Annotated in this window: 107 protein-coding genes and 4 pseudogenes (2 of these 111 running past the window's edge); 46 read left to right on the top strand and 65 right to left on the bottom strand. The window is 62.6% G+C overall.

From position 1 onward, the window contains the following. Positions 1-2,670, bottom strand: partial view of a bifunctional acetate--CoA ligase family protein/GNAT family N-acetyltransferase gene (locus tag ACNJYD_RS12585; RefSeq protein WP_439366537.1) — the 5' portion only. Its footprint begins 24 nt before the window's first position; the window shows 2,670 of its 2,694 coding nt (coding positions 1-2,670); the start codon lies at positions 2,668-2,670; its stop codon lies beyond the left edge, outside the window. A 63-nt stretch (positions 2,671-2,733) separates the two neighbouring features. After that, on the bottom strand, positions 2,734-3,567 hold the full coding sequence (locus ACNJYD_RS12580; RefSeq protein WP_439366536.1) for a universal stress protein: 834 nt from the start codon (positions 3,565-3,567) through the stop codon (positions 2,734-2,736). 178 nt (positions 3,568-3,745) lie between these two features. On the opposite strand from ACNJYD_RS12580, the gene ACNJYD_RS12575 reads away from it, so the two are divergent. Genes ACNJYD_RS12575 through ACNJYD_RS12565 form a run of 3 tightly spaced genes read left to right on the top strand, consistent with a single transcriptional unit; the run spans position 3,746 to position 7,274 of the window. After that, positions 3,746-4,729 carry a zinc-dependent alcohol dehydrogenase family protein gene (locus ACNJYD_RS12575; RefSeq protein WP_439366535.1) on the top strand — a complete coding sequence of 328 codons (984 nt, stop codon included), beginning with the start codon at positions 3,746-3,748 and terminating at the stop codon, positions 4,727-4,729. Positions 4,730-4,752: 23 nt separating this feature from the next. After that, positions 4,753-6,291, top strand: a complete 1,539-nt coding sequence (locus tag ACNJYD_RS12570; RefSeq protein ID WP_439367474.1) for an AAA family ATPase — start codon at positions 4,753-4,755, stop codon at positions 6,289-6,291. After that, positions 6,291-7,274, top strand: coding sequence for a CHAD domain-containing protein (locus ACNJYD_RS12565; RefSeq protein WP_439366534.1), 984 nt, complete (start codon positions 6,291-6,293; stop codon positions 7,272-7,274). Before ACNJYD_RS12570 ends, ACNJYD_RS12565 begins: the two co-directional genes overlap by 1 nt. Here ACNJYD_RS12565 and ACNJYD_RS12560 read toward each other — a convergent pair. After that, positions 7,271-9,097 (bottom strand): PHA/PHB synthase family protein, encoded by a 1,827-nt coding sequence (locus tag ACNJYD_RS12560; RefSeq protein ID WP_439366533.1) that lies wholly within the window; start codon positions 9,095-9,097, stop codon positions 7,271-7,273. The genes ACNJYD_RS12565 and ACNJYD_RS12560 overlap by 4 nt on opposite strands. A 205-nt stretch (positions 9,098-9,302) precedes the next feature. On the opposite strand from ACNJYD_RS12560, the gene ACNJYD_RS12555 reads away from it, so the two are divergent. Beyond that, positions 9,303-10,031, top strand: a complete 729-nt coding sequence (locus ACNJYD_RS12555; protein WP_439366532.1) for a CBS domain-containing protein — start codon at positions 9,303-9,305, stop codon at positions 10,029-10,031. Positions 10,032-10,057: 26 nt separating this feature from the next. Here ACNJYD_RS12555 and ACNJYD_RS12550 read toward each other — a convergent pair whose 3' ends face one another. From ACNJYD_RS12550 to ACNJYD_RS12540, 3 genes are all read right to left on the bottom strand, one after another. After that, positions 10,058-10,516 carry a RidA family protein gene (locus tag ACNJYD_RS12550; RefSeq protein WP_439367473.1) on the bottom strand — a complete coding sequence of 153 codons (459 nt, stop codon included), beginning with the start codon at positions 10,514-10,516 and terminating at the stop codon, positions 10,058-10,060. Between the two features lie 21 nt (positions 10,517-10,537). Then, complete coding sequence (locus tag ACNJYD_RS12545; protein ID WP_439366531.1) at positions 10,538-12,229, bottom strand: benzoate-CoA ligase family protein; 1,692 nt, start codon at positions 12,227-12,229, stop codon at positions 10,538-10,540. A gap of 147 nt (positions 12,230-12,376) precedes the next feature. Further along, positions 12,377-12,895, bottom strand: a complete 519-nt coding sequence (locus tag ACNJYD_RS12540; RefSeq protein ID WP_172785427.1) for a MarR family winged helix-turn-helix transcriptional regulator — start codon at positions 12,893-12,895, stop codon at positions 12,377-12,379. Between the two features lie 251 nt (positions 12,896-13,146). On the opposite strand from ACNJYD_RS12540, the gene ACNJYD_RS12535 reads away from it, so the two are divergent. Further along, positions 13,147-14,322, top strand: a complete 1,176-nt coding sequence (locus ACNJYD_RS12535) for an ABC transporter substrate-binding protein (RefSeq protein WP_172785428.1) — start codon at positions 13,147-13,149, stop codon at positions 14,320-14,322. 105 nt (positions 14,323-14,427) lie between these two features. Then, complete coding sequence (locus ACNJYD_RS12530; RefSeq protein ID WP_018643141.1) at positions 14,428-14,883, top strand: cupin domain-containing protein; 456 nt, start codon at positions 14,428-14,430, stop codon at positions 14,881-14,883. A 9-nt stretch (positions 14,884-14,892) separates the two neighbouring features. On the opposite strand, the gene ACNJYD_RS12525 is transcribed toward ACNJYD_RS12530, so the two are convergent. The 4 genes and pseudogenes from ACNJYD_RS12525 to ACNJYD_RS12510 form a co-directional block, all read right to left on the bottom strand. Then, positions 14,893-16,143, bottom strand: a complete 1,251-nt coding sequence (locus tag ACNJYD_RS12525; protein ID WP_172785429.1) for a flavin-dependent oxidoreductase — start codon at positions 16,141-16,143, stop codon at positions 14,893-14,895. Between the two features lie 51 nt (positions 16,144-16,194). Further along, positions 16,195-18,545 (bottom strand): annotated as a pseudogene (locus ACNJYD_RS12520) (bifunctional salicylyl-CoA 5-hydroxylase/oxidoreductase). 102 nt (positions 18,546-18,647) lie between these two features. Further along, a complete protein-coding gene (locus ACNJYD_RS12515; protein ID WP_172785431.1) occupies positions 18,648-19,484 on the bottom strand; it encodes an enoyl-CoA hydratase family protein in 837 nt (278 codons plus the stop codon). Continuing rightward, on the bottom strand, positions 19,481-20,287 hold the full coding sequence (locus ACNJYD_RS12510; RefSeq protein WP_439366530.1) for an SDR family NAD(P)-dependent oxidoreductase: 807 nt from the start codon (positions 20,285-20,287) through the stop codon (positions 19,481-19,483). Before ACNJYD_RS12510 ends, ACNJYD_RS12515 begins: the two co-directional genes overlap by 4 nt. 193 nt (positions 20,288-20,480) lie before the next feature. On the opposite strand from ACNJYD_RS12510, the gene ACNJYD_RS12505 reads away from it, so the two are divergent. From ACNJYD_RS12505 to ACNJYD_RS12485, 5 genes are read left to right on the top strand one after another with little or no spacing between them, the layout of a single operon-like run. Continuing rightward, complete coding sequence (locus ACNJYD_RS12505) at positions 20,481-21,296, top strand: alpha/beta fold hydrolase (RefSeq protein WP_439367472.1); 816 nt, start codon at positions 20,481-20,483, stop codon at positions 21,294-21,296. Positions 21,297-21,308: 12 nt separating this feature from the next. Next, entirely contained in the window at positions 21,309-22,598 is a 1,290-nt protein-coding gene (locus ACNJYD_RS12500; protein WP_439366529.1) for an acyl-CoA dehydrogenase family protein, read from the top strand. Between the two features lie 2 nt (positions 22,599-22,600). Next, complete coding sequence (locus ACNJYD_RS12495; protein WP_439366528.1) at positions 22,601-24,136, top strand: class I adenylate-forming enzyme family protein; 1,536 nt, start codon at positions 22,601-22,603, stop codon at positions 24,134-24,136. After that, positions 24,133-25,221: an NAD/NADP octopine/nopaline dehydrogenase family protein gene (locus tag ACNJYD_RS12490; RefSeq protein WP_439366527.1), complete on the top strand. Its 1,089-nt coding sequence runs from the start codon at positions 24,133-24,135 to the stop codon at positions 25,219-25,221. The genes ACNJYD_RS12495 and ACNJYD_RS12490 overlap by 4 nt, the downstream gene beginning before the upstream one ends. Positions 25,222-25,224: 3 nt before the next feature. Further along, entirely contained in the window at positions 25,225-26,217 is a 993-nt protein-coding gene (locus ACNJYD_RS12485) for a 3-hydroxybutyryl-CoA dehydrogenase (protein WP_212255422.1), read from the top strand. Here the strand turns inward: ACNJYD_RS12485 and ACNJYD_RS12480 are convergent. The 6 genes from ACNJYD_RS12480 to ACNJYD_RS12455 form a co-directional block, all read right to left on the bottom strand. Beyond that, positions 26,214-27,260, bottom strand: a complete 1,047-nt coding sequence (locus tag ACNJYD_RS12480) for a peptidase M29 (protein ID WP_212255421.1) — start codon at positions 27,258-27,260, stop codon at positions 26,214-26,216. The two genes, ACNJYD_RS12485 and ACNJYD_RS12480, sit on opposite strands and share 4 nt — an antisense overlap. Positions 27,261-27,292: 32 nt before the next feature. Beyond that, a complete protein-coding gene (locus ACNJYD_RS12475) occupies positions 27,293-28,057 on the bottom strand; it encodes an ABC transporter permease (RefSeq protein ID WP_433996057.1) in 765 nt (254 codons plus the stop codon). Further along, a complete protein-coding gene (locus ACNJYD_RS12470) occupies positions 28,057-28,842 on the bottom strand; it encodes an ABC transporter permease (protein WP_212255419.1) in 786 nt (261 codons plus the stop codon). The genes ACNJYD_RS12475 and ACNJYD_RS12470 overlap by 1 nt, the downstream gene beginning before the upstream one ends. Further along, positions 28,839-29,684 (bottom strand): ABC transporter ATP-binding protein, encoded by an 846-nt coding sequence (locus tag ACNJYD_RS12465; protein ID WP_212255542.1) that lies wholly within the window; start codon positions 29,682-29,684, stop codon positions 28,839-28,841. The genes ACNJYD_RS12470 and ACNJYD_RS12465 overlap by 4 nt, the downstream gene beginning before the upstream one ends. Before the next feature lie 94 nt (positions 29,685-29,778). Next, entirely contained in the window at positions 29,779-31,473 is a 1,695-nt protein-coding gene (ilvD, locus tag ACNJYD_RS12460; RefSeq protein WP_439366526.1) for a dihydroxy-acid dehydratase, read from the bottom strand. Between the two features lie 75 nt (positions 31,474-31,548). After that, on the bottom strand, positions 31,549-32,532 hold the full coding sequence (locus ACNJYD_RS12455) for an ABC transporter substrate-binding protein (RefSeq protein ID WP_271505411.1): 984 nt from the start codon (positions 32,530-32,532) through the stop codon (positions 31,549-31,551). A 160-nt stretch (positions 32,533-32,692) separates the two neighbouring features. Between ACNJYD_RS12455 and ACNJYD_RS12450 the strand changes: the two genes are divergently transcribed. Next, complete coding sequence (locus tag ACNJYD_RS12450) at positions 32,693-33,610, top strand: NAD(P)-dependent oxidoreductase (protein ID WP_212255416.1); 918 nt, start codon at positions 32,693-32,695, stop codon at positions 33,608-33,610. A gap of 6 nt (positions 33,611-33,616) precedes the next feature. Here the strand turns inward: ACNJYD_RS12450 and ACNJYD_RS12445 are convergent, their stop codons facing one another. From ACNJYD_RS12445 to ACNJYD_RS12425, 5 genes and pseudogenes are all read right to left on the bottom strand, one after another. After that, positions 33,617-34,177, bottom strand: a complete 561-nt coding sequence (locus ACNJYD_RS12445) for a flavin reductase family protein (RefSeq protein ID WP_212255415.1) — start codon at positions 34,175-34,177, stop codon at positions 33,617-33,619. 9 nt (positions 34,178-34,186) lie between these two features. Further along, complete coding sequence (locus ACNJYD_RS12440; protein ID WP_439366525.1) at positions 34,187-35,416, bottom strand: acyl-CoA dehydrogenase family protein; 1,230 nt, start codon at positions 35,414-35,416, stop codon at positions 34,187-34,189. Positions 35,417-35,481: 65 nt separating this feature from the next. Further along, positions 35,482-36,750, bottom strand: a complete 1,269-nt coding sequence (locus tag ACNJYD_RS12435; RefSeq protein ID WP_439366524.1) for a CaiB/BaiF CoA transferase family protein — start codon at positions 36,748-36,750, stop codon at positions 35,482-35,484. Between the two features lie 214 nt (positions 36,751-36,964). Further along, on the bottom strand, positions 36,965-37,393 hold the full coding sequence (locus ACNJYD_RS12430) for a GNAT family N-acetyltransferase (protein WP_439366523.1): 429 nt from the start codon (positions 37,391-37,393) through the stop codon (positions 36,965-36,967). A gap of 454 nt (positions 37,394-37,847) precedes the next feature. Further along, a pseudogene (locus tag ACNJYD_RS12425) lies at positions 37,848-38,420 on the bottom strand (PBSX family phage terminase large subunit); the annotation flags it as partial. A gap of 439 nt (positions 38,421-38,859) precedes the next feature. Between ACNJYD_RS12425 and ACNJYD_RS12420 the strand changes: the two are divergent. Then, positions 38,860-39,864 (top strand): hypothetical protein, encoded by a 1,005-nt coding sequence (locus tag ACNJYD_RS12420; protein WP_439366522.1) that lies wholly within the window; start codon positions 38,860-38,862, stop codon positions 39,862-39,864. Between the two features lie 99 nt (positions 39,865-39,963). Here ACNJYD_RS12420 and ACNJYD_RS12415 read toward each other — a convergent pair whose 3' ends face one another. Beyond that, complete coding sequence (locus tag ACNJYD_RS12415) at positions 39,964-40,302, bottom strand: hypothetical protein (RefSeq protein WP_439367471.1); 339 nt, start codon at positions 40,300-40,302, stop codon at positions 39,964-39,966. Between the two features lie 498 nt (positions 40,303-40,800). On the opposite strand from ACNJYD_RS12415, the gene ACNJYD_RS12410 reads away from it, so the two are divergent. Both ACNJYD_RS12410 and ACNJYD_RS12405 read left to right on the top strand, forming a co-directional pair. After that, positions 40,801-41,157, top strand: a complete 357-nt coding sequence (locus ACNJYD_RS12410; RefSeq protein ID WP_439366521.1) for a hypothetical protein — start codon at positions 40,801-40,803, stop codon at positions 41,155-41,157. 191 nt (positions 41,158-41,348) lie between these two features. Next, positions 41,349-42,869 carry an FAD-dependent monooxygenase gene (locus ACNJYD_RS12405; RefSeq protein WP_439366520.1) on the top strand — a complete coding sequence of 507 codons (1,521 nt, stop codon included), beginning with the start codon at positions 41,349-41,351 and terminating at the stop codon, positions 42,867-42,869. A 129-nt stretch (positions 42,870-42,998) separates the two neighbouring features. Here ACNJYD_RS12405 and ACNJYD_RS12400 read toward each other — a convergent pair whose 3' ends face one another. The 4 genes from ACNJYD_RS12400 to ACNJYD_RS12385 all read right to left on the bottom strand — a co-directional run bounded on the left by ACNJYD_RS12400 (position 42,999) and on the right by ACNJYD_RS12385 (position 47,129). Next, positions 42,999-44,597 (bottom strand): AHH domain-containing protein, encoded by a 1,599-nt coding sequence (locus ACNJYD_RS12400; protein ID WP_439366519.1) that lies wholly within the window; start codon positions 44,595-44,597, stop codon positions 42,999-43,001. A gap of 325 nt (positions 44,598-44,922) precedes the next feature. After that, positions 44,923-45,558 carry an imm11 family protein gene (locus ACNJYD_RS12395; RefSeq protein WP_212255405.1) on the bottom strand — a complete coding sequence of 212 codons (636 nt, stop codon included), beginning with the start codon at positions 45,556-45,558 and terminating at the stop codon, positions 44,923-44,925. Positions 45,559-45,780: 222 nt separating this feature from the next. After that, the gene (locus ACNJYD_RS12390; protein ID WP_212255403.1) at positions 45,781-46,566 is read right to left on the bottom strand and encodes a DUF4261 domain-containing protein; all 786 of its coding nucleotides are present in this window, start codon (positions 46,564-46,566) and stop codon (positions 45,781-45,783) included. An 83-nt stretch (positions 46,567-46,649) separates the two neighbouring features. Next, entirely contained in the window at positions 46,650-47,129 is a 480-nt protein-coding gene (locus ACNJYD_RS12385) for a hypothetical protein (RefSeq protein WP_439366518.1), read from the bottom strand. 362 nt (positions 47,130-47,491) lie between these two features. Here ACNJYD_RS12385 and ACNJYD_RS12380 point away from each other — a divergent pair, with 362 nt between their 5' ends. Continuing rightward, the gene (locus tag ACNJYD_RS12380; RefSeq protein ID WP_439366517.1) at positions 47,492-47,668 is read left to right on the top strand and encodes a hypothetical protein; all 177 of its coding nucleotides are present in this window, start codon (positions 47,492-47,494) and stop codon (positions 47,666-47,668) included. Here ACNJYD_RS12380 and ACNJYD_RS12375 read toward each other — a convergent pair. Then, complete coding sequence (locus tag ACNJYD_RS12375) at positions 47,646-47,819, bottom strand: hypothetical protein (RefSeq protein WP_439366516.1); 174 nt, start codon at positions 47,817-47,819, stop codon at positions 47,646-47,648. The two genes, ACNJYD_RS12380 and ACNJYD_RS12375, sit on opposite strands and share 23 nt — an antisense overlap. A gap of 329 nt (positions 47,820-48,148) precedes the next feature. On the opposite strand from ACNJYD_RS12375, the gene ACNJYD_RS12370 reads away from it, so the two are divergent. Both ACNJYD_RS12370 and ACNJYD_RS12365 read left to right on the top strand, forming a co-directional pair. Continuing rightward, positions 48,149-48,349 (top strand): hypothetical protein, encoded by a 201-nt coding sequence (locus tag ACNJYD_RS12370; protein ID WP_212255394.1) that lies wholly within the window; start codon positions 48,149-48,151, stop codon positions 48,347-48,349. Beyond that, positions 48,346-48,570 carry a hypothetical protein gene (locus ACNJYD_RS12365; protein ID WP_172785458.1) on the top strand — a complete coding sequence of 75 codons (225 nt, stop codon included), beginning with the start codon at positions 48,346-48,348 and terminating at the stop codon, positions 48,568-48,570. The genes ACNJYD_RS12370 and ACNJYD_RS12365 overlap by 4 nt, the downstream gene beginning before the upstream one ends. Here ACNJYD_RS12365 and ACNJYD_RS12360 read toward each other — a convergent pair. From ACNJYD_RS12360 to ACNJYD_RS12340, 5 genes are all read right to left on the bottom strand, one after another. Continuing rightward, positions 48,564-48,833, bottom strand: a complete 270-nt coding sequence (locus tag ACNJYD_RS12360; protein WP_260380096.1) for a DUF6894 family protein — start codon at positions 48,831-48,833, stop codon at positions 48,564-48,566. The two genes, ACNJYD_RS12365 and ACNJYD_RS12360, sit on opposite strands and share 7 nt — an antisense overlap. 129 nt (positions 48,834-48,962) lie before the next feature. Further along, positions 48,963-49,211 carry a hypothetical protein gene (locus ACNJYD_RS12355; RefSeq protein WP_172785459.1) on the bottom strand — a complete coding sequence of 83 codons (249 nt, stop codon included), beginning with the start codon at positions 49,209-49,211 and terminating at the stop codon, positions 48,963-48,965. A gap of 332 nt (positions 49,212-49,543) precedes the next feature. Then, positions 49,544-49,819, bottom strand: coding sequence for a hypothetical protein (locus ACNJYD_RS12350; protein WP_172785460.1), 276 nt, complete (start codon positions 49,817-49,819; stop codon positions 49,544-49,546). Between the two features lie 132 nt (positions 49,820-49,951). Next, on the bottom strand, positions 49,952-50,143 hold the full coding sequence (locus tag ACNJYD_RS12345) for a CsbD family protein (RefSeq protein WP_172785461.1): 192 nt from the start codon (positions 50,141-50,143) through the stop codon (positions 49,952-49,954). A 187-nt stretch (positions 50,144-50,330) separates the two neighbouring features. Next, on the bottom strand, positions 50,331-50,687 hold the full coding sequence (locus ACNJYD_RS12340; RefSeq protein WP_439366515.1) for a hypothetical protein: 357 nt from the start codon (positions 50,685-50,687) through the stop codon (positions 50,331-50,333). A gap of 211 nt (positions 50,688-50,898) precedes the next feature. Between ACNJYD_RS12340 and ACNJYD_RS12335 the strand changes: the two genes are divergently transcribed. Further along, positions 50,899-51,177 carry a DUF3551 domain-containing protein gene (locus ACNJYD_RS12335; RefSeq protein WP_172785462.1) on the top strand — a complete coding sequence of 93 codons (279 nt, stop codon included), beginning with the start codon at positions 50,899-50,901 and terminating at the stop codon, positions 51,175-51,177. Between the two features lie 85 nt (positions 51,178-51,262). Here the strand turns inward: ACNJYD_RS12335 and ACNJYD_RS12330 are convergent, their stop codons facing one another. Together ACNJYD_RS12330 and ACNJYD_RS12325 are read right to left on the bottom strand one after the other, a co-directional pair. Beyond that, a complete protein-coding gene (locus ACNJYD_RS12330; RefSeq protein ID WP_172785463.1) occupies positions 51,263-51,454 on the bottom strand; it encodes a Myb-like DNA-binding domain-containing protein in 192 nt (63 codons plus the stop codon). Between the two features lie 277 nt (positions 51,455-51,731). After that, positions 51,732-51,959, bottom strand: a complete 228-nt coding sequence (locus tag ACNJYD_RS12325) for a hypothetical protein (protein ID WP_172785464.1) — start codon at positions 51,957-51,959, stop codon at positions 51,732-51,734. 129 nt (positions 51,960-52,088) lie between these two features. Between ACNJYD_RS12325 and ACNJYD_RS12320 the strand changes: the two genes are divergently transcribed. The 6 genes from ACNJYD_RS12320 (at position 52,089) to ACNJYD_RS12295 (ending at position 56,522) form a co-directional block, all read left to right on the top strand. Next, positions 52,089-52,286: a hypothetical protein gene (locus tag ACNJYD_RS12320; RefSeq protein WP_172785465.1), complete on the top strand. Its 198-nt coding sequence runs from the start codon at positions 52,089-52,091 to the stop codon at positions 52,284-52,286. 140 nt (positions 52,287-52,426) lie between these two features. Further along, a complete protein-coding gene (locus ACNJYD_RS12315; protein ID WP_172785466.1) occupies positions 52,427-52,747 on the top strand; it encodes a hypothetical protein in 321 nt (106 codons plus the stop codon). Between the two features lie 25 nt (positions 52,748-52,772). Then, the gene (locus tag ACNJYD_RS12310; protein WP_212255388.1) at positions 52,773-53,399 is read left to right on the top strand and encodes a hypothetical protein; all 627 of its coding nucleotides are present in this window, start codon (positions 52,773-52,775) and stop codon (positions 53,397-53,399) included. A 147-nt stretch (positions 53,400-53,546) separates the two neighbouring features. Then, complete coding sequence (locus tag ACNJYD_RS12305; RefSeq protein ID WP_025037635.1) at positions 53,547-53,732, top strand: hypothetical protein; 186 nt, start codon at positions 53,547-53,549, stop codon at positions 53,730-53,732. A gap of 146 nt (positions 53,733-53,878) precedes the next feature. After that, positions 53,879-55,165 (top strand): NRAMP family divalent metal transporter, encoded by a 1,287-nt coding sequence (locus tag ACNJYD_RS12300; protein ID WP_439366514.1) that lies wholly within the window; start codon positions 53,879-53,881, stop codon positions 55,163-55,165. A gap of 142 nt (positions 55,166-55,307) precedes the next feature. Further along, positions 55,308-56,522 carry a mandelate racemase/muconate lactonizing enzyme family protein gene (locus tag ACNJYD_RS12295; protein WP_439366513.1) on the top strand — a complete coding sequence of 405 codons (1,215 nt, stop codon included), beginning with the start codon at positions 55,308-55,310 and terminating at the stop codon, positions 56,520-56,522. Positions 56,523-56,637: 115 nt separating this feature from the next. Here ACNJYD_RS12295 and ACNJYD_RS12290 read toward each other — a convergent pair whose 3' ends face one another. From ACNJYD_RS12290 to rocF, 5 genes are all read right to left on the bottom strand, one after another. Continuing rightward, a complete protein-coding gene (locus ACNJYD_RS12290) occupies positions 56,638-56,916 on the bottom strand; it encodes a hypothetical protein (protein ID WP_172785470.1) in 279 nt (92 codons plus the stop codon). A gap of 163 nt (positions 56,917-57,079) precedes the next feature. Next, positions 57,080-57,589, bottom strand: coding sequence for a PRC-barrel domain-containing protein (locus ACNJYD_RS12285; protein ID WP_172785471.1), 510 nt, complete (start codon positions 57,587-57,589; stop codon positions 57,080-57,082). Positions 57,590-57,814: 225 nt separating this feature from the next. Then, positions 57,815-58,024, bottom strand: a complete 210-nt coding sequence (locus ACNJYD_RS12280; protein ID WP_439366512.1) for a hypothetical protein — start codon at positions 58,022-58,024, stop codon at positions 57,815-57,817. 201 nt (positions 58,025-58,225) lie between these two features. After that, positions 58,226-58,645, bottom strand: a complete 420-nt coding sequence (locus tag ACNJYD_RS12275) for a hypothetical protein (RefSeq protein WP_439366511.1) — start codon at positions 58,643-58,645, stop codon at positions 58,226-58,228. Positions 58,646-58,768: 123 nt separating this feature from the next. Beyond that, positions 58,769-59,746 (bottom strand): arginase, encoded by a 978-nt coding sequence (gene rocF, locus ACNJYD_RS12270; RefSeq protein ID WP_212255381.1) that lies wholly within the window; start codon positions 59,744-59,746, stop codon positions 58,769-58,771. Between the two features lie 261 nt (positions 59,747-60,007). Here rocF and ACNJYD_RS12265 point away from each other — a divergent pair, with 261 nt between their 5' ends. After that, positions 60,008-60,268, top strand: coding sequence for a hypothetical protein (locus ACNJYD_RS12265; protein ID WP_172785475.1), 261 nt, complete (start codon positions 60,008-60,010; stop codon positions 60,266-60,268). Between the two features lie 576 nt (positions 60,269-60,844). On the opposite strand, the gene ACNJYD_RS12260 is transcribed toward ACNJYD_RS12265, so the two are convergent. The 3 genes from ACNJYD_RS12260 to ACNJYD_RS12250 all read right to left on the bottom strand — a co-directional run bounded on the left by ACNJYD_RS12260 (position 60,845) and on the right by ACNJYD_RS12250 (position 62,850). Further along, positions 60,845-61,150 carry a DUF1330 domain-containing protein gene (locus tag ACNJYD_RS12260; RefSeq protein WP_212255379.1) on the bottom strand — a complete coding sequence of 102 codons (306 nt, stop codon included), beginning with the start codon at positions 61,148-61,150 and terminating at the stop codon, positions 60,845-60,847. 320 nt (positions 61,151-61,470) lie between these two features. Next, positions 61,471-62,133 carry a phytochelatin synthase family protein gene (locus tag ACNJYD_RS12255; protein WP_172785477.1) on the bottom strand — a complete coding sequence of 221 codons (663 nt, stop codon included), beginning with the start codon at positions 62,131-62,133 and terminating at the stop codon, positions 61,471-61,473. 213 nt (positions 62,134-62,346) lie between these two features. After that, positions 62,347-62,850 carry a methyltransferase family protein gene (locus ACNJYD_RS12250; RefSeq protein ID WP_212255377.1) on the bottom strand — a complete coding sequence of 168 codons (504 nt, stop codon included), beginning with the start codon at positions 62,848-62,850 and terminating at the stop codon, positions 62,347-62,349. Positions 62,851-63,230: 380 nt separating this feature from the next. On the opposite strand from ACNJYD_RS12250, the gene ACNJYD_RS12245 reads away from it, so the two are divergent. Then, positions 63,231-64,235 (top strand): hypothetical protein, encoded by a 1,005-nt coding sequence (locus ACNJYD_RS12245; RefSeq protein ID WP_349628390.1) that lies wholly within the window; start codon positions 63,231-63,233, stop codon positions 64,233-64,235. 190 nt (positions 64,236-64,425) lie between these two features. On the opposite strand, the gene ACNJYD_RS12240 is transcribed toward ACNJYD_RS12245, so the two are convergent. Both ACNJYD_RS12240 and ACNJYD_RS12235 read right to left on the bottom strand, forming a co-directional pair. Then, the gene (locus ACNJYD_RS12240; RefSeq protein WP_212255373.1) at positions 64,426-65,619 is read right to left on the bottom strand and encodes a serine hydrolase domain-containing protein; all 1,194 of its coding nucleotides are present in this window, start codon (positions 65,617-65,619) and stop codon (positions 64,426-64,428) included. An 18-nt stretch (positions 65,620-65,637) separates the two neighbouring features. After that, positions 65,638-67,311 carry a flavin-containing monooxygenase gene (locus tag ACNJYD_RS12235; protein WP_212255371.1) on the bottom strand — a complete coding sequence of 558 codons (1,674 nt, stop codon included), beginning with the start codon at positions 67,309-67,311 and terminating at the stop codon, positions 65,638-65,640. 363 nt (positions 67,312-67,674) lie between these two features. On the opposite strand from ACNJYD_RS12235, the gene ACNJYD_RS12230 reads away from it, so the two are divergent. Next, complete coding sequence (locus ACNJYD_RS12230; RefSeq protein ID WP_212255369.1) at positions 67,675-68,562, top strand: helix-turn-helix domain-containing protein; 888 nt, start codon at positions 67,675-67,677, stop codon at positions 68,560-68,562. A gap of 673 nt (positions 68,563-69,235) precedes the next feature. Here ACNJYD_RS12230 and ACNJYD_RS12225 read toward each other — a convergent pair. Further along, complete coding sequence (locus tag ACNJYD_RS12225; protein WP_439366510.1) at positions 69,236-70,333, bottom strand: alpha/beta fold hydrolase; 1,098 nt, start codon at positions 70,331-70,333, stop codon at positions 69,236-69,238. 76 nt (positions 70,334-70,409) lie between these two features. On the opposite strand from ACNJYD_RS12225, the gene ACNJYD_RS12220 reads away from it, so the two are divergent. After that, entirely contained in the window at positions 70,410-71,006 is a 597-nt protein-coding gene (locus ACNJYD_RS12220) for a phasin family protein (protein ID WP_439366509.1), read from the top strand. Positions 71,007-73,061: 2,055 nt separating this feature from the next. Here ACNJYD_RS12220 and ACNJYD_RS12215 read toward each other — a convergent pair. After that, on the bottom strand, positions 73,062-73,241 hold the full coding sequence (locus ACNJYD_RS12215) for a hypothetical protein (RefSeq protein WP_172785485.1): 180 nt from the start codon (positions 73,239-73,241) through the stop codon (positions 73,062-73,064). A gap of 1,519 nt (positions 73,242-74,760) precedes the next feature. Then, positions 74,761-76,326, bottom strand: coding sequence for a winged helix-turn-helix domain-containing tetratricopeptide repeat protein (locus ACNJYD_RS12210; protein ID WP_439366508.1), 1,566 nt, complete (start codon positions 76,324-76,326; stop codon positions 74,761-74,763). Between the two features lie 145 nt (positions 76,327-76,471). Between ACNJYD_RS12210 and ACNJYD_RS12205 the strand changes: the two genes are divergently transcribed. Then, positions 76,472-76,711, top strand: coding sequence for a DUF1127 domain-containing protein (locus ACNJYD_RS12205; RefSeq protein WP_439366507.1), 240 nt, complete (start codon positions 76,472-76,474; stop codon positions 76,709-76,711). A gap of 616 nt (positions 76,712-77,327) precedes the next feature. Here ACNJYD_RS12205 and ACNJYD_RS12200 read toward each other — a convergent pair. The 3 genes from ACNJYD_RS12200 to ACNJYD_RS12190 form a co-directional block, all read right to left on the bottom strand. Then, positions 77,328-77,585, bottom strand: a complete 258-nt coding sequence (locus ACNJYD_RS12200) for a hypothetical protein (RefSeq protein WP_439366506.1) — start codon at positions 77,583-77,585, stop codon at positions 77,328-77,330. Beyond that, positions 77,585-78,001: a hypothetical protein gene (locus tag ACNJYD_RS12195; RefSeq protein WP_439366505.1), complete on the bottom strand. Its 417-nt coding sequence runs from the start codon at positions 77,999-78,001 to the stop codon at positions 77,585-77,587. The genes ACNJYD_RS12200 and ACNJYD_RS12195 overlap by 1 nt, the downstream gene beginning before the upstream one ends. Before the next feature lie 76 nt (positions 78,002-78,077). Beyond that, complete coding sequence (locus ACNJYD_RS12190; protein WP_439366504.1) at positions 78,078-78,269, bottom strand: hypothetical protein; 192 nt, start codon at positions 78,267-78,269, stop codon at positions 78,078-78,080. A gap of 321 nt (positions 78,270-78,590) precedes the next feature. On the opposite strand from ACNJYD_RS12190, the gene ACNJYD_RS12185 reads away from it, so the two are divergent. After that, entirely contained in the window at positions 78,591-78,935 is a 345-nt protein-coding gene (locus ACNJYD_RS12185) for a response regulator (protein ID WP_439366503.1), read from the top strand. Between the two features lie 168 nt (positions 78,936-79,103). Next, positions 79,104-79,897 (top strand): annotated as a pseudogene (locus tag ACNJYD_RS12180) (ATP-dependent DNA ligase); the annotation flags it as partial. A 170-nt stretch (positions 79,898-80,067) separates the two neighbouring features. On the opposite strand, the gene ACNJYD_RS12175 reads toward ACNJYD_RS12180, so the two are convergent. The 5 genes and pseudogenes from ACNJYD_RS12175 to ACNJYD_RS12155 form a co-directional block, all read right to left on the bottom strand. Then, positions 80,068-80,283 (bottom strand): DUF2721 domain-containing protein, encoded by a 216-nt coding sequence (locus ACNJYD_RS12175; RefSeq protein ID WP_439366502.1) that lies wholly within the window; start codon positions 80,281-80,283, stop codon positions 80,068-80,070. A gap of 148 nt (positions 80,284-80,431) precedes the next feature. Next, positions 80,432-80,788: a hypothetical protein gene (locus ACNJYD_RS12170; protein WP_439366501.1), complete on the bottom strand. Its 357-nt coding sequence runs from the start codon at positions 80,786-80,788 to the stop codon at positions 80,432-80,434. Between the two features lie 86 nt (positions 80,789-80,874). After that, a complete protein-coding gene (locus ACNJYD_RS12165; RefSeq protein ID WP_439367470.1) occupies positions 80,875-82,296 on the bottom strand; it encodes a DUF1254 domain-containing protein in 1,422 nt (473 codons plus the stop codon). Between the two features lie 218 nt (positions 82,297-82,514). Beyond that, positions 82,515-83,195 (bottom strand): hypothetical protein, encoded by a 681-nt coding sequence (locus tag ACNJYD_RS12160; protein WP_439366500.1) that lies wholly within the window; start codon positions 83,193-83,195, stop codon positions 82,515-82,517. A 968-nt stretch (positions 83,196-84,163) separates the two neighbouring features. Then, a pseudogene (locus ACNJYD_RS12155) lies at positions 84,164-84,928 on the bottom strand (putative bifunctional diguanylate cyclase/phosphodiesterase); the annotation flags it as partial. A 925-nt stretch (positions 84,929-85,853) separates the two neighbouring features. Here ACNJYD_RS12155 and ACNJYD_RS12150 point away from each other — a divergent pair. The 3 genes from ACNJYD_RS12150 to ACNJYD_RS12140 all read left to right on the top strand — a co-directional run bounded on the left by ACNJYD_RS12150 (position 85,854) and on the right by ACNJYD_RS12140 (position 92,688). Further along, positions 85,854-89,387, top strand: a complete 3,534-nt coding sequence (locus ACNJYD_RS12150) for a DUF5801 repeats-in-toxin domain-containing protein (protein WP_439366499.1) — start codon at positions 85,854-85,856, stop codon at positions 89,385-89,387. Positions 89,388-89,566: 179 nt separating this feature from the next. Continuing rightward, positions 89,567-91,381 carry a type I secretion system permease/ATPase gene (locus ACNJYD_RS12145; protein ID WP_172785673.1) on the top strand — a complete coding sequence of 605 codons (1,815 nt, stop codon included), beginning with the start codon at positions 89,567-89,569 and terminating at the stop codon, positions 91,379-91,381. Further along, positions 91,378-92,688: an HlyD family type I secretion periplasmic adaptor subunit gene (locus tag ACNJYD_RS12140; RefSeq protein ID WP_172785491.1), complete on the top strand. Its 1,311-nt coding sequence runs from the start codon at positions 91,378-91,380 to the stop codon at positions 92,686-92,688. Before ACNJYD_RS12145 ends, ACNJYD_RS12140 begins: the two co-directional genes overlap by 4 nt. A gap of 117 nt (positions 92,689-92,805) precedes the next feature. Here the strand turns inward: ACNJYD_RS12140 and ACNJYD_RS12135 are convergent, their stop codons facing one another. Both ACNJYD_RS12135 and ACNJYD_RS12130 read right to left on the bottom strand, forming a co-directional pair. Then, positions 92,806-95,547, bottom strand: a complete 2,742-nt coding sequence (locus ACNJYD_RS12135; protein ID WP_439366498.1) for an EAL domain-containing protein — start codon at positions 95,545-95,547, stop codon at positions 92,806-92,808. Positions 95,548-95,607: 60 nt separating this feature from the next. Next, the gene (locus ACNJYD_RS12130) at positions 95,608-96,819 is read right to left on the bottom strand and encodes a FecR family protein (protein ID WP_439366497.1); all 1,212 of its coding nucleotides are present in this window, start codon (positions 96,817-96,819) and stop codon (positions 95,608-95,610) included. Between the two features lie 132 nt (positions 96,820-96,951). On the opposite strand from ACNJYD_RS12130, the gene ACNJYD_RS12125 reads away from it, so the two are divergent. The 4 genes from ACNJYD_RS12125 to ACNJYD_RS12110 all read left to right on the top strand — a co-directional run bounded on the left by ACNJYD_RS12125 (position 96,952) and on the right by ACNJYD_RS12110 (position 100,368). Continuing rightward, positions 96,952-98,748, top strand: coding sequence for a ShlB/FhaC/HecB family hemolysin secretion/activation protein (locus tag ACNJYD_RS12125; protein WP_439366496.1), 1,797 nt, complete (start codon positions 96,952-96,954; stop codon positions 98,746-98,748). 153 nt (positions 98,749-98,901) lie between these two features. Beyond that, entirely contained in the window at positions 98,902-99,732 is an 831-nt protein-coding gene (locus ACNJYD_RS12120) for an alpha/beta fold hydrolase (RefSeq protein ID WP_439366495.1), read from the top strand. 74 nt (positions 99,733-99,806) lie between these two features. After that, a complete protein-coding gene (locus ACNJYD_RS12115; protein WP_172785496.1) occupies positions 99,807-100,013 on the top strand; it encodes a hypothetical protein in 207 nt (68 codons plus the stop codon). A 37-nt stretch (positions 100,014-100,050) separates the two neighbouring features. After that, a complete protein-coding gene (locus ACNJYD_RS12110) occupies positions 100,051-100,368 on the top strand; it encodes a c-type cytochrome (RefSeq protein WP_260380118.1) in 318 nt (105 codons plus the stop codon). 258 nt (positions 100,369-100,626) lie between these two features. Here ACNJYD_RS12110 and ACNJYD_RS12105 read toward each other — a convergent pair whose 3' ends face one another. Beyond that, the gene (locus ACNJYD_RS12105) at positions 100,627-100,968 is read right to left on the bottom strand and encodes a phasin (protein WP_036007681.1); all 342 of its coding nucleotides are present in this window, start codon (positions 100,966-100,968) and stop codon (positions 100,627-100,629) included. A 145-nt stretch (positions 100,969-101,113) separates the two neighbouring features. Continuing rightward, the gene (locus ACNJYD_RS12100; protein WP_025037658.1) at positions 101,114-101,299 is read right to left on the bottom strand and encodes a hypothetical protein; all 186 of its coding nucleotides are present in this window, start codon (positions 101,297-101,299) and stop codon (positions 101,114-101,116) included. Between the two features lie 576 nt (positions 101,300-101,875). On the opposite strand from ACNJYD_RS12100, the gene ACNJYD_RS12095 reads away from it, so the two are divergent. Further along, complete coding sequence (locus tag ACNJYD_RS12095) at positions 101,876-102,232, top strand: hypothetical protein (RefSeq protein WP_172785498.1); 357 nt, start codon at positions 101,876-101,878, stop codon at positions 102,230-102,232. Between the two features lie 44 nt (positions 102,233-102,276). On the opposite strand, the gene ACNJYD_RS12090 is transcribed toward ACNJYD_RS12095, so the two are convergent. Together ACNJYD_RS12090 and ACNJYD_RS12085 are read right to left on the bottom strand one after the other, a co-directional pair. Further along, complete coding sequence (locus ACNJYD_RS12090) at positions 102,277-102,852, bottom strand: hypothetical protein (protein ID WP_036007689.1); 576 nt, start codon at positions 102,850-102,852, stop codon at positions 102,277-102,279. Positions 102,853-102,899: 47 nt separating this feature from the next. Continuing rightward, positions 102,900-103,436, bottom strand: a complete 537-nt coding sequence (locus tag ACNJYD_RS12085) for a GcrA family cell cycle regulator (RefSeq protein ID WP_439366494.1) — start codon at positions 103,434-103,436, stop codon at positions 102,900-102,902. A gap of 153 nt (positions 103,437-103,589) precedes the next feature. Between ACNJYD_RS12085 and ACNJYD_RS12080 the strand changes: the two genes are divergently transcribed. Together ACNJYD_RS12080 and ACNJYD_RS12075 are read left to right on the top strand one after the other, a co-directional pair. After that, entirely contained in the window at positions 103,590-104,198 is a 609-nt protein-coding gene (locus ACNJYD_RS12080; RefSeq protein ID WP_036045323.1) for a S24 family peptidase, read from the top strand. 105 nt (positions 104,199-104,303) lie between these two features. Further along, on the top strand, positions 104,304-104,579 hold the full coding sequence (locus tag ACNJYD_RS12075; RefSeq protein WP_212255341.1) for a hypothetical protein: 276 nt from the start codon (positions 104,304-104,306) through the stop codon (positions 104,577-104,579). 37 nt (positions 104,580-104,616) lie between these two features. Here the strand turns inward: ACNJYD_RS12075 and ACNJYD_RS12070 are convergent, their stop codons facing one another. Beyond that, a complete protein-coding gene (locus ACNJYD_RS12070) occupies positions 104,617-105,591 on the bottom strand; it encodes a quinone oxidoreductase family protein (protein WP_212255339.1) in 975 nt (324 codons plus the stop codon). A gap of 224 nt (positions 105,592-105,815) precedes the next feature. Between ACNJYD_RS12070 and ACNJYD_RS12065 the strand changes: the two genes are divergently transcribed. The 3 genes from ACNJYD_RS12065 (at position 105,816) to ACNJYD_RS12055 (ending at position 108,494) form a co-directional block, all read left to right on the top strand. Beyond that, positions 105,816-106,016 carry a hypothetical protein gene (locus ACNJYD_RS12065; protein ID WP_027545881.1) on the top strand — a complete coding sequence of 67 codons (201 nt, stop codon included), beginning with the start codon at positions 105,816-105,818 and terminating at the stop codon, positions 106,014-106,016. 148 nt (positions 106,017-106,164) lie between these two features. Continuing rightward, positions 106,165-107,112 (top strand): AAA family ATPase, encoded by a 948-nt coding sequence (locus ACNJYD_RS12060; RefSeq protein ID WP_036007771.1) that lies wholly within the window; start codon positions 106,165-106,167, stop codon positions 107,110-107,112. Positions 107,113-107,117: 5 nt separating this feature from the next. Continuing rightward, positions 107,118-108,494, top strand: a complete 1,377-nt coding sequence (locus ACNJYD_RS12055) for a vWA domain-containing protein (protein ID WP_439366493.1) — start codon at positions 107,118-107,120, stop codon at positions 108,492-108,494. A gap of 19 nt (positions 108,495-108,513) precedes the next feature. On the opposite strand, the gene ACNJYD_RS12050 is transcribed toward ACNJYD_RS12055, so the two are convergent. Then, positions 108,514-108,690: a hypothetical protein gene (locus tag ACNJYD_RS12050; protein WP_172785505.1), complete on the bottom strand. Its 177-nt coding sequence runs from the start codon at positions 108,688-108,690 to the stop codon at positions 108,514-108,516. Between the two features lie 350 nt (positions 108,691-109,040). On the opposite strand from ACNJYD_RS12050, the gene ACNJYD_RS12045 reads away from it, so the two are divergent. Beyond that, a complete protein-coding gene (locus tag ACNJYD_RS12045; RefSeq protein WP_172785506.1) occupies positions 109,041-109,262 on the top strand; it encodes a hypothetical protein in 222 nt (73 codons plus the stop codon). 8 nt (positions 109,263-109,270) lie between these two features. Here ACNJYD_RS12045 and ACNJYD_RS12040 read toward each other — a convergent pair whose 3' ends face one another. Together ACNJYD_RS12040 and ACNJYD_RS12035 are read right to left on the bottom strand one after the other, a co-directional pair. Continuing rightward, complete coding sequence (locus ACNJYD_RS12040) at positions 109,271-110,653, bottom strand: NCS2 family permease (protein ID WP_172785507.1); 1,383 nt, start codon at positions 110,651-110,653, stop codon at positions 109,271-109,273. Between the two features lie 13 nt (positions 110,654-110,666). Beyond that, positions 110,667-111,901 carry the 3' portion of an adenine deaminase gene (locus ACNJYD_RS12035; protein ID WP_439366492.1) on the bottom strand. It continues 631 nt past the right edge of the window, so only the last 1,235 of its 1,866 coding nucleotides appear in the window; its start codon lies beyond the right edge, outside the window; its stop codon occupies positions 110,667-110,669.

Genomic DNA, 111,901 nt, shown 5'->3' with positions numbered 1-111,901 from the left:
GATTTCAGGCTCGGCCGGGTCCGGCTTGACCTCGAAGCCGAGCTGCCGGCACATGTCGAGCATCACGGTGTTCTCCTGCAGCACGTCGCCCGATATGGTCTTCAAGCCCTCCGACCGCGCGTAGTCGATGATCAGCTGCATCAGGGCCCAGCCGAGCCCCCTGCCCTTGAGGTCGGATCGCAGCAGGATCGCGTATTCGCCGGTCTCGTAGATCGAGTCGGAATGGAGCCGGACCACGCCGACCATTTTGCCGGTGGCCTCGTCGAACGCGATGAAGGCCATCGCACGCGCATAGTCAAGCTGGGTCAGGCGTGCGATGAATTCGTGGGTGAACTCCTTCATCGGGGCGAAGAAGCGCAGGCGAAGATCGTGTGCCGTGACGTGACGCAGGAATTCGTGAATGGTCGGCTCGTCCTCGGGGCGCATCGGCCGCACGAAGATGCGCCAGTCGTCCTTGAGCTTGAGGCGCCGCTCCCATTGCGACGGATAGGCGCGAACGGCGAAATTGGCAGGGCCAGAGCCGGCGAACTTCCGCTGCGGCGGCCCAACCGCGACGCGCGCATCTACCGCGGTCACGCCGGTTTCGTCCGCGAGCAACGGATTGATGTCGAATTCGCGGATCTCGGGAATGTCGGCGGCCATCTGCGCCAGCTTGACCAGCACCATGGCGACGGCATCCTGCTTGACCGCCGGCACGTCGCGATAGGCCTTTAGCAGCCGCGATACACGCGTGCGGTCGATCAGATCGCGAGCCAGTTGCAGGTCGAGCGGCGGAAGCGCCAGCGCCTTGTCATTGATGATCTCCACCGCCGTGCCGCCGCGGCCGAAAACGACCACCGTGCCGAAGGTCGGATCGTCGGCGAGACCAAGGATCAGCTCACGCGCCTTTGCCTTGACGACCATCGCCTGGACGATGACGCCGCCGATGCGGGCCTCGGGCCGCAGCTTTCTGGCTCGCGCAAGAATGTCCGTGGCCGCCGCACGCACGGCCTCCGGGGTCGTCAGATTGAGCACGACGCCGCCGACGTCGGATTTGTGGGTGATGTCCCGCGACAGGATCTTCAGGACGACGGTGCCGCCTTGCGCGAAGATGTCCTTTGCATAGGTCACCGCCCGCTCGACATCGGCTGCCGCATAGGTCGGCACCATCGCGATGTCGTAGGCTTCGAGCAGGTGCTTGATCTCGACAGGCTCGAGCCACTGGCGGCCGTCCGCGATCGCGTCCGTGACGATCTCTCTTGCCCCCCTGGCATCCGGAACGAACGTATCGGGCATCGCGGGAGGGACCTGGCTCAGCTCCTCCACCACTTCGCGGTGCCGGACCAGATGCATGAAGCCGCGCACGGCATCGTCCTCGGTCGGATAGTTCGGCACGCCGGCGCTCGAGAGTGCCTGGACGATGTGCTGATCGGCGCCGACCCAGGCAGCCAGCACGGGCTTTGCCCATCGGCGGTGCTGCTCGCGATACTTAGCCACGAGCTCCGTCACGGTCTTGGCGATCTCGGCGGCCGATGCGATTGCCGTCTGCACGTTGAGGACGAGAACTGCGTCGTTGTCGCGGTCGGCCAGCAGTTCCTCCAGCGCCGCCGCGTAGCGCGAGGCGTCGGCGTCGCCCACGATGTCGACGGGGTTTGCACCCGACCAGGTCGGCGGCAGCGCCGCATCGAGCTTCTTGCGCGCATCAGTCGAGATGGTTGCCGGAATACCTCCGAGCTCGACCAATCGATCGACCGCAAGGACCCCGATGCCGCCACCATTGGTCAGGATGGCGAGACGCTTTCCGGTCGGCGATTCGACGCGGCCGAGTGTCTCGGCACAATCGAACAGCTCGCGCAGATCGGACACCCGTAACACGCCCGCGCGGCGGAACGCCGCATCATAGACGGCGTCGGCACCGGCGAGCGCCCCGGTATGTGTGGCGGCGGCCTTCGCACCCTGCGCCATCCGGCCGGACTTCACCACGACGACCGGCTTCACGCGTGCGGCCGCGCGCGCCGCCGACATGAACTTGCGCGCGTCCTTGATCGCCTCGATGTAGAGCAGGATCGCGCGGGTCTTGTGATCCATCGCGAAATGATCGAGCAGATCGGCAATGTCGACGTCGATCTGATCGCCGATCGAGACGATGCCGGAGAAGCCGACGCCGCGCTGCGCGGCCCAATCCACCATGCCGGCGGCAATGGCGCCCGATTGCGAGATCAGCGCGAGGTTGCCGGCCCGCGGCATGTGCGCGGCGAAACTGGCATTCAGGCTGACGCCCGGCATCATGATGCCGAGGCAGTTCGGTCCGATCAGCCGCATTCCGTGTTTGCGCGCGGCAGCGCTGGTCGCCTCGTGCAGCGATCCCGGTCCCTGGCCGAGACCCGCCGAGACGATCAGCGCCCCCGCAGACCCGCGGCGCCCGGCCTGGTCGACGATGCCTGGAATCTCGCCCGCGGGCGCGGTGACGACGACGAGCTCGGGCACGAAGTCCAGCCTGTCCAGGCTCTTCACCGCCGCGATGCCGCCGATCTCGGCATGACGTGGATTGACGAGGCCAAACCGCCCCTTGAATCCGGCCTTGCCAATGTTCTCCAGGACCGCACGTCCCACGGACGCTGGACGCGCGCTCGCGCCGACGAGCGCGACCGAGCGCGGCGACAGCAGGTTGTTCAGACGATAAGTCGACATGAAAACAAATACACCGCCTCGGCGGCGGTTCCGATGATTGACGATCCGGCTGGAAGAAGAGGCCTAGTGCGAGATCATAACCCAGCACGGTGGCTGGCCAATGACGGTCTTTGTCACACCTCCCCACACGGTCTCGTTCAGGCGCGAATGATGATAGGCGCCCATCACGATGGCATCGATACCATGGGAATTCGCCCAGCTTCCCAGTACTTTGCCGGTGGAGCTGCCACCCCCCTTCGTGGTTTCGAACGAGGCAAAGACGCCGTGTTCCCGCAAATGGTCGACGAGCGCCGCTCCGGATTGCAGGACCGCGTCAGTCTTGTCCTCCGCCACGGTCAGCACACGAACCGAGGTGGCAGCCTGAAGAATGGGCAACGCATCTCCCGCCGCACGCGCGGCCCGTGCGGAATGATCCCAGGCAATCACGACGTTCTCGAATTCGGGCCGGAGCTCGTCGGCGCGATGTTCGGGACAGAGCAGAAGCGGCCGTCCGGATTCGAACAACAACGCTTCGATGATGGCCTCCGTTCGACTGTCGTGCGGCTTCACGGGAACCAGCGTGAGGTCGCTGAAGCGAGCGTGCTCGGCCAGGATCGCTCCGATCTGATCCGCGGGCACCTTGCCCGACCGGCTCTGGGCGCGGATGTTGGCGCGGGAAGCCGCATTGGTGAAGGCGTTCAGCAGCTGTTGCATGTCGCTGGCCTCGAGGCTGGCCTGCGCGGAAGCGCGATCGTCAAGCAACATCACCTTCGGCCGCTCGAAAACATCTTCCTCGAGCGCGAGCGCGGTGATCCTGGCGCCGAGATCGGCAGCCACAGCAACGCATTTCTCGATCGCAACCAGGGCTGGCCCGCGCGGCTGGCCGACAAGGGGCAGAAACACATCCTTGATGGGCATCGGAATTCTCCTGAGCCACGATCATAGGCCGGCTGCCGTCGAGACCCTTGATCCGCGTCAAGACCGGGGGAAACTCCGTCCGATCAACCGGGCGAACCGGCGTTGACCGACGTCAAGGACTGGCCACTCGGTCGTTCTATGGATAGTTCAATCGGAGCGGTTCGCCCCGGAGACAGACATGCGTGCGATGGTGTTGCCGGCCCCACGAGTGCGGCTCCGGATGGAGGAGCGGGCTGACCCGTTGCCGGGCGAGGGTCAGATCCGGGTGAAGATCAGCGCCTGCGGTGTATGCCGGACCGATCTTCATCTCGTCGACGCCGAGCTGCCCGGCATCCGCTATCCGATCGTGCCTGGCCACGAGATCGTCGGCCGGGTCGACCTCATCGGTGCGAATGTGACGACACATGCGCCTGGTGAGCGGGTCGGCATTCCCTGGCTCGGCTTCACCTGCGGAACATGCCGCTTCTGCCGGGAGGGCATGGAAAACCTCTGTGACGCGCCGCTGTTCACCGGCTACACACGCGACGGCGGCTACGCGACCCACACCATCGCCGACGCACGTTACTCTTTTCCGCTCGGCGAGGCCGGCAGCGACGTCGAGATTGCGCCTCTGCTGTGCGCGGGGCTGATCGGCTGGCGCTCGCTGGTCCTGGCCGGCCCCGCCGAGAGACTCGGCCTCTATGGCTTCGGCGCCGCCGGCCACATCATTGCGCAAGTCGCTGTTTGGCAAGGACGCTCCGTCCATGCATTCACGCGGGCAGGCGATGCCGCTGCACAAGGTCTTGCACGCCGTCTCGGCGCTGTCTGGGCGGGGTCATCTGACCAAGTGCCCGACGAGCCGCTCGACGCCGCGATCATTTATGCCCCAGCCGGCGAGCTGGTCCCGGCGGCGTTGCGTGCCGTGCGCAAAGGCGGTCGCGTCGTCTGCGCCGGCATCCACATGAGCGACATTCCGAGCTTTCCGTATGATTTGCTGTGGCAGGAGCGGCAGCTGGTCTCGGTCGCCAATTTGACCCGGCAGGATGGCCTCGATTTTCTCAAGGTCGCGCCGCAAGCCGGCGTGCGCACCGAGACGACGGCGTTTCCGCTCGATCAGGCCAACGAGGTCCTGGCCATGCTGCGGAATGGCCAGATCCTCGGCGCGGCCGTGCTGACGCCCTGATGGTGCTTCCCATGTCCGCTTCGATGAAGGATGACAGGGCGGCTCAGGAGCGCATCTTTCGGATGCTGACCGATCATCCCGGCGTGAGGCGCATCGACACGCATGCCGCCTCGGTGTTCCTGGACGCAAAACGCGCACTGAAGATCAAGCGCGCCGTCCAATTTCCCTTCCTCGACTATTCGACGCTCGAAAAGCGCAAGGCGGCCTGCGAGGAGGAGATCCGGATCAATCGGCCCCTGGCGCCGCAGATCTATCATGGCGTCGTGGCGATCACGGAAGAGCCGGATGGATCGGTGAAGGTCGACGGCGTCGGACGGCCGATCGAGTATGCTGTCGACATGTCGCGCTTCGACGAAAGCAGGACGCTGGATCATCTGGCCAAGGCCGGCCCGCTGGACGCGAAGCTTGCCTCGGCCGCGGCTGACGCAATCGCGGCGTCGCACGTGGCGGCGACACGCGCGGACGGAAAAGCGTGGGTCTCCTCCATCCCGGCCCTGATCGACGGCAACACGAATGGTCTGCGGGCCGGCGGACATTTCGGCGCAGAGGAGATCGAGCAACTCGGCAAGGCCTCGCACACAGCCTATCTGCGTATTCGCGCCCTGCTCGCAGAGCGCGGTCGCCGGGGCTTCGTGCGCCGCTGCCATGGCGATCTGCATCTGGCAAACATCGTCATGATCGATGATCGGCCCGTGCTGTTCGATGCGATCGAGTTCGATGCGCAGATGGCGACGGTCGACGTGCTCTACGATCTCGCATTCACGCTGATGGACCTGTTGCATTACCATCAGCCGGGCGCGGCAAACATGGTGCTGAACCGCTATCTCGCCGTGACGCCGGCCGACAATCTCGACGCGCTCTCGACCCTGCCGCTGTTCATGTCCGTCCGGGCGGCGATCCGCGCCCAGGTGACCTTGGTGCGGCTCAAGTGGCCGCATTCCGACGGTCCCGGCATTCTCGACCAGGCACGACGCTATTTCGAGCTCGCAGGGACGCTGATCCGTCCTCCTGCTCCGCGCCTGATTGCGGTGGGCGGACTGTCCGGCACCGGAAAGTCCGCCTTGGCGCACTTACTCGCGCCGCTCGTCGCACCGGAGCCGGGCGCCGTCGTGCTGCGTAGTGATCTCGTCCGCAAGCAGATGTTCGGGGTCGAGGACACCCACCGCCTGCCGCCTTCGGCCTATACGCCGGAGGTCACGGCCCGCGTCTACGACACGCTGGTCGAACATGCCCGGCGCGTGCTGGCGCAACGCCATTCGGCGATCATCGACGGCGTATTCGCTCGCGAGGACGAACGCGACGCGATCGCGGCTCTCGCGCGTGAGCGCAACGTGGCGTTGAACGGGCTGTTCCTGGTCGCGGACCTTGCGACCCGGCAGGCGCGCATCGGCAACCGCCGGGAAGACGCATCGGATGCCACGCCGGAGGTTGCCGCGCTGCAAGAGCACTATAATATCGGCCATGTCGGCTGGGCGATCATCGATGCATCCGGGACACAAGAGCAGACGCTTCAGAACTGCCGGAACGTCATCGCTGAGGGGCAAACAAGGCAATCAAACTGATGCGGGCAAGTAAGTCGCGACCGACCACGCGCTCGACGGCAAACGCGCATGCCAAGCCGGCCACGCGGCGCAACGCGCTGCCGGCCCGACTCAGCCCCGGCATGGCCTGCGACACGGCTTTCCGGATCATCGCCCGCCGTCACCTCGACGCGGTAATGGCTCAGCACGACGGCACCTGCCGCGGCGATCCCGATGCGCTGCACCAGATCCGGATCGCACTGACGCATCTGCGGACTGCCATACGCTTCTTCTCGCCGATGGTCGACGATGCGCTGCGGCCGGATGTCTGGGCCGAACTGAAATGGCTGAACGGTCAGCTCGGCATGGTGCGGGACCTCGACGTGGCCATCGAGCGGATCGTCGCGGAGAGTGGCATCGAGCTCGCCGTGGTCGCCGAGCTTCAGCGCTGGGACGAGAAGCGCGCGGAGAGTCACCGGCTGCTGGCGCGCGCGCTGCAATCGGCGCGGTATCGCCGCCTGGTCGAGCAAACCTCAACTTGGATCGAAACCGGCCCCTGGTCGACCCGCCGCAGCAAGGACGCCATCCGGCTGCGCCGCCGCACCCTCGCCGACCACGCGACGGAGCGGCTGACCGAGTGGGAGACGACGCTGCTCAAGAAGGCCCGGAAGCTGAAAAAGCTCGATGTCGAGAAACGTCACAAGCTGCGCCTCCTCAACAAGCGGATGACCTATTCGGTCGAGTCGCTTGCAGATCTGTTCGCCGATGGCGCGGCGAAACAGAAGTCCATCCTCAAGCAATTGCGCAAGGCACAACGGTCGCTCGGACAATTGAACGACGATGCACGCGGGCAAGCGTTGGCGGCGTCATTGAATGGCGCCGGCCTCGAAGCCAGTAATCGATTCCTCGATCGCAAGCGGGAAAAGAAGCTGTTGCGGAAGGCCTCGGAGGCCTACCGCAAACTGGACAAGACCAAACCGTTCCGCTCCCCGGATCTCGCGCCGAGTTCGGAGCCGGAAGCTTAGGTGTGGACGTAGTCCCCCGGCGCATCGGGCAGGCCAAGGGCGCCGCCAAGTCCGATCTGCGGGGGATCGCAGGGCGCACCGGAGCGCGCTGACAGCCAAGTGGTCCATTCCGGCCACCACGAGCCTTCGACGCGCGGGGCGAGCTTCAGCCATTCGTCCGCACCGACATAGGGCGCGTCAGCAGCCTTGGTCAGCACCTGATAGAAGTGGCCCTCCTCCTGCGGCGGCGCGACGACGCCGGCATTGTGGCCGCCGTTGGTCAACAGGAACGTCACGTCGGCATCGACCTGATAGTGGATCTTGTAGACGGATCGCCATGGCGCCACGTGATCGGCGAGCGTGCCGACCACGAACATCGGGGTGTGAATGTCGGACAGCGAGACGCTCCTGCATTCGACCCGATAGCGACCTTCCGCCAGATCGTCGTTCAGGAACAGCTGGCGCAGATACTCCGAGTGCATGCGATAGGGCAGCCGCGTGGCGTCGGCATTCCAGGCCATCAGGTCGCTCGGTGGCGAACCGTCGCCCATCAGATAGTCACGCGAGAGCCGCGACCAGATCAGCTCGTTGGAGCGCAGCAGCTGGAACGCGCCCGCCATCTGTGTCGTGTCGAGATAGCCGCGCTGCCACATCATGTCTTCAAGGAAGGCGACCTGGCTCTCGTTGATGAACAGCGTCAATTCGCCGGCTTCGGTGAAATCGGTTTGCGCGGCGAGAAGCGTGACGGTGCCGAGACGGCTGTCGCCGTCGCGGCCCATGGCCGCCGCGGCGATCGACAGCAACGTGCCGCCAAGACAATAGCCGAGTGCATGGATCTTCCGGCCCGGCACGATCTGGCCGATCATGTCCAGTGCGGCCATCACGCCCAGCTTGCGGTAGTCGTCGAAGGCAACATCCCGATCGTTCGCGTCCGGATTGCGCCAGGAGATTACGAAGACGGTGAAGCCCTGAGCGGTCAGGTATTTGACCAGGGAATTCTGCGGCGACAGGTCGAGGATGTAGTACTTCATGATCCAGGCCGGCACGATCAGAATCGGCTCCGGCCGCACCTGCGCAGTCGTCGGATGATACTGGATCAGCTCGATCAGGCTGTTGCGGTAGACGACCTTGCCGGGCGAAGCCGCCACCGTCTTGCCGACGACGAACTGATCCTCGTCGGCCAGCTTCGAGCCTGAGAGCAGGCGCATCAGGTCGCTGCACCAGTTTTGCCAGCCGAACACGAAATTCTCGCCGCCGCTCTGGAACGCTTTTTCCAGAACCTGCGGATTGGTGGCCGCGAAGTTCGAGGGTGCCAGCATGTCGAGCATCTGGCGCATCGAGAACTCGACGATGGCTTCGTTTGCGTGGGACACGCCGCGTATGCCGGTCGTGGCATCGTGCCACCAACGTTCGGTGAGCAGAAACGCCTGCGCAAGCAGATTGAACGGCGCGGCTTCCCATTGCCGGTCCTTAAAGCGGCGATCCCGCCCCTGCGGCCGAATGACGGACCACGGCTCCTGCGATGTCGCGCGCGCGGCGGCCTCCAGGAGGCGGCCGGAATCGCGGAAGATGTTGCGGGAGAGCTCCATCTGATGCTGAGGCGCCGCCGCAAGATGCGCGCCCCAATCGAGCCAGGCGAGCGACAAGGCCACGGGCGAGATCCCGCCCGTGAACCGCGCCAGCATGGCATGGAACGCGCGATCAAGCGGATAGGTATCCGTTGCTTGCGGGCAAGTGCAGTCAGCCGGCGTCCCTGCGACCCCCTCGGGAATCTCGGCAGCCGGCTTGGCCGCGGGAGCTTGCAGCGGCGCTTCGGCCCGTGGAAATATCTTCACGACGCTCATGGCTGATTGTTCCTGCGGGCTTCCGTTCTAGGCCTGCGGCAGGATATGGCGACGCTGCCGCCGCGCGTTGAGCTGCATCAAATCGCTGCGCGGATCACAATCGGTCAGTCAGGGCAAGCTTCGTCCGCTTGACCTGGGTCAAACCACACCCCGACGGATTCACTAGGCTTTGCGCATTGAAGTTGACATGCCAGCGGAGTTGTCCATGCGCGCCCACCAGATCATGACCCGATCGGTCATCTCGGTCACCCCCGACACCAGCATCGTCGAAGCGGCCAACATCATGCTGAAGCGACATGTCAGCGGCCTCACCGTAGTCGACGATACCGGCAAGCTGATCGGCGTGGTGTCGGAGGGAGATTTCATCCGCCGCAGCGAAATCGGCACCGGGCGCAAGCGCGGGCGGTGGCTGCGGTTCATCCTGGGTCCGGGCAAATCCGCCAGCGACTTCGTCCACGAGCACGGCCGCAAGGTCTCGGAAGTGATGACCGACTCGCCCGTGACCATCACGGAGGACACCGCGCTCGCGGAGATCGTCGATCTCATGGAGCGGAACAACGTCAAGCGGCTGCCGGTCGTGCGCGGCGACAAGGTCGTCGGGATCGTGTCCCGCGCCAATCTGTTGCAGGCGGTGGCGGGGCTGGCCCGCGACGTGCCGGATCCGACCGCCGATGACGATCACATTCGCAGCCGCATCATCGAGACCATGGAGAGGAACGATTGGTGCCCGTTCGGGCTGAACGTCATCGTGCGTGACGGGATCGTTCATCTCAGCGGCGTCATCACCGAAGAGCGCACACGTCAGGCCGCGGTCGTCGCCGCGGAGAACGTCGAGGGCGTGAAGAAGGTGCGCGACCATCTGTGCTGGGTCGACACCCTGTCCGGCATCTATCTCAACTCGCCCGAAGACGACGAACTCGCCAAAGCGAGCTGATCAAGGCAAGCTGATCGCGGCAGAATTCAGCTCGGAATGACGGCGGTGGCTTCGATCTCGACGCGCGCCGCCTTCTCGACGAGGCGGACGACCTGAACCAGGGCCATCGCCGGATAGTGCGCTCCGAAGACGTCGCGGTAGACCTTGCCGAGCTCCTTCAGATTGGCCAGGTACTCGTCCATGTCGACGACGTACCAGGTCAGCCGCACGAGGTGCTCGGGCCGGGCACCGGCCTCGGCCAGGATCGCGGCGATGTTGTCGAGGGTCTGGCGCACCTGCGCGACGAAGCCGTCCGCAAGACGCTCCTCAGCGTCCCAGCCGATCACCCCGCCGGTGACGACGATGCGTCCCTCGGCAGCGATGCCGTTGGCATAGCCCTTCGGCAGCGGCCAGCCTGACGGCTGCAGCATCTGCGCCTTGATGCGCGTTCCATCCTCGGCTGCGGTTGGCAGCACCGCGAGTTGCGGGCTTTTCGGGGTGGTCACTGACAATTCTCTATCCTTCTCTCATTCCGCGGCGACGCCCGAGGACGTCACTGCGGCCTGCGCCAGCTGCCGCAGGGCAAAGCGCTTCAGCTTGCCGGTCTCGGTCTTCGGCAATTGCGCCACGAACTCGATGGCGCGTGGATATTTGTACGGCGCGATCTCGCGTTTGACATGCTCCTGCAACTCGGCCACCAGCTGAGCGTCAGGCGTCACGCCGGGCGCGGCAATGACATAGGCCTTCACGATCATGCCGCGGGCCTCGTCGGGCGCACCGACCACACCGCATTCGGCGACCGCCGGATGCGTGAGCAGCGCCGCTTCGACGTCAGTCCCCGCGATGTTGTAGCCGGCCGACACGATCATGTCGTCGGAGCGCGACTGGTACCAGAAATAGCCGTCGCTATCCATCAAATAGGTGTCGCCGGTGATGTTCCAGCCGTTCTGGACGTATTTCCGCTGCCGCTCGTCGGCCAGATAGCGGCAGCCGGTCGGCCCGCGCACGGCGAGACGGCCCATCGTTCCCGGCGGCACATCGCGGCCCTCATCATCGACGATCTTGGCTTCATAGCCCGGCACGGGCTTGCCGGTGGCGCCGGGGCGGATCTCGTCCTCGGTCGCGCTGATGAAGATGTGCAGCATCTCGGTCGAACCGATGCCGTCCATCAGCTTGATCCCGGTCGCCTTGAGCCAGGCATCGAATGTCGGCTTGGGAAGGGTCTCGCCCGCGGAGACGCATTTGCGGAGCGAAGAAATGTCGCGGCCCGCGAGCTTGCCGAGCATGGCGCGGTATGCGGTCGGCGCCGTGAAGCAGACCGTGGTCTTGTACTGCTCGATCGCATTCAGAATGTCGTCCGGCGTCGTCTTCTCCAGCACGACAAAGGAGGCGCCGATATGCATCGGAAACAGCACGCCGCCGAAGCCGAAGGTGAAGGCGAGCGGGGCCGAGCCGACGAAGCGATCCTTTTGCTCGGCGCGCAGGATGTTGCGTGCGTAACCGTCACAGACCGCGAGCATGTCGCGGTGGAAATGCATGGTGCCCTTGGGATCGCCGGTCGTGCCCGAGGTGAAGGCGATCAGACAGATATCGTCGGCGGCGGTATCGACGGCCTTGAAGTCAGGGCTGGCATCGGCGATCAGTGCTTCGAGCGAATCCGCCGCGCCATTGCCCCAATAGACCACGTGTTTGAGGCCGGGCGCTGCGGCTTTCGCCTTCTCCATCTCGTCGGCGAGCTTTCCGTCGCACAGCGCCAGCGTGATCTCCGCCTTCTGGATCGGATAGGACAGCTCCTTGGCGCGCAACAGCGGCATCGTCGCGACGCAAATACCGCCGGCCTTGATCACCGCGAGATAAGTCGCAACCATCATCGGGTTGTTGGTCGAACGCAGCAGCACGCGCCCGCCGGTGACGAGACCGAGCTTGCCAACCAGCACATTGGCGATGCGGTTCACCAGCGCCTGCAGCTCGCGATAGGTGTAGCTGACGGCTGGGCTGATGACGCAAGGGGCATCGCCCTGGCCCTGCTCGACCCAGCGATCGAGGAAATAGCTGACGCAGTTCAGTCGCGGTGGATAGTGCAGCTCCGGCCGCGTGAAGATGAATTCGGGCCAGAGCTCGCGCGGCGGCAGGTGTTGCCGCGCGAACGTATCGACATGGGCCGTCGCGGCGCTGCCGTCAGACGAGCCCGTTACTTGAATCTTGGCGGCGTTGGCCATCGCACGCTCCTTTCAGCATGGATTGCACCCGGCAGCACGATCTAGAAAACATTTTAGGCTTAAAACAATTTCGCGCAATAGGGGATTTTGGGCATCCCGTGCTTTTTCATGCGGCAAAGGGGTGGGCGGCCTGTCGCGCCCGCACGGTCAGGGCCGGCGGCGGGCGGCCGATTTCTGCGCGGACGCCTTGGTCTTGGCGAGGAGGCGCATCAGTTCGCGCACGTCCTTCGGCGAGAGGTCGGCGAACAGATCGGCGATCCAGGCCTCGTGCTCGGCGGCCATCCTGCGGAACTCGGCACGCCCGAGCTTGGTCAGCCGGATCACCTGGACGCGGCGGTCGGTCTCCGAGGTCCGCCGGTCGAGATGGCCTGATTCCACCAGACGCTCCACGAGCCCGGTCACATTGCCGTTCGACACCATCATGCGCTTGGAGACATCGGAGAGCGTCATGCCGTCAGGCGCCTTGTCGAGCTGCGCCATCAGGTCGAAGCGCGGCAGCGTGACGTCGAACCGCTGCCGCAGCCGGCCGCGCACCTCGCCCTCGATCAGCGTCGTGCAGGTCAAGAGCCGCAGCCACAGCCGGAGCTCTTCGGCATGGTCCTCCGGTGTTTCGACGGCCTTGGTCTCGGAATCGAGCATGTCGATGCAGCCACTCACGGCCGGCATTGGCGCCGGCACGGATTCCCCAACATTTTGAGCTTCAAATAAATCCGGGCCGGCTGCAAGTCCAAAGCTGCAACAATCGACCGCACGCCTATTTCTTTAGGCTTCAAATATTTGGCGCGCCGCTTGCATGCGACCCTGCCCGCAGGATGCGACGCCTCGCGCTCGGCTTGCCGCGGCGGCCGTCATCGGCATAAGCTTTGGATTGGAGTACGTGGCTTGCAGCGCAAGCCAGTCGTCACGAGGGACAGATCATGAAGACGCAAATGACCTTGGCCGCAGCCGCGATGCTGCTCGGCACCGTGGCCACCCCTGCCCTCGCCCAGGAAAAAATCAAGCTCGGTGTGATCGTGACCCTGTCGGGACCAGCCGCAGCGCTGGGCCAGCAGGTTCGCGACGGCTTCGCGCTCGCCGTGAAGGATCTCGGCAGCAAGATGGGCGGCCGCGACGTCGAGCTCGTCGTCGTCGACGACGAGCTGAAGCCGGATGCAGCGGTGACCAAGGTGAAGGGCCTTCTGGAGCGCGAGAAGGTCGACTTCGTGGTCGGGCCGATCTTCTCCAACATCCTCCAGGCCATCCACCGGCCCATCACGGAATCGAAGACGTTCCTGATCAGCCCCAATGCCGGCCCGTCGACATTCGCCGGCAAGGACTGCAACCCGTTCTTCTATGTGACGTCCTATCAGAACGATCAGGTGCACGAGATCCTCGGCAAGGTCGCGCAGGATCGCGGCTACAAGCGCATGTACCTGATGGTGCCGAACTATCAGGCCGGCAAGGATTCGGTGGCGGGCTTCAAGCTCGACTACAAGGGCGAGATCGTCGAGGAATCCTACATGCCGCTGAACACGCTGGATTTCCAGCCGGAGCTCTCCAAGATCTCCTCACAGAAGCCCGATGCACTGTTCACGTTCATGCCGGGCGGCCTCGGCGTCAATCTCGTCAAGCAGTACCGGCAGGCCGGGCTCGCCGACACCATTCCAGTGCTGTCGGCCTTCACGGTCGATGAATCGACCCTGCCGGCGCAGCAGGATGCGGCGGTCGGCATGTTCGGCGGCGCGAACTGGGCACCCAACCTCGACAATCCCCAGAACAAGAAGTTCGTTGCCGCCTACGAGGCCGCCTACAATAGCGTTCCCGGCACTTACGCCTCCCAGGCCTACGACACCGCGATGCTGATCGACAGCGCCGTCAAGGCCGTGAAGGGCGACCTTTCCAACAAGGACGCCGTTGGCGCCGCGTTGAAGAAGGCCGACTTCACCTCGCTGCGCGGGGCCTTCAAGTTCAACCACAACAATTATCCGATCCAGGATTTCTACCTGACCAAGGTCGCCAAGCGTCCGGACGGCAAGTTCCAGACCGAGATCGTGCAGAAGGTGTTCGAGAATTACGGCGACCGCTATGCCAAGGACTGCAAGGCGACGAACTGAGCATGATCGGACCCGAAGGGCCGCGGTAGCGCAAAATGCGCAGCGGTTTTCCGAACATGATCATGCTCTAACAAGAACCGCGCAGCGCGTTACGGGAGGACTGCAATGAAGAGCGAAATCACCGGCATCACGCGGGCCAATGAGGGAATCCAGGGCATTTCCTGGAACATCCTCGGCCAGACCTACGTGCCGAAGAGCTACGCCGAGAACAGCTTCTCCTGGCACGCGACGCTGCCGCCGGGCACCTTCGTGCCGCCGCACATTCATCCCGACCAGGATGAATATCTCTACATGCTGGAGGGAAAGCTGGATTTCGTGCTGGGCAATTCAGAGGCGCAGGCAACCGCGGGCGACCTGATCCGCCTCGGCATGGGCGTGCCGCACGGCATCTTCAACAAGTCGGAGCAGACCGCCAAGGTGCTGTTCTGGGTCTCGCCGAGCCGCAAGCTGTTCGACCTGTTCTGGGGTCTTCACAACATGAAGGAGCAGAAGCCGGAGGACGTCGTGGCGATGGCCGCCGAGTTCAACATCCACTTCCTTCCGCCGCCGCCCGGCGGCTAGCGGCGCGCGTCAGGCGCGCACCGCCGCAAGACCCGGCACCGCGGCGAAGCCTGCCTTGGTGGCATAGCCGCGCACGATGGCCTCGCGCTGGGAATAGCTCAGGACGTTGTCGACATTGTCGAAACCGTCGGGCGCGAGCTGCTCGACGGCGTCGATGACGCCCTCGGGGCCCCCGCGCCGGTTGGAGCGGACGATCTCGGCCGTCATCGGCAGGCGCTTCTTCTCGTACTCGAGCAAGGCCTGACGCGGGTGTTCGGCGCGCACCAGCGCATCCGCAAGGCAGCGCGCGTCGAGAATGGCCTGCGAGGCGCCGTTCGACCCCACCGGATACATCGGATGCGCGGCGTCGCCGAGCAGCGTGACCCTGCCCGATGACCAATATGGCAAGGGATCGCGATCGCAGGTCGGATATTCGTAGAATTCGGGCGTTGCCGAGATCAGGCTCTTCACGTCGATATAGGGCACCGAGAAGCGCGCCACATGCGGCATCAGCTCTTCGCGGCGGCCCGGCCGCGACCAGTCTTCCTTCCGCGGCGGCGGCGCGTTGCCCTCGCCCACTTTCACCAGCACCGCCCAATTGGTCAGGCGGCTCGCCGGGCTCGATCCTTCCGCGATCGGATAGATCACCACCTTGGCGTTGAGACCGCCGGCCACGATCATCGATTTGCCGGTCAGGAACAGCGGCCAGTCACGCGCACCGCGCCACAGCATGAGGCCATTCCAGCACGGCGGCCCTTCGTTCGGAAACAGCGTCTCGCGGACGCGCGAGTGAATGCCGTCGGCACCGATCAGGATATCGCCTCGCGCGGTGTGGACATGGGCGCCGGAGCGATCGAAGAAGTAAGCGGTGACGCCGCCCTCGTCCTGCGTGAAGGCGCCGAGCCGGCAGCCGGTGTGGATCGCCTCGCGGCCCAACCGCTCCTCGACGGCGCGATGGATGACGGCCTGAAGGCGGCCGCGATGGATCGAGAATTGCGGCACGTCGTGGCCGGCGTCGATGCCGCGGGCTTCGCGCCAGACCTCCTGGCCGTGGCGATTGAGATAGTAGAGCTGGTCGGTGCGAACAGCGACGTCGTCGAGCTTCTGCAACAGGCCGAGGCCGGCCAACTCCCGCATGGCATGCGGCAGCGTGTTGATGCCGACGCCGAGCTCGCGAATGGTGTCGGCCTGCTCGAAGATCTCGCAATCCAGGCCGCGCGAGCGGAACATCAATGCCGTGGTGAGACCACCGATACCGCCACCGACGATAATCGCCTTCATCGCCCTAACTCCACTCGAAACACAGGCAATGAGTTAACGTCGCACGGGCAGTCACTCCGCCGCAAGCGGCTTTGTCGCCTCCGCCTTGAGCTCGGCCCGGGTCTTAGGCTTAGCCTTAATTCTCAGCTCCTCGAGATCCTGCCGGTCGCGCACGCTGTTGCGGAAAATCTGATCTTTTCCGGGCAGATATTGCGGGGGACAGAAGGCGTCGTTTGCCCCGTACCAGGCCGCCGCCTTCATGGTGAAGAAGGGGTCGACGAGATGGGGACGGCCGAGGGCAACGAGATCGGCCCGGCCGGCGGCCAGAATGGTGTTGGCCTGGTCCGCCGTGGTGATGTTGCCGACGCACATCGTGGCGACCCGCGCCTCGTTGCGGACCTGGTCGGAGAAGGGCGTTTGGAACATGCGTCCGTAGACCGGCTGCGAATGGCGCACGGTCTGGCCGGTCGAGACGTCGACGAGATCGACGCCGGCCTCGGCAAAAGCGCGTGCGATGGCGACCGCATCATCGCCGGTGATGCCGCCGTCCGCCCAATCGGTCGCCGAGATGCGCACCGACATCGGCTTGTGCGACGGCCAGACCGCGCGTAAAGCCTCGAAGATCTCGAGCGGGAACCGCAGACGGTTGGCGAGCGAGCCGCCATATTCGTCCGTCCGGGTGTTGGTCAGAGGGGAGATGAAGCTCGCGAGCAGATAGCCGTGGGCGCTGTGCAATTCGAGCATGTCGAAGCCGCAGCGCTCGCCGCGCTCGGCCGCCGCGACGAAAGCGTCCCTCACCGCATTCATGCCGGCGCGGTCGAGCTCGCGCGGCACCTGGCTGTCGGGGAAATAGGGCAGCGGCGATGCCGAAATGATCTCCCAGCCGCCCTCCTCCAAAGGACGGTCATGCCGTCCCACATCAATTTGGTCGCGCCCTTGCGGCCGGCGTGGCCCAGTTGCAGGCAGATCTTTGCGGCCGAGTTGCCGTGGACGAAATCCACGATGCGACGCCAGGCGGCCTCCTGCTCGTCGTTCCACAGACCAGTGCAGCCGGGCGTGATCCGGGCCTCACGGCTAACGCAGGTCATCTCGGTGAAGATGAGGCCGGCGCCGCCGATCGCGCGCGAGCCGTAATGCACCAGGTGGAAATCAGTCGGCACACCTTCCTTCGCCGAGTACATGCACATCGGCGACATCACGGCGCGGTTGGCGAGCTTCATCTCACGCAGGCGGAACGGCTGAAACAGCGGCACCATCGGCCGGTTGGTGTCGACATCGAAGCCGCTGCTGCGCACCTGCCTCGCAAACGACTTGTCGACCTCCGCCACGAAATCCGGCGCGCGGAGCTTGAGATTGTCATAGGTGATCGCCTTCGAGCGCGTCATCACGCCGAAGGCGAACTGAACCGGATCGAAATCCCAGAAGCGGTCGACATGCTCGAACCAGACCAGCGAAACGTCGGCGGCATGCTGCGTCTTCTCGACCTCCTCGCGGCGGCCGTTCTCATAGATCTCCAGGGCAGCCTTGATGCTAGGCGCCTTCTCCATGGCTTCGGCCAGCGCGATGGCGTCTTCCATTGCGAGCTTGGTGCCTGAGCCAATGGAGAAATGTGCGCTCGCCTTGGCGTCGCCGAGCAGCACCATGTTGTCCTTGACCCAGCGCTTGCTGCGGATCATCGGGAAGTTGCGCCACATCGAGCGGTTCGTCAGCAGCTTGTGCCCATTGAGGAACCAGCCGAAGATGTCGGCCATCCGCGCGGCGGACTGAGCCTCGTCGAGACCCGTCAGCCCCGCGCGTTCGAACGTTTCAGGGTCGGTCTCGAAAATCCAGGTCGAGTGCCCGGCCTCGTACTGATAGGCATGGGCGATGAACGGCCCCCACTCCGTCTCCTGGAAGATGAAGGTGAAGGCATCAAGCGGCCTGGTCGAACCCATCCAGGCGAACTTGTTGGCGCGCAGGTCGACCTCCGGCTGGAAATGCTCGACGTATTTCTCGCGGAAACGGCTGTTGATGCCGTCGGCGAGCAGGATGAGATCGGCATCGGCGAAGCGCGTTTCGTTGTCGATATCGACCTCGAAGTGCAAGGTGACACCCAGCTCGCGTGCACGTTCCTGGAGGATCAGAAGCAGCTTCTGCCGCGAGCAGCCGCAGAAGCCGTTGCCGCCGACGCGGTGCACGGTGCCGCGGAAGTGCACGGCGATGTCATCCCAGTAAGCGAACTCCTGAGTGATGCGGCGATAACTCGGCAGATCGTGCTTCTCGAAATTGTCGAGCGTCGCATCCGAGAACACCACGCCGAAGCCGAAGGTGTCATCGGCCCGATTGCGCTCATAGACCGCAATGTCCGCGCCGGGACGCTGCTTCTTGAGCAGGATCGCAGCATAGAGACCCGCAGGTCCGCCACCGATGATCGCGACTTTCATGGGAGCCTCGCCACTTCACCCGGCCATGAAAACTATTTTAAGCCTAAAATAATTTCCCGCAAGTCCCCCTCGCTGGATTTGCTGCAGATAATTGCGACCGGCTCAGTCGCCCCTGAATACCGGCTTGACCTTGTTGGCGAAAGCCTCGAAGGCACGCTCGAAATCCGCGGTGGTCATGCACAGCGCTTGGGCGATGGCCTCCGCCTCGATCGCCTCCTCCACCGACATCGCCCATTCCATCGCCAGCATCCGCTTGGTCATGGTGTTGGCGAAGGTCGGGCCTTCCGCGACCTGCCTGGCCAGAACCTGCGCCTGGGGCAGCACCTGCTCCGCGGTGACGATGCGGCTGAAGAAGCCCCAGCGCTCGCCCTCTTCCGCCGTCATGAACCGGCCGGTGTAGAGCAGCTCGGAGGCGCGGGACTGCCCGATGATCCGCGGCAGGATGGCGCAAGCGCCCATGTCGCAACCGGCCAGCCCCACCTTGTTGAACAGGAACGCCACCTTCGCCCCGCTCGCCGCAAGGCGCATGTCCGACGCCATGGCGATGATCGCCCCGGCGCCGGCGCAGATGCCCTCGACCGCCGCCACGATCGGCTGCGGACACGCCCGCATCGCCTTGACGAGATCGCCGGTCATACGCGTGAAGGCGGTCAGCCCCTTGGTGTCCATCTTCACCAGCGGGCCGATGATCTCGAACACGTCGCCGCCGGACGAGAAATTGCCGCCGGCACCCGTGACGACGATGGACTTGACCGCGTCGTCGAAGGCGCAGGCGCGGAAGAAATCGGTCAGTTCCCGATAGCTCTCGAACGTCAGCGGATTCTTTCGTTCGGGGCGATTGAGCGTGACCGTCGCAACGCCGTCAACCACGGCGAGCAGGAAGTGCTGCGGCGAGTAATCCGCAAGCGGCACGGTGACGGGATTGGCTGGTCTGCTCATGGGATCTCCTTGGCTTTTATGTTCCGGCCCTGCTTCGCCACGCTAGATTTCCCGCCGGCAACGGCGATCGCCTGCCCGGTGATCGCACCGGCGCCCTCGCCGCAGAGCCAGAGCACCGCGTCAGCCACCTCCTGCGGTGTGATGAGTCTTCCTTGCGGATTGTGTTTCGAGAGCTCGGCGATCGCCTGCTCGCGGGTTCGGCCGGTCTTCTTCATGATATTGTCGATACTGCCGGCGACCAGATCGGTGTCCGTAAAGCCGGGACACACCGCATTCACGGTGACGCTGCTACCAGCCATCTCGAGGGCGAGCGAACGCACCAGGCCGACAACCGCGTGCTTGGCCGCCGCATACGCGCTGACATAGGCGTAGCCCTTGAGGCCGGCCGTGGACGCCACCGCGACGATGCGACCGTAGGGACGATCCTTCATGCCCGGCAGCACGGCCTGGATGGCATGTACGACGCCCATGAAATTGACATCCATCATCCGGCTGAAGAGCGCGCCGTCCGATTTCGCGAACGGCGCCGATTCAGCGCTGCCCGCATTGGCAACCAGGATGTCGATCGGCTTGCGCGCACTTGCCCCGGCGATCGCGGCTTTCAGTGATGCTTCGTTCGCGACATCAGCGACAGCCGCAAAGTGCGCGGCACCTGCATTGACCGCCTCGTCGAGAACCGCCGCGTTCCGGCCAAGCACCGTTACGGTCGCACCAGCGCCGACGAGAGAGGAAGCGATCGCTCGGCCGATGCCGCGCCCGCCACCGGTGACCAGCGCGTGCGGCGAATGCGGCAATCCGGACATGCGCTGGCTCCCTCAGATCTCGTGATCGTGCTTCCGATATATTTTAACCTTCAAGTTTTTGCAACGAAAGCGGCGCGTGGCCGGCGAATGCCGCCGCATGAGAGACGGCCCGAAAATTGCTTTAAGTATAAAATTATCGCTTCCCATCCCTGAAAGGCCTGTTAGCATCGAAGTGCCAGCAGAAGGATGTCGCGTGTCACAGCCTGTGCCAATGATAACAAAGGATGGACGCTTCGCCTACGAAGCCGCGGGCGATCCTGGCGCGATACCGCTGATCTTCCTGCACGGCATCGGCGGCGCGGCGCGAGCCTGGCGGCGGCAGCTTGCCACATTCGGCGGCCGCTTCCGCGCGAGCGCATGGGACATGCCCGGTTATGGCGGATCGACGCCGCTTGCGAGCGTCAGTATCGCTGCCCTGGCGGAGGCGCTGCAGCAATTCATCGAGCAACTCGGCGTCAGCAGGCCTGTTCTGGTCGGCCATTCCATCGGCGGCATGATCGTTCAGAAGTGGCTGGTTCAGTCCCCCAAACTGGCACGCGCGGTCGTGCTGGCGCAGACCAGCCCTGCGTTCGGCAAGGCGGACGGCGACTGGCAGAAATCGTTTATCGCAGCGCGGCTGGGACCGCTCGATCGCGGAGAGACGATGAAGTCGCTGGCGCCTTCGCTGGTGAGGGAGCTTGTCGGCGACGATCCCGATCCGAACGGGATGGAGGTTGCCCGCGAATGCATGGGGAGCGTGCCCGAAGCGAGCTATCGCGCCATGATGCTGGCCCTGATCGGCTTCGATCAGCGCAGCACGCTCGGAAATATCTCCGTTCCCACACTGCTGCTGTCAGGCTCAAAGGACAACAACGCGCCGGCGCCGATGATGGCAAAGACGGCGACCTTTATTCCAGGGGCGGAATATGTCGCGCTCGCCGGCGTGGGCCATCTCGCCAATCTCGAACGCCCCGACGCCTTCGACGAAGCTCTCGGCCGGTTCCTGAACTCTCTCGCGACCAAAGCGTAAGGTGACCGCGCGATGACCATGCAAGTCAGCAAGACGATCGGGACGACCAACAAGGTCGCGCTGGATGCGCCGATCTTCGATCCTACTGCATTCCGCTTGAACGACGAGCAGGCCGGCATCATCACCCGCGCGAGAGAGATCGGCCAGACCGTGTTTGCCGGTCGCGCCGCCACTTACGATCGCGAGGCGACCTTCCCGACGGAAAATTACCGCGATTTGCATCGCGTCGGCCTGCTCGGCATCGCGGTACCCAAGAAGCACGGCGGCCTCGGCGCCAATTACCAGACCTATGCCCTGGCGGCAGCCGAGATCGGCCGCTATTGCGGCGCCACCGCGCTGACCTGGAACATGCATGTCTGCTCGACCCTGTGGTCGGGTCCCCTCGCCGACGATCTCGACATGGATGCGGAGACCCGTGCCGAGCATGAGCGGCGGCGCGCGGTCCACTACAGGCGCATCGTCGAGGATGGTGCGATCTATTCGCAGCCCTTCTCCGAAGGTGGAGCTGCCGCAGCGGGCGGCGTTGCTTTTGGCACTGAAGCGAGGCCGGTCGCAGGCGGTTGGATCGTCAACGGAAAGAAGATCTTTGCCTCGCTCTCGGGCCACGCCGATTATTACGGCGTGCTTTGCACCGAGATCGAGGAAGGTGAGAAGGCCTCGCGCCGCAACACGCTCTACCTCGCGATATCAGCCAAATCAGAAGGCGTCTCCGTCGTCGGCGACTGGGATCCGCTCGGCATGCGCGGAACGGTTTCGCGGACCCTGCTGTTCAAGGACGTGTTCGTGCCGGAAGATTCAGCGCTGATGCCGCGCGGCGTCTATTTCCAGGCGGCGATGCGCTGGCCGCACATGTTCCTGACGCTGTCGCCGACCTATATGGGCCTGGCCCAAGCCGCCTACGACTTCACCGTGCGTTACTTGCGCGGCGAAGTCCCGGGCATGCCGCCGGTCAAGCGGCGGATGTACCCGACCAAGCAGATCGCGGTGGCGCAGATGCAGATCAAGCTGGAGCAGATCAAGGCAATCTGGTTCCAGGCCGTGACCGAGGCGCGCGCCAATCCGACCAAGGAGCAGGTGCTGCGCGCCTATGCCGCGCAATATTCGGTAATGGAGGGCGCCAATGAGCTCGCCGCGCTCGCGATCCGCACCTGCGGCGGTCAGGCCATGCTTCGCTCGCTGCCGCTGGAGCGGATCTATCGGGACAGCCGCTGCGGCTCGTTGATGCTGCCCTGGACCGCCGAGCTCTGCCTCGACCGGATCGGGCGCGAAGCGCTGTACGAGGCCGGTGAAACGGACGACTGACCGTGGACCTCTGTAGCCTGATCGACCGCAACGCGGCGTTCGCGCCAGACAAGACGGCCATCGCCTTCGAAGGCAAGCGGCTGAGTTACGCGGCATTCGCCGCACGGATCGAACGGACCGCGACGGCCTTGAAGCGGGAGCTCGGCATCGGCCGGGGCGATCGCGTCGCGATTCTAAGTCTGAACCGGCCGGAATATCTGGTTCTGCTCTACGCCTGTGCGCGGCTCGGCGCGATCCTGGTGCCGCTGAACTGGCGGCTGGCCGTCGCCGAGCAGCTGTTCATTCTCGGAGATGCCGGCGCCAAGGTCCTGGTGCTCGAGCAGGCGTTTTCCGGAGTGCTTGCCGAGCTGGGGCAGACCGCGGTGGGCACATCCGTCGTCGGCCTCGATTTCACGCCGCCCCGCGGCACGACCTTCGAAGATTTGCTGGCCCGCGGTGACGGCACGAGCCGAAATCCGCACACCGACCTCTCCTGCCCGCTGCTCATCGTCTACACGTCAGGCACGACGGGACGGCCAAAGGGCGCGGTGCTGCGTCAGGGGGCGCTGTTCTGGAACGGCGTCATGAGCCAGCACATGCACAACATGACATCCGACGATCACGTGCTGACCGTGCTGCCGTTCTTCCACGTCGGAGGCCTCAACATCCAGACCACGCCCGCGCTCCAATTGGGCGCGACGGTCACGGTCCATGCGCGCTTCACGCCGGACGCCGCACTCGCGGCCATCGCAGGGGAACGGCCGACACTCACGGTGATGGTGCCTGCGATCCTCCAGGCGGTGAGCGAGCATCCCGCCTGGGCGACCGCTGATCTTTCCTCACTCAGGGCCGTTGCCACCGGCTCGACCATCGTGCCGCCGCACCTGATCGAGCGCTTCGTCGCGCGCGATGTCCCGGTGCTTCAGGTCTATGGCTCGACCGAAACCTGCCCGATCGCCGTCTACACGCGGCTTGGCGGCGATCTCTCGCGCCCGGGATCGACCGGCCTTGCCGGCCTGTGCTGCGAGGCAAAGGTGATCGATCAGACCGGCAACGAACTGCCCGCGGGCACGCCGGGCGAGATCGCGGTGCGTGGTCCCAACGTATTCTTCGAATATTGGGGCAACGAGGCCGCGACGCGCGAGGCGCTGCACGACGGCTGGTATCGCACCGGCGATATCGGCCTATGCGACGCCGACGGCTACTTCTGGGTCCGCGACCGGAAGAAGAACATGATCATTTCGGGCGGAGAAAACATCTACCCGGCCGAGATCGAGCGCGTCCTGCTCGAACACCCCGATGTCAGCGAATGCGCCGTGATCGGCCGGCCGGACCCGCGCTGGGACGAGGTGCCGATCGCCTATGTCATTGCGCGACCCGGCTGCCGGCTCGAAGCGGACGAATTGAAGACACATCTTCAGGCGCAGCTCGCACGCTACAAGGTTCCGCGCGAGATCGTCTTCGTCACCGACCTGCCGCGCACGGCGCTGGGCAAGGTCCAGCATTTCCTTCTGAAGCAGCTTGATACGCAATCGCGCGCCCAAGGAGAAACGTCTTGAAGATCGCGGTTCTGGGTGGTGGAAACGGCTCTTTCGCGGCCGCGGGCGATTTTGCGCTGTCGGGCCATGAGGTGCGGCTCTGGCGCCGCGATGCCGATCAGGTCGCGGCGCATCGCGCCGCCGGCTCGCGTGTCCTGGTCAAGGATCACAACGGCCGACACGAGGTGAAACTCGCGCTGGTCACGACCGACATGGCGGCCGCCGTCGCCGGCACGGAGTTGATCCTGTGCCCGGCTCCTGCCTTCGCGCAAGCAGATATCGCTCGCCGGCTCGCGCCGCATCTGCGCGACGGCCAGGTCATCTTTCTGCCACCGGCGACATTCGGCTCGATGATCTTCGCCCAGGCCGCGCGAGATGCCGGCAACCACGCCAAGGCCAGCTTTGCCGAAACGGGCACGCTTCCGTGGCTGACCCGCAAGCACGGACCGTTCGAGGTCGCAATCACCATCCGCGCCAAGCGGCTCCCGGTCGGCGTGTTCCCGTTTGACCGGGCGCCCCACGCGCTCGAAGTGATCGGACGCGCTTTCCCAGACGCGATCGAGGCGTGCGGAGACGCGCTATCGGGCGCACTGATGAACGCAGGCCCGATTATTCATCCGCCATTGATCGTAATGAACGCAGGGCCGATCGAACATTTCGAGCGCTGGGACATTCACAAGGAAGGCACGCAAGCCGCGATCCGCCGGGTTACCGACGCGCTCGACGCCGAACGCATCGCAGTGCGCGAGGCACTCGGCTACGGCGCGCCACATTTTCCGCTCGCTCATCATTACGCGAAGGAAGGCGAGATCTGGATGTATGGCCGCGGCTCGCACGACCGACTGACCGATTCCGGTGATTGGCGCGAGCGGATCGTGCTGACCGAGCACCGCTACATGCGGGAGGATCTGCGGCTCGGGCTGTCTTTGCTGGTGTCTGTCGCCGGCCTCGCCGGCGTGGATACGCCGCTAGCCAAAGCATTTCTCTCGATCGGCGGAGCGCTCTGCGGCGAAGATTTTGCGCGCGGTGGCCGAACGCTCCAGACGCTCGGGCTCGGCGATCTCAGCAAGACTGAATTGCAGACCCTACTCCGCAATGGATTCTGATCGATGACGAATCGCGCCAATATCGCCTGTCTCGGCGCTGGCCGCATGGGCCGCGGCATCGCCGTTGCCTTCGCTTATGCAGGGCATAGCGTCACGATGATCGACATCAAGGCTCGGTCCACGGAGGACTTTGCTAAGCTCGAGGCGGACGCACTCGACGAAGTCACGAAGATCTTCGCCAGCCTGTCAAAGCTGGGGCTGCTGACCGAGGCAGACGTTGATCCGCTGATCGCGCGGGTCTCGGTGGTGCAGGCGAGCGAGAGTGGCGTAGTGTTGGCCGAAGCCGGCATGGTCTTCGAAGGCGTTCCTGAAGTCGTCGAGCTCAAGCGCGAAGTGCTGGCGGCCGCCTCGAGGCAGGTCGGTCCGGATACGATCATCGCGTCGACCACCTCGACCATCCTCGTCGATGATCTCTCCGGCGCGATCGTGAACCCGCGCCGGTTTCTCAATGTGCATTGGCTCAACCCGGCCTATCTGATCCCGCTGGTCGAGGTTTCGCCCGGCAAGGCGACCGACCCGACCGTCATCGACGAGGTCAAGACGCTGCTCGAAGGCATCGGGAAGGTGCCGGTGGTCTGTGCCGCCACACCGGGCTTCATCGTCCCCCGCATCCAGGCGCTGGCGATGAACGAAGCTGCGCGCATGGTCGAAGAGGGCGTTGCCAGCGCCGAAGAGATCGACAAGGCGATCCGCTACGGCTTCGGCTTCCGCTACGCCGTGCTCGGCCTGCTCGAATTCATCGACTGGGGCGGCGGCGACATTCTCTACTACGCGAGCAGGTATCTGGAAGGCGCGCTCGGCAGCGAGCGCTACCGGGCGCCGGACGTCATTTCCCGCAACATGCACGAAGGCCGCATCGGCCTGCGCACGGGCGCAGGCTTTCTCGATTATTCCGGGCTCGACGTCGACGCCTATCGCGCGAAACGGCTCCAGGCGATGGTCGACCTGCTCCGGCACTTCGGCCTGGCGCGCCCCCCGGTGCTTGACCGCAACTAACCAAACACGTCCTGGAGCACGCCTTCGCGGACGACCGCAATGCCGTCAAGCTCGATGGTCGTTCTCATCATCGGCAGGTCGAAATGCCCTGCTGTATAGCGCCCCGCGAATTCATTCGCGCCGGTCGAGAACAGGAAGTTGCCGGACACGGCCCGAATTTCGGTGCCGTTGGTGTCGCGCTGGTCGTACATGGATAGCGCCTCATAGCACGCACCGGGATTCATGCCGAAGCCGACATGCGAGACGGCATAGGCCTCGCGATCGCCCCAGGCGGCGAGATAAGCACGCATCATCGCGGCATCCGTGCCTTCGCCCTCCAGCTCGACGACATAATCGTCCTTTAGAGTCATCTTCACCGGAGACGTCAGGTATCGCTTGAAGGTCAGGTTGATGTCGCCCGGCGCCATCACCAGCGTGCCGTTGATGGTCCCGCTCTTGGGAAAGCTGACGACGATGCCACCCGGCCAATGCGCCAGCGTGCCGGGCTTGTCGGTCCAGCCCCACACACCGACCGTGGAAGCGCCGACCATGTCGACGTCGAGAGCGGTGCCTGCCTTCGAGGTGACGCGCATGCGCTTGGTTCCGCGCAGCATCTTGGCCGCGGCACGAACACGCTTTTCGAGCTCGGAATCCGGCACCATGCGCTCCAGCGCTTCGGGATGCTCGTTGGAAATCACCAGGATCCGCGCGCCGGCTTTGAGGATCTCCGGCGTCTCGACCGCGTGCATCAAGCCTTCGATCGTGCAATCCACTACGAAGCCGGCCTGCTGAAGCGCGGTGATGACCGGGCCAAGCCGCTGGATCGCCTCACTCGCCCCGGTCGAGCGTACCGGGACGATATTCCGGTTACGCGGAGTTGGCATCACCACATGAAACGGACGCGCCCCCATGCGCAGCAGGGCCAGTTCCGCAAGATGCACGTTCAACGCACGCGACTGGGTTTCCGAGAGGATCGCGGCGGTATCGCCGGCTTTCACGGCGCAACGCTCGAAGATCTCGCAAAACGCGTCGATCCATTTTGCTTCGATGCGGTCAGCCAGCATGGTCCACTCCCGGTCTTCTGGATTCTTGTTTGTTACGCTTCGGGGAAGCCCCGGAGCAAGTACGAGCGCACGACCCCCAGCAGCCCGTTCAGGATCAAGCCCAGCAGCGAGATCGTGATCAGCGGCACGAACATGTCGACCGCCTGGAAGGTGCGGGCCGCAGTCACCAGCGCGTGCCCCAATCCGTCCGTCGACGTGATCATCTCGGCCAGAAACACCACGATGCAGGAAATGACAAGGCCGATCCGGCACCCGGTCAGGATGGACGGCATCGCCGCCGGCAGCACCACCTTGAAGAGAATTTCAAGGCGCGGCGTTCCCGCCGCCATGGCCGACCAGATCAGCTTCTGCTCGACGGTCGATGCACCGTAATAGGTCGAGAGCAGGATCGGGAAAAGAGCATCGGCAGCCACCAACGTAATCTTCGATCCGTGGCCAAATCCGAGCAGCAGCAGCAGTGCCGGATAGAGCGCGACCTTGGGCAAAGGCGCCAGAACGCGCACGATCGGCCGAATCACGGCGTTGATCGCCGGATTGGCGGCGGCGGCAATGCCGATGGTGACACCGAGCACGACAGCAATCGCGAAGCCGGCAAACAGCCTGATCAGAGTCGCCGCGATCTCGTGCTGGAACGTCGAAGTTACGAGTTGCTGGAGCAGCCGGCCGAAGACGAAGCCTGGCGGCGGCAGCAGAACTGCCGGCGCGAAGCCGAAGGACACCAAGCCTTGCCACAGCGCGATCACTAGTACGATCGGGGCGATCCCAAGAGCCACATTTGGGGAGAGAAACCGGGTCATCATGAGAAACTCAGCGGCATGTCGAACTGCGGCTCGGACCAGCGCACGAGCCTGGCGCGAACCCTTTCGAAAATCGCGTCGAGGCAGATTCCCATCGCCCCCACGATGATGATCATCGCAAAGACGGTGTCGTATTGGCCCATGTCGAGCGCGTTGAACAGGATGTTCCCGGCACCGGACTGACGGGCAATCATCTCGCTGGTGATCATCGTGATCAGCGCCAGCACCAATCCCGTACGACACCCCGTCAGGATTTCCGGCAGCGCCGCCGGCAGCACGATACGCACCAGGCGTTGCACCGGCGAGAGCCCCATCGCTGCGCCCGACCACATCATCTTCTCCTCGACGGCCTTGGCGCCTTCGAAACTGTGATAGATGACGGGCAGGCTGACGCCGAGGAAGATCACCAGCGTCTTCGTGATGTCGCCAACGCCCAGCCACAGCATGATGATCGGCATCAAGGCCGCCTTGGGCACCGGATAAATCACCATCAGCAGCGGATTGAAGAAGGCCGCGACCGCAGCGCTGCGTCCCATCAAGAGGCCAAGCGGAATCGAGACAAGCACGGCCAAGCCGAACCCGATCGCCATGCGGCGCAGCGAGGCAAGGATGTTGATCAGGGATTCCTTATCGCCAAGGATGCTCGGGATCGCCCGCATCGCCTCGATCGCCGTGGGAAAGCTGTCATTCTTGAGCGCGAGAGACGCGACCTGCCACACCACCAGCAATCCGATGCAGGCGAGCACCGGAGCAGCGCGCTTGACCATGGCAGCCGGCGACATCATGCGGGCGCGCCAGCATCGTCGCTCTCATCGAACATGCGCTCGATGTCGACGACGTATTTTTGGTAGCGCGGATCAAGCAACAGCTCGTTACGGCGGCGCGGCCGCGGCAGATCGATGTCGATGACCTGCCGGATTCGCCCGGGCGATTTCGACATCATGACGACCTTGTCCGAGAGGAAGACGGCTTCGTCGACCGAATGGGTGACGAACAGCACCGTCTTGCGGTCACGCTCCCAGATGTTCAGAAGATCGTTCTGCAGGCGCGTCCTGGTGTGAGCGTCGAGTGCCCCGAACGGCTCGTCCATCAGCAGCACTTCGGGATGGTAGGCAAGCGTCCGCGCCAGCGCCACGCGCTGTTTCATGCCGCCCGACAACTCCTTCGGATAGAAGTTCTCGTAGCCCTTGAGGCCGACCATCTCGATCAGGGCGCGGCTCTGCGCTTCAGCTTCGGTGGCGCGAATCCCTTGCTGACGCGGCCCATACATCACGTTGCCGAGCACGGTCTTCCAGGGAAACAGCGCAAACTCCTGGAATACCGGTCCGCGATCCGGACCGGGCCCCGTGATCGCCTGCCCCTTCATCTTCGCCGCGCCGCTGGTCGGACTGACGAAGCCGCCGACGATGTAGAGCAGTGTCGACTTGCCGCAACCGGACGGGCCAAGGATGGAGACGAAAGCTCCCTCCTCGATCGTCAGCGAGATCTCCGAAAGCGCAACATGATCCTTGCGCGCGGAGGTCTGAAAGACCTGCGAGACGCGGTCGATCTCGATGATTGCGGAAGCCGGGTCTTGTTGCGTCACCGGTCTCACCCATTCGCTCGATCTCGCAGATACTACCGTCATCCCGCCTTCCGTCCCACTTGCACGAGGATTCAGCGGCACGAGCTTAGCAAGAAGCCTGCCAGACAGGCTGTCATTTTCACACCCGTGCGGTGCGTCATTCGAACCACGGCCATTCTGCCGGGCCTTCATGCGTCACGGCTCCGCCCGGCGCCTGCCCGACCAGCCGCGCATATTTTGCCAGCGCACCTGCACGGTGCCGTGGCGGGCGCGGCTTCCAATCGCGTCGCCGCGCGGCGAGCTCCTGTTCCTCGAGCAGGACATCCATCCGCCGATTTGCAGCATCAATCCGGATCCGGTCACCATTCCGGACGAGCGCCAGCGGACCGCCAACAAATGCCTCGGGGGACACGTAGCCGATGCACATCCCGCGGGTCGCACCGGAGAACCGGCCATCGGTGATCAGCGCCACTTTTTCACCCATGCCTTGCCCATAGATCAGTGCGGTGACGCCGAGCATCTCACGCATGCCGGGGCCGCCGACCGGCCCCTCATTGCGGATCACGAGAACCTCGCCCGCCTTGTAGCTGCGGTCACGAACAGCTGCGACGCAGGCTTCTTCATCCTCGAACACACGCGCCACGCCTTCGAAGAACTGGCTCTTCAAGCCCGCGACCTTGATCACCGCCCCATCGGGACAGAGGTTACCCTTCAGCACCGCGACGCCGCCGTCAGGCATGATCGGTGCGCGAGATGCGTACACCACCTCTCCGTCGGGCGCGTTGGCCGCACCGTACTCTTCGGCAAGTGTGCGGCCGGTGATGGACAAGCAGCCGCCATCGATATGACCGCTCTGGATCAGCTCGCGAATGATGACCGCAGCGCCGCCAATATCGTAGACATCCTTCGCGGTATACTTGCCTCCTGGGCGCAGATTGCCGATCAACGGCGTCCTGGCAAAGACCTCACCCACATCATCGATGCCAAATGCAATCCCGGCCTCATTCGCGATCGCCGGCAGATGCAGCGCGGCGTTGGTAGAGCCGCCCGTCGCCGCCACGATCGCCGCTCCGTTCTCCAGGGATTTCCGCGTCACGATGTCGCGCGGCAGCGGCCCGCCACGGTCCAGCATCTCCATGATCAGTCGGCCGGCGCGTCGCGAAATCTGCGCTCGCTCGGCATAGACGCCGGGCACCATGGAGACGTTGGGAATGGTCAGCCCCATCGCCTCCGATACCATGCCCATGGTGTTCGCGGTGAATTGGCCGGCGCACGCACCGATCGTGGGCAGACACGCGCGCTCGATCCGCTCGAGGGTGGCGCCGTCGATTTCGCCGGTCATGAAGCTGCCGACCGCCTCATAGGAATCGAGCACCGTCAGCGTACGTCCACCTACGCGGCCCGGCAGCGAGCTGCCGCCATAGATGAAAATTGAGGGCACGTTGCAGCGGACCATGCCCATCATCACGCCAGGAAGCGTCTTGTCGCATCCGCCGTATCCGATCAGCGCATCGTAGGCCAGCCCATGGACCACGGCTTCGATCGAATCGGCGATCAGCTCCCGCGAGAACAGGGAGAACTTCATCCCCTCATGATTCATGCTGATGCCGTCGGACACCGAAACGGTCGAGAACTCACGCGGTGTACCGCCGGCCTCCTCGATTCCAGTCTTGGCTGCAGCTACCTGGAAGTCATGGGTCATGTTGCAGGGCGTCTGCTCACCCTTCATGCTGACGATGCCCACCATCGGCTTCGCAATCGCGGCGTCGTCGAGCCCCATGGCGCGCATGAATGCACGATGCGGCGCGCGGTCGAGCCCATCCGTGGTGACCCGTGATCGCAACTTCTTCATATGTGCATCTTCTTCATGCAACGTCCCGGATGATCCGGAACGCCACGATGTTACGTTCAGTAGTTCGCCCCGCTTCTATTGCAGCGGCGCGACGATCGACGGATGCTTGAACTGTGCAACATCCAGCTTCGGCAGCATTCCGGTCTCTGCATAGATATCCAGCATCTTCTGGATCGCCGGGAAGTTCGGCGCCGCGCCCGGATCACGGCCGAAATCATTGTCCTTGAGCAGGTAGGTCTCAAGCACCGGGATGGGGGCTTTCAGCACTTCATTGACGACCTTGAGAGTCTCCTCGCGGTTCGCCAGTGCCTTCTTCATGCCCGAGGTAATATCGCGAACATAGGCCTTGACCAGCTCGGGGTTCTTGTCGACGAAATCGGCACGGCAGGCTTCCAGGATGTGCACGATGTTCGGCATGGCCTGGGAGAGCGAAAACAGCTTCCTTGTGCCGCCCTTTGCCTCCGCGCGCGCAGCAAACGGCTGGTTCATGTTGACCGCGTCGACGCGGCCTTGGCGCAGCGCGTCCTCGGAGACGGCAAAGCCGACCTCGACCAGCTTGATGTCCTTGGCCGGATCGACGCCATTCTGCTTCAAGAGCAGGTTGAACGGTCCTTGCGTGCCGCCACCGATCACGGAAATGCCGACCGTCTTGCCCTTGAGATCCGCGATCGTCTTGATGGGCGAGTCATCCATGACGGCCCAATAGACCGAAAAACCGCCGGGCATTTCGAAAACGTGTTGCGCCACGATGTAGGCTTTGAGATTGCCGCCGACGACACCGTTGGAGAGCGAGAGCGGCGCCTGGGTCGCGCAGTCCAGTGCACCGGCTGCCAAAGCCTGCGTCATCGGCGCGGTGCCCTGGAATTGGGTCCATTCGATGTTGTAGGTCTTGCCGAGATTGGGAAATTCGGCCGGCCTGCGCATCATCCAGTACTTGGACTCCTCCGCAGGGATGGTCCAGCCGACGCGGATCGTCTGCTGCCCCCATGATGGGCTTGCGCCCACGCTCACGGCTGCTGCCGCCCCCAAAGCCAGGATCCACTTCGAAACGGTTCGCATCGTGCCACTCCGCTGCTCCGGCGCCCGCTGGCGCCCCCAACCCGACCGCCTCAAATGTTTCATGGTTCAAACAATCAGGCAAGCCATGCGAGCTGGGCGGTTTTGCCGGCCGATGCGCGATGTATGGTAAAGCGGCGTCTGGGACAGAAGGAGGCAACCTATGGCTGATGAGAGCAAGGCAAACCCGCAAGGCACCGAGAAGCTCGGCTATCTCGGCCTGGGACTCATGGGAACGCCCATGACCCGACGCCTGCTCAAGGCCGGCTATCCAGTCGCTGTCTGGAACCGCTCGGAGGGCAAGGTGGCGCCGCTCGTCGAGTCCGGCGCCAAGCGTATGGTCACGCCCCGAGATCTCCTGGCGAGCTCGGATATCGTTTTCATGTGCGTGACGGATGCGGCGGCGGTCGAGGAGGTGATCTTCGGGCCCGAAGGTCTGGCAGCAGCCCCTGGCGCGGGCAAGCTTGTGGTCGACTTCTCGTCAATCCATCCGGACGCGGCGCGCGGCCTCGCAACGCGATTGAAGGACGCGAACGGTGCGGGCTGGATCGATGCGCCGGTGTCCGGGGGCACGAAGGGCGCCGAGGAAGGCACGCTCGCCATCATGGCGGGCGGAGAAGCGGGCGACATCGAGAGGGTGCGCCCCTATATGATGGCCATGGCGCGCAGGTTCACGCACATGGGCCCGCTCGGCGCCGGCCAGACCACAAAGCTGTGCAACCAGGTGATCGTCGGATGCGCAATGGCCGTGCTCGCGGAAGCAACACGCCTTGCCGTGAACGCCGGAATTGACGCCAACCGATTGCCCGAGGCGCTCGCCGGCGGCTTTGCGGATTCCATCCCGCTCCAGCTGTTCGTGCCGCGGATGGTCAGGGGCATTCACACCCCGCCGCTCGGCCACATCGCCACGATGCTCAAGGACCTTGATACGGTGGCCGATGTTGCACAGGCGACATCGACGCCGGTACCGATGGCCGCGCTTGCCGGACAGCTTTTCAGGCTGGCGAAGGCCGCGCGAGGTGCCGACGCGGACGCGCTGGAGATCTACAAGCTTTCGGCGGCAGAGCGCAAAGCTGTCTAGGGGGCGTTACGGCACGTTCTTCTTATCGTCGGCCATGAAGCGGCCGAATGCCCCTCGCGCAAAGAGCAGCGGCTCCTTCGCATTGTAGGTGTATGCCTCGACCGCGCCGAGAAAGATCACGTGGTCACCGCCATAATAGCGATTCACGGAGCGGCATTGAAAGTTGGCGACGCTCTCGGCGAGCACTGGCGCGTTGCCGAGGCCGGGGGTCCAGTCGACGCCGGTGAACTTGTCGTCCGACGATTTTGCGAATTTGTTCGCAAGCGCCTGTTGCGAAGCGCCGAGAACGTTGACGCTGAAATGGCTGGCGTTCTGGAAGATGGTCAGGCTGGAGGAATAGACGACGAGGCTCCACAGAACCAGCGGCGGATTCAGCGAGACCGAGGCGAACGAATTGCAGGTCAACCCGTACGGCTTGCCGTCAGGCGCCGCCGCCGTGATGATCGTCACGCCTGTTGCGTAGGTTCCGAGCGCGTTGCGAAAGTCGCGAGGATCGATCTGCGAGCTGTCGCTCGCGAACTCGTTGGCGGGATCTGGAGCGCGGGGATGCTTCGGCAGATCATTCATCGGCCGGCCTCACAGCGTGAGATTCTCGGAGGGCAGGCCGAGCGCCACCCGTCCGTAGTTGGTTCCGGCCGCATCGAAGTTGAATGCGAGATGTGAGTTGATCGCGTGAGCATCGCGGAACTGCCGCTGTAACACGCCGCTCGTGAACAGACCACGCGCGCCGCTGGCGGCAAACAGCATCGAGACCGCGTCCGTGCACAAATTCACGGAAAAGGATCCGTCACGGCGATATCTGGTCTTGGTCGCCATGTCAGGTATTTGGCCGCCCCGTGCATCCTCCATGGCATCAAGGCAGGCCGACCGCATGATCAGGCGCGCGGCGTCGATCTTGGCAGAAGCCTCGGCGATCTTGATCTGCGTGCTTTGAAAATCGCTCAGCTTGGCGCGGTTGTAGGTCGAAACGCGATGACGCGCGACCTCCGTGTAATCGTCGAGGCACGCCTGTGCATTCCCCAGCGCGACACCGGAGAGGACGTAAGGAAACAGTGAGAAGACCGGCAGCGCATACAGCGGATTCGGATTGACCGCGCTTCCCGGCGTCGGGCCACCTGAGAGGTCCCCTACGGCGACCGTCATATGGTCAGCCACGAAGGTATCCCTGACCTCGACGTCGCAAGATCCTGTCCCGCGCAGTCCGGCGACGTTCCAGGTGTCCAGCACCTTGTAATCGCCGCTCGGTAGCAGAAAGATTCGATACTCGATGCCGTCGGCATCGTCGTCGGAATAGACCACGCTCGCAAGCATATTCCAGTCGCAGGAGGCAACGCCCGAGGAGAATGGCCAGCTACCGTGCAACTGGTATCCGCCTTTGACCCGCGTCGCGCGTCCGGCGGGAAAGATGAACGAGGATGCGATCAAAGTATCCGGATTGCGGCCCCAGACCAGATCCTGCGCCCTTTGCTCGAACATGCCGAGCATCCAGTGATGGCTTGCCAGGTTGGCGAGATTCCAGGCGACCGACGCATCCGCCTGCCCGAGCAGCTCGGCGCAATCGACCAGAGCGACATAGTCGAGCTCAGCGCCGCCAATCCGGGCCGGCTGGAGCATCCGGAACAGGCCGGCGTCGTGGAGATCCTTTTCGGTTTCCGGAGGAAGATGCCGCAGCTCCTCGGTCCGCGCCGCTCGCTCACGCAATTGCGGCAGGAGCGCCCGAGCCTTCGCGATCATTGACGCATAGACCTCTCCGCCGGCTTGCAGGCCTGCGGGCTGCGTCATGCTCGGCTCCTGGCCAGGCGCCATTCGTGTCCCTCGCTTTCACTCATTTATGCGGCGGTACCTTTGCCAAATCAAGCCGAGCCAGTGCCTCAAGTCGACTTCGGAGGCTTGACCGCGCCAAAGGCGCCCTTTTCGGCAAAATCCGCGATCCGACGCTCGTCGTAGCCGAGCGTATCCTGCAGGACCTGCATCGTATGTTGACCCAACAGAGGTGCCGCGACGGGATCGACCGCGCCCGTCAAACTCATTGTGATCGGCGGCTCGATATTGGGCACCCATTCCGCTGTCGGGTGCGGGATCCGGTTCACGCGATGACGCTCGCGAGCCTCGGGGGCGTTGAAGCCCTCCTCGACCGTCCGGAGATAGCCGACCGGGATATTGGCCAGCTTCATCTTCGCCATCCAGTTTTCGAGCGTATCGCTGGCGAAGACTTCGGCAATAGCTGTCCGCAGGCGCTCCTTGTTCTCCGAACGGGCTTTGCGCGTCGCAAACTGCGGATCGGTGATAAGATCGGGCCGATTCAGCACCTCGACCACGAGCCGGCGGTAGAGCCGGTCGTTGGCGCAGGCCATGTAGAGCGGTCCGTCTGAGGCCTCGTACACGCCGACGGTGGGAGACCCGCTCGGCGAATTGCCGAACCGGCCGGGATTTTCGCCGTTGATGAGGTAGGCCATGCCATAAAATCCGGTCATCCCCATCGCGACATCGAACAGCGCGACTTCGACACGTTGGCCACGACCGAGCCGCTCCCGCGCCAGGAGCGCCAGCAGGATGGCATTGCAGGCGGACATCCCCGTCGCCATGTCGACGATGGGCGGGCCGGTGCGAACCGCCGGGCCGTCGGCAAATCCGTTGAGCGACATGAAGCCGCTTTCCGCCTGCGTGATCGGATCGAAGCCTGGCCGCGAGGCAAACGGTCCGCTGCGCCCGTAGGCGGAGATCGAGCAATAGACCAGCCGCGGGTTGAGCGGTGCAACCGACTCATAGTCGAGCCCGAACTTCTTCATGACCCCGCTCGAAAAATTCTCCACGACCACATCTGCCTTGCGGATCAGATCCAGCGCGACCTCGCGCGCCTCCGGCACGGCAAGATCGAGCGCGATGCCGCGCTTGTTGCGGTTCAGGCTGAGAAAGGCGGCGCTCTCGCCTCCAATCTCCGCGTGCTCATAGGCACGCGTGTCGTCGCCGCCATCGGGATTCTCGATCTTGATGACGTGCGCACCGTAATCGGCGAGCGTCTGGGTGCAGGCCGGACCGGCCACCACGCGTGTGAAATCGACGACCAATAGACCATCGAGCGCGGTCGGGCCTCCCGTCCCTTGCGAGGCACGTACCGGCAATTGAGGCTTGGTGGGCATCGATCGCGCTCTCCCTTACATCGGCTTATGACCGCCGAATTTCCTGCAAGAGCAAACTTAAAGCCCGGCGCCACCGACTTCGCAAGTGCCACGCCGGCATCGCTTCAATACGCAAAAAGGACCCGGCAGCCCCAGGCTGCCGGGTCCTCGGACATTCCCGACACGCGCTCGCCGTTCGACCGATAAACGGCGCGTTCCGTGCGGTGGCAAATGCTCAGTGCAGAAACTTCCGCCAATAGAGCGAATGCGTCCAGGCCCAAGCGGTCTCGGGCTCGAACAGCCGATAGCCCGCCTGGATGAAGTTGTTCGCCGATACCGGGTTGTCCGTCGTGTCAGAGACGATGCTGTCCCATCCGATACGCCGCCCCCTGGCTTCGACTACAGCCATCAATCTGCGCTGAAGGCCGCGTCCCCGATACCGTTGCAACACCCCAACTCTGGAGAAATAGCCGCCGTTTCGAACGTGCGTCGAGGGAACAACCCCGGCGAAGGCAACGGCGTCCTCGTGGTGATAAGCCAGCCACCAGGCGCCAACGTCGAACGTGGGCATCGCCGCAGCATCGAAGAACGTGAGCCGATGGAGATCGGCCAGGGTCTCGGCAACGTCGTCATCGAACGCATCGACGATACGGATTCTGTACATGAGCGACTCGTTGGGCAGCAGATCATGATCGGGCGCGGAGCGACGTTTCCGCCGCCATGAAGGCTCATTTGCCCAGCATGACCTTGACACCAAGCCAGACGGCACCCATGAGACCGGAGGCAATGACTGTGATCACCGCTTTAAAGGTGTAGGTCTGGGCCTGCTCCACGCTCTTTCGCCATCGCCGCAGGTGCTGAAAATCGGCTCGCAGCTCGCTGCCGACCCATTGCACGATCCAGATCGTGAAGGCATCCGCCGCGGCGCCGGCGCCGCCGATGTCGATGAAGGCACGGAGCGGCAGCAGCGGATCCGCGGCAACCTTCCCGATCCGCCCCTGCCCGCGCGCTTCCGAGAGCAGCGAGGCAAAATAGGCGCCCGCGAAGGCGCCGGCATACTCGCCCTCCCAGATGTGATCGTAGCGCTCCGGATAAAGCTTCTGGTCGAGCAATCGCTCCTCCTCGAGCACATCAGGGAACCAGGGATTGTCGCGCCAATTGGCTTTCACCACCACGGCACCATCCGGCTGTCGCCCCCGCAGAAAATCGTCGATCGCATCGCTCTTGCGACGCGGATTCCAGCTCGCCCAGAGCTCGGAGTCCTTGGCGCGGATCGTCGGCCGCAGCAGCGCGAGGCTGCGCGGGCTCAGGGATTGCGCCTCGTCGATCCAGGCGATGCGAAACCCTTCCAGGGATTTGATCGAGTCGGCGGTGTGATCCTGAAGCCCGCGGAAGATGATCAGCCCGTCCCCGGGCGTCTCGATCTTGTCGCTGAACAACTTGAAGCCATGGCCGAGCCCGAGGCTTGCGATCTTGCCTTCGATCAAGCGCTTCGACGATTGCGCCAGCGTGCGCTGCGCCTCGCGGATGCAGACCGCGAGCGTGCCGCGCTCGGCCTGGCAGGTCTCGACCAGGAGCTCGCCGAAGAAGTGCGATTTGCCCGAGCCGCGTCCACCATAGACACCCTTGTAGCGCGCAGGCTTCAGCAGCGGCTCGAAGATCTTGGCGGTCGGAATTTTCAGGATGGACACTCGATGCGCTCGCTCGCCCTAGGGCAGGCCGGTGCGCCTGCGCCACATCGCGGACCAGTCTTCGTTGTCGAAGGTGTCGGATTGGCCTTGTTGGGTTCTGGTCAAGTTGGGAGAGGCGTCGTGCTCCGAGAAAGGCGGCCAAAGTCCAAGGAGCCTCCTGAAATGGTCTTCGATAGCGGATGGACGGGGAGAATTGACGCCGCTGTAGGGCCCTGATGGGGTGAAGTGCCACGGTCCCGTATCGCATTATATGGACTTGTTGTGTGGGGCTCGAAACCCGCAATTGGGGGTAACATTCGCCGCAAGGCATCATGCCAAGACATTCCACTCTCCAATGTTTCGAAGCATAGTCTTAAGACCGAAGCGCGATACCCCCGCACGATCGAGCCCTCTTGCTCAACTTGTGGCTGTTCCACTATTCTGAACGCAAAGCTGCAACATGTCGGCGAACGGCTCGACATCCCAAGCGCGGGAGCAATTCGTGGGTCCTGATGAGATGAGACGTGGCGCGTCGTTCGTGGCGATCATCGTTCTTCTGACGTCGGCAACCGATCTGTCGGCTGTTGCTCAAGAAGCATCTCCGATGACCGCCGACAAATGGCGCCCGAAGTCCGGCGTCTATGCGGAGCTCGGCAAGAATTTCCAGTCGTCTTGCGATGAAAGCGGCAATCTTACCATCGATCTTGGCGAGAAATCGGTCAGCGGTTACGAATGGGGCTGCAAAGTCAAAAAAGTCATCGATCTCGCGCCAGGCTCGCTGAAGGTTGGAATGGCCTGTGACGACTACAATCTGGCGCAGAACCTCAACCCTCGCGATCCCAATTGGGAGAACAGGCAATTCAACGAAGTCATGTTCGTCAAGCGGATCGATGATGCGACAATCTCCGTTCAGAAGAGCTTGAATGGAAAGCTCAAGGATCCACCCTGGCGTGCGGCCTACTGCCCTCTGGCGACACAGCGCGCGCTCGCCGAGGCCACACTGAGAGCCAAGGTGGAAGCAAAACAGAAGGCCGACCAGGAGCGAGCCCTCAAGGAAGCCCATCCGCGGGACGGCGTCTACGCAGCGGCAGGCGCCGATTTCGAGGAGCGCTGCGCGAAGTTCAACGACACCATCGTTGCGTTCGCCGGCAAATCGATTACGACGGCCTCCAACATCTGCAAGATCGAAAACACACGAATTCAGCTGCCCGACACCGTTAGACTCGGAGCGACGTGCACGATGCAGCCTGCTTCGGGCTCGGAGGCTTTCAGCCTGCAAGACAAGGCCACCACCCCGGATCGCGAGAATCTGATGTTCAAGAAGACCGACGACAAGACCGTCATCCTCTGGATCATCTACAACGGGCACTTCACCGGCGACGGCCGAAAGCTGTCCTATTGCAGCGACCAAGTGCAGCGCGCCTATGCCGTGCAGCGCCGGGCTGGCAAGCAGACCAGGAATTAGTCGAAGGCATCAAACGCAAAGCCCGCGCCGGATTGCATCCGCGCGGGCAACACCAACTTCTGTCGATGATGCCATTCTGCCAGTGTTTTGCCCGACGGGTCAACGGGCAATCGAGGCGCGATTGCAGATCGGGATCTCCGTCATCTCGAGCGTCGTGACGGCATCACCGCCACTCGAACTCGGCGGATGCACGATGATGCGTTCGATCCGATGGATCAATTCCAGCATGCCGTCTTCGCCGCTCTCCACCGGCTGGGCAACCTTGCCCCAGCCGCGATCGAGAATCGCATTGGCGGCCGAGACGCGGGCGGCCGGAGATGCGTCCTCGCTGCGCATGATGCCGACGAGTACCCTGATGGCCGTTCTGGTGTGGCTGCGCGCAAGCGAGCGGATCTCGGTCAGCGTGCGCGCCCCTGACGTCTTCCCTCGCGTGGGCAAGCGGACGGGTACACGCTCAAGCTCGCATTCGATCTCTTCGCTCACGAGAACGTCTCCCACAGCACGATGGCAACGAGGCCCCCGAGGGCCAGCGATATCAGATAGGCGGTCATCGTCTCTCCTCGAAAACAATATGCGCGGCAGATCGCGCGATGAGGCGCGATCGTTTCGGGCGCGAACCCTATCTCCGGTCCCGGAGACCGCAGCGGCGCGGGGCTAACCGCGCCCGGCGCCGCGGGCCGGCACGTTCGCGCGTGCACGGCCAGCAATGGTTCGGACGACGGCGCGCCGATCGGCGCTCCCTAACGCGTTATCCAAGCGAGTGCGTGGCCGCAATGCGCCGCCGCCGTCCGATCTCGAAACCGAGACGAAAAAACCCGCGGCGGATGTCGTCCCGCGCGGGTGAACCAAACTCGTTTCGATGATGTCATTCTGCCGGTGTTTTGCCCGACGTGTCAAACCCTGTGTTGCGCGCGATTGTCGTCGCGCGAAGCGAAAATGAAAATGCCCGCTGCAGATTGCTTCCCGCGCGGGCCAACTCAAACTCGTTTCGATGATGCCATTCTGCCAGTGTTTTGCCCGACGTGTCAAACGAACGAATTCGCGCAAGCCGCGTTGGACAATCAGGAGCGACCGGCCATGACCACCAAGACGAACTCACCCGGCACATCGCCAAGCAAGACGGCGCAAAATCGTCCGCCCTCAAAGCCGCGCATCGACAAGGAGCACGCCACGCAGCAAGCGGTCGTCGAAGACGCCGACGAGACGGCGGACGACGATCGCGATCTCGCACATGGCGAGGGCGGCACCATGGATCTCCCCACCAAACCCGGCGATATGTCGAAGGACGATTGAGCCGCCTGACCAGCGGCGCGCATTTCGATGATGCCATTTGCGAAGGTGTTTTGCCCGACGCGTCAATCGACAGCGCGCAAAACGGAAAGCCCCTCCTCCCAGCTCAATATGTGGTGCGCAAGGGGCTTGCTTCAAGCCCCCGATGATCGCGTAAGACCCCGGGCCCGAACAACCAGTCGAGGGGTCACGACATGCCTTTCCCGCTTCCGACGTCGCGGTCGCGCAACCGAACCAGCGCGGAACGCGCAGCGGCCGGCCATGCGGTCATCATCGCCGGCGCCGGCCCGACCGGCCTGATGCTGGCCGCCGAGCTCGCGCTGGCTCGAATTGACGTCGCAATCATCGAGCGGCGCGCGAGCCAGGACATCGTCGAGACGCGCGCCGGCGGGCTGCACGCGCGCAGCATCGAGATCCTCGATCAGCGCGGCATCGCGGGTCGCTTCCTGCGCGAAGGGCAGATCACCCAGCTCGCCGGCTTCGCCTGGACCAGGCTCGACATCGGCGATCTCCCCACCCGCCATCCCTACGGGCTCGCGCTGCGGCAGAACCACATCGAGCGCCTCCTCGCCGAATGGGTGGCCGAGCTCGCGGTGCCGATCTATCGGAGCCGCGAGGTGACGGGCTTTGCGGAAGACGAAACCGGCCTCGACGTCACGCTGTCCGACGGGACGCGCTTGCGCGCGCTTTATCTCGTCGGCTGCGACGGCGGCCGCAGCCTGGTGCGCAAGAGCGCCGGCATCGACTTCCCTGGCTCAAAACCTTCGCTCAGCAACCTCATGGCCGAGGTCGAGATGCGCGAAGAGCCCCAATTCGGCCTGCGTCACGACGCGCTCGGCTTTCACGGCCTCAGCAAGACGGGAAGCGGGCGCGTGCTGGTCGTGCTGACGGAGGCTGATCTCGCGCAAGACGGCGAGCCCTCTTTAAGCGATCTCAGCGCGGCGCTCGAATCCGTCTACGGCACCGATTTCGGCGTCAACAATCCCGCCTGGATCTCCCGCTTCACCGATGCGGCGCGGCAGGCCGCCTCCTATCGCAGGGGTCGCGTGCTGCTCGCCGGCGATGCCGCGCACATTCATCACTCCGTCGGAGGCCAGGGCCTCAACCTCGGTGTGCAGGACGCGGTCAATCTCGGCTGGAAGCTGGCGCAGGTGGTGGGTGGCATCTCGCCCGAGAGCCTGCTCGACACCTATCACAGCGAGCGCCATCCCGTGGCCGCGCGCGTGCTGAAGAACACCGTGGCGCAGATCGCCCTGCTCCGCCGCGGCGACGACGGCCGCAAAGCCGCGCGCGAGGTGATCGCCGAGCTGCTCGCCATGGACGAGCCACGCCGGCGCCTTGGCGCGATGATGAGCGGGCTCGACATTGCTTACGATCTCGGCGAAGGCCACGCGCTGCTCGGCCGCCGCATGCCCGATCTCGACATCAGCGTCGACGGCCAGACAATCGCGCTGTTCACGCTGCTGCACGGCGCGCGCGGCGTGCTGCTCAATTTCGGCAAGCCGGGCGGCATCGACATCACGCCCTGGGCGGATCGCCTCGCGGTAGTCGATGCCGATTACGACGGCCCCTTGCAGCTTCCGGCCATCGGAGCGGTCCCCGCGCCGGGCGCGGTGCTGGTGCGGCCCGATGGCCATGTGGCCTGGGTGGGCGACGAGAGCAGTTGCGGACTTGCGGAAGCGCTGACGCGGTGGTTCGGGCCGGGTGGCGGGTAAAAACGTCTCATGCGCCGCCAGAACAAACAAGCCCGCGGCAGGCCGCGGGCTTGTTCCGAATTCTTCGATGATGCCATTCTGCCAGTGTTTTGCCCGACGTGTCAAACGACGCTCGCTCCGCCGCAAAGGTCATTCCGGCGGAAGCAAAGGCCGTATCCAGCGCGAGAACCATTCCTCGCTGTCATTGTGCGGATTGACAGGGCCGTTCACTCCTAAGATCGGTGGAGGAATGAGATAGCTCGGCACGTCCGCAAACACGCCGATCGGCTTGTTCGGTTGCGGCTGCTGGCCGCGAGTGGCCGGGACGGTCCAGCTACCAAACCGCTCGTCGAATTCGGTAGACGGCAGATACGAGACTGGCGCACTGCCCGATGTGAATACGTTGCCCGCGTTCGTCTCATTGACACGGGCGAGACGGCGAACGTGCGTGACTGATGCTGCGGCAGAGACTGCGAGATCTTTGGCGGGCATGGTGCCAACCGGGGTGGTGACCCACTCCCCGAAGCGATCTGCAAGAGTGCCAGCGGGCGCCTCGGGATCTAACGAGGAAGCTCCGCTCAGCTGCGGCCTGAAGGTTGATGCTAAAACGCCCCTGGTGCTGGCCGCGTTGTCAACGCTCAGTCCATTGTTCGATGTGGTGTGCGCAGGCGCTCCTGTCGAGAACACTCCTCCGCGAGGAGTAGAAGCCCCCATCGTCGCGCCGGAACCTTCCTGCGCATTGGCAGCGCGCGCAACCGCCAAAATGCCTCCGATGCCGAGCAGCCAGGGGAGGAGAGAGGGAGCCGCCAAGCCGACGGCGGCCCCTCCGGCCATCCAAGGAAGTGCATTGCGCACCACAGGTGTGCCGCCCGCTAATGGATTGTCGTAATATGGATTCGCCATTCCGGAGTGCGGGTCGGATAGGAGCACCAGCGGGTCCGATGGCGCCGCCGTTGTCGGAGGCAACTCACCGAGCCGTTGTTCCTCGGGACTTAGCGATGGAAAGGCTGGCAGCACGCTCCTGAAGCGTGGATCGCTCGGCGTGAATCCCTCGTTCTCGTTTAGGTCGGGACGATCGGGTGGAGATAAGCCTCGCAGGCGAGTGTCGATCAGAGAGGGGACGAGCCCCGGCGCATCCGGGATAGGGTCGACGCCCGTGAAATGCAGCGAGATGGTGCCTTTGCCAGAGCGTCTTAATATTTCGTTCCTCTCTGCCATGCTGAGACCACTCGTCGGCGACAAAAGCGGAAAAGCCAAGGCCGCATCTCGCTGACCGGCATCGCGCAACTGGTCGACGGTTTCCTGCATCTGCCGGATTTGCTCTGCTTGGTCCGCCGCGTATGTCCCGCGGTTTTGGAACCATTCACGGTTCTTACCATTTCCTTCCTCGGTCGTTAGTCCCTCTGGAGTATTGGGGAGCAGATGACCGTTTGCTACCGCGTACTTGGCAGCGGCTACAAGCGCGTTCACTTCGGAAGCTATCTCGTCCAGCGCGCGCTCATCGCCCGCATCAGCAAGGTCGAACTTTGCAGACACCTTGAGATTTTCAAGACGCTCAAAAAAACCGTCGTGGTACGTTCCGAGATGTCCCCCCGTATGCGGGCTCGAACCAAGCTCCGTCGCCAGAGGCTGTCTGGACGGCAACGTCACCAGATTTCGAACTCCATCGATGTTAAATCGTTTTCCCAAGAGCCGGATGACCGGATGATCTGCAAATTTCTTCGGCAAAACGTGATGATCTTGAAACATGCGACGGTTACTTTCTGGCGCAGGCCGGCATTCGAGCTGCCGGTGATCGCAGCCGGCTGGTCTGATCTGAAATGCTTTGGTGGATGGCCAGCAGCGAGGGCCGGCCTCTTCGTGCGCGCTAGATACTGATGCGGTCACCGGGCCGGCATCGCGGTCGGTGCAGGGCGCCTACAAGGCCATCAGGGTAATGGTGGCAGCATTCGCATACTGCGAGGGCAACCGGGGCATCCGCCCCGGGTGTCGTGCAAATGTCTTCTGCAAAAGAGCGATTCAGACGAGCCAAGAACGGGCCAGTCAGATCTCTACCTATCTCAAGGTGCGGAAACTAGGGATCAAGCCCTTCGTAGTTGCCGTAGGCATATCCGAAGCTTAGGCCTCGCACACCGGCAGCCTTACAGGCGCCCTTCATTGCCTGATCACAAAGAATCCACTGCTCCAAAAAGCGTGGCCGGAAGATATGAGCCGAACCGATAGCCTCTTCTCGGAAGACATAGCGGGAAATTGCCGTGCCATTGTAGCGCCGGTAATCTGTCCCATCGTCCAGGACTTCGACGATCGATTTTTCTTCGTCAATGACGTCGAGTCGGCGCACGACATCGCAAAGCCAATAAACCGGCGCATCTCCCTTCAGCGACCGCGTTTCGCACTTCAGAAACGCGACCCCCTCTCGATCCACGGCTTCGAGAACGCTTTTCATTCGATCGGATACGAGCCAATAATCGTGAAACATCTCCCAATCGACCGGCGGCCTCCCAAGCGATTTGTCAATCAGCAGCCTTGGCGTTTCGGATAGCGAAGGAAAGCCTCGCTTGCCTCTCGGCGGCCGGAGCACGCGGCCGATGCCCAAGGCGGCAAAATTCTCCAATTCCCACCCGGGGGGCTTGCTAATCCTGAAATTCAGTTTGATGCGATAGAGCTTTGGCGCCTTTCTCTTTCGACTTCCATCAGAGGGCGTAGCCATAGACGATCTCTCCGTTCGCATCGCTCATCATTTCGACGTCCATTCTGCCTGCAGAATTTCGTCTTCGTTCCTCGTGACGATGGGCGCTCAACAATAAAGCCCGCGGAATCCCGCGGGCTCGATCCTTAAATCTTTCGATGATGCCATTCTGCCGGTGTTTTGCCCGACGTGTCAATTGATGGGCTGGGGGGCGCACCAAGGGGGGCTGCATTTCTGAAAGTTTCATCGAAAAGAGTCTGCGACCTCATCCGAACATGAAAACACGGGCACCCTACTGAAGACTTGGGAATTCCGATACTGAACCGCGATCCGCTCGGTTGTGCTTGCACCGATCGTGTCGCCGTCCTTCACCACGTTTCCATGCTCGATCAGATACACGGAAAGTCCTGCCACCTTGTCGATCAGTTCGGACAGCGTCAGCTTGGCGGTCTCGAACTCGATCTCGCGACCTGCGAAGGTGGACAAGCCGACAGTGATCGCGCCGATCTTCCGATCCGACTGGAAGGGAAGAATGTCGACCCACAGTGTAAAGGGATAGCTGGGAAACGGTGCAAAGGAGCGGCTCGACTCTTCCAACCAAAGGCCGGACGGTCGCGCCACCCGGCCATCCCAAACCACGCCGCAACATTCCGGCATAGCGGCGATCAACGCGCCGACCACCGCGGTGGTGATGCGCGCGGCGACGAGAGGCTTCTCGTTCTTTGCCAGCGCCGAGACGACCAGGTGACCGCGATGCCGGGCGGCCACCGCCTTGCCCTCCGGCCATATCGTGGCAGCGCGCGCCCACAGACCGGCATCGTCCGGTATCGGGGTCGGCATCGGCATGACGGCAACAAGCTGGTTGCCGCAGCGAAGGAGCGGCGAGCTTGCTTTGACCTGTCGCTCGCCTGGATCGTTCGGCTCCGTCATCAAATCAGGATGTCGCGCGCGAAGGATCTTGGCGACGAGCGACATGTCGGGCGTGACCGGTCGGTCCAGCAAGACAAAACTAATAAACGAGTTACTCATGAACTGCCCCGCCGCACGCTTCCGGCAAGACGCACGTCTCGCCCAAAGGTTGAGCCAGTAAATAGAACAAACAGGGAACAATGTCAATAGACATCTTGCACTCGCCCACTCGCAACGAGCTCAACAGCAATCGGCAGAGAGTAGTCCGGATATGGTGCGAGCGACCACCGCGACGTTTCGAGCCATAGATCGGCAGCCCGCGCTACCCGCCCCGCCCACACCACGCCGCAACATTCCGGCACGGTGGCAATCAACGCACCGATAACCGCAGTCGTAAGGCGGGCGGCGACCAGCGGCCGCTCACTTTTTCCGAGCAGCGAGACGATGATGTGGCCCTGATGGTCAGTTGCCACAGCCTCGCTTTCCGGCCAAGTTCGCGCAGCGCGCGCCCAAAGCCCCGGATCCTGCGGAATGGGTGCCGGCATCGACATGACCGCAACGAGCTCGTTGCCGCAACGGATGAGCGGCGAATTCGCTTGAGCCGGTTGCGACTCTTCACCGTTCGTCGCCTCTGTTGCCAACTCCGGATGCCGGAGGTGAAGGGCTTTGGCGACTGCTGACATGTCGGGTGTCACCGGCCTGCTCAACAGGACCAGAGAAAGAAGCGAGCCACTCATCAACTAACCCCCCGCAGAAAATCCCGGTGAGCCCAAAACTTAGTTTTTCGCCCAGAGGTTGAAACGTAGAGCCTCATTAGAACAAATAGAGAACAATGTCAATCGACGTTTCCCAGCATTGGTGCCGCACTGCAAGGGCGGTTCGCAATAGCACTCGCGGAAAAGGGGTTCACGCAAACATCAACGAAGACCCCGCGCCGTCCTCAGGGGCGCCGCGACGTTCGCCACACACCCGGGCAGCCCCACCAGGAACAAGCGTCAACACACCGCGTTGCACCGCCATGCATGGATCAACCGACGATCCCCTGTTGGTGCGCGCCGATGCCGCCCTCCGCGAAGCCGAGCGGCTTCGCCTCGCCCTGATCCGCGAGCGCGCGATTGCACAAGCCATCTGTCACGACGCCGCGCAAACCCGCACGCTGCAATCAGGCCTGCTGCCAGCGATCGCGATTGCGCTGACGGTCAACGCTCCTCGTTCGGCGTAGCGTCGGTGCCCGGACCGAAAGGCTCGTGCGTCCTGCGTCCCAGAAACGTATCGGGTGGCGGCTGCTTCAACAGCTCGCGGCTTTCGCGCACGATCTCGCGCATGTATTCGGCCTGTTCGTGTTCGACAGGCAACGGCCGATAGACGGGCATCGTGGTGCTCCCTTGCTTTGCAGGCGGGAGCGCGCTCGGTCTCTCAGCCACCGACGCCTACGGGCAGAGCCTCGGCCGGTGATGCGACCATAACTATCACAGGTCGCTTTGGTTCAATATTGAACTTTGGGACTCGCGGGGCACAAATGAGTAAACCGCTCAACATGCTCAAGCTGCTCGCGAAAATTAATCCGCGCAACATATCAAATGATGTGACTCCCGCTGTGCGGGAGGCGTAAGGTAAGTCATCACCGCAAGGCCCGTGGCATCGATCGGTGATGAGAACGCCGATTGCGCTCCCGCCCGACCTCAAATGAGGGAGCAGCGCCATGCTGACAAGACGTCGTTTCAAACAAACCAGAACCCTGACCGAACGACTCGCGGACGAAGCCGCGCGCTGCCGCGAGGAAGCCCGCACGCTGACGCCCGGCCGCCGGCGCGACATGCTGCTGCGCCAGGCGCGGCAGGACGAGACCGCCATGCAGATCGACGCCTGGCTGCGCTCGCCCGGCCTGAGGGCGCCGACATGATGCAATATCGCGCTTATCTCATCGGCGAGGATGGCGTCTTCCGCTCCGCCGAAGCGTTCGAAGCTCCCTCGGATTCCTCCGCCCTCAGCTTTGCGCAGCGGTTCACGCGGCTCGGCAAGGTCGAGGTCTGGCAGCTCGGCCGAAAGATCGCCGTGCTGGACTCCGAGCAGTCTCGGCCGCCGTTGCACGAGCCGTCCCGGCCGACGCTGACGCGTCAATGACCGCGTGACTTCGGTCCCGACCTGAGATCCTCGATCTGGAAGTTGAACTTCACCTGCATGACAGGGCCGCTCGCATCGCGCACCTCGATCGCCATCTCCTGCCGGTCGCCGGTGAGCGGCGCGGAGAGCACCGCATCGCGCGCCAAGTCGGCGACCGACTTGGCGGCCTCGGCCTGAACTGCGCGCGCGCTGGACAATTCCAGGCCCTCCTCGTCCAGCGCAATTCCCTTGTCGTCGCGAAGGTCAAAGTAATATCGGGTCATGACCGTAATCCTCTGCCCGCTATAGTGCAGAGGACGAGCAAAGGTTTCTAAAGGGCACGAAATTTCCCCTGGAATCAACGGGTTCCGGGAACAAAGCAGAGACGCGCGAGCCGGGCCAGCTTGCGTCGGCTACTCCTCCGCGAGCTTGCGCTCGATATAGGCGTCCACCGTCTCGGCGAACGAGCGCTGCACGCCGACCGCGGCGTCGTGCTGGTCGAGTGCGTCGCGCTGCAGCACGCGCAGGCCGCGCCCGCGCATGCTCACAGGTGCCGTGTTCAGGAACTGGTCGATGGCGCCCTTGGCAAGCGGGATGGCCTTGGGATCGCCCCTGGCGATCAGGAGCCGTAGCAGGCTCTGGCATTCGGCCAAACCGGGCATGGCGTCTCTCACCTTTGCTGCGATTTCGGCTTCGGCCGCTCTACCTTCTGGGTATGGGTGCCGAACAGCGCCAGCAACAGCGCGACTTCTTCCTTCGAACCGATCTGGATCATGATTGTTCTCTCCGTTTCGCTACGTTGGTCGGAGCCGGCGGGCGCCGAGTTCAGGACGATCTGGTTTCAGCACTGTTTCAGCCGTGTTTCGTCAGCGCCCTGCACCGCGCCTTCGGCCGGCTTGTGTGCACAATTGAACGCTGATCTCTCGCTTTCGCCGATCACGACCCATTTCTCTCTTCCTGACGTCTCGCCAAAGTCCGAACATTGATGCTTGTCTTAGGCCTTCGGCGGCTTGAGGAAGCCAAAATAGAAGCAGACCAAAAATAGAATGAGATGGACAATGGAACGGCCACCGCTGACCTGCGGACTCGCGACAAAATCTGTTCCCAACAGAGGCACCGAAACGTCGGCGAGATAGAGATAAAACAAAATGCCCGACGATACGAAGAACGCGCCTGCCAGGAATTTGCGAAAGCCGACATCTCGCCAAGCGAAATAGAGGCTTCCGCCAGCCATTATGATGGCCGCACCAGCATAGAGGGCAATGATCATGCTGCCTCACCCCGGTTGCGGACGCGACCCAATCGACCGGCGAATGACCTGAACGGGTCTCGCGCTTGCCGTGGGCTTGACAGAAACGGAAAGCCGCCCTGAGGCGGCTAGTTTCAGACTTTCCTTTTCTGCCTATTTCTTGAGGGCGTCAGAGGCGTCCCGCGCTGCGTCCTTCACATCTCCAGCGACGTTATGGGCGGATCCCTTGGCCTTGTCCAACTTGCCTTCAGCTTCCAGGTCCTTGTCGCCGGTGAGCTTGCCGGCCCCTTCTTTGATCGCGCCTTTTGCCTTGTCGGCGGCGCCCTTCACATGTTCACGGTCCATGATCGATATCCTTTCCTGTGTAGAAGACGAGCACAACGAAATCGGTGCGCTGTCGTTCCTGCGAGACGCCCGCGTGAGGCGGGCTCCTCAGGACGAGGCCGGAATGCGTGGATGGAGGTTTCAGCACTGACGCCGATGAGCCTCCTCCTGAGGAGGCGCGTCAGTGACAACGCCCCTCCGATGGCTGCTACTCTATCGTCGCATTCACCGTCATGACCGATTTGCCAGAGCCGTATGGACCCTTTCCTTCACCATAGATGGCGAACGTATCGGTGCCCTTGTAATTGGCTGCCGCGGTGTATCTGAACGTCGTTACGTTGACTTGTCTGAGCTTCCCGTGCGCGGGCTTCCGGGACACGCCGGAGCTATGCATCGCTCCCGGAATTCGCATCGGGAAATTGCACGTTTCGCCCGACCTGACCGCGAAGTAGGCCGTCATGTCCACGCCGAACACGGATGGGTTACCGGTGACCCTGCACTCGGAGATGGCGAAGGCCGTAGCCGGCGTCAGGCTCAGCACAGCAGTGAGAGCGAATATCCGCATGCTCATCTCCTGTTAGGATCAAGCGGCATCCGGGGCCATTGATTTCCAAGCGTGGGGACAACCATTGACTTGAATCAACATTCGACCTGCGACGACCAGGCGATTGAATAGGCGGAAGTAGCGACTTTCCTTGGTTGATGGCTGGCGGCCTGCGGGTTGCCTTTTGAGGCTCCACCCCTTTCCGGGATGTTCTATAATCCGTCGGCTCTAAATGATGGAGGGTCAAATGCGACTCGCTTTGCTTATTGGGGTCCTGCTGATGGGGCTTTCTTCAGCAGCAAACGCCCGCGATTATCCCTGGTGCGTCTTCGGTGGCCATGCTGGCCCCCCCGGCGAATGCATGTACGAGACGAGGGAGCAGTGCCTGGCTTCGGCATCGGGACGGTGGACCAGCTATTGCGATATCAATCCGCGCGTGAGATTCCAGCAGCAGGCACCGCCCCCGACAGCATGTGACTCTCGCGGGCGCCGGTGCGCGCCGAGATCGTGAAGCGTTCAGCGCAAGGCCGCCGCGTCGCGGGTAAAGCAGACATCGACCCGCTGACCGAGCGTTGACTAGTCCGCACCAGCGCGCGCTATTTGCCGCGCTTCGAAGTGCCGGTGCCTAGCGCAATGCCGTGCTGCCAGGCCCGCACCCGCACCGCCGCTTCGCTCCGATTGAGCTCTGCCGCAATCTCGTCGGGCCGGCGTCCGGCTTCGGCCAGCGCTTTCAGCCGCTCATGCTCGTCCGCTGTCCACCTCTTCAGCAAGGGATAGCGTGATTGCATGGTCGGAGCTGGCTCACCCGTCATTCAAGTGCGACGACAATCGGCCGAGACGGACCAAGTTCCTATCCGTGGCGGACGGGCCATAGCACGGGCTTTGCGAGGTGAACTTAGCAAAAGTTAAGCCCGCGGCGGATTGCTCCGCGCGGGCTTGGTTTCGAGCACAAGGCTCGGGTGAGACCTTCGTCTCAGTGCATGTGGCCGATCAGATAGATGCCGCCGCCGAGAACGATCACGGCCGGGACGGCCCAAAGCAGAAGTACGGGCATCGCTTGCCTCCTCAGTTCGAGGTGCAGACCTTGACGGACTTCATGCCGGTCTCGGCTTCCGACCTGGTCTTGTACACGGTGTCGCCGCTGACGACCGTCGTTTCCGTGGTCGTCGGCTTCGACTCGGTGATGGTGCACTTCTTGGTCTTGACGTCCTGAACCACGTAGAACGTTTGCGCAAAAGCGGGAGCCGCAACTGACGTCAGCACGGCGGCAGCAATGATTGCTTTGATATTCACTTTGTCCTCCTCCAGTAGCCCGGTCGATCCAGGCGTGTCTTTTACAAACCCGACTAATTGCCAGTTGTTCCCGGTCATCCGCCGAACCAATTCCGGCTGATTGCGTTGGTGCGCGAACAGGAGGCTTCGATGCTCGACTTGCGGCTCGTGACGACTTCCCTGGCGGTGCTCGCTGCGCTGATCAGCGTGGCGCTGGCTGAGCCCGTCAAGGATCAGGCTCCACCGGTGGTTCAAACTGCCACCGAAGCCCGTCCCATTCGCGTGATCCTTCCGGCGCCGTGGGAGCCCACCAAGGGCCAGGCCGAGTCTGTGCAATCTTCGAAGTAGCAGGCGTCGGTCGAGCGACGGCCGCAGCTCGGTCGACATTGTCGCGGCCAAAGCGCCGCAGCAAACTCCTCCAAAACGACAGCAACCATTTCGAATCTCACCTGTTGTCGCCGGCACAATCACTTGCAGGAGACAACAACATGAAACGTCTGACAGTGCTGGCCGCAACCTTGTTGCTGCTCGGGTCGGTGCCCGCGGGCGCCCAGTCGCAGCCGGCGCAAAGCGGGCCGGGCAACAACGCGGTCAACAGCTCCGACCAGAACAACTCCAACGCACCGGTCGCGGGCCGCAACAGCTTCACCGAAGGACAGGCGAAATCGCGGATCGAGGGCGCGGGATATTCCAACGTCTCGGGCCTGCAGAAGGACGACAACGGCGTCTGGCGCGGCAAGGCCGACAAGGCCGGCACCAAGACCGACGTCAGCGTCGACTTCCAGGGCAACGTCAACCCCGCCAAGTAATCCGCGAATTTCAGGAGATCCAGACATGACGACCACCATCTCTCGCCTGTACGACAATTACGCCGATGCCGAGCGGGCCGTGGCCCGGCTCGAAAGCGCCGGCGTGCCGCACTCCGACATCAGCCTCGTCGCCAACAATTCGGACAATTGGTACGGCTCACGCTCCGGCAAGGTCGATCGTGACCGCGACGGCGTCGACGATCGCGCCGAAGGCGCCGGTACGGGTGCCGGCATCGGCGCCGGGCTCGGCGGCGCCGCCGGCCTGCTCGCGGGTCTTGGCCTGTTGGCCATCCCCGGCCTCGGCCCGGTGGTCGCGGCCGGATGGCTCGCCTCGACTGCGGCAGGCGCGGCTGCCGGCGCGGCCACGGGCGGAATCATCGGCGCCCTGACCGAGGCCGGCGTCTCCAGGGAAGACGCATCGCGTTATGCCGAGGGCGTCCGCCGCGGCGGCACGCTGGTGTCCGCGAAGGTGCCGGACCAGGACCGCGCGCGCCTCGATGCGCTTCTGCACGAGCGATCGGTCAACCTTCAAGAGCGCAGCGCGGCCTGGCAGAAGTCCGGCTGGACCGACTTCGACGCCGCCAGCCCGCCGCTGTCGCCGGAGGATATCGGCCGCGAGCGCGAACTCTACGGCGTGGGCTCGCGGCGATAGGGCAGCAAACCTCCGACACGACAAAGGCCCCGCGATGCGGGGCCTTTTAACTTTGTCTCAAATGCCGCAAAGCGGATTGGGCGAAGAAATCTCTTCGCCTCATGCTGGGACATGTCGCCTGGACGGGGCAAGCCGGAGAGATCTCCCATGTACTACGTCGCCGCTGCATTGCTGGTGCTGTCGGGACTGTTCTATTCCGCGAGCCGTCACGAGCTCGGCCAGTTCGGTGCGGACGTGTGCAGCTATGGCAGCACGTTCTGCAACAATCCGGTGGTCCTCTTCACCGGCGCCGCACTGGCCGCCGCCTGGGGCATGTTCGTCAGCATCAAGTAGCCGATGATGGCAATCTAGACCTGTTTTGCCCGACGGAGCAAACTCACTTAGCATTTTCGAAAATCAGCCGCCGGCGGCGGCAGCGGGAACTTATGTTCCTTGATTCGCATTTGCTATGACGACGTCCGCACCGTTCGAGCCCGTTTATGAGCGACAGCGCCCTCACTCCGACGAAATCCGCGCCAACGCTGCTGCAACGCTTGGGGCCCGGCCTCATCACCGGAGCTGCCGACGACGATCCGTCCGGCATCGCCACCTATTCGCAGGCCGGCGCCCAATTCGGCTATGGTCTGTTGTGGACGGCGTTTCTCACCACGCCGTTCATGATCGCGATCCAGCTCGTCAGCGCGCAGATCGGCCGCGTCACCGGCAAGGGGCTCGCCGCCAACGTCATTCGGGTCGCGCCGCGTTGGGCGGTGCTGGCGCTGGTCTCGATGCTGGTCGCCGCGAACACGTTCAACATCGCCGCCGACATCGCCGCGATGGCCGAGGCGCTCTCGCTCGTGATCGGCGGCCTCAACCACGAGCACGCGCTGATCTTCGCGGCGGGCTCGACCCTGCTGCAGGTGTTCCTGCCCTATCGCCGCTATTCGCCGGTGTTGAAATTCCTCACACTGGCGCTGTTCGCCTATGTCGCGACCGCCTTCACGGTGCAGATTCCCTGGAGCACGGCGCTGCTCGCCGCGGTGTGGCCGAAGGTAAACGTCAGCAGCGACTATCTCCTCATGGTGGTCGCCGTGCTCGGCACCACCATCAGCCCCTATCTGTTCTTCTGGCAGGCCTCGCAGGAGGTCGAGGAGATGAACCAGGGCAAGCGCGACAAGCCGCTTCGCGAGCTCAAGCGCGGCGGCGGTCACGAGCTCGACCGCATCAAGATGGACACGGTCTCCGGCATGCTGCTCTCCAACGGCATCGCCTTCTTCATCATCCTGACCACCGCATCGGTCCTGCACGCCAACGGCGTCACCAATATCGGCTCGGCGACGGAAGCGGCCGAAGCGCTGCGGCCGCTCGCGGGCGATTTCACCTTCGCCCTGTTTGCGACCGGGATCATCGGCACGGGCCTGCTCGCGATTCCGGTGCTGGCGGGCTCGGCCGCCTACGGCGTTGCCGAGATCTTCGGCTGGCGCGCCACGCTGGAGGCCAAGCCGGACGAAGCGGCCGGCTTCTACACCATCATCGCCGCGGCGACCCTCATCGGCTTCGGCCTCGGCTTCACCGGCATCGACTCGATCCACATGCTGGTGTGGAGCGCGGTGCTCAACGGCATCGTCGCCGTCCCCATCATGGCGATGATGATGCTGATCGTCTCGAGCCGCGCGATCATGGGCCGCTTCAGGGCCCGCTCCTGGCTGATCGCGCTGGGCTGGCTCGGCACCGCGCTGATGGCGCTCGCCGTTCTCGCTTTGCTCGGCTCGTCGGTGATTGGCTGACGCAAGCGCTGCTTCGGACGCGCTGCCGCGTTGCATCCTAGCGCCCTTCCCGCCGCCGCGCGCTTGGCCTAACAATGCGGTCCGGGCCCGGCCTGAGATCGGGTCGAAAAAAAGAAGCCCGGCCGGGCGAGTAGGGAGCGACATGACCAAATCCTCAAAAGCAACAAGCCTCGAAATCCTCGCCTGCGATGCCGGCTGGAGAAGCTATCATTTCGTCAAGCTGAAGACCGAGGACGGCATCGTCGGCTGGAGCGAATTCGACGAAGGCTTTGGCTCGCCCGGCGTCGGCGCCGCGATCCAGCGCCTCTCCGCCCGGGTCATCGGGCAAAACGTCTTCCAGCACGAGCGCATCTTTGCCGAATTGTTCGCGGCGACGCGTCCCGCGGCCGGCGGCGTGGTGGCGCAAGCGCTCGGTGCGATCGAGAACGCGCTGCTCGATGCCAAGGCGAAAACCCTCGGTGTTCCCTGCTATGAGCTGCTCGGCGGCAAGATCCGCGATCGCGTCAGGGTCTACTGGTCGCATTGCGCCACCTGGCGCATCAACCACCCGTCCTGGTACAAGCCGCCGATCGAAAGTCTCGACGGCGTCAAGGCCATGGGGCGCGAAGTGCGCGAGAAGAAGTTCACCGCGCTCAAGACCAACATCTTCTCCTATGACGAGGGCAGGCCGACCGGCTGGCGCCCCGGCTTCGGCTCACCTTTCGCGCCCGAGATCAACGTCGACCGCAAGATCCTGCGCGACCTGCACATGCATCTGGAAGCCATCCGCGACGGCGCCGGCCCCGACGTCGACATCCTGCTCGACTGCAACTTCAACGCCAAGACCGAAGGCTATCTGAAGATCCTGCGCACCATTGCCGACCTCGACATGTTCTGGGTCGAGATCGACAGCTTCAATCCGGAAGCCCTCGGCTATATCCGCCGGCAAAGCCCGCACCCGATCTCGTCCTGCGAGACGCTGCTCTCCTTGCGTGAATTCCTGCCCTATTTCCAGGCGCAGGCCATGGACGTCGCGATCATCGACACGCCCTGGAACGGGGTCTGGCAGTCGATGAAGATCGCCGCGGCGGCCGAAGCCTTCGAGGTCAACGTCGCCCCGCACAATTTCTACGGCCATCTCTGTTCGATGATGAACGCGCATTTCTGCGCCGCGGTGCCGAACCTGCGCATCATGGAGATCGACATCGATCGTCTGTCCTGGGATCGCGAGCTGTTCACGCACGAGCCGGAGATCGAGAACGGGCATCTCGTCATCCCGAACCGGCCTGGTTGGGGCACCGAACCGAACGAGGAAGCCTTGCGGGCCCATCCGCCGAAGACGAGTGGCGGCCTCCTCAACTACGGTCGCAAGAGCTGAGGGGAATGGCTTTAGGTCGAGTCGATTACCACGGGCTCGGTGCAGCCTCTCCCGCTTGCGGGAGAGGGAGCGCACCTCCATCATTGGAACGATCAAGCCTCATTCCATCGCGCTTTTAGGGCGTCACGGGATTGACGGTCGGAGAGGTCTTCGGCCGCTGCGGCTCGATCGGCGACTTCGGATCGGTCGGGAGCACCATGGCGCCGGCGGCCCGTGCCGCTTCGCCCGTGGTCGCAAACATCGCGACATGGGCCGGCTGTGTCTTGGCTCGGCTCCACGGCCCGTGGTCGACGATCAGCATGGCCGCAATCGTCACACCCGCCACGATCAGCGCGATCACGCCGGGATGGCGGAGAGCGTTGGGGATGGAATGCGCGAGGCTAGCATTTGTCATCGAAGGATCCGCATTTTTCCTCTCGCAGGTTAATTCGGTCGAGCGCCCTCCGGTTCCCCTGCCGTGAGCAGGTTCCCCGGTTCGCGCAAAGAAACCGGAGTGCAAGAGCCCAACGAAAGAGGGCCTCCATTCGGAGGCCCTCGGATCCATCAGCAATCGGTCTTTAGTTATAGTCCGAATACTTGAACTGCGGGAGCGCCTTCAACTGCTCCTTGTTTCCGCTCATGACCGCATGGTCGGGTACCCAATCATTGGTGTTGCGGCTCGTGGCATTCGTCGATGCCGCACCGGTTGTGGTCTCGCGCGAGGCGGGCGAGTTGCTGGTCGAGCTGGTCCGGACCGGCTCTTCCATGAACTTCAGCTTGTCGATGGAGACGGCGATATCGTGCTCGCCCATCCCCAGGAAGCCGCCGATGCCGATCACCACTGCGTTGATCTTGCCGCTCTTGTCGACGAGCAGCTCGTTGATGTCGCCGAGCTTCTCATTGGCCTCGTTATAGACGTTCAGGCCCATGAGCTTCGAGGCGCGCCAATTGTCCTTCAGCATCATCTTGTCGGCCGGCCGCGCGGTGGCAGCCGGCGCCGCTTGATCAGCCGGCTGGGCGGATTGCGCCAACGCGGCGCCGCTGATCAAAGCGCTGCCGATCAGAGCTGCGGCAAAAGTGGTTTTCATCGTCGTCTCCTCCAGTGAACCGGCATCCCGATGGATGCCCGCCCAAGAACGTCTGGATATTCCACTTGTTCCCGGCTGGGCACTCTGGGCGCAAGCTCTAAGCGTCGAACACGACGCGCAAAGCCATCACGATGATCGCTGAGATGAGAAATGAAATCGCGAGCAGGGTCCAACTCGGCCTCGTGCTCGCGCGGGCCAGGCGGACAACCAGCATCTTCAAGCACCTCAACATTCATCCCTGGGAAGTCGGTGCAGGTAGGCTATCCCGAAGCAGGCAAGCTCTTCGGTATCGCTTCGGTGCTCTTCCCATCTCCTCTGCAGATGGCGTTCCAGCAGACAGCGCCGGGTGTCGTCGGCAGCGACCTCGGGATGCCGCGCCCGGTACACTGTCCAGGCGGTGTCCGCGGCGTTCTTCAAGACGATGTCGTCGACCATCCCCGCTCTCCGGAAAACCGAACCTCGTCGCGTGCCAACTCAAGGACAGCTTCCAAGGTTTCCGCTTTTTCCCGGTCTTCGACCATTTGATGATTCAGGGCGACTTGATCGGATTGCCTCTAGGTCAGATTGCCTTGGCTCGGCGCGTCGCGGGCCGCGCTCGAATGGTCCGGGCCTTTCTCTTGAAGGGGGCGGTTTCGCTCACCAATCTCCGAAGAAGGGGCCGTGCCTCTCGAAAGCCAGCCGCGGTCCGGGCGCTCGTCTCGATAGCCTTGCCGAACGCTTGGCCTGCGGGCGGCTCTGCCAGGATCGACCGGCGGGCGGCTCTTGCTTGGTCTTGGCAGGAAGTGCTGCAGGCATGGCGGCCATCGCTTCGCGAATCGGCTGCGGCGGCGCTTCGAGCGGCGGCTCGGCCTGCGCGATCTGCGCAAGGTCGGCACGCGGTCGAGTGTCGAACACGATCTTCTCCGGAAGAGGTGTCGCCGATCGGATCCGGATCGTCGTTTTGGCGGGTTCGGGCGTATCGGCCCGTGCCAGCGGCGCCGGAAGATAGTGCTCCGCCGCGAAGATCAGCGCCAGGAGCAGCCCGCCGACAAAGACGAAGTATCGAATGATCGGCATGACGGCCACTCCGCGCCGCAGCGCGCGGCCTGCGAGAACCCACCAATCACGGCAAGGTTCCGAGGTATTGCCACTTTTTCCCGTAATGAGGATCGAGCTGTCAGCTGTCGCCTAGGCGCCGCTTCACTCGCCCGGCGCGATGGCATTGCTCGGCGTCGGCCGGTCTGTGATCTGCTGGCCGAACAGGCTGCCGATCAGCTCGACCGCGGTGCGCGCGGTCCGACCGCGCTCGTCCAGGAACGGATTGAGTTCGACGATGTCGACCGATCCGACCACGCCGGAATCGTGCAGCAGCTCCATGATCAGGTGCGCCTCGCGATAGGTGGCACCACCCGGCACGGTGGTGCCGACGCCCGGCGCCACGCAGGGATCGAGGAAATCGACATCGAAGCTGACATGCAGCACGCCATTGCTCGCCTTGACGCGCTCGATGACGCGGCGGATCAGGACGGCGACGCCGAACTCGTCGATCTGGCGCATGTCGACGATCCTGATCCGGCGCGAGCGCATCAGCTCCTTTTCGAGCTTGTCGATCGAACGCGCGCCGAACAGATCGAGTTTGTCCGGGAGAATCGAAGCGCGCGGATCGTCGCCGAGCAGGCCGTCAAGGCCCGGCTCGCCGCACAGGAACGCGGCTGACATGCCGTGCATGTTCGCGGTGATCGTCGTCTCCGGCGTGTTGTAGTCGGCATGGGCGTCGAGCCAGAGCACGAAGAGTTCGCGGCCGCGCTCCTGCCAATGACGCGCCATGGCATTGACCGACCCCATCGACAGCGTGTGATCGCCGCCGAGAAAGATCGGCAGCGCACCACTTGTCGCGATCTCATAGCCTCTGCGGCTCAGGACGCGGGTCCAGCGCTGGATTTCGCGGTAGTGATTGGCCATTTCGGGCGGCCTGTCGGTGAGGTCCAGGACTTCGGCTACCGACAGATCGCCATAATCAACGACCTCGAAATCAAGGCTTTCCAGCAATGTCGCAAGGCCGGCGGTGCGCAGCGCCGCGGGCCCCATCAAGGTGCCGCGTTGCGAAGCCCCCATGTCGATGGGAGCACCGAGCAAGGCGATGCGCCGGGCTCGATCCGTCATGGTCCGGTCGGTCACGGCTGCCTCCTGACATCAGCAAGGTTGACCCAGCCTAACAGAGATTCGCACCCGTCGTTTCCCGGGGAGCGCGCCGCGGCCGGCATATGATCAGGAACAAAATTCCCTGCGCTGAATTGCCCATCCAAGGCCGGCACCCGCCGTCAATCACGGCGCCTGTCGCGGATAGCCAAAGGTCATCAAGACCCGCTGTTCAGAACGAGCGCTCGCGCGGATAGCCAAAGGTGCCGGCTTCCATCAACACGCCTGGAGGTCGCGCCCTTGAGCACGGAGATACCGCAATCCACGTCCCAGCCCGGCATGGCCGAGCGTGCCATCGATACGGCCGCGGACGTATCCCGCACCATCGGTGAAGTCGCCGGAGGCCTGCACGCAGCGGTCGACCGCCTGACCTCCGCAGTCGAGGAATCGCGCAAGCCCGGCGGGGCACTCGCGACAGTCGCCGCGATCACGCGCGAAGCACCGCTTGCGAGCCTGTTCGTCGCTTTCCTGTTTGGCGTCGCGGTCGCGCGCCGGCGGTAGCTTTTCTGCGACCGCCCCTTTGCGAGCGTCCTCCATCAGGACTGGCTGGGCGCTGCGGTTCGGGCCGGAGCCGATGTGCCGAAGGCACTATTCGTCGCATTGCCGCGGTGGCACCTGCCAACGGCGGTCTTCACCTTGAAGGGTCGAATGCTGAGCGCGGTCGCGCAAGCGTTCGCGATTGCATTCGCGACGTCGCCAAGCCACATGCCCAAGGCAAGGCGGCAGGACCACACCATTAGCCTACCTACGCGAACAGCCTAATGCGATGTGGGGTCACGACCGGTGGTCGAAGCGAGCACGGCCCGCGGCCGGTCTACCAGCGATAGCGGACACCATAATGCCGCGGCCTTGTTCGGCTAGGGACCTTGGCTGTGTGAAAACGCGAAGACGCTCAATCGCGATAGAAGAAATTATTCGTCGAAGGCCGCTTTAGACGCTCAAGGCGCAAGCGGATTAAACTTGGAGGTCGGACTTGAAAATATCATTCTTCGCTGCGTTTCGATTCTTGAGTTTTTACACGGCCAGGACCAGAAGCGGACATCAGGGCTTTGATCAACAAAGTGCTGGAGCCCACTCCTATGATGGCTGCGGGCCTTCATAACCCTCGGTAATCGCCATGTCCCAAACCGACCTGCCTTCGCGCTCTTTCATTGCGGCGACATATTCGGGCGAGTTGTAGCACTCCAATGCCGCGCTATAGGTCGGAAACTCTAGGACGATCACTCGCGACCGTGGTTTGCCCTCTTTTGGCTCGACTTTGCCGCCCCGCGCTAGGAAGCGGGCCCCGTACTTCGCAAGCGCTTTGGCATTTGCCGCGATATAGCTCTTGTAGCCTTCAGGATCATTCACGTCCGCAAAAACAACCCAGTAACCCTTTGGCATGTTGCACCTTATTGATCAGAAAGATGCAATTAGAAAGGATGCGATGGAGAAGTTCAAGCGGCTGCTCGCTGAACCGACTAGTCGGCGCTCAGGACGGCTTTGGGTCCTTCGCGTCGGCTTAGCCTTGCCGCGATGACTTCCGGTCGACCCCGGTGAACGGACATGTCCGCCGCCGGTCGGCATATCTCAAACGGGCCACGAGCAGACCCATCGCAAGGCAGCAGCTCGCAACCTTGTTATTCGACCGCTTGGTCACCTCCACCGCCTCGCTCGCCTTCTTCAGCTCAAGGCTATACGTGACAGACCGCAGAGATTTGCAATTACTCGATCAGCAGCAGCCCGCGCTTCTTGTCGCCATCGTACGTATTTACAGCTGCGAACAGTCGTTTTCGCTCGACTAGCCATGGCTGGTAGCTGGAATTGACATCGAGCACGAAAACTAGATCGTCGGCTTCCAGATAGCCGCCAATGGGCGAATGATGTCCAACACCAGCACCAAAAATTTGCGCGCGATTGAAATTCACGATGTAGCGTCGGCCTGGATCGTTGGAGCGACGCAGATGCTCCAGAAACTGGTCCTCGCTGAGATCACGCAAGACAGTGACTTTGCGGCTCGTGTTGGTCCCCGCGACCTCGGCGAGCTCGTCAAGCGTGAGACCCAGGATGCATAAGCCTGTCCAGCACCGCCCGGTGCCAGCCAACACCTTGCCCTCCGTGCTTGCCGCCTCGCCGAGCGACCTATACGCATTCGCAACAGCTGCAGGTCCGCAACGAGAGCTATTTGACTGCCAGTTAACGTTCCTGTGGAATGTAGCTGCAACTGGCAGGTGCCACGCGCGTTCCATAAGCTCCGGTGTACGTGTTACCGAGGACGCTATGGCTTCTGTCGGCACGCGTGACTGGCCACCAACAAGGGCCCCGGCACCCAGCAGGCCCGCAGTGACAACCATGCAGATAATGCTGACTGAGCGCCACCGCTTCATGGGTCTGAACCTAGCAGCAGTCCGACTGGAGGCTGGCCAGATTATATCCTTAAGCATATTGGTGGGAACAGACCCCATAAATGCCCGTTGAGGGTCCAGCGCGTCGCTACGCGTCAGCGGTGACTTCCGGTTGGTTCTGGTGGAGGGACGTGTTGAGCGCCGGCGGACGGTCTCCAGCGGGCCAAATTCGGTCCTCATAATGCAGCGATCCTTTTATGCGGCTCGCCATGGCGTTACCCGCGGAATCCAGCGTGGCACATTAGCCCGAAAGCTCTCGTACTCCGTGCCAAATGTTCGCTCGAGCGTCGGTTCTTCGTAAATCACCACAAAGACATGGAAAAAAAGCCAGAGTAGCGCGCCGTACCAGAGGAGTCGCCAATCACCAAACAAAAGGGCCTGACCAAAAATGACTGCGACGACCGCGATGTAGATGGGATTTCGCACGTAGCGATAAAGCCCAGTCACTACGAGCGTTTGTGTCGGCGCGATCGGGGCGGGCGTCCCCAGCCCTTCCAGCGCAAAACGGGCAAATGAATCCACGAGTCCGGGCACTCCGACGATGATCAATATACCGCCGAGGATGCGGGTTAGATCGACGCCGAAAAAAGCTGGCCGAAATTCCCACTGCGTGACCCACCAAGGGACGAAGCCTGCCAGCACCAACGGCGCAATGACGAAGAACAGAGCGGAGCCCAAGACGGCAATTGCTTTCGACATTGCGTGCTCCCACAACCCGACAAGAATAGCTTAGCAAATCAATTTCTACGAGCATTGAACGCAATGAAGCGGACATCCCCGCGCTCTGGACTGAAGTCAGCCGCGGGGCCACTTCCAGACATCGCCGATAGGTATAAGATCAGCCGCCACCCGGAGAACGACAAGTGGCCCGAATAACTTCCTTGGTATGCATCCTAACGACTTTCATAATCATTGTGGTCGCCACTCCACGACGGGCTTTGGCAACATCAGAAGCGTCTGCATGCGGGTACCTCGCTGGTCTCATCGATAAGGCACCGCCAGGGCCGTTGTTCTTGCCCAGCTATCCGACCGTGAACTCGGGGCCTCTGCATGGCGCCGCATACCTCTATGACAATGCGGTGGCCGCCATCGCATTGGTCGGTTGCGGTGAGCAAGACAAGGCACGTCGCATCGGCGCGGCGATTCTCTGGGCCATCGACAACGACCGGAGCTGGCATGATGGACGGCTCCGGAACGCTTACGCCGGGGGTGTGGTGACGAATGGCCCTGTCAAGCTTCCGGGGTGGTGGGACAACACGCAGAACAAGTGGTTGGAGGATCGATATCAGGTCGGCAGCGATAACGGTAACATCGCGTGGGCCATGTTGGCGTTGCTGTCGATTGATGATGTGAACACCGGCTCTCGATTCCGCGATGGTGCAGCACGGCTTGGCACCTGGGTCGCGCAATGGGCCGACGGGCGCGGGACTGGCGGTTTCACGGGCGGTACGTTTGGGCACGAACCGACGCCCGAGTTGCGGACATGGAAATCGACTGAACACAATACCGACCTCGCCGCCGCGTTTGGCCTTCTTGCAACCCGTACAGGCGATTCGCGCTGGCGTGACATGGCAACAGCTGCTGAGCGCTTCGTGGATACGATGTGGGATCCGGCATGCGGCTGTTTCGCCGCAGGAACCGCCGAAGACGGCGTCACGCGCAATCCGATTTTGGCCCTTGATGCTCAAGTCTGGCCGTTAACGGCGCTCCCCGGAGCGGCGAGGAAATTTGCGTCGGCCATTACGACCGCCGAACAGCGAATGAGAGTCGACGAGGGCTTTTCTTACGGTGAAGACCGAGATGGTGTGTGGACCGAAGGGACAAGCCAAATGGCTCTCTTGCTGAAATTGCTCGGCAGGGCTGCGGAGGCAAAATCGTTGATCGCTGTCATCGACTCTCAGAGGTCGCCGGATGGCGGGTTCTATGCCACAAGTGTCCGAGCGCTACCGACCGGGTTCATGCTGGATACCGATCCGGCCAAGCCACGACTCTATTTCCGATTGCCACATCTTGGCGCTGCTTCGTGGGCTGCTCTTGCAGAACGCGGGTTCAATCCCTTTACGGCGACAAAAGAACTGCCGTAGTTGAACCGCAGTGGCGCCCGTCCAGCTCCGAATTGGGTCAAAGGCTGCCCTCGGCGGCTCCGGCGATGGCTTCCGCTCAGCCCTCGGAAGCGGACGGTGCGAGCCTAAGAGGGGAAGTCAGCCACGGGCCAAATGCGGAACAATCGCACGCGGCCGCTGTGGCCGCGTGCGAAGGAGATCAGGCCAGTCGCTAACTTACCATTCGCTGTTTCAGGCTCTGGTAAAATGCCGTCTCAAAATTCATGTAGCCGATAAACGACGCCGGATCACCGAAGGGAAGAATCTGTGTAGCCCAGAACCCGCCAAAGCCGTTCTGGCGATCGATCCAGTAAAACAGGTTGGCAAGGCCAGCCCAACCGAGCGCGCCGGCAGGACGGCCAGTGGGAGCTTCTTCATCATTGACCATGAAGCTCAGCGCCCAAGACTTGGACTGGCCGGGGAAGAACTCGGCATCATTGCACAGCGACGGGATGACGCCCGTGATCGGCGTCACCTTCTTGTCACCCAGTTGGTTCTTTTCCGCCATGCGGACGGTCTCCGCTTTCAACACCCGGCCGTGCTCGCCCACGCCGTCATTCAGCCACATGCGGATGAAACGCATGTAGTCGCCGATCGTGCTGTAAAGGCCGTGGCCACCCATGTGCACTTCGGGCTTGGCAGGCAGTTCGAAATCCATCGGTGTGAGCGACCCGTCGGCGCCTCGCGCATGGATCCCGGCGAGCCTCTGGCGCATCGCATCGGTCAGCTCGAACGTCGTCTCCTTCATGCGTAGCGGCTCGAAAATCCGAGTCTGGAATACCTCGCCGAGCCGGCACCCCCTGATGGCCTCGACGATCTGACCGCACCAGTCAAGATTGGTTCCGTATTCCCACCGTTCGCCGGGATCGAAAAGCAGCGGAGTCATCAGGCAGGCCTTGGAAGCGGTGATGACGCTTGGCTGACCCTTTTCCTGGGCCAGACGGTTATAGGTGTGGTTGATGAAGTCGTAGCTGAGACCTGCGGTATGGACCATCAGCATGCGCGTGGTGATGTCGCGTTTGGGCGCACGCAGGATCGGCTCGCCCTGGGCATCAAAACCCTCGATGACCTGGAGCTTGCCGATCTCGGGCGCGTAGCGCTTGGCGGGCGTGTCGAGATCGAGCTTGCCCTCTTCGACGAGCTGCAGGACCGCCGTGGCGGTGATTGCCTTGGTCGTGGAAAAGATGGCGAAGATGCTGTCGGTTGTCATCTCGGCCGGTCGGTCGAGACGGCGCTTGCCGGCAGCGCCTTCGTAGATGTTGCGATGGCGGTTCGTCACCATCGCGACGACACCGGGCACGCGCGGAGTGGATGTAACGACATCGTTGAGAACGGCGTCAGCCGCTGCAGTGAAATTCGTGTTCATGGTCTCCTCCCTCTGCATCTAAATGACGTTCTCCGTGGCGGCTTCGCGAGGACTCTGCATCGCAAAGCCTTGGTAGCCATTCGCGGCGACCTCGTCGCATTTCTGGCGATAACTGCCGACACCGCCGCAATAGGACAGAACGCGGCGCGGCTTGCCTTCGACATTCGAGCCCAAGTACCAGGAATTGGTCTTGGCGATCAGCGTCGCATTGGCGATCTCATCGTGATGCGCCACCCAGCTGTCCTCGGCGTCCTTCGTCGGCTCGACGACGTCAAGGCTCTTGCTGCGCATGTACCTGATGCAACCGTCGATCCATTCGACCTGCTGCTGCAGGCATGTCGTCATGTTGCAGAGCGCCGCCGAAGGCGCGAGCGGCACGGCGGTGGTGAAGAGATTCGGGTAGCCGTGAACCTGCAGACCCATCGTCGTGCGGATGTCCCTGCTCCAGTCTTCCTTCAGCGAACGGCCCCCCCGACCCCTGATATCGATGCGCGTCAACGCACCGGTTCCGGCGTCGAATCCGGTTGCCAGAATGATGATGTCGAGCTCGTGGATCGTTCCGTCGGCCGTCTGGATGCCCGCAGGCGTCACACGTTCGATCGGGTTGGATTTGACGCCGACGATCTCGACATTCGGACGATGGAAGGCTTCGAGAAACTTTTGCTCCAGTGGCACACGGTGCGTCCCGAAGCCATAATCGGTCGGAATTAGGGCTTCGCACAGCTTCGAATCCTTGAGCCGCTCGCGCATCTTCTCGCGCACGAATTCGGAGATCTCGGCGTTGACCTCGGGGTCAAAAAACAGCTCGGCGAAGGACGATATCCACAGCTTCAGGGAGCCGTCATCCCAGCAAGCCTGGAGTACCTCTCGGCGACGCTCCGGGGTGAGACCTGCCCAGGTGTGCTCGAAGTCGTATTCGAACCCGGTAAAGGTGTGCGGCAGGCGCTCGGTGAACGACGTGAACTTCGACTTATAGGCCTCGACATCGGCCGCGCCGTATTTCGGATTCTTCATCGGGATGATGTATTGCGGGGTGCGGATGAACACTTTGAGATGGCCGACCTCGCCGGCGATTGTCTGTATGACCTGAATGCCTGTCGCGCCGTTACCAATGACGCCGACACGCTTGCCTGCGAGGTCGACCGGCTGCTTCGGCCAGCGCGCCGTGTGAAACAACTGCCCCTTGAATGTCTCTTGACCTGGAAAGGACACGTGTGGGGCCGAGAGCATGCCGCAGCAGGTAACCAGGAACTGGGTGTCGATCACGTCACCCTTCTCGGTCGTGACCAGCCAGCGGTGGGTTGCCTCGTTGAAATGCGCGCTATTGACCGTGGTACTGAACTGGATGTCCTTGCGGAGATCCAGACGGTCGGCGACGTAGTTCAGCCAACGTTCGATTTCCGGCTGGCCCGGGAATTTCTCGCTCCAGCTCCATCCCTTGTAGAGCTCCTCGGAGAAGAGATACTGATAAATATAGGCTTCCGAATCGAAGCGCGCGCCGGGATAGCGATTCCAATACCAGGTGCCGCCGACGCCGGGGGCTGCGTCAATCGCCATCACCTTCAACCCCTGCTCGCGCAGACGGTAGAGCGCATAGAGTCCGGCGACGCCGGCTCCGATCACCACCGCATCGAAGCGCGCCGTCACATGCGCGCCGTTGCCTCCGTTGGACTTGGTCGCGTCTTCCGCCATATTTCCCTCCTTGATGTTTTCTGAGTGCGCACGGCCTTGCCCACCCGTCGCGTGGTCGGGTGGTGGTGCATCGCATCATTTTCCGTTTCGACAGATCGAAGGGGCGGTTTCACCCGTTTGCGCCGCTCTCTCCGCTCATGCCTGAAACGCGAGACAGCCTACGAGCGTGCTGACGCTCGCGGCTTGAACGAAACCGACAATCCTTTGAACGACGTGGGTGGCGCCGCGCCGCGAGGGCCGCAGTTCCTGGTGCAACTCGCTTGGCAAATGACAAAACCAGCTTATGCTGCGCGGTTGCCATCCGGCCAATGAGAGAAAAAAGCGGCTAACGCTTCCCAGAATCCAGGGAGGGAGGCTTGCGCGATGGGCCAATTCATCACGGTCGAGGAGCTGCCGCGCTACGCTCCTGGCGAACTGATGTTGGACAGCTCCGCGGTGGGAAAGGCCGATTTTCGGCTACGGGTGTTCCGCTATGCACCGTCTGACATCTGGGTGCCCCCGTCCGAGAACTATCTGATCGTCCTCTACCGCGAGGGCGCGACAGCGATGAACCGCAGGGTTACCGGGGCCTGGAAGCAGGATCACGTCGGCCGCGGCATCACGACGCTGCTCACGCGCGCGGAAGGCTCGAACTGGCGATGGAGCCAGGATATCGAGGTCAGTCATTTCTACATTTCACCGGCGTTTATGGCGAAGACTGCAAGCGAGGCGTTCGATCGCGATGCGCAACACGTCGAACTCCACGACTTGCTCAAGGTCGAAGACCCAATCCTGACCTGGATTGGTGATCAGATGGTGCAGGAGGTTGCGGCGGGGGGCCCCGGTGGCCGGCTCTGCTACGATGCGCTGGCGCTTCAGGCCAGCGTGCACGTCCTGCGAAGATATGCCTCGGTGCAGTTCAAATTGCCCTGTTCACAGGGGCGTTTCAGGCCTGCCCATGCAAGACTGATCGAGGACTATATCGAACAAAACATCTCGAGAAACATTACGCTCGAGGAATTGGCCAATATCTGCAACTGCTCGCCCGTTCAGTTCGCACGCAAATTCCATGTGCATTATGGAATGCGGCCACACGCCTTTGTCTTGAGCCGCAAGGTGGAACGCGCGTGCCAGTATCTGCGCAAGGATCGCCTGGCGTTGAAAGAGATCGCGCTGCTGAGCGGATTTTCAGATCAGAGTCACCTCAATCGAATCTTCCGCCGGCAGATGAACATGACGCCGGCGGAATATCGCAGGCAATACATGGGCTAGGCCGCTTTCTCTCTCGCTGGGCATTGCCTATGCGGTCGAGTAGGGCTGGCTGATGCTTCACGAAAGCGGAACTTACGCGAAGCTGCTCGCCCCCGGCGAAGATCTCCTCGCGACCGCTACGTCCGCAATGGCTTGGAATATCCCAGCCTTGCCGCCCTGCTCCGCGCGATCGAGGCCGAACAAACCTACAAGGAGACGTGATATGGAGCTGGCCCTCAGAACGTCCCTACGCTCTTCTCCATTGGCTCAGATCACACCCACGATGATCAATACTCCGAGCTCAATCAGTAGGAGCGTACCGGTTCCTGCGGAGATGAGAAACAAATCACCTAGTGACAAGTGCATGATCTGGCTCACATTTTGCCCTAGAAGCGGCCCTTGCATCCCTGGAACAGGGCTGGCAGGGCGGGATGATGGGGGCCGCTTCTAGGAGGTCCTTGACGCGTTCATCCGGCGCCAAGCGGTTCTCATTCTAATCCAAATTTAAATCTCGTCCAGCATTTAATTTATTTAAAGTAGCTGATTATATATTAACATTTAATCGAGCCACAGCTCGAGAATGCCTGGGATGGCACCATGTCGGATGCGTTGTTCGATTACTCTGAGGATCCAAGTGAGCTCAGACAGGCTGTTGAGCCGGAGGATAGGCCAACTAGACAACCCCTCCCTCCTCCTATCTCGTCATTGAATTGACGGCTTCCGCAATGGCAACGGGGTCTGCGTGCGTGACCATATGTCCGGCATTCGGAACCAGGTGAAGATCGGACCGAGGCAGCGCCTGATGTAAATCTCGAGCTTGTTTCTGTTCGATCACCTGGTCCTCTGCTCCATGGAAGATTTTCACGCGGGGGCTCATGGTCGAATAGTGGGCTTGGAACTGTGTTGCAGTTGGAATGAGGAGTGCGCTTTCCTCCGCAGCCGCTCTCAATTGTGTGGGCCTGAGAACGAGAGACGCTGGAAATTCGTTCTTGAATGTCGACGGGACGGACCGGGGCGCGAAAATCTTGCGGAAGGCTCCCGGCAACATGGCCCAGGAGATGATCGGCGCGACAGTGTAGCTGACCAAGTCGCCCAAGACCGGTATGGCCGGACCTGACATCAACCACACATCCAATCGGATGGTCGGGAAGTAGTAGCCGGACGCAAGCACAAGACCCCGGATCGGATAATCCTTCCGCATCCCGAGAGCGATAGCGACCAAGGCGCCCCAAGAATGGCCCAGCACCACAGGATCGCGGATCCCGAGTTGCTCGAGTCCCTTCACCAGCAGAGCTGCTTGAGCCGCTGCGCTCCATACTCGGAGCCGCGGCCGCTGACTATAGCCAAAGCCCGGACGGTCAAAGCACACCACGCGATTGCTGCGGGCAAGAAGATCGACCAGCCCACCGATTATGAAGTCCTGGATCATGGATCCGTTGCCATGAAGCAGCACGACGCAAGGGGCCGCGGGATCGCCCCGATCGATATAGTGGAGTACCACGCCGTCGCACTCGAGAAACTTGCCGATAGGCGGATTTCTTCGCTCGGCCAGTTTGGAGAAGCCGATGTTGCCGATGACGAGAAGCGCCAACATCAAGATAACGATGAGCAGGACGGTTTCAGCGGTGGTCATGACTGAGCCTTGAGTTAGGACCAAGAAACGTCTGATCCGCAGCGCGAGCAGACGAGCCAAACCAAGGAATAATTGGAAGTTGAAGTGCTCGTTCCTGCGCGCAATCGCGGAGGATTGATTAAAAGATCGCTCGGTCCGGAACGGCGCAGAATTGCTCACGTTTGCTCGCTAAGGATCGCATGTGACGAAGCGCATAGCGATCCGACCTCACCAACAAGAACGATGGAGCAACGAAATGGCCAATCCACGCCCAGAGGAAAAACCCACCCAAAGCCCTGAAGACACAATCCGCCGCGCCGGCGAGAGGACCGCCGAGCAGACCAGGCGGATCGGCTTGGCCACCGCCGAGGCGGGGGAGGAGGTGGCGCAAGCCAGCGGCCATCTCTTGCGACAGAATACCGAGATGTTGCAAAACGCTTGGCGCTTCGGACTCGACATGGCTGCGGCCATGATGGGTCGCTCGACTGATCAGCTGGGTCGCACGTTCGGTTTGACCGGCAATGAGGCGCAGCAGGCAGCGGAACGCTCGGTCCGCAATGCCGAAGCAATCATATACTCTACGACTGCAGTCGCCAAAGGAATGAATGGTGCATCGCGTGAGTGCTTCGATTTCGTTCGACAGCAGATCGAGAGGACCATGGACCGCACGAATGAACTCTGGAACTGCCGCACTCCTCACGATTTGGCCGCTGTGCAAACCGATCTGATGCGCGACACGATCAGGAGTGCGTTGGATACCAGCCGCCGGATGGCGGACTTGTCTCTGAAGGTGGCGGACGATGCCGGAAATCATATAACTCGGAGCATCGAACGCATGCGGCAGGCAGCCTAGGCGCGGCTACAATCATGGCACCGGCGCGGCGGACTCTCAGCCGCGCCTATGCCTGTCCCGCCCGCGAAGTTTCCGGCTTCGCCGCTTGCTTAAAGCAAGGCGGCACGGCCACACTAGGGCCCACAAGCAGACGAGAAAACTTGATTTACTGGCAGCCGTTGAAGAGCTTTAGGGGGAAGCCCACCATCCGTCGGGAAATGGCTCAAGCAACATCCAATCGATTAAGTTGTCGTTCTGAGGGACCCTGAGACCTCCTGCATTTCTGCCTGGTGGCGTGTAGCAGCGGAGGCGGACAGACAGGGCGCCGCGATCACGACCTCGGAGGCGGTGCGAAGCATGGCGTCTAGAGCGCAATGCGGGCGCACCTCGGGCGACGCGCTCTGCATCTTCGACCAGGCTTCGAAGATCTTCCAGTTCTGAGAGCTGAGAGGCGAGTTCGCCAAGTTGTTGCCGATAAAGCATTGCGCGAGAGCTTCGCATAAATGTCCTCCACAGTACAAAAAGCACTACTAAGACGGATCAAAGCAATCGGGATAAACTGGCAATCTACCATAGCCAAAAATCGGCTTTCAATACGTCAGGCTCATTGCCTCATACGGGGCTATCGCCGTCGAGTGTCTGTAGCAGCGAAGGGCAGCTGGGGGGTCACAAGCGGCGGTCGTGGCAAGCGCAGCCCTACGCCCGGTTTACGGGCAATAGCCGACAAGCATCGAAACTGCCGTTTAAAAGCGAGGGGCGGCCTCAGGCAGGAAGTCCACCCGTAAATTTCCCAAGTGTCGGCAATTTCGCTCGCTGGTTAACTGGTGCGGATCGAGCGCCGCATCATGAAAACTCCGAAGCCAAAACAATGGGCCGAGCAGGAGGTCCGACGGTTGATCACGCTGGCCCGACAGGGAGTTGGCGCCTCAAAGATAGCCGCCGAACTCGGCCGCCACGCCGGATCGGTGAGGCGCATGGCGCGAACGTTGGGACTGCTGTTGAAGAAGTAGTCCCCGAGCGATCTTGAAGGCAGCGCGGGCGGACCTACAGCCCGAAACCTTGGCCAACGTCCCGTATCAGCCTCAGCGCGGCGTCAGTATTGCGGCCGTGGAAGAGCGCGCGATCGAGCTGCGAAAGCATGCTCATTCCAAATAGCGCGATAGCAATGCCTCTAAACATGGTTGTGGACCGGGTTGAACGATGCAGCGAAAAGTTCAAAACGGCCCCAGCCGCAGGTTGGGAGAAACAGCCGGGGCCGGCATTCCCATTCCAATGTGCCGCGATCGGCGGTAATCGGCACGCTCCCAGCAAGCCACATGAAAGCTAACGAACTGTTTCGAAGGACCCGAATTCGAAACCGAAGCGCCTGGTCTCACAAGCGTGCACTTCGCAACGCAACGTAGCGCCAACAGCCCGTAATTCTACGTTGGGAGCGCCCCCGGAGCGGCAGACTGGTCGCCGTGGGTGTGGATGAAACCCTGCGGCTCGCGTAGCATCGGCAAGGGTCCAACGTCTCGCCGGGATCAGACAAATGAGCCGTTTCCTGCTGTGCCGTGTAGCCGCTACCTGCTTCGCCGGAGCTTTGGTCTTCCATTCCTCCGAAGCAAATGCCGTCTTTTGGCGCGGCATCACCGCGCCAACAAACATCGATATTCACGGGTGGCCGATCATCAAAGAGCCCCCGCCGAGTCCATGCCAGTGGATACGGGTCAGCGGTGGCTACTGGGTCCGACAGTGCGTTTACTAGGCCCCCGATCGCGAAATGATTGGTGATGATGTCGGCGGTATCGCTGTCCACATAGGAGCGCGAGTGCGGCGCTTGCTGGTGCAAGCGAGGTTTTCGTGTCGAGCACGGTCGTGGCGGGCTGCTTCACCTTGATCGGACTCATCTCCTGCAAGCAGATCTTTCTGCTCTTCGAGCGCAGATCGGCAACGAGCCAGAAGGCGACGCGGACCCTAGAGAGCCTTGCCTAATAGCCAACTGGGCTAACAGTTGATCACCACAGCCAACCATCGGTCCCGGTGGCTCGCATGGGAGGTCCATCGAAACGCAGCGCTTGGTCTGCCGTGGTACATTCACCCTTTTTGTTTCTCTTTTGCGCTTCTTCCATCGGAGCTTTTAGAGCGTTCTTCGAAGCGATCAGCGCCCTTCGCTAGATCGTGTCCCGTCTTGCTCTCGTTTTTCGCTTCTTCCTTAGCAGTCGCCTCGCGCAAGCCTTCAGCGGCCCGTTTCCCAGCTTTTCGTTCGTCATCCATGTGAAGCACCTTCCCTGACTATCACCACGCTTCGCCAGGAATACTCCGTGCAAATCCCAGCCAAGCCATAACACACTTCAATCAGATCGCTTGGACATTGTTCCAGTTGCTCGTGCGTATACTGGCTTAGAGCTGACCTCAGACGAGCCGCGCAGTCTTTGTCCGCCGAAAGAGAGTTCGAAGATTGCAACAGCATGTCCGCTTCGGGTCAACAGCGCCGATTGGCCTGCGGTGGGGTGCTTCCGCTTTGCCCCGACCCCGGACAACTCGCCGCGACGCGCTAATGGAAGCAATGGGCCATAAACCGTTCTTCCCTCAGGATAGGCGACCGATTCTGCAGCCTTGCAAAATCTCTCGCCGCACGCACCGCGCCCAGTGAATGCCACCGCGCCGACGCCGCTCAGCAAATTTGTTAAAAATGCAATTCCGCCTGCAGGGGAAAATTTGCGTGTGTGCGCCTTGATGTGGCTCGCCGTTGCGAGCCATGGAGGCGTGTAGCGATGGGACAAACGACTCGAATTTTGAAGCGGGCAACCGTCCTGCCGGATCTCCTGAAAATGCTTCAGGAACTCGAGGATTTACGAGAGAAGGTCCGGCTGGCAGAAGCCGCTCGCGTGTTGCACTAACGTTCGCCGATTTGAGGCGATGCTCCCGTGCGCCTTTAGTGGCGGGGGCCGAGATAGGCAGAGCCGTTATACGAGGAGTTCGGGAACGACTGCCCATCCAGCCACTTGCCTGAGGCATGAAGGACGACCCGGTCGTTCTACTCCCCGGAATGCTCGAGCCCTTGCGGCTCGCGCGCGTGTACGCCCTTCTCGTCGAGTGCATTGACGGTCTTTATCACCCCCGGCGGCAATCAGCCCGTGTGCGCCATGCCCTTGGCACGGAGAATGGTCGAGGGTGGCTGGCTCGTGAAGCGCGGGTTTCGTTATGAGCCGACGGAGCAAGGCATGCATGCGGCAGAATGATGCCGTCCGGCCTCACCGGCGCGCCGACCGTTCTGAGCGGCGGGCAGAGCATTCGAATTTGCAATGCAGCATGGTTCAATCCTCTTGCCGCGCCACAAATCCGCGAATAACGTCGGCCCCCTTGTTTGTAACTAGTTGGGTGGCTCGGATGAGGGATTTTCAAGCCAAGGTAGAGCGGTATGAGAGCCTTGCTGCTGAATGCGAATTGATTGCCAAGAGGGCAAATGAGAGCAATCGGGGCTTTTATTTGCGAGCGAGCGAGCACTATCGCCAATTGGCGGGCGAGGTCCGTGCTCTGATTGCGACGTTCGATCTCGCAGCCTAGGTGCCCGTCACTGCGACATGAACCTCACCGCCGAACCGTCCTTCGGCACCTCCGAGGCCGCGGTTCGAAAGGTGGTGGAGACCCGCGTAGGGAAAAGGCTAGGTCCGTTTAGCCGCTAGGAGCGGACGCCGCCGAAACGCGCGAGCACGGCCGCAAAGGGCCAAAACCCGACTCATGCGCGGCGCTTGCAGGGCCGCTAGTGCATCATCTCGCCAAAATAGGACTGCTATTCGGGTAACCCCGCTTTCCGGAGCCCCTCGATCAGCAGCTTCGCGTTCGATTGCCCGCCCCGGGCTATCCACCCTGATATGTTAAAGGCGGCGTCGAGCTCAAGCAGACGTGCCGCCGCTTCGCGTGACTCCGCATCCCGTCCGAGATGGGCGTATGCGGACGCGAGGCAGCGGTAAGTTGATGAATAGGAGGCGTTCTGACGCTCGGCCTTCTTTCCTGCTTCGACGGCCTCCTCAAAGCGACCAAGCTCAATCAAGGCCATCCCTATCCCGGCCATCACCGCGTGCAGCACCGGATCTAATGGGCTCATGCGGACGGCATGTTCAAAGCTGAGGATTGCTTCCTCGGGTAACCCCGCAATCCTGTAGACGTGACCTCTGCAGACCAAGGCTTGAAATGCATTCGGGTTAAGAGCGACCGCACGGTTCGCCATTTCGATCTCGGTTTGCCCAGCGCCGATCATGATTGCCGAGATAAAGCTGGCGGATGCTAACGTGTCTGCATCACCGTCGTCGATGCTCAATGCGAGGCGAGCAAGTCGAAGTGCCTCTCGGCGCTCGAATTGAGGATCGACAGCAAAGCCGAAGACGACGTTGAGCGCGTGACAGTTACCTGCCAGGCCGGCAGCCAGACCGAGCCGAGGGTCGAGCTCCAAGGCGCGATGAGCCAGCCTTATCGCCTCGGCAAAGCTTTCGCGGGTCATCGAACGGAACTCGCCCACGGCCCGGAGGTAAAAATCATAGGCGGTGAGATTCTCCGGTCGCCGCCGCGTCGCCATTGCGATCTCCGTTTGGAGCAGCTTCGGCTGAATGGCGGAGACAACCGCTAGCGTGATTTCATCTTGGAGAACGAAGACGTCTGTCAGGTCACGTTCGTATCTGTCCGCCCAGACATGAGCCCCTGTGGCTGCATCGATCAATTGTCCTGCGATGCGAACTTTTCCTGCGGCCTTGCGCACAGACCCTTCAAGCACATAGCGCACACCGAGCCTGCGCCCGACCTCCTTGATGTCTACAGCTCGGCCCTTGAAGGTGAAACTTGAATTTCGGGCGATAACGAACAGGGACTTGAACCGCGAAAGCGCCGTGATGATCTCCTCCACTATTCCGTCGGCAAAATACTCCTGCTCGGCATCACCACTCATGTTCTCGAACGGCAGCACAGCAATCGAGGGCTTGTCGGGTAGTGGGAGGGGGGCTTCCGTGAATTCAATATCGCGGCTCAAGATCGCCGCCGCGCCGGAAAGCTGGTTCACCTCGCGGACCGTGCCGATGAAACGAAAACCCTTGCGCGGTAACGTCTTGATCAGGCGCTGTGCCTCACCGGAATCGCCGATCGCGCTTCGCGCGGCATTCAGGCGGGTCGTCAACGCCGCGTCAGATACGCTGCGACCATTCCAAATGGCGTTGACGAGGTCGTCCTTGCTTACAACCCGCTCCCTGTTGCGGATCAGGTAATCGAGCAGGTCAAAAACCTGCGGTGTGATCGACACCGCATCAGTGCCCCGCTGCAGCTCGCGCCGGTCGGTGTCGAATGCGTATTCCTCGAAAAGATAGCGCAAGCTGCCATTCCTTCTCGGGGCCGCCTCTGTATTAGCGCATGAAGAATAAGCCGCCGGTAAGAGAAATGTAAGCCACCAGTTAAGCGCGCCGGCACCTCTTGCGGCAACTTCCGTCCTAGTGAGCAGTCCAGACAGGACACCCTCAATGAGCACGATCCACGGGACCACCGAGCTGGGACCGGCAACAGCAAGGCGGCAGGTCTACAGTCCTCTCGAAGCATACTGGAATGCATTTCAGGAGTGGCGCAAACGCCGGAGATTACTGGCCAACTTGTGCGACTTAAGTGACAGGGAGCTTATGGATATCGGTATTACGCGCGGCGAAATCGACTACGCCGCCTCGCACCGAGATTGCGATCCGCGAGGCATCCTATCCGGTGAATGAATGCCGATGGTAACGAAGGAAGGTCGGATTGGACACAACCAGAAGGCGTCATGGCGCAGATGCTGACCTCCGATACGGGTCAGACTGAGAAGAGCTCGGGCTGAGCAAATCTGGTCCGGTATGCTCCGCTGAGCAGACGCCGGCAGGCCGTGCCGCCACTTCGCATTCGGGCCACTGCGGTCATTCGGCACCCGGGCTTACTCTGGCAACCCCGCTTTCCGAAGGCCCTCAAGCAACAACTTCAAGTTCGACGTCCCGCCCCGCGCGATCATCGCAGATACTGTAAAGCCGGGATCAAACTCAAGCACATGGGCAGCCGCCTCACGCGCCTCAACGTCGCGTCCGAGATGAGCGAAAGCAGACGCGAGACAGCGGTACGTTGGTCCAAAGGAGGGGTCGCGCCAGCGGCGATCGTCATGCAAGCGGCGCTTCTTGCCGCTAATGAACTTGAGTTCGCTACGTCAGCTTTCGCCGCGAAATGAAGGCTGCCTTACTGGTTCCGTGGAGAACGATCCTTCCACGCCGCCAACAGGCCCATGCATGGCAGCAACCAAAGACAGTCCAATAGGTGGGTGGTAAGAACAACAGCCCAACCTCAGCTTCTGAAGTATATCGCTCATGCCCGCTCCTGCGATTGCAACCAAAGCTCTTCGTGAGAAGCATCGTCATCGCGCACCGCGCCAAGGCTGCCAAGGACACTGATGGGTGCTCGCTGCACGCTCTCCTCGATATGCGCCTCCAGCGTCACGTCGTCGCCGGGATGCACGATGACCCGTTCGATGCGGTGAACGAACCGGATCGGGTTGTCATCTTCGCTCACAATCGGCTGCAACGGCTTGCCCCATCCCCGATCGAGAATGGCGTTGGCGGCCATCACCCGGGCATGAGCGGAGCGTCCTTGTCGCGCATGATCTGCACGAGGGTCTTGATCGCGAGATTCGTGTGCGTCCGTGCCAAGGATTTGATTTCAGTCAACGCGCGCTGCTTCAGAGCGCGGCGAGCCGCCGCCCTCGCGAGAGCATTCTGCGAAAGAAGGTTGTAGTTCACGGCTTCAGTCATTTGGAAAATCCGTCTGAAATTTACTCCGGTCAATTTTGGATCGAGACGCAAAAAACCCGCGGCGGAAAAACCGGCGCGGGCGCAAAACAAACTCGTCTCGATGATGCTATTCTGCCAGTGTTTTGCCCGACGGGTCAAGCTAATCGGCTCTTGCAAGCGACTTCTTGCTTTACCGATCGAGGAATTGACGGGCTTAGGTTGCCCGGCAAAGGGACTGCCTTCGTCAGTCACCTCAAAGCGGTCGCGGCTCCTGAGCAGTAGGCCGGCGTCGTCCGCTCCGTGGTGTCATTCGGGGGCGGTTGGCTCCTCAGGGATGCGGCGGTTGCGAAGGTTGGCTAGGTGCGGGTAGACCCATTCCTTCTGCTTGCATCGCAGCAAGCCTGCGGTAGGCTGTTGCCTGGCGCTCAAGATCGGCTTTCAAGTCAGGGTCGGTCTCATCGGCAGCGAGCCGCTCGAAGGCAACTGCTCTTTCAAGGTAGCGCATCAAAGCATCTATCATCTGCCTGTCTCCGGCAGCATAGGATCATTTGTTCACCACTTGAGACCCTTCCTTGCTGAAGGGTAGCCAGCATATCAAGCCGCTGGCGTGGTGGCCGTTCCCCTCACTAGCGATTAACCTGCATCAGAAGGTCTTCAAGAACGGAAGGAAAGCTCCAGTTCTGTAGGAACGCTGCAGAATACACCTCGTTGCCGGACGTCGATGACACATTGTCCCTCCTTTGACTAACCCGGCCAGCACTGCTGACCGGGTTTTTCTTGCGTGATGGTTTGCCCGGGAACGTCCTGAATTTACATAAGTTAGGGAAGAGGAGTTTCGCCTATGGGTCACACCGTCTTGCTTGTAGATGATGATCCCGACGTGCTCGTCGTGCTCTCAAGCATGTTGGAGGATCTGGGATGCAAGGTCGTTTGCGCACAGAGCGGCGGCGAAGCGCTGGATACCTTGCGGGATGATGAAAGCATTTCCATCCTGATCACGGACATCAACATGCCGGGTATGGATGGTCATGAATTGGCCGAGCGCGCCCGACGCGACCGTCCGGCTCTGAAGGTGTTGCAGGTATCAGGCCGGGAGCCGCGACGGGGCGGCCTTCCTCTGCTCAGGAAGCCATTCACCGAAGATGACTTGGCGCGCGCGATGCAACAAACGACGGGTGTTTGCTAGGGCACGAGCTTGTTCGAGCAGCGCTCAAGCTCCTCGTCGATCGTTGCTCTTCTCTGAAGAGACTTCAGTTAACGCTTAGCGCCGCCGGCGCCGGCGCCGGCGCCGGCGCCGGAACGAATCCCCGTAAAACGATTCGAATCAAATGAGTTTGTTGCGTGGAGTTGTTAAGTGGCGTCCCAGCGTCAGCGGCGGGCACCGGCGATCGGCGTCAAGGCGCCCTTCCCGGGTTTTATCGAACCGGCCTTGGCAACCTCTGTCGAGAGGGTCCCGTCCGGGGAGCGATGGATTCACGAAATCAAGTTCGACGGCTATCGCGTCCAAGTGCATTTGGCCAACGAGGCCGTGACCGTCTACACCCGCCGTGGGCACGATTGGACCAAACGTTTCAAGAAGGTCGCCGAGGACGCCTGGCACATCAAGGCAGGCTCGGCGATCATCGACGCAGAGGTCGTCGTCCCGGCCGCTGACGGCACGACCGATTTCTCGGTGCTTCAGAATGAGCTCAAGGGCACGTCCTCCAAGATCGTGCTCGTGGCTTTCGATCTGCTCTATCTCAATGGACGAGACCTCCGCAGCCTGCCGCTGGTTCAGCGCAAGGCCGAGTTGAAGAAGATCATCGCCGGCACCGACGTGCAGTTCAGCGAGAGCTTTGAGATCGAGGGCCGCGCCAGATGTTCGCCCATGCCTGCAAGATCGGGCTTGAGGGCGTGGTCTCCAAGGTTCGCGACAGCGTCTACACCAGCGGCCGGAATAACAACTGGGCCAAGACGACCTGCGCGCAGCGCGAGACGTTGACCATCGCCGGCTTCGCGCTCGACGAAAGCAAGTGGGACGGCGTGTATCTCGGCCGGCGCAAGGGCGATGACCTCATCTACGCCTGCAAGGTCGACCACGGTTTCGACAAGACATCAGGCGCCGAATTGCGCAAGCGCCTGGAGCCACTGCGGCGCAAGAAGACGCCGTCCTAAAGCGCCATCCGCAGTCTGGATCTACGGCGGATGGGATCGACGCCGGGCCTCGGGGACTCAGCCAGCGCGCTCCAGGCCGCCGCCAGAACAGACGCGATGCCACCCAAAACCATTGGACGCCAAGCTTAGACGTGACGGTCACGATCCAAACACTGATCGAAGTCTCACATATGGTGGTCGAAATCCCTTAAGGCGATTCTCGTCTCGCGGGCGAGGTTGACCAGCGACAGGACAAAAAATATCAGCGCTGCAATAAACAGCATGGCGACGCCATACTCGTGCGCCAGATGCAGCAGCGCGCTCACGAACGCAACGATGATCAGCGAGGATGTAACAATTGCGCATAGGGTGGAATAGAATACCGCCTGGTTGAGAAGCACGGCGCGGAGCTTGAGACGGGGAATATCTTCCTTGAGGTACGCTTTGCGGCGACCGCGCCCAGCAGAAATGCCGGCGCTGCGACGCTGCCGATAATGCGAGACAGTTGTTCGACCGACGGCGTCGACGGCAACAGGTCGCCCATGCCAGCTACTCCAACGGCTCCACTTTCGCAGCCATGTCAGGCGCGCGGCTCACCCGGTAAGTCGCGTTGCTGCACTTCAGCACCCACACCGCATGATCGGGTTTTGACCGTTGCCGATCCCTGACCGCGCCAAGTAGTTTGTCGCAGACAAAACCTTGGATGCGTATCTGCGCCGCGAGCATGCTCTGCGGCGTTTCCCGAGCGGATTGGGCGAGTCCTTTTGTCAGTCCGCCGAACACTACGAGGATGAACGCGCCGATCAGCCCGGCCACAGTCCCGGATGCCCATCCCCATCGGACCAGTTTGAGCTTGGAGAAGACGAGCCACACCGGGACCTGGTAGAGAGTCAGGATGATAAGCATGACACGCTCCGGTTCGCGGGCAGTGAAAGCGCGCTTGGCCTGTGGATCGCGCGCTGGCGCCGAAGCGCCGACGCGCGCGACGCCCCTCATTGCGCCGACAGGCCGACCGTGGTCTGCGTCCGTACGACCGGGGGCGGATTCCATTTCCCGGTCAGCGCCTCCGATTTCGGACCGTAGAGCCGCATGGTCAGGTTGAAGGCTCCCTTCGGCGCAGGAAGCCAGTTGGCTTCCTTGTCCTTGCCAGGACTCTCGTTCTGGAAATAAATGTCGAGCGAACCGTCGCCGTTGTACTTGAAGGGCATCCAGCTGGAGACCGCAAACCGGTTCAGCACGTTGCCGACCTGGAATCCCTCCGGATCGTACAGCGTGATCGACCAGAAGCCATTGACCGGCGGAGCCGCCTCCTTCTCGAAGGTGATCGTATACTTGTTGGCGCCGTCGAGCGGCTTGCCGGATTCGTCGCCGAGGTTGAGCGGATAGATGGCGTCTTCCGGCAGGTTGGCGCCGAGTCCGAGTTGCGCGATGATGGCGCGCTTCAAATAATAGTTGCCGTAAACACCCATGGTGTCGGTGTTCATTGACCAGCCGTTGGCGACCCGCGCCAGCGTCGCCACCTTCCACGCCATCAGCTTCTGCGATTCCTCCGGCACGGCTTTCAGCGCCCGCTGCACCGCCGGATCGAGCCTGGCAACGTCAAGGCTTTTGCCGGGCTCGATGCCGATCCGCTTCATTTGCGCGATGATCGGCTCGTCGGTGATGTGGGGCGGATGCAGCTTCAGCAATTCGGCTGCATAGGCGAAGTAAGCGTCGCCCGACATGGTATCGACTTGCACCTTCGGCGGCGTCTTCATGTCGACGCTGGGATCGATTTTCACCTCGATCGGCTTCGGCGGCTTGCCGAATTCGGAGAGCAGCGTGACCTTGTAGCCGGCCTGGATCTTGTGGACCGCGTCGTAATCCGGCGGACCGTCGGTCTTGGTGCGGCCGATCACCCAGACGTAAGGCGTCGGCGCGTCAATGCGCTGGGTGTCCTTGGGAAGCCTGAATTCCTCTGCGAATTTCTCACGCAGATCGGGCCGCCAGCCCGGTGGCGTGATCAGGAAAGTTCCTGCCTTGGTACCGGTCGTGCGCCAGCCGGGCGATGCGAACACATCCGACCACATATCCAGCATCGGCAGCAGATAAAAGCGCCCATTGGTGTCCGGTACTGAAACGACGACCGGCTCCTTGCTCGTGTCCAGCCACGATACGGAATACAGCGTATCGAAGTTGGGCCGCACCACGACCTTGTAATTCGCCGGCGGATACTCAGGCACATTGACGAATGTGTTCATTGGGCCTTTGAAGCTTTCCTTGCCCGGTTCGACGTTGGTGGACTGCTTTCGTGTGATGTCCATCGTGATGAGCGGGTAGAAATAGACATAAGCGTCCGCTGCGATGGCGCGCGCCTCCTGTTCGGTGATGGCGGGTGATGCGCCCTGCGTCTGCGCTTGTGGGGCGGCCAGCACCGCGAGGCTGGCGAGAAGGCTCAGGCCTCCGGTGGTCGCTGTACGACGAGTGATGTTCACGTTCGATCCTCCCTGGTTGAGTTCTTGACAACCGCGAACCTGCCCGAGGCGCGGTCACTGTCTGCTTCTGGGACGAAGGCGGACCGATTCCGTCCCAAGGTACCATTCTTGCCGATCACATCCGCCCGCTGGCGCATGAACGCCATGGCTCAAGGCGCCTAAGCAGCCCCTCGACCAAGCACCATCTCGTCGAACGACGGCAGCGGCTTGATCAGAGGAGCGAGCGCCTTGCCCGCTTCCTCCGTGGTCAGCACGTCAGCTGGATCGAGCTTGACGATCGTGGCCTTGTCCGGATCGGGTTCCCAGACATCTTCACCGACCAGCCGCCCGCGATCGTCATAGGGCCAGATCATCTGAATGACATTCGAGTAAAGATACATGGAGTTCTCGTCCGCCTTGAAATTCTTCGCGGCGAGCACCCGCTTCAGGAGAGCCTCGGAGAGGAACCCGGGAAGGCGAGCCATCACTCTGTTCGCCATCAGAGACCGGCCCGCGATCTGCTGATGTGCCACGGTCACGGACGCGATGAAATTGTCTGCGACAGCGACCTGTTCATTTTCCGTGAAGAAGATCGATTGATTGGTCTGCGCCCACATCCGGTAAAGGCTCTTGACGGCGTCCTTACCTTCAAGCTTCGCGTTCGTCTCATCTGCATGAACGTGATAGACGGGATTCTCTGCCATCATGTCTGGCGCAAAAATCTCTTCGTACCGCCCGGCGACCTCCAGATAGCGGTGGCGACTGTAGGCTTGCAGCATGAACCGATGTCGCGGGTTTTGGGTTACCGCAAGCAGCCGATCGATCGCAACATTGAGTTTTGTAACGTCATACCTGGCCATCGCTCTCTCCTCATTTGCAGAGTTGCAGATAGTGGTTGATGCACCGCAGTTCTCCTGCCGGACCATGGACCCGGCGTCTTCCCACTTCGATCTCCTCAATAGCAAGGTCGATAGGGGTAATAGCCAAAGGGCGAGGCGAACGGCCGAGGGCGCCGCGTAGCAGCCGCTCCGATGGCGCCGGCATACATGGCACCGCGAAACTCGGAACGACGTGCGACGCCCGCAAACGACATCGGCGTTGCTGCGAGCAGGCCGGCGATATGAACGCGTCTTGCGCTGTCATGTCTGTCTCGCCAGTTTGGTCTTCTTGAAATTTGTCAAGGTTGCGCACTCGTCCGCAACGGGCAAAAGCAATCTCACTCCGGCGCGCGAAGATACGTGCAAGAGGGCATACGGCGTCGCTGCAAAAGACGCTGTGTCGCGTCCGCAGGAATTGAAACAGCGCTGGTCCTTAAAGAGCTAGTCGTAATGCGACTTCGGGGGCTTGCTTTAGCTACCTCCACGAGCATCACACTAGCACAATTTGTCTGCGCGAGCCATCGTCTTATCCTATGTTATCTCGCGATGCAGAAAACTTGTCATAATTCAAAGGCACGCGATGTGCCGAATAGTCGGCGCGATCTAACTGATTTGCGGAGAGCTTCTTTTCAGGCGACTTTGCGATATTCGAACGCGAACATGATTGCCACGAACGCCCGCGTTGTTTCGTTGCACGTCCTTCGGTCAATCACTCTTCCGTAACGCAGCAGCGATCCGGTCGGCGCCGAGCATCGGATCGTCGGCGAGCGGCCGCATTTACCGTTTGAGAGATTAGACCTTGCGTCAGGAAGTCCGGTTCGGGTCAAAAGCTGCCTTGGCGGGCTGCTTCGCCTTGATCGGCTCATTGCCTGCAAGCAGACGTTTCGGCTCTTTGAGCGTAGATCGGCAACGAGCCACAAGGGCAAGTCGCGCAGGCGAAAGCACCGGGCTCAGGCCGCACTGACCGCCGCGAGTTCAGCCGCCAGGAACCGTTTCTCGAATGCCTCGGCCGGCATCGGACGACCGAAGAAATAGCCCTGCCCTTCCTCGCATCCCATGCTGACCAGGAAGTCGGCCGTTGCGCGGTTCTCGATGCCTTCGGCCACGACCGTGAGACCGAGCTGCTTGCTGAGGCCGATGGTCGAGCCGACGATGGCGGCGTCGTCGGAGTTCGAAAGAAGACCGAAGACGAACGACCGGTCGATCTTGAGGCCGTCGAGCGGAAACTTCTTGAGATAGCTCAGGCTCGCATAACCGGTGCCGAAATCATCGAACAGGATCCGGACGCCGAGCTCCTGAATCCTCTTGAACATTTCAAGCACGCGGCGTTCGTCATGCAGCAGGATGTCCTCGGTGACTTCGATCTCGAGCAGCGACGGCGTCAGCCCCGTCGCTTCGAGCAGTGCCGCGACCGAATGCGCGAGATCGCCGGACTGAAGCTGCGAGGGTGACAGGTTGATCGCGACGCGCACATCGTTGCCGGACAATTCCCAGGCCCGCGCCTGACGGCAGGCGGTCTCCATCACCCAGTTCGCGATCCGCTCCGACAGCGCCGAGGTGTTGACGACAGGCATGAACTCGGCCGGCGAGACGTAGCCCCGCACCGGATGCCGCCAGCGGATCAGCGCTTCGGCTCCGACCAGGCTGCCGTCGATCAGGCAAACCTGCGGCTGGTAGAACAGCTCGAATTCGCGGCGATCGGCGGCAAGCGCCAGCGCCCATGCTACGCATTTCCCCGAACTAATCTTGCGGTCGGCCGCCTGCATCCAGGTGGCGTTGTGAGCGAGGCATGCCGCCATAACTTGCTGAACAAGCCGAATAGTGATTGCGCGAGCACTTGAGCCGAGCAGGTCGGTTGTCGATATTGCGTGCGCGCTTGAAAGCGCGAGAAAAATGCGGTTGGCATTGCCATAATTTCGATTCCCAAGATGGCGGCGTTACAGCAGCGCAATCCGCTGATCTCGTCGGGATCTGGCGCATCGAGGTGAGACCCAATGCCGCTCTTGATAGTCGCCGTGATCACGCGCTCGAGCTTCGAGCAGTTGATCGTTTCGCATTGCGTTCGCGCCGCTTTCGTTAGAGCTGCAAGAAACCATCACAGCGCGCGAGATGTGCCGCCTTGGCTGTTGCGACGATCGCTATCTATTTAGATATATATTTGAAAATTAATGACACTATTTACAAAAGTTAATGACGATTTTAATGTGTTGCGTTCGTCGAGCATGGCATGCTCGATACGACGTGAATTGCGGGCCCGCCAAGGTGTTGAACGGCGTAGGCCCTCGTTGATTGAGAGAGTTTCAAAGTAGCATCTCAATTGCTGGAAAGGGCGGTCATGTTTGAGCCCTGCGCTTCCGTCAGGAAATATCCAAACGATAGGGTGTGATCGCCGCTCGAGCGGCGCGCGCATCCGACCGTGTTGTGGCTCCGATCTCTCGACTGAGAGCGACGAGATGGTTTTGTTGCGTCTGTGACGCACCTCCCGGGCGGCGGGAAATTCTTCGATGAAGATGAAAGAGAAGGAGCCTGTGATCGGCTTGCCGCCGATGATGCCGGCGTTGACGAAACTCGCGATACGCCGAAGGACGCAGGAATTTCTGATGTGCGAGCCTACCACTAGTTTTTTGTAGGAGGTTTCTCATGGCACTTTCAGTCACTCTTACCGGCACAACCGTTACCCTCGACGAAACCGCTGGCCTGCAGAACGACGACACCAACACGACGCTCCCAAGCGCGTTTTCAAGCCGGCTGACGGCACTGGGCGCTCCGGCCGCGGAGATCAACCATGCGGTCAGCAGCGGCGACGTTATCACCATCAGCGGCGTCACGGGCGCGATCGGCAACCTCGCCTTCACCGATTCGACTGGCGGCGCGCTCGACGGTGACACGAGCGGTCTCTTCACCAATGACGGCGAGGAGGTCTTCCTTTGGGCCGACCCCACGAACGACAACATCGTGGTCGGCAAGACGGAAGCTGGTGCCATCGTCTTCGCGGTCTATCTCGAGCAGACCGCGACCGGCGCCAAGATCTGGAGCGTTCAATACGAGGCGCTGGAGCATCTGGATGGCACCAACCCCGATGACTCCCTCGACCTCGGCAGCCATCTCAAGGTCGCGGTCAGCGAGCAGATCAATTTCGGCTTCGCCGGCGCGCCGTCCGGCAGCAACCTCTTCATGACCTTCGGTGATCCGAATTCCACCCAGATCGTGGTGATTGGCAAGAACCCGCTCAATCAATCCGAGGGCGGGAACATCACGACCAAGGACGTGCTCAATATCAGCCAGGCCGGCAGCACCACCTCGTTCGGCGTCAACGGCAACCAGATCAACGCTGGTGAGGGGGCGTACATCACCTATGTCACGGGCACGAACACGAACTTCCTGGTGCCGAACCTCGATCAGAACGAGGCCGACGTCGAAGCCAACATCGCCTTCCAGAACGTCTTCAACGCGACCGGCGGCTCCTTCACCGTCAACCAGACCAATCCAGGCATCGGCCCCGTCACCGTCAAGATCACGGCCTTCAGCACCGCCGCCGAGCCGGGGGTGAATTTCGTCGACGGGCTCAGCAACGACACCCAGATCGCGATCACATCGGCCTCCTTCATCAACGTGGTCAAAAAATCAGGCAATACGCAATATACTCCGGTCGCTACCGTAAACGCCGACGGAACACTGACGGTCACCGGCCTGAGCAGCGGCGACACGGTGCAGTGGACGACGAGCGCAACCCATAACCGCGTCCTGATCGAAAACATCAGTAACGCGGATACCGATCAAGACAACGACAACAACACCTTCGATATCGGCGGCTTCAGCCTTGTCAGCTCCAACGCCGCGAGCGCCGTGGTCGGCACGGCCATCCACTTCGAGGATGACGGCCCGACGGCGGCGATCGTGCAGGGCACGGCGAAGGTGGCGCATGACGAGACTGCGGGTGTCGACGCGGATGCCAACGATACCACCGCGGCGGCGGTGGCGGCGCTGTTTGCGGGCCTAACGAACGTCAGCAGCGACCTCAGCCCGACCGGATACGCGCAGAATTCGACGGCTGTCGTGAGCGCGACCGGAAGTTCGTATGGCACTGACTCGTTCGGCGGGACGACGGCATTCTCGCTGGCGGTGTCCGCCGCGGGGGTGGATTCCGGCCTCGACACCACCAACGGCACCAGCATCTTCCTGTTCAAGGAAGGCGACCTGGTGGTTGGCCGCATCGGCAGTGCAGCCGGGGCGGCGGCCTTCGCGGTGGCGATCAACGGCACGAGCGGCGTCATCAGCGTGGCGCAGTACGCCTCGCTGAAGCATCCGGGCACCACCAATCCCGATGATTCGGTGTCGATCACCGACGGTGCGCTGCTGGCGGTCGTGACGGTGACCGACGGCGACGGCGATAAGGCCACGAGCTCGACCGGCATCGGCGATGCCGTGCAGTTCCAGGACGACGGGCCGACGGCGGGAATCGCGCAGGGCACGGCGACGGTAGCGCATGACGAGACTGCGGGGGTCGACGCGGATGCCGACGACACAACCGCGGCAGGTGTTGTCGCCTTGTTCGCTGGCGTCGCCAATAAAAGCACCGATCTCAGCCCCGGCTACGCGCAGGAAGCCACCCCGATCGTGACCGCGACCGGCAGCTCTGCGGGTGCTGATAACGAGGGCGCGACGACGGCGTTCTCGCTGGCGGTGTCCTCCGCAGGGGTGGATTCCGGGCTCGACACGACCGGCGGCACGAGCATCTTCCTGTTCAAGGAAGGCGACCTGGTGGTCGGCCGCATCGGTAGTCAATCCGGTCAGGCGGCCTTCGCAGTGGCAATCAACAGCTCGACCGGTGTCGTCAGCGTGGCGCAATTCGCCTCGCTCAAACACCCGACGGGAGGTGCCAGCTACGATGAGGCGATTAACATCACCGACGGCGCTCTGCTGGCAGTGGTGACGGTCACCGACGGCGACGGCGACACGGCAACGAGCTCGACCGGCATCGGCGATGCCGTGCAGTTCCAGGACGACGGGCCGAGCATCGGCCCCATCGCCGATGGGCAGGTGGACTTTGCTGCCGGCGCCAGCGTAACCAAGACGCTCAGCGCTTTGGTCGGAGTGGATGATCCTGCGACGTACAGCATCACGAGCTCGCCGGCGAGCCTGACGATTCTGGATGGCACGGTCTCGCAGACAACGCTGCTCCGGGACCTCTCGAGCAACAATACGGTCGCAACCTACTACAAGGACGTCGATGGCAGCGGTACACACAACGCAGGCGACATCGACTTCTTCAAGCTGACCGTGTCCGGCGGCAACTACACCTTCGATGTCCTGCAGAATCCTCCGCCTGCGGAGATCAGCTTCAGCTTTGCCGGAGCGCCCTCCGGTAGCAATCTCTTCATGACCTTCGGCGATCCGACCTCGTCTCAGATCGTGGTGATCGGGGAGAATCCGCTGAACCAGTCCCAGGGCGGCAACATCACGACCAAGGACGTCCTAAATATCAGCCAGGCCGGCAGCACCACCTCGTTCGGCGTGAACGGGAACCAGCTCAATGACAACGCCAATTACCCCACTGAAGGCGCGTACATCACCTACGTGACGGGCACGAACACGAACTTCCTCGTGCCCAATCTGGACCAGAACGAGGCCGATGTCGAAGCCAACATCAACTTCCAGGCCCTGTTCAATGCGACATCGGCGTCCTTTACCGTGAACCAGACGAACCCGGGCGTCGGACCCGTCACCGTCAAGATCACGGCCTACAGCACTACCTACGAGCCGGGGACGGGGTTCGTCGACGGGCTCACCAATGACACGCACGTCGACATCACGTCGGCCACACTTACCAACTTCGTCGTCAAGTCAGGCAATACGACATATACTCCCGTCGCGACGGTCGACGACGACGGCAACTTGATCATCACGGGCCTCAGCACCGGCGACAAGGTGCAATGGACCACGGATGGAACCCACAACCGCGTGCTGATTGAAAACATCAGCGCCCATGACGGCATCGACGGCAACGACAACAACACTTTCGATATCGGCGGGTTCAGCCTGATCCAGTCGCAGCCGGCGCCCGACGAGAAGCTCGACTTCACCGTTCAGATCGCCGATGCCGACGGGGATACGGCTTCCAGCAGCTTCTCCGTCAAGATCGATGGAAACCACGACAACGTCATCAACGTCTGAACCACAAGCCGCCGGCTGCACGCCGCTATGGCGCGCAGCCGGCACCTGTTCGGTCGCACGGGCCTGGAGTAGATCCGATGCCGGATAGTGTCACTGCCTGGTGCGGCCAGCTCTCCCGGCCCGCCGCCGCCTGGTGTGGCCAGGTTCTCGGATATCCGGAGGAGCTGGCGAGCCTCACCATGCGCGTCGGCCTGTTCGCCGCGGCGGCCTTCATTTTGATCAGGCTGGTCTGGAAGCGGCGGCGCGCGGCGGCGGCGCCGCGAGAGAACGTGCCTCCTCACGCGCATCCCGTGTCCACGCCGCTGCAGGCCTGTCGCAGCGTGCTGGTCGGGCTCGGCCTGATCACCGCCATGCTGAACGTGCTTTATTTGACCGGCTCGTTCTTCATGCTCGAAGTCTACGACCGCGTGGTGCCGAGTCGCAGCGTGCCGACGCTGATCGGTCTCGCCGCGCTCGTCGGCGCCCTCTATGTGTTCCAGGCATTCCTCGACATTCTGCGCGGGCGCATCCTTGTCCGCGTCGGCGAGTGGCTCGACCGCGCATTTTCGGCGCGCGCCTACGACATCGTCGCGCGATGGCCGCTGCGTGCGCGCGCGAGCGGCGACGGGCTGCAGCCGGTGCGCGACCTCGACCAGGTGCGCAGCTATCTCTCCGGGCTCGGCCCCACCGCGCTGTTCGACCTGCCGTGGATTCCGTTCTACCTCACGATCTGCTTCCTGTTTCATCCGCTGCTCGGGCTCACGGCATCGATCGGCTCGGTGATGCTGGTTTGCCTGACGCTTCTTACCGATCGCTTGACGCGTGCGCGCACGAAGGAAATCACGGGCCAGATCGCGCAACGCAACGCACTCGCCGAGGCGAGCCGCCGGAACGCCGAAGTATTGCAGGCCATGGGCATGCGCGGGCGCCTTGCCGCGCGCTGGGCGAGCGTCAATGACAGCTACATGTTCGCCCAGCGTCGCGCCGCAGACATCGCTGGTGGCTTCGGCTCCGCATCCAAGGTGCTGCGCATGGTGCTGCAATCGGCGGTGCTCGGCGTCGGCGGCTACCTCGTTATCATTCAAGAGGCCACCGCTGGAATCATCATCGCCGGCGCCATTCTGACCTCGCGCGCACTCGCTCCGGTTGAGCTTGCCATCGCCCACTGGAAGAGCCTGATCTCGGCCCGACAAGGTTGGAGGCGTCTGCAGCAGCACTGGGCGCAGCTCCCGGTCGAGGAGGAGAGGACGCCGTTGCCGCCACCGTGCAAAGCGCTGGCCCTCGAGGCTGTCTCCGTGACGCCTCCTGGCGAACAGAACGTCGTGGTCCATGAAGCCTCCTTCGCACTGGGCCCGGGACAGGGGCTGGGCATCGTCGGCCAGAGCGCATCGGGTAAGTCGTCGCTGGTGCGCGCCATCGTCGGCGTGTGGCGGGCGGCGCGCGGAAAGGTACGGCTGGATGGCGCCGCGCTCGAGCAATGGAGTTCGGAAGCCCTTGGTCGCCACATCGGTTATCTCCCGCAGGACGTCGAGCTGTTCGCCGGCACGGTGGCGCAGAACATCAATCGCTTCGAGCCGGTCCCCGACGCGGAGGCGATGATCGCCGCGGCCTGCGCCGCCGGCGTGCACGACATGGTGCTGCGACTGCCGGACGGCTACGACACGCCGATCGGCGAAGGCGGCTCGGCGCTCTCGGCCGGACAGCGGCAGCGCATCGCGCTCGCCCGTGCACTCTACCGCGATCCTTTCCTGGTGGTGCTCGACGAGCCCAACTCCAATCTCGACGCCGAGGGGGACCAGGCCCTGACGCGAGCCATGCTCGGGGTGCGCGAACGCGGCGGCATCGTCATCATCATCGCGCATCGCACCAGCGCGCTGGCCGCCGTAGACCAACTAATCGTGATGGCCGAGGGGCGTGTGCAGGCGTTCGGACCGAAGGACGCGCTGCTGGCCAAGATGACGCCGCCGCGTCCGGCAGTGCCGCTCAAGATCGTGACTGAGGGAGTAAGCTCATGAGCCGCGAGCCGGTGAACGTGGTTCCGCGAGCCATCCGTCAACACCTGCGCGCTGGCCTCGTCGTCGTCATCGTTCTCGCCGGCGGCGTCGGGGGGTGGGCGACGACCACGGAATTGGCCGGCGCCGTCATTGGTTCCGGCACGTTGGTGGTCGATAGCTACACCAAGAAAGTGCAGCACCCGAGCGGCGGTGTGGTCGGTGAACTCAACGTCCGTGAGGGGGCCAGAGTGAAAGCCGGCGATGTGATCGTGCGCCTCGACGAGACGGTGACTCGGGCCAACCTCCTGATCGTTATGAAGAGTCTCGACGAACAGGCGGCGCGCCGGGCGCGGCTCGAAGCTGAGCGCGATGGGCAGGACCGGCTCGACTTTCCCGCGGACCTCATTGAGCGTGCCGCCGATCCGGACGTCGATCGACTGATCGTCGGAGAGCGCAAGCTTTTCGAGTTGCGCCGCGCCGCGCGCGCCGGCAAGAAGGCGCAGCTCAACGAACGCATCGGCCAGCTCCGCGAGCAAATCCGCGGGCTCGAAGAACAGATACAAGCGAAAGACCGCGAAACAACCTTCATCGATCAGGAGCTTCTGGGCGTGCGCGAACTGTGGCGAAAGAATCTGGTCCAGATCACGCGCCTGACAACGCTAGAGCGCGACGCGGTGCGCCTGCATGGCGAACGTGGCGCTCTGGTCGCGGCAATCGCCGAAGCCAGAGGGCGGATCACCGAGACCACGCTGCAAATCATGCAGATCGACCAGGATCTGCGCACCGAAGTCGGAAAGGATCTCGCCGAGATCCGGGCCAAGACCTCGGAACTGGTAGAGAAACGAGTGGCGGCCGAGGACCAGCTCAAACGCATCGATATTCGCGCGCCGCAGGACGGCACAGTGCATCAGTTGGCGCTGCACACCATCGGCGGCGTCATCAGCGCTGGCGAGCAGATCATGCTCATCGTCCCCACGCACGACGCGCTCGTCGTGGAGGTGCGGATTCCGCCGCATGAGATCGATCGTCTGTCGGTCGGCCAGCCGGTGCTGTTGCGCTTTACAGCCTTCAACCAGCGCACCACACCCCAACTCAACGGCGAAGTGAGCCAGGTGTCCGCTGACGTGGCGGTCGACCAAAAGAGCACGACGAGCTATTATGTGGCTCGCATCGTCGTTCCGGAGACGGAGATCGCTCGCCTGGGCGACCTGAAGCTGATCGCCGGCATGCCGGTCGAAGCCTTCATTCAGACCGGCCAGCGTACGGTGATGTCGTACCTCGTCAAGCCCCTTTCCGATCAGTTGATGCGCGCCTGGCGCGAACGCTAAGCTGCGACCTCGGTCTCCTCCCCTACGTGAGCGCGATCTCTTGTTAACGGCGGCTGTCACCGGATTCAGTTGCGCGGGGCGACGTTCACTGATTCAGTCGTTGCGAGAGCAGCCCGCTCAGGCTGCGCTGACGGTGGCGAACTCCGCGGCCAGGAACTGCTTCTCGAATGCCTCGGCGGGCATCGGGCGGCCGAAGAAATAGCCCTGCCCTTCCTCGCATCCCATGCTGACCAGGAGGTCGGCCGTTGCGCGGTTCTCGATGCCTTCGGCCACGACCGTGAGACCGAGCTGCTTGCTGAGGCCGATGGTCGAGCCGACGATGGCGGCGTCGTCGGAATTCGACAGTAGACCGAAGACGAACGACCGGTCGATCTTGAGGCCGTCGAGCGGAAACTTCTTGAGATAGCTCAGGCTCGCATAACCGGTGCCGAAATCATCGAACAGGATCCGGACGCCGAGCTCCTGAATCCTCTTGAACATCTCGAGCACGCGGCGTTCGTCATGCAGCAGGATGTCCTCGGTGACTTCGATCTCGAGCAGCGACGGCGTCAGCCCCGTCGCTTCGAGCAGTGCCGCGACCGAATGCGCGAGATCGCCGGACTGAAGCTGCGAGGGTGACAGGTTGATCGCGACGCGCACATCGTTGCCGGACAATTCCCAGGCCCGCGCCTGACGGCAGGCGCTCTCCATCACCCAGTTCGCGATCCGCTCCGACAGCGCCGAGGTGTTGACCACAGGCATGAATTCGGCTGGCGAGACGTAGCCGCGCACCGGATGCCGCCAGCGGATCAGCGCTTCGGCTCCGACCAGGCTGCCGTCGAGCAGGCGAACCTGCGGCTGGTAGAACAGCTCGAATTCGCGGCGATCGGCGGCAAGCGCCAGCTCGCGCTCCAGCGTCAGCCGGTTCTCGAGCTCCTGCCGGATCGTGGCTTCGAACACCACATGGCTTCCGCGCCGCGTCGTCTTCGCGCGGCTCAGCGCCAGATGGCCATTGCTCAGGAGATCGTCGGCCTTTTGCCCGCCCTCGGGATAAACGGCGACGCCGACGCTGATCCTGATGCGGTGCTGCCGGTCGCCAGCTGCGAGCGGGGTTTCGAACGCGCGCGCGATCCGCTCGGCGAACGCCGAGACCGGCTCGCCAAAGTCAGTGCAGTCGATCGCGATGGCAAATTCGTCGCCGCTGAGCCGGGCGATGATCGCCTTGCCGTCGACTTCGCTCCGGAGCCGCTCGGCGACCGCGCGCAGCACGAGATCGCCAGCGGAGTGCCCGAGCATGTTGTTGATCTCCTGGAAGCCGTCGAGCCCGAGCACGAGCAACGCGACGCCGGGAGACCGCCGCTCCGCCGCGGCGATCAGATCGGTGAGGCCCACATGCAGCATGTTCCGGTTGGCAAGTCCCGTCAGCGCGTCATGCTCGGCGAGATATCGAATCCGTTCGGCTTCACGCTTGCGGACCGAAATATCGCGCAGGATCGCTCCGTATTGAAAGCCGTCCGTTCCCTGCCAGCCCGAGAAGCTCGCCTCGACCGGGAAGGTTTCCCCGTTCTTGCGCCGGCCCTCGAACTCGACGACGACGGCGCCGCCTGGAACCAGGAGCGCCTCGCGCGCGGCGTCGTGCATGGACGGCCTTGCACGTCCGTCCGCCGGCGGAGCGCACAGCGTTTCGAACGGGCGGCCGATGATCTCGGCCGGCATGTAGCCGAAGATCGCGCTGGCGCCGGGATTCCAGACCGTGATCCGGTGATCCTCGTCGGTGCAGACCAGCCCGTCGCCAAGCGACATCGCGATGCGATGAAAGCGGCTCTCGGCGATGCGTCCGAGCAGGCTGCGGAAGTCGATTTCGTCGAGCGCAATTGCCGTCAGGTAAGCGACGATCGCGATGTGGAACAGCGACGTATCGATGACCAGGGGCCATGTTGCCTGCACGAGGAGAGCGACCAGTTCGACCGCCGCCCCGGCTGCGATCAGGATTGCGACGCGAAGTCCTGGTGCGACGCGGCGCCACAAATACATCATCAGCAGGCAGATCGCGCCCAGTCCCAGCACCATGCCGATATCGGAGGTCCAGCGCAGCGTCCGGTTCTGAAGAATCGATTCAGCGGCGAGTGCCTGGAGGACCGGCCCCGAGACGATTCTGCCGTTCGGAACGCTGAAGCGGTCGCCGAGCTCGAGCGCCGTGGCGCCAATGATGACCTTCCTGCCTTTCAGCCTGTCGAGCGTGGCGCGATCACCGCGCAGCACGTCGACATAGGAGACGGTTGGAATTGAAGCCGCACGAATACTGAAATCGACCAGGAAGGGCGGCCGCCGATTGGCGTCCTGTCCCGCCAGCACGACGGCCATCGAAGACATGAACGCGTCGCCGAGCTTCTCGCCGAACGGATAGCGGCGAACCAGCCCGTCGGATTCGATCGCGACATTGACGAGGGCCGGCCACGACTGGTTGCCGAACGCCTTCAGCGGCCGGTTGACGTGGGCCGGGCCGCCTTTCGGCGTCGGCTGCTTGAAGGATGGCAGGATCGTCGAGCCGCCGGCGTCCCGCAACGCCTTGGCGAAGGCCTCGTCCGAGGCCGGGTCCGACGGCGTGCTGAAATCGACATCGAACGCAACATCCTGCGCTCCCGCCGCTTCCAGCCTTTGCAGCAGCTCGGCATGGAGGTGCCGCGGCCAGGGCCAAACCCCGATCTGGTCGATGGATGGCGCATCGATGCCGACCACGACGATGTCGCCGCTGGCCGCACGCGTTTGCCACTTGAATCGAAGGTCGGTGAGCGCATTGCGAAGCGCACCGTGCCAGCCCGTGGACAGCACCACGGCAAGCGCGATCACGACGAGAATATGCGGCCGATAGCGTTTCACCCGATCCTCCCGCGCACCCGCTTGCCTGCAGGCGCGCCCCTCTTCCCCTAGCAGACCGCCTTAATGCCGGTTGCGACCGTGGCCATTGCTGCCGGAACCGCCGCCGTTCAAACCGTTGTTACCGCTATTGTGCCAGCCGTTGCCGGTGGCGCCGTTATTGCCGTTGTTGCCGTTACCGCCATTGCCATTATTGCCGTTGCCGGAATTGCCGTTCCCGCCGTTGCCGTTGCCACCGCCGTTTCCGTTATTGGCTGCCGCTGCAGCTATCGCAGCGCCCGGGTTCGACGAGCTGCCAGCGCCAGGGGCTGCGGCAGTCTCATTCGCGCTGTTGGGGGCGATCGCGCTGGTCTTGTTGTCCCTCCAGACCGTCTCGCTGCTCGCGCTGGCATTCGCGTTGCGCACCTGGCCGGGTGCCACGGCGCCGTGGGCAAGCCCGCGCGTGACCTTGTGGAAGTTCAGCTTGACCTCACCGAGCGAGCTCGAGATCCGCACGACGCCGGCCTTGGCGGCGTGACCAGCTGCCGCCTGGTGCGACGGCTTCGGCGCACCGGCCGTCTTGTTGCCCTTGTCGATCGGACCGAGCGCATGGATGGCATGGCCATTGGCAGCATGGCGCGGCGCCGACAGGCCCGATTTCGGCACCGGGACACGCTCGATCGTGGGCGCGCGGGGCTTGCCCTGCTCGATCGGATTGAACGTGCCCGCACCGCTCAGGCTGAGACCGGGCTTGCCGTGTTCGAAGATGGTGGCCGCTTGTCCGGGCATCACTTGTGCAATCTGCCCCGTCTTGAAATCGGAGACTTCGACCTGGCCGCGGAGCACGCCGACCTTGGTGCTGCCGGCACCGACCGTGACGCTGAACTGGGTGCCCTTGACCACGGCGGCGAGATAGGGGGTCTCGACCTCGAAATGCTTGACGTTGCGCTTCTCGACCTCGAGCAGGATCGAACCTGCCTGTTGGACGATGGTGGTCGACAGGCCGTCCTTCTTCTCGGCCGGCAAGCCCACCACCGAATTGGGAGAGATCAGGATCGTTTCCTCGCCGCGGACGAGGAGTACGCGCCCGTTGCGGCCGGTGCGAATGGTATCGCCAGGTTTCAGCGTTCCTTCCGGGGTCAACGACACCTGCTGGGCGCCGTTCGTTGCAAGCCAGACCTCGCCCGTGGACTTGCTGACGGACCACACACCGTCGTCCGCCGCGAATGCACCGGAGGCCGTTCCCAGGATCAGCGCCGCCGCCAGGGCGCGCCGCATTCCAACCTTGCCGAACATGATGATCCTCAGCCCCGCGTTTCAAGCCAGGCCTGAGGGGTATCCGAAATCACTCAAGATAGGATTATCGGAAAGCGGCCAGCCGCGCGGCCGAATTAACCAATCGTTGACCATAAAAAACTAAGAAAAATCATGCCTCTAACGAGACCTTACCGCCCCGTCGCAGATCCTCCGTTGAACTACGGAGATAGGGTCGCTGCGCGCGGTGAGAGACGGCATCTCCTTACCGCACTGGTTTCGCTGGCAGCAATTTTCGCGACAACTCCAACGGCACTCGCGCAACAGGCGAACCAGCCGGGTTTCGATCCACGCCAGCCCGAGAAATATTTTGATAACCAGACCGAGCAGGAATCGCTCGGCCGGCCGCCGGTCCGATTGCCGAGCGTCGGACAGCCCATCATCGGCGGCGATACCAAGCCGCAATTCGTGCTGCGCGGCGTCAGCGTCAGCGGCGCCCATGCCGTTTCCCCCGATCGCATCGCCGCGATCTACCAGCCTTATCTCGGCCGGAAGGTCTCGCAGGCGGACTTGGTCGCGATCGCAGGCGCCATCAGCGACCTCTACCGCGCAGCCGGCTTCCATCTCAGCCGGGCCATCGTGCCACCGCAGGACATCGCGCACGGCCGAGTCCGGATTCAAGTGCTCGAAGGCGCCATTGTGCAGGCCGAGCTGAAAGGCGACGGTGCCGAGCAGTTCGGCGTCAGGCCGATGCTGGCGCCGGTTCTGGCCGAACAACCGTCGCGGCTGGCAACGCTCGAACGCCAGCTCTTTCTGATCAATGGCAGGCCCGGCGTCCGGATCACCGACACTGCGCTCGAGGAGATCGGCGGTACGACGGGCCGCTTCCGCCTGACCGTCTCCTTGAAGACCTGGCACGTCTTCTCCTCGTTCGGCCTCGACAATCTCGGATCCTCGTCGGTTGGTCCCTGGCAAACCTACGCCACCGGCGCGTTCAACTCCTACCTCACGCCCGGCGATACTCTGGCGATCAACCTGTCGACTATTGCCAACGATCCGCGCCAGCTCGGCTTCGCACGCCTGTCGTACGATGCGCCGGTCGGCGTCGACGGTATCCGCCTCGGCGCTTCCGTCCTGTACAGCGCTGTACGGCCCGGCGATATGCGCCGGCTCGACAGCGACATCACCACAACAGAAGCTTTCGAGGTGCGGGCAAGCACCGTGCCCTTCCTGTCGCAATCCTCGGGGCTGACGTTTACTGTGGCAGGCACCTTCAGCAATGTATCCGAGCACGACATTTACGGCCCCTGGTACAACGACCACATCAGGACCGCGAGCCTGACGGCCGACTACCGGCTGCAGGATCCCCTTGGCGGCACCAATCTGGCGACGCTGACCTTCCGCCAGGGCCTCGACATTTTTGGCGCCTCGCATTTCGACGACGATCTGTTGTCACGCGATGGCGCATCGTCGAACTTCTCGGTGCTGAATCTCTGGTTCACGCGCTACCAGACACTCAACGATGCCTGGTCGCTCAAGCTCGCTGCGGCGAGCCAGACGGCGTCGCGTCCACTGTTCACCTCGCAGCAATTCTATCTCGGCGGCGCTGCCTTCGGCCGCGGCTATGGCGCAGCCGAGATCAGCGGCGACAACGGCCTGGCCGGCTCGCTCGAGCTGCGCTTCGACCAGAAGCTCAATTTCCGCTACTGGACCGGCTATCAGCTCTATGCCTTTGGCGATGCCGGCGCCGTCTGGAACCACGGTTATCGCCTGAGCGACGGGCTGTCGCTGACATCGGCCGGAGCCGGTGTGCGCTTCTTCCTGCCGGACGACCTCCAGGCCGATTTCGGCGTGGCCATCCCCCTGAGCTACCGGGCGCCGGACAACGAGCGTCGCAGCCCACGCTTCGTTTTCACGCTGTCGAGCGCACTCCGGCTCTGCCCCGAGCGCGGCAAGGCTGGCTGTCTCTAGCCACCCCGTTCTTCGGGCGATCGCCCCGGCTTGCCGGCTTTTCCCGGTCTTGCCCGCAGACTTGCCTAAATTTAATCCTCTAACCTTGCTCACGATCGCTCGACCGGGGGTTCCCGATGACCGTGTTCAGGCAAAGGTGATTTGAGACAGACCATGAAGAAGGTGTTTACCGCCCTGGCGTTTCTCTGCGTCCTTGGCATCGGGCAGTATTTCGTCGTCAGCCGGTTCGCGATCCGCCATGAGACCTTGGCCCTCTTCGACGCCTCGCGCCAGCGGCCGATCGCGGTCGAGATCGCCGTGCGACGCGACCATGAGACCAAGGCCAATCTCGGCCTCTGGAAGCTCCCCCTCGCCGTCATCAGCAATGGCAACACCGTCAAGGCGACCGAATATTCCTTCCTTGCCAACGCGCTCGCCGCCCGAGGCTATCTGGTTGCCAGCATCCAGCAGGACCTGCCGAGCGATCCCCCGCTGATGACCCAGGTCGGTCAGCAATATGTCGGCCGGCGCGAGGTCTACATCCGCGCCGAAGCCAACATTCTCTTCGTGCTGGGCGAATTGAAGAAACAGCAGGAGAACGTCGAATACGACCACATCACCCTCGTCGGCCACTCCAACGGCGGCGATGTCTCGATGTACGTCGCTCATCAGCACCCCGAACTGGTGTCGAAGGTGATCACGCTCGACAATCTGCGGGTGCCCTTCGTGGTCAGCGACCACATGAAGATCCTGTCGTTCCGCTCGAAGGACCCGCACTTCGTGACGGACCCCGGCGTGCTTCCGACGCCGGAAGAGGCCAAGGCGCGCGGCATCGATATCATCCACACCGGCGCACAGCACACGGAGATGAGCGACCGCGGTCCCAACTCGGTCAAGGAGAAGATCCAGGAGACGCTCGACCGCTTCCTGCGTGACAGCACCAGCAGCGCGCTCGCGCCGGCGGATACGAAGAGCCCGATGATCATGAATCCGGCTGACTATTAGCGGGTCCGCTTTGCGGCAGATCAAGGCGGCTCCAAGACGGCACGGTAGAAAGCCTCATGGCGTCGGAGAGACACGTGTCGCACTATTCCGAAAGTCTTGATGCGAAGGGCCTTGTTTCGAAGAGCCATGCTCCGAAAGGCCTTGTTTCGAATGGTCTTGGCCTGCCCGCGGCAAGAATGCCGGCCTTCATGCGGCATCTTTATCGTTCGACCCGCAGGCTGCTGCGGTCGATCGCCGCCCGCATTGATCTCTCGCAGTTTCCAGGATCCTGCTGCGGATGAGCGCGGCGGCCGCAAGCGAATGCAGAAAGATTGCCCGATGCTCCGGCATGTGAGACGAGTTTTCCTGCTGCTTGGCCTGGTCTCCGGCGTCGGCACGTCGTCCGCTCTCGGCGCTGATGCCGACCACGGTGCCGACCTCGCCAAGCGCTGGTGCGCGAGCTGCCACGTCGTGGCGAACGGACAGACCCAGGCGAGCGCCGACGTCCCCTCCTTTGCATCGGTTGCGCGCAAGCCGGACTTCAGTGCGGAAAGGCTCGCGTTCTTCCTGCTCGACCCGCACCCGAAGATGCCGAATTTTCCCCTGAGCCGGACTGAAGCCGGCGATATCGCGGCCTACATCGCATCGCTGCGCTAGATGCATGATCGGGCCGGAACGCCGGGCTCGCACAAGCCGTGCAGCGCTTTTCCCAAAATCACGCCTCAGCACATGCCAAGCTACACGAAGGGCTACAAATGCAGATCCCTGCCGGTGAACCGGCAGGGATCAGCAGAAAGGATGACGGACGGCGAATGAGAACATTCGGTGGCCCGTCATGGACCTGCGCCAGTATCGAAGCGCGGATATTCACGCCACACAAGATCAATTTGTGGGCACGTGTACACACACCGAAAGTCAGGATTTGCCCTTGCCGGGTTGCATGAGACTGCCGGTCATCTGACGCATGTGATCTCCGGCGCTGGTGAACTGACTGCGCAGGAAATCGGATTGGATCCGCATCGCCTCCTGGAGGTCGGTGGCATGCACCAGCTTGCGCGCATGCTCGAAGGCCGACTTCATGTTCTGCTCCGTGAAAGCCAGCGCCTGCTTCGACACCTCCGTCCCCGCGCCCGGAACGGACGACATCGATTTGGTCGCCGCTTCAAAGAACATGCCGAAGGCCTTTTCCGCCTGGTCGATCGTCTTCTCGGCCAAGTCACGCAGTTCGGCCGGAACTTCGATTTTCGGTTCGATCATAGTCGCACTCCTCCCTTTTTCCGTCTGAATACCACATTTGCCTGACCGCCATCCAGCCGCCAGCCTTCAGAGGAACGACGTCCGGGAGCCCTGCTCTGGCAGGAAAGGGGCGGGAAACGGCCTGGGACCGGCGCGCAGCCGGACTTTAGGATAAGGGGTGCTCGGGTAGAGCTTCTTCGGTGGCGAGATCTTCGACCAGCTTGATCACTTCGAAGCGCTGCCGCGGCGCGAGCTTCAGAAAGGCGCGGAGCAGGCGCAGACTTTCGACAGTGCTGCTTGCAGGCACACCGAGCTTGAGATGCAGCTCAGCCGCGAAATTGAGGTTTTTCATCTCGCACCTATGACAAGCATCGGCCTTCGTGATCCGCTCGAGAACCGGACGCCACGACAGACCCCTCGCGACGAATGTTCGGCCGAGGGGACCGGTCGGGTTGCACGCTGAACCGCACCAAACGACGGCCTCAACCATGCGGTTGCAACTATGCCAAGTAACAACCCTCCCGGCAAGCCCAACCGTGGGTATAGCGATGCTTGGTCTGCATCGCGCCACGGCGATTCCGGATAACAGGAATATCGATCGCCGTCACCCACCTGCGTCAAGAAGCGGCATCAATCACGCACACAGCAACTCGTGACCGTCAATCAGGCGCAGCGTTTCGTCGTGTTTCCGATGTGAATGCACGTTGGCGCGCACGAATTGGCGATTCTTCGGCAGTATACACGCATTTGTTGAATCCGGTCCCGGCGGTTGCGTTAAGCGCATGAAAGTCGATCTTGCGGCCGACCCACCGTGAACCGCCGTCCAGGCGCGAGCGACCAAGCCGTTGCGGCACGGCCACGCAGATACGGGCGCCATGGCTGAAAACTCTTCGATTTGGGCGCGCGTCAGCACCAAAAGGACGACGGCATGCTTTCTCGCTGCGATCTCATCAAGGGCGCCGCAGTCGCTCTGCTCACCCTCTCGACACAAGGCGCATGGGCGCAGGAGACCAAGATGAACCTGTTCAAGATCATCACCATCAAGGACGAAATCGTCGTCGGATTGTCGGCGGAGGAGCTTCAGGCGCTCGGCGGCAACGATGCGAGCGCCGTTGCACACGCGCTGGCACAGAAGGGCGATCTCACCGTCTGGCAATACAACGTGCATCGTGGGCCCAACGGCGAATTACAGCAGGCGCCGACAGCCAAGATCGGGCTGCTGGCCAATGCCTCGCTGCGCGTCGAGCCCTACACCACGCCCTACCAGATCGTCCCTCATCCGTAGGCAACAGGCGGGACGCCGGCGGCCGAACCGCCGGCGCCTTGCAATCATCCACGCCGGCCCCCGCGCGCCGTTCCCGTCTCCGTCGCAAAGCCGTAGATCAACGCCAGCCGGTCCAAACATTCGCGAAAACGCCGCGCGAAGTAATCGTTCCAGCGTTGCGTCCGGACGGCACGACGCTGCCCAACCTGATCCATGGTCAGACCCAGCACCAGCACGTCGTGCACCAGCGCGGCGCCGTCGGTGCCGAGCTCTCGCTCGATCCGGTTGAGCCGCAGCACCGCCTGACGCTGGCTCTCGGTGACGGGCTCGCGCGTGCCGGTGCCATCGACATATTCGCGCGTCGTATCCACCGCCTGCGGGCCCCGCTCGGCCCGCTCCCAATCGTTCTGGAAGGCGCGCCCGCCGCGGTATTGCGCCTCGTCGATCTGGTGGTGCGCGTGCAGTCGGCCGAGCGGATCGCCGCGGACCGACCGGATCGCCAGGATCTTCTCGCCGGAATCGAGCGCGAGCGGATTGTCGACCTCCACCTCCGCGATCTCGGCGTTGAACGGCACCTCCCGCGACCGCCGGTCATAGATCTGCGCCAATTTATAGGACTTGTTGCGTCGGGCACGAGCCACTCGGATATTCCTTGCAAGACTGAGGGGTTGAACGGAGGGCGGCACCGTCAGAGCGCCGAGACCAGCTTCAGCACGACGGGGCCTGCGGCACGGGCAGCCGACGCAGCCTCGGAACGGCGCGCCAGGCGGGCATGCGGCGCGCAATAGCTGGAGCCCGGCTGGCGCGCATGGCCACAGAAGGTGATCTCCTCACCGTCCTTGTCGCCGCCATAGGGATATCGGCAGTGGGCCGGCTCGAGCTCGACCAATTGGATCAGGCGCGGTTGGATGCCGACACACCGCAACTTCACCCGCGCCGCAGGCTTCATGGCGGACTTCGGCGGCAGATTGAGGCTCGGCCACGCCACCCCGCGCGGCGAAAGCAGGCCGGGTTCACCCGGCAAGGGCGGCGCGAGCGCCGGGCTCGTCATCCATTGCGGCACGATGAGCCCGAGCCGCTTGGCGCGGCCGACCACCGCGCTGCGCGTATAAGCCGTTCCAAACCTTGCGTTTATCTGTCTTCCGATCTCCGCATAAGAAATCCCTTTGAGAAAATAGTCGCGAAGCGCGTCGGAGTGCTCCGACGGCCAATGGCCCGGTTCCATGCTGCTGTCCTGTGATGCGCCTCCACCCGCGAGGCGAGACACACATTCCGTTATTCCGAATGCAGAGTCAAGCCATATTTCTGATATTCATAATTGCATCAATTCCGAATTTCGGATTACAAGAGGCAACGTTGCGCAATCGAGGGAATCACCATGTTGGACGTAGCAATGATCGAGCGGGGCCTGGAGAAGACGGGCAAGAGCAAGGGCGGCCTGGCTGCGGCGATGGGCGTGCGACCCGGCGCGGTCTCGGAGATTCTCGGCGGCGAGCGCCTGGTGAAGGCCTCGGAGATCATTCCGATCATGGAATATCTCGAGCTCAATCTCGCGCCGATCATGGGCCGGGTCGGAGCCGGCGCGGTGATCGAGCCGGACTACGAACAGGTTCCGCCGGAAGGGCTCGGCGACGTCGCATTGCCGTTCCCGATCATGGAAGAGACGATCGCATTCGAGATCGTGGGCGATTCGATGCTGCCCAAATACGAAAGCGGCGACGTGATCGTCGTCTACAAGGACCAGCGCCATCCGTTGTCGAGCTTCTACGGCGAAGAGGCGGTGGTCCGACTCAAGACCGGCGAGCGCTACCTGAAGACCATCGAGCGGGGCAAATCCCCCTCCGTGGTCAACCTCACGAGCTTCAATGCCAAGCCGATCGTCGGCGTCAAGCTCGACTGGGTCGGGGAAATCTGCCTGTCCATGCCCAAGGGGCAGCTTGAGCGGCTGCGCGCGAAATCGGCGCGCCCGCGCAAGAAGGGCAAATGAGAGGACCCGGCGATTTCTGATTTATAGAAATCGCCATTGACATAGTTCCGATTTTCAGAAATAATCTGCCGCATCCCGGCCATCGGGGTGCGGCAGGATCGTTTCATGCAATATTTCGTCGTGATGATCGATTATGGGCGGCGAGGCCGCGAGGCGGTCGTCGATCCGGAAATCACCAGGCGAGAGGTCATCTCCCGCCTCGCCTCGGGCGAGTATCGGAACGTCTCATTCATCCACGAGATTGTGGAGAACTCGGTCGAGGATGTCACCGAGGCCGTCCTGGCCGAGGCGGCCCTCCCGCAGATCGAGCCCGAGGACGTCGACCTCCAGGCGATCCGCCTCGATCACGTCCGCGACCTGCGCAAGCACGAGCCGACGTGACGCAGGCTTGAAGCCCGCGCCACCGCTCAGTCCGGCGCTACACCAGGAGAACGGTCGATCCCGTGGTCTTGCGTGCTGCAAGATCGGCATGCGCCTTGGCGGCGTCCTTCAGCGGATAGGTCTGGTGCACCTCGATCTTGACCGCGCCGGACTTGACGACGTCGAACAGCTCGCCCGCCATCGCCACCAGATTTTCGCGCTTGGCGGCATAGGTGAACAGCGTCGGACGCGTAACGTAGAGAGAGCCCTTCTGGGCGAGCAGGCCGAGATTGAGCGGCTCCACTGCGCCGGAGGACTGGCCGAACAGCGCGGCGACGCCGAGCGGCGCGAGGCAATCCAGCGATTTCAGGAACGTATCCTTGCCGACGGAATCGTAAACCACCGGCACTTTCTTGCCGCCGGTGATCTCGTCGACCCGCTTCACGAAATCTTCCCTTGTATAGATGATCACATGGTCGCAGCCATGCGCCTTGGCGAGCTTCGCCTTCTCGTCGTTGCTGACGGTGCCGATCACCGTCGCGCCGAGATGCTTGGCCCACTGGCTCAAGATCAGGCCGACACCGCCAGCCGCGGCGTGGAGCAGGATGGTATCGCCAGCCTTCACCCGGTAGGTCTGGCGGATCAGATATTGCGTGGTGAGCCCCTTGAGCATCATCGCCGCCGCGGTCCTGTCGTCGACGCCGTCCGGCAATTTCAACAGCCGGTCGGCGGGGATCAGCCGTGCCTCCGAATAGGCCCCGAGCGGCGAAGCGCCATAGGCAACGCGATCGCCCGGCTTCAGATCGGTAACGCCGGGCCCAACCTCCTCGACGACGCCGGCCGCCTCGCTGCCGAGTCCGCTCGGCAGTTGCGCCGGATAAAGGCCGGAACGGTTATAGATGTCGACGAAATTGAGGCCGACGGCGGTGTGGCGGATACGCGCCTCGCCGGGCCCAGGTTTGCCGACGCTGACCTCCTCCCAGACCAGGACTTCCGGACCACCGGTCTTGTGAAAGCGAATGGCATGCGTCATGGGCTTGCTCCCTTATCGTTGAGGTGAAGGTCCGAATACCGGATCGGCCTGTGAAATAGGCATTTGGTCCGCCCGTTACAGTATAGAAGCCGTAACAAGAATGTCACAGCGACCGACAAACGCCCGCCGTTCCGCCTCCGTTCGAAAGAGTTGATGAGGGCTCCGGGGCAACCGGCGGTAGCCTTTGTGCGGGGTTTGATGGTCGCCTGCGAAGGAGAGCCGAGATGCCAGCTTACGTTCAGCATCATCAGGACGTCGAAATCGCGCCAGTGAATTGCCCTACCTGTATGGGGTTCCTGCCGATGTATGTGCGCGAGGTCGAGCCGCATTGGAGCCTTGCCAAGATCGACTTCGTCTATGAATGCGCCGATTGCGGTGCCGAGGTCAGACAGACGATCCGCAAGCCGGAGTTGCTGCGACACTGATCGCGCCGCCGGCGAACCGCTCAACTATTTGCGCTGAACGGAAAAAACGCCGTTCACGCGGATCTGATCTCTCCCAAACGAGACTTGTTCTTTGCCGGGAACGCAGGCAGAACAAGCCTCAAAGCAAGACCTTTGGGAGCGCCATTTCGTGGCTGATCAGAAGGCCTCGACTTCGATCGAGGCAGTGGAGAGCGGCCTCGCCGCGCAGGGCTATATCGCCAGCCGGCAGATCGCGACCGCCGTCTATTTGTCGCAGCAGATCGAGAAGCCGATCCTGGTCGAAGGCCCCGCGGGCGTCGGCAAAACCGAGCTTGCCAAGGCGATCGCCGCCTGGCGCGGCATGAAGATGATCCGCCTGCAATGCTATGAGGGCCTCGACGAGGCCAAGGCGCTCTACGAGTGGAAATACGCCAAGCAGCTTCTTTATACGCAGATCCTCAAGGACAAGCTCGGCGAAGTCCTCGGCGGCGCGCAGACGCTGCATGCCGCGCTCGACCAGCTCCACGATTTCGGCGACGTGTTCTTCTCCAAGGAGTTCGTCGAGCCGCGGCCGCTGCTCCAGGCGCTTGAGCAGCCGGGCGGCTGCGTGCTCCTGATCGACGAGATCGATAAGTCGGACGCTGAATTCGAATCGCTGCTGCTGGAGATTCTCTCCGATTTCCAGGTCACGATCCCCGAGCTCGGAACCGTCTCGGCGATCACGCCGCCGACGGTGATCCTCACCTCCAACAGCGAACGCGACCTGGGCGATGCGCTGAAGCGACGCTGCCTGCATCTGCATATCGGCTTCCCCGAGCAGCGGCTCGAGGAGCGCATCGTCGAAAGCCGCGTGCCCGGCATCTCGCAAACGCTGCGCCGCCAGATGGTCGGCTTCATCCACGAGATCCGCTCGCTGGATCTGAAGAAGCTGCCGTCGGTCAGCGAGACCATCGACTGGGCGCGCGTGCTGGTGCTGCTCCAGGCTTCCGAACTCGATACCGAGATCGTCAAGGACACGCTCAACGTGCTCCTGAAATACGAAGCCGACATCGAGGCCGCGACGCCGCAGGTGACGACCTTCATTGCCAAGGCGGCCCGGTCCAACGTCTTCGGTTGACGCCGATGCGCGAAAATCTCCATCGCTTCTTTCGGGCGGCGCGCGGCGCCGGCGTCCACGTCTCGCCTGCCGAAAGCATCGATGCGATGCGCGCCGTCTCGCAGGTCGGCTTTTCCGACCGGACCATCCTGCGCGACGCACTGCTGCTGACGCTCGCCAAGTCGCAGGACGAGAAGCTCGCGCTCGGCGACTGCTTTGACCTGTTCTTCAGCCAGCCGGAGCCGCGACAGGATCGGCCCGAGAGCGCCGATCAGGATGCCTCGCAGGATAAGGATCAAGCGCCCTCTTCCGGCGCGGCCAGCGATGCCGGCGGCGGTTCGTCGCAGCAGGAACCGGGCTCGCTCGCTCAGATGCTGCTGTCGCAGGATCGCAATGCCATCGCGGCCGCGATCGCCAGCGCAGCTGGCGCGGCCTCCCTATCCGACATTCGCTACTCCACCCAGCGCGGCATATTCTCCAGCCGCATCCTCGACGCCATGGGCCTCCAGCGCCTGCGCGACGATCTCGACCAGCTGACCGCGACCAACCCGGCCCTGGCCGAGCGTCTGCGCGCCGCGCTCGATGCTTTACGTGAAGCCGTGCGCGATACGGTCTCTCAGGGGCTTGCACTCTATGCCCGGGAGGAGGCCGAAAACCTCCGCAACGAGATCCTGCGCAACGCACCGCTCGCCCGCATCGAGCGGCGCCAGGTCGCCGAGATGCGCGCCCTCATCCGTCAGATCGCGCGCCGGCTGCGCGAGCGCTACTCCAAGCCGCGCAAGCGCCAGCGCCGCGGCCATCTCGACGTCCGTCGCACGCTCCGTCGCAACGCAGCCTGGGGCGGCGTGCCGTTCCTCACGGCGTGGAAGCGCAAGCATCGCGACCGGCCGAAGATCGTCGCGCTGTGCGACGTCTCGGGCTCCGTTGCGCAAGTCTCCGACTTCTTCCTGCTGCTGATCCATTCGCTGCACGAGGTGGTCGACGATGTCCGCTCGTTCGCCTTCTCTTCGCACCTGATCGAGGTCAGCGAGATCCTGGAGACGAAGTCGCCGGAGGAAGCGATGTCCGAGATCATGTCCAAAGTCGGTTTCGGCTCGTCAGATTACGGCTCCTCGCTGGTCGATTTCGAGAAGGAGTTCATGAGCACGCTGACGCCGCAGACCACGGTGATCGTGCTCGGCGATGCCCGCAGCAACAATCTCGACCCACGCGCCGACATTCTGCGCCGGATCTCCGAGCGCTCGAAGCGGCTGGTCTGGCTCAATCCCGAGGGTCGGCTCGCCTGGGGCTTTGGCGATTCCGAGATGCCGCGCTACGCAACCTTTTGCAGCGTCGTGCGCCAATGCGCGACCGCGCAACAGCTCGAGCGCGCCGTGTCCGACATTGTGGCGACTTATCAGTAAGTAATAGCAGCCGCGAGCGTCAGGCGGCGTTCAGCTCGGCCTGATTGCACTCCCGAAAGTGATACGCGATTTCGGCGAGCGCGCGCTGCTCCCATTCTTCTGCCTGCGCCAGCCAGAACAGCCGGCGCTTCGAATCGAGCGCTGCGCGCTCGCGGCACAAGAATTCCTGACTGCGTATCTCAACCAGCCTGTTCATGCACTCCACTCCTGCCGCGTGAAGTCACTGCCCGCAAATCAACCTAACAGACTCCTGAACCTCGCGTCTCATGATTTCTGTGCATATCGCGACGCAGAATGGGACAACGATACTTCCCGTGCACTGCGGGAGCTCGCATCGCAGCATCAAGTGCGGATCATCAATTAGTGATCGGAGCTCGTGCGATATTCGTGCGCAAACGATCTTAACTTTTGTGATGCAACGAAGTGCCGCAATTTGTGAAGAGACGTTCTAAACAGCTGACCGAATTCCCGACTTATTGTCGTCGCACGGTCTTCATGCGGCGCCGCTAACAGAGGCACGCGAACCGGACGATCGCCTGAGGCAACATGAGCAACGATTTCGAATTCGATCTTTCAACCGACCAGTGGGAAGCACTGAAGGCGCTTCGCAATCCGGTGTCGAATGGTCGCCTTGCGAAGGCTTATGTCGTCAAGAGCCTGGTCGAACTCGGCCTTGTCTTTGTCGATGACGGTGTCCCTGCAATGACACCGGCCGGGCGAAAGGCTTTGGTGCGCGGATCTTGCAGGTTGCTGGACCTCGCGGCCTGACGCACACGTCAAAAGATCTGTGCGATCACGATGGCGTAAGCGACGAACACGGCGCCAAGTCCCCACACCATCGCTGGAATCTGCGACCGCCGACCGATGGACACTTCCAGCGCGATGTAGCTCAACGTACCCAGGGCCATTCCGTTGATGAGATTGTTGGTCAACACGGTCACCAGCAACGTCAGCACGATCGGAACCGCATTGACGAGATCCGTCATGTCGATGCGGGCAAGCCCCTGCATCATCAGCACGCCGACGAGCACCAGCGCCGGCGCGGTCGCTTGCGGCGGAATGATGACGAAGATTGGCCAGAAGAACAGCGCGAGAAAGAAGAATCCCGCAACGGTCAGGGAAGTCAGGCCGGTGCGACCGCCGGCCTGCACACCGGTGATGGATTCGATATAAGCCGTGACGACGGACGTCCCGAGCAGCGGCCCCACGATCGAAGCCGTCGCGTCGGTCGCGAAGGCCGCCGTGGCGTTCGGGATCGAGCCATCGGGCTTGCGCAAATTGGCAGCGCCCGTCACGCCGATCAGCGTGCCCAGCGTCGAAAAGAATTCGGCGCACAGGAAATAGAACAGCAGCGGCAGCGCCACAACGAAATGGCTGAAGAGATACTCGATATCGAGGGCCATGAAGGTGCTGGTCGGCCAGCGCGGCCACGACAGGATGGCCGATGGCATCGACGTCACCATCTTGCCGTTGGCGCCAGGAACGAAGAAGCCGATCGCGGTCAGCAACACAATCGACAGGATCAGCGCCGCCGGCACTCGGCGCGCCACCAGTACCGGCGTGAGCAGGAGTCCGAACAACGTCAGCAGCACCGGCGGGCTGCGCAACGATCCCATGGCGATGTAGGTCGACGGATTCTGGACGACGAATCCCGCGCCTCGCAGCGCAATGAAGACGATGAGGGTCCCGACCGCCGCCTGGATGCCGATCTTCAGCGCTTCGGGCACATCCTTCGCGACCTTCTCCCGCAGTTTCGACAGGCTGAGGATCAGGAATAGCACGCCGGTGAAGGCGACCATGGCAAGCGCGCCCTGCCAGGGCATGCCCATCTGCTTGACGATGACATAGGTGAAGATGACGTTCGAACCCATCGCCGGCGCTACGGCGAGCGGCAGATTGGCCCACAACCCCATCAGCACCGAGCCGAAGATCGCCGCCAGCGCCGTGGCGCTGACGAGATCGGCACGATCCATTCCGGCGTTGGACATGATCGCGGGGTTGACGGCGATGATATAGGCCATTGCCGCAAACGTGGTGGCTCCGGCCATCATCTCGCGCCCGACGCTCGTGCCGCGCTCGGAGAGGCGAAAGACGCGATCGAGCAGCTTCGCGGCTGCCGGCTGCGCGGAGGCGGCTTGCGGCTTTGTCATCTCGTTCATCCCTGTCCTCCCCCTACCAGACCACCGGGTGTGCTTCGCCGGTCTGCACGTTGATGAAACCGAGCGGTGCCTGCTCGCACGGCGCTACCAGCACCCAGCTCCAGGGCGCGCAGGTCAGCGTTGCAAACATCAGCCGTTCCGGGAATCCCGGATACCAGCGCGGCCGGAATGTCGGCTCGTACATCCAGTCGACCTTGCGCCCTTCTGCGTAGAGCGCCTGCATCTCGGCATCGAGCGCTTGCGCCGAGCGGCAGCTCATCAGCCCGCCGACCTCGAACCGCACGGTGGCGACGAGCTCGCCTTCGCGCACCAGCGCCCATCCGCCTTGAAGTTCGACCAGCGCGTTCACCGCCTTTGCCATCGCCGCGTCGGACGAGCCGACCACCCAGAGATTGTGCTTGTCGTGCGCCACCGAGCAGGCGAGCGCCGTCTCCGGCGTACGCGGGCCACAGCCGCGCCAGAACATCTTTGCGATGCGCCCGTCGCCGGAGAACCGGTCGACGATGGCAAATTTTGTGATGGCCTCGCTCTCGTCGCGCTGCACCGCCCCGTCGCGCACCGGCAGGTCGAGCGTGTAGAACTCAGGATGCCAATGGAAGGGGCGGATCACCGCCGCTTTCATCGTGGCCCGCCCTGACTCAGCCCGCAGCTCGAAATCCTCAGGGTTGATCGTGCGCCTGATATTGACGGTCTTGGTCGCCCATTGCGGCCATTCGATCTTGGGCACTTGGCCGAGATAGCGCATGCCCTCGGACACCTGCGCGCCGTCGGCCCACACTTCGGCGATCGTAAGCTTGGCAACATCGGACAGCAGCACGACATCGCCGAAGCGCCCCGGCGCTAGACTGCCGACGAACGGCGTGAGACGCATGTGCCGTGCCGGATTGATGGTGAGACACTGGATCGCGATTTCCGGCGCAAGGCCGGCCTCGATCGCGACCCGCGCATTATGATCGCTCGCGCCGAGTTCGAGCGTGTGGCTGGCACTGCGGTCATCGGTGGCGAACGCAACCTGCGACCAGTCCTGCAAACCCTTCGCGAGCAACCATTTGACGATCTCGTCCATGGCGTAGACGCGCAGCTCGACAAAGAGACCGCGCGTGAGCTTGTCCCAGGTTTCCTCGGGCGTCTGCACCTCGTGGTCAGACGCGAGCCCGGCCGCGGCAAAGGCGTTGATGGACGGCAGATCCCGCAGGCCCGACGCGTGGCCCTCGACGACGCCGCGCGCAGCGAAAGTCGCCTCGATCA

Origin of the sequence: Bradyrhizobium sp. SPXBL-02, assembly GCF_051853065.1 — a bacterium.
Classification (GTDB): domain Bacteria; phylum Pseudomonadota; class Alphaproteobacteria; order Rhizobiales; family Xanthobacteraceae; genus Bradyrhizobium.
This window is presented reverse-complemented; position numbering and strand designations above follow the sequence as displayed.

Coding starts and splice junctions, on each gene's coding strand:
- ACNJYD_RS12580 (WP_439366536.1), bottom strand. CDS start 3,567: ATGCCCATCAAGGATGTGTTTCTGCCCCTTGTCGGCCAGCCGCGCGGG.
- ACNJYD_RS12575 (WP_439366535.1), top strand. CDS start 3,746: ATGCGTGCGATGGTGTTGCCGGCCCCACGAGTGCGGCTCCGGATGGAG.
- ACNJYD_RS12570 (WP_439367474.1), top strand. CDS start 4,753: ATGAAGGATGACAGGGCGGCTCAGGAGCGCATCTTTCGGATGCTGACC.
- ACNJYD_RS12565 (WP_439366534.1), top strand. CDS start 6,291: ATGCGGGCAAGTAAGTCGCGACCGACCACGCGCTCGACGGCAAACGCG.
- ACNJYD_RS12560 (WP_439366533.1), bottom strand. CDS start 9,097: ATGAGCGTCGTGAAGATATTTCCACGGGCCGAAGCGCCGCTGCAAGCT.
- ACNJYD_RS12555 (WP_439366532.1), top strand. CDS start 9,303: ATGCGCGCCCACCAGATCATGACCCGATCGGTCATCTCGGTCACCCCC.
- ACNJYD_RS12545 (WP_439366531.1), bottom strand. CDS start 12,229: ATGGCCAACGCCGCCAAGATTCAAGTAACGGGCTCGTCTGACGGCAGC.
- ACNJYD_RS12540 (WP_172785427.1), bottom strand. CDS start 12,895: ATGCCGGCCGTGAGTGGCTGCATCGACATGCTCGATTCCGAGACCAAG.
- ACNJYD_RS12535 (WP_172785428.1), top strand. CDS start 13,147: ATGAAGACGCAAATGACCTTGGCCGCAGCCGCGATGCTGCTCGGCACC.
- ACNJYD_RS12530 (WP_018643141.1), top strand. CDS start 14,428: ATGAAGAGCGAAATCACCGGCATCACGCGGGCCAATGAGGGAATCCAG.
- ACNJYD_RS12525 (WP_172785429.1), bottom strand. CDS start 16,143: ATGAAGGCGATTATCGTCGGTGGCGGTATCGGTGGTCTCACCACGGCA.
- ACNJYD_RS12515 (WP_172785431.1), bottom strand. CDS start 19,484: ATGAGCAGACCAGCCAATCCCGTCACCGTGCCGCTTGCGGATTACTCG.
- ACNJYD_RS12510 (WP_439366530.1), bottom strand. CDS start 20,287: ATGTCCGGATTGCCGCATTCGCCGCACGCGCTGGTCACCGGTGGCGGG.
- ACNJYD_RS12500 (WP_439366529.1), top strand. CDS start 21,309: ATGACCATGCAAGTCAGCAAGACGATCGGGACGACCAACAAGGTCGCG.
- ACNJYD_RS12485 (WP_212255422.1), top strand. CDS start 25,225: ATGACGAATCGCGCCAATATCGCCTGTCTCGGCGCTGGCCGCATGGGC.
- ACNJYD_RS12480 (WP_212255421.1), bottom strand. CDS start 27,260: ATGCTGGCTGACCGCATCGAAGCAAAATGGATCGACGCGTTTTGCGAG.
- ACNJYD_RS12475 (WP_433996057.1), bottom strand. CDS start 28,057: ATGACCCGGTTTCTCTCCCCAAATGTGGCTCTTGGGATCGCCCCGATC.
- ACNJYD_RS12470 (WP_212255419.1), bottom strand. CDS start 28,842: ATGATGTCGCCGGCTGCCATGGTCAAGCGCGCTGCTCCGGTGCTCGCC.
- ACNJYD_RS12465 (WP_212255542.1), bottom strand. CDS start 29,684: ATGACGGTAGTATCTGCGAGATCGAGCGAATGGGTGAGACCGGTGACG.
- ilvD (WP_439366526.1), bottom strand. CDS start 31,473: ATGAAGAAGTTGCGATCACGGGTCACCACGGATGGGCTCGACCGCGCG.
- ACNJYD_RS12455 (WP_271505411.1), bottom strand. CDS start 32,532: ATGCGAACCGTTTCGAAGTGGATCCTGGCTTTGGGGGCGGCAGCAGCC.
- ACNJYD_RS12450 (WP_212255416.1), top strand. CDS start 32,693: ATGGCTGATGAGAGCAAGGCAAACCCGCAAGGCACCGAGAAGCTCGGC.
- ACNJYD_RS12445 (WP_212255415.1), bottom strand. CDS start 34,177: ATGAATGATCTGCCGAAGCATCCCCGCGCTCCAGATCCCGCCAACGAG.
- ACNJYD_RS12440 (WP_439366525.1), bottom strand. CDS start 35,416: ATGGCGCCTGGCCAGGAGCCGAGCATGACGCAGCCCGCAGGCCTGCAA.
- ACNJYD_RS12435 (WP_439366524.1), bottom strand. CDS start 36,750: ATGCCCACCAAGCCTCAATTGCCGGTACGTGCCTCGCAAGGGACGGGA.
- ACNJYD_RS12430 (WP_439366523.1), bottom strand. CDS start 37,393: ATGTACAGAATCCGTATCGTCGATGCGTTCGATGACGACGTTGCCGAG.
- ACNJYD_RS12420 (WP_439366522.1), top strand. CDS start 38,860: ATGTCGGCGAACGGCTCGACATCCCAAGCGCGGGAGCAATTCGTGGGT.
- ACNJYD_RS12410 (WP_439366521.1), top strand. CDS start 40,801: ATGAAAATGCCCGCTGCAGATTGCTTCCCGCGCGGGCCAACTCAAACT.
- ACNJYD_RS12405 (WP_439366520.1), top strand. CDS start 41,349: ATGCCTTTCCCGCTTCCGACGTCGCGGTCGCGCAACCGAACCAGCGCG.
- ACNJYD_RS12400 (WP_439366519.1), bottom strand. CDS start 44,597: ATGTTTCAAGATCATCACGTTTTGCCGAAGAAATTTGCAGATCATCCG.
- ACNJYD_RS12395 (WP_212255405.1), bottom strand. CDS start 45,558: ATGGCTACGCCCTCTGATGGAAGTCGAAAGAGAAAGGCGCCAAAGCTC.
- ACNJYD_RS12390 (WP_212255403.1), bottom strand. CDS start 46,566: ATGAGTAACTCGTTTATTAGTTTTGTCTTGCTGGACCGACCGGTCACG.
- ACNJYD_RS12385 (WP_439366518.1), bottom strand. CDS start 47,129: ATGTCAGCAGTCGCCAAAGCCCTTCACCTCCGGCATCCGGAGTTGGCA.
- ACNJYD_RS12375 (WP_439366516.1), bottom strand. CDS start 47,819: ATGCCCGTCTATCGGCCGTTGCCTGTCGAACACGAACAGGCCGAATAC.
- ACNJYD_RS12370 (WP_212255394.1), top strand. CDS start 48,149: ATGCTGACAAGACGTCGTTTCAAACAAACCAGAACCCTGACCGAACGA.
- ACNJYD_RS12365 (WP_172785458.1), top strand. CDS start 48,346: ATGATGCAATATCGCGCTTATCTCATCGGCGAGGATGGCGTCTTCCGC.
- ACNJYD_RS12360 (WP_260380096.1), bottom strand. CDS start 48,833: ATGACCCGATATTACTTTGACCTTCGCGACGACAAGGGAATTGCGCTG.
- ACNJYD_RS12355 (WP_172785459.1), bottom strand. CDS start 49,211: ATGCCCGGTTTGGCCGAATGCCAGAGCCTGCTACGGCTCCTGATCGCC.
- ACNJYD_RS12350 (WP_172785460.1), bottom strand. CDS start 49,819: ATGATCATTGCCCTCTATGCTGGTGCGGCCATCATAATGGCTGGCGGA.
- ACNJYD_RS12345 (WP_172785461.1), bottom strand. CDS start 50,143: ATGGACCGTGAACATGTGAAGGGCGCCGCCGACAAGGCAAAAGGCGCG.
- ACNJYD_RS12340 (WP_439366515.1), bottom strand. CDS start 50,687: ATGCGGATATTCGCTCTCACTGCTGTGCTGAGCCTGACGCCGGCTACG.
- ACNJYD_RS12335 (WP_172785462.1), top strand. CDS start 50,899: ATGATGGAGGGTCAAATGCGACTCGCTTTGCTTATTGGGGTCCTGCTG.
- ACNJYD_RS12330 (WP_172785463.1), bottom strand. CDS start 51,454: ATGCAATCACGCTATCCCTTGCTGAAGAGGTGGACAGCGGACGAGCAT.
- ACNJYD_RS12320 (WP_172785465.1), top strand. CDS start 52,089: ATGCTCGACTTGCGGCTCGTGACGACTTCCCTGGCGGTGCTCGCTGCG.
- ACNJYD_RS12315 (WP_172785466.1), top strand. CDS start 52,427: ATGAAACGTCTGACAGTGCTGGCCGCAACCTTGTTGCTGCTCGGGTCG.
- ACNJYD_RS12310 (WP_212255388.1), top strand. CDS start 52,773: ATGACGACCACCATCTCTCGCCTGTACGACAATTACGCCGATGCCGAG.
- ACNJYD_RS12305 (WP_025037635.1), top strand. CDS start 53,547: ATGTACTACGTCGCCGCTGCATTGCTGGTGCTGTCGGGACTGTTCTAT.
- ACNJYD_RS12300 (WP_439366514.1), top strand. CDS start 53,879: ATGAGCGACAGCGCCCTCACTCCGACGAAATCCGCGCCAACGCTGCTG.
- ACNJYD_RS12295 (WP_439366513.1), top strand. CDS start 55,308: ATGACCAAATCCTCAAAAGCAACAAGCCTCGAAATCCTCGCCTGCGAT.
- ACNJYD_RS12290 (WP_172785470.1), bottom strand. CDS start 56,916: ATGACAAATGCTAGCCTCGCGCATTCCATCCCCAACGCTCTCCGCCAT.
- ACNJYD_RS12285 (WP_172785471.1), bottom strand. CDS start 57,589: ATGAAAACCACTTTTGCCGCAGCTCTGATCGGCAGCGCTTTGATCAGC.
- ACNJYD_RS12280 (WP_439366512.1), bottom strand. CDS start 58,024: ATGGTCGACGACATCGTCTTGAAGAACGCCGCGGACACCGCCTGGACA.
- ACNJYD_RS12275 (WP_439366511.1), bottom strand. CDS start 58,645: ATGCCGATCATTCGATACTTCGTCTTTGTCGGCGGGCTGCTCCTGGCG.
- ACNJYD_RS12260 (WP_212255379.1), bottom strand. CDS start 61,150: ATGCCAAAGGGTTACTGGGTTGTTTTTGCGGACGTGAATGATCCTGAA.
- ACNJYD_RS12255 (WP_172785477.1), bottom strand. CDS start 62,133: ATGAAGCGGTGGCGCTCAGTCAGCATTATCTGCATGGTTGTCACTGCG.
- ACNJYD_RS12250 (WP_212255377.1), bottom strand. CDS start 62,850: ATGTCGAAAGCAATTGCCGTCTTGGGCTCCGCTCTGTTCTTCGTCATT.
- ACNJYD_RS12240 (WP_212255373.1), bottom strand. CDS start 65,619: ATGAACACGAATTTCACTGCAGCGGCTGACGCCGTTCTCAACGATGTC.
- ACNJYD_RS12235 (WP_212255371.1), bottom strand. CDS start 67,311: ATGGCGGAAGACGCGACCAAGTCCAACGGAGGCAACGGCGCGCATGTG.
- ACNJYD_RS12230 (WP_212255369.1), top strand. CDS start 67,675: ATGGGCCAATTCATCACGGTCGAGGAGCTGCCGCGCTACGCTCCTGGC.
- ACNJYD_RS12220 (WP_439366509.1), top strand. CDS start 70,410: ATGGCCAATCCACGCCCAGAGGAAAAACCCACCCAAAGCCCTGAAGAC.
- ACNJYD_RS12215 (WP_172785485.1), bottom strand. CDS start 73,241: ATGGATGACGAACGAAAAGCTGGGAAACGGGCCGCTGAAGGCTTGCGC.
- ACNJYD_RS12205 (WP_439366507.1), top strand. CDS start 76,472: ATGAGCACGATCCACGGGACCACCGAGCTGGGACCGGCAACAGCAAGG.
- ACNJYD_RS12200 (WP_439366506.1), bottom strand. CDS start 77,585: ATGGCCGCCAACGCCATTCTCGATCGGGGATGGGGCAAGCCGTTGCAG.
- ACNJYD_RS12190 (WP_439366504.1), bottom strand. CDS start 78,269: ATGATAGATGCTTTGATGCGCTACCTTGAAAGAGCAGTTGCCTTCGAG.
- ACNJYD_RS12185 (WP_439366503.1), top strand. CDS start 78,591: ATGGGTCACACCGTCTTGCTTGTAGATGATGATCCCGACGTGCTCGTC.
- ACNJYD_RS12170 (WP_439366501.1), bottom strand. CDS start 80,788: ATGCTTATCATCCTGACTCTCTACCAGGTCCCGGTGTGGCTCGTCTTC.
- ACNJYD_RS12160 (WP_439366500.1), bottom strand. CDS start 83,195: ATGGCCAGGTATGACGTTACAAAACTCAATGTTGCGATCGATCGGCTG.
- ACNJYD_RS12150 (WP_439366499.1), top strand. CDS start 85,854: ATGGCACTTTCAGTCACTCTTACCGGCACAACCGTTACCCTCGACGAA.
- ACNJYD_RS12145 (WP_172785673.1), top strand. CDS start 89,567: ATGCGCGTCGGCCTGTTCGCCGCGGCGGCCTTCATTTTGATCAGGCTG.
- ACNJYD_RS12140 (WP_172785491.1), top strand. CDS start 91,378: ATGAGCCGCGAGCCGGTGAACGTGGTTCCGCGAGCCATCCGTCAACAC.
- ACNJYD_RS12130 (WP_439366497.1), bottom strand. CDS start 96,819: ATGTTCGGCAAGGTTGGAATGCGGCGCGCCCTGGCGGCGGCGCTGATC.
- ACNJYD_RS12125 (WP_439366496.1), top strand. CDS start 96,952: ATGCCTCTAACGAGACCTTACCGCCCCGTCGCAGATCCTCCGTTGAAC.
- ACNJYD_RS12120 (WP_439366495.1), top strand. CDS start 98,902: ATGAAGAAGGTGTTTACCGCCCTGGCGTTTCTCTGCGTCCTTGGCATC.
- ACNJYD_RS12110 (WP_260380118.1), top strand. CDS start 100,051: ATGCTCCGGCATGTGAGACGAGTTTTCCTGCTGCTTGGCCTGGTCTCC.
- ACNJYD_RS12105 (WP_036007681.1), bottom strand. CDS start 100,968: ATGATCGAACCGAAAATCGAAGTTCCGGCCGAACTGCGTGACTTGGCC.
- ACNJYD_RS12100 (WP_025037658.1), bottom strand. CDS start 101,299: ATGAAAAACCTCAATTTCGCGGCTGAGCTGCATCTCAAGCTCGGTGTG.
- ACNJYD_RS12095 (WP_172785498.1), top strand. CDS start 101,876: ATGCTTTCTCGCTGCGATCTCATCAAGGGCGCCGCAGTCGCTCTGCTC.
- ACNJYD_RS12085 (WP_439366494.1), bottom strand. CDS start 103,436: ATGGAACCGGGCCATTGGCCGTCGGAGCACTCCGACGCGCTTCGCGAC.
- ACNJYD_RS12080 (WP_036045323.1), top strand. CDS start 103,590: ATGTTGGACGTAGCAATGATCGAGCGGGGCCTGGAGAAGACGGGCAAG.
- ACNJYD_RS12075 (WP_212255341.1), top strand. CDS start 104,304: ATGCAATATTTCGTCGTGATGATCGATTATGGGCGGCGAGGCCGCGAG.
- ACNJYD_RS12070 (WP_212255339.1), bottom strand. CDS start 105,591: ATGACGCATGCCATTCGCTTTCACAAGACCGGTGGTCCGGAAGTCCTG.
- ACNJYD_RS12065 (WP_027545881.1), top strand. CDS start 105,816: ATGCCAGCTTACGTTCAGCATCATCAGGACGTCGAAATCGCGCCAGTG.
- ACNJYD_RS12055 (WP_439366493.1), top strand. CDS start 107,118: ATGCGCGAAAATCTCCATCGCTTCTTTCGGGCGGCGCGCGGCGCCGGC.
- ACNJYD_RS12050 (WP_172785505.1), bottom strand. CDS start 108,690: ATGAACAGGCTGGTTGAGATACGCAGTCAGGAATTCTTGTGCCGCGAG.
- ACNJYD_RS12045 (WP_172785506.1), top strand. CDS start 109,041: ATGAGCAACGATTTCGAATTCGATCTTTCAACCGACCAGTGGGAAGCA.
- ACNJYD_RS12040 (WP_172785507.1), bottom strand. CDS start 110,653: ATGAACGAGATGACAAAGCCGCAAGCCGCCTCCGCGCAGCCGGCAGCC.